The organism is Paraburkholderia sp. BCC1886, assembly GCF_900996245.1.
Lineage (GTDB): Bacteria > Pseudomonadota > Gammaproteobacteria > Burkholderiales > Burkholderiaceae > Paraburkholderia.
In genome coordinates, this window is sequence record NZ_CAAJGK010000033.1 from 115344 (window position 1) to 229157 (window position 113814).

Here is a 113814-nt window from a genome sequence, read left to right on the forward strand (position 1 = left end):
GGCCGGACAGTTCCTTGACTTCCCACGTGCAGACCGTCGTCACCCCCATACTGCGCAATTCATTGGTCAGTGCGGCAAAAAACTCCACCATGCGATGAGGCTCGACCGTGGCGCGCTCGAAGCCGGCCAGCCCGTCGATGAACAACCGGTCGGCCCCGGTTTCGCGAACGGCATTCAGCAGATCGTAGGCGAGTTTGTCGAGCAGATGTTCAGTCAGAGGACGCCAGAGAATTTTGAGCGCCTTCGACTGGACCAGTGCAGGCAGGTCGATGTCGAGCGCCGCCGCTTTCGCGGACAGACGCTCGGGCGTTTCGTAGAAACCGAAATGCACGGCAGGACGCTCCGGCGTGGCGAGGCGCAAGAATCCGATGCCAAACGTCGTCTTGCCGCTACCGGCGGGTCCGACGACTGCCGTGATCGAGCTTCCCGGCAGGCCGCCGTTCACACGCGCGTCGAGGCCGCCTATACCTGTTCCAAGCCGCCCCGCGCTTGGATGATCCGGACCGGACGGCGTGGCAAGGGCAGCCTCCAGCCGGGGGTACACGTCGATCCCGCGACCGCTGATCTCGTAGAGGTGCATGCCGCCCAGTGCGCCGCTGCCGCGCGACTTCGCAACACGTATGCGCCGCACCGTCCGCGGGGCATAAAGGCTTTCCTCGAGTTGCAGCACGCCGTCCACCATGGTGTGTTCCGGACTGGATTCGTCGATGCGTGCGCTGGTCAAAAAAAGTACCGTGCAGCCCGTGAAGGCGGCATGGCCCTGCAGTTCGGCAACAAAGGTCTTGACGTCGAGGTTGGTCTGGCCGATTTCGCGCGCATTCAGCAGCCCGTCCAGCACGAGCATGCTTGCGTTGAGTCGGGCAAGCTCGCCGCGCAACATGGCGACGAGGGCAGGGAGGCCTTCGTCGCGCAACGTACGGAAAAGACTGACGTAGGTCAGCTCCTTGCCGATCCGCGTGGGGTCGAAAAAGTCGAGCGTGGAGAGCGACTGGAACAGGCGGTCATGGGACTCCGCCAGCAACGTGACGTAAAGAACCTTGCGACCTTCCCGGGCCTGAGCAAAAGCGATCTGATTGGCAAGAATCGTCTTGCCAGCCCCGGGGCGTCCCTGGAATATGTACGACGATCCTGATATCAGCCCGCCGCCGCAGATTTCGTCGAGTCCGGGAACATCGCTCGATAGCCGCGAAAGCGTCTTGTCCATTGCCTTAATCCGTGATGTTAGGAAGGTGTATCCCGACCGGCCCTATATGCATAGCGACCGAGAGCGGTCCGGAGGTCGCCGTATGCTGGCCGTATCCCAAAGCGGAAGTCTACCCGAACCCTCGCTGATAAAGCAGGGTCCGTGTACCCCAGCATTTTTCAGGGCGACGGTGATACGCTGCCGCCGCAAGGCTTCCAACGTTGAAGTCGGACGACCTCGTACGTGATTCCGGTCTGATTTTTCGTCACGGATCTTCACGCTGGCGATGCGACCGCAGAAACGGAGTTAGCGCAAGCATGAGACCGGCGACCAGCACCAGCGCCCAGATCGCGGATTGAAAACTCCCGCTCATATCCCGAAGTTTGCCGACAAGGAGCGGACCTGCTGCGGCAATAAGATAGCCGACGGTCAGCACAAAGGCATTCCACGCATTGGTCTCGTCCACGTTGTCGGTATTGTCGAGTGGTAGCGTCATACCCAGAGTGAATCCGCCACCGAGGCCAAAAGCACACAGGGGGATAAACAGAAACGGTGCCATCGCGGGCGCGAGGGCCGTAGGAATCAGACCTGCAAGGGAAAGTACTGCGCTTGCGGCCAGCCAGCGTCGTCTGTCATGCGACCTGCTAAGCCAGCCGAAGATCGGGTTCGCAAGCATGAAAGCAGCCGTAAAGCTCGCGAGGGTCAATCCAGCCCTGGTTGCCGATTGGCCTGCTTCGCGGTATATCGGCGAGGTCCACGACACGAGCGCATAGAACAGGAAGTTATCGCAAGCAAAGAATATTGCGACGAACCACGCTGTGGCAGAGCGAACAGGAAGCCGCACGAGGGACTTCGACTGAATGGCCGGTGTATGTCGGCGTCGCTCCATTATTGCAACTGCCAGCCACGACGCAATAGCCAGGATCGCCGTCGCGCTCCACATGCCTGACGCGAGGCGCCATCCACTTCCAGTGGCTTGAGCCGCCGGCCCTGTAAAGCCGGCAGATGCGGTACTCCCAAACGAAAGAGCTGTCGCATACACACCCATCACCACAGCCGCATGCGACGCAAAGCGTGCCTTTATGAAGCTTGCCATCAGTGTGCCCGCAACGGCAATACCCACGCCAACACCCGCGGTCGAGACGAACAGCCCGAATACGCTGGTCGAGAATGCCCTGCCGGCAATTGAAATACAGAGTAAAAGCAATGCGGCAAGAATGGCAGGTTCCCTGCCAAACCGGCGAGCAATTCGGGGAGTCAGTATCGCCAGCAATCCCATCAACACATCGGGGATCGACGTAAGCAGCGATGCCGCCGTATGCGAAAGCCTGAAGTCGCTAATGATCGACGGTAGCACGGGACCGACAGCGACTATGCCAGGGCGAAGACTCGTTGCCACGAGGATGATCGCGACAATCGCCAGGGTGCTGTTCACCGGAGGGGGACTTTCCTGTTCTGTGTCGACATCGGAAAGTGGTGACCAACCTTCGAAAGTGGGTGGAGTCGAGCCATCCATATGGGTTCTTTCCGCCGTCGAAGACGCATACGCACCGGATTCAGCAGGGCCGCTCATCGACCTCCCCGCGCTGCGTCGTTTCGATACAGCTCTGTACCCGGCAATAGATCCGGCCCGGACAAACGCTTTCCCGATACCCATATTTCCACGATGTCTTCAGTGGTACGGATGTTCTGTTGCACGTTCCCTTTTACGATGAAAAACGAAGCAGGTTCTCCCGCAACAATCGCTGTCATTCCGGTAGCAAACAGTCGTTGATTGTTTTGCAGGGCTGCTTTCAAACATTCCGCCGGACTCATGCCCGCTTTATTCATGAGTTGCAGTTCGCGATGCTGGGCGAAGCCCTGCAGCTTCATTTTGAATCCACTGTCGGTCCCAAGCGCGATGGGGATTCCGGCCGTATGAGCCCGGGCGACGTTCTCGAGCGCAATCTCAAGACGCTTCGCCGGCTTCTGCGGATTATCTGAGAACTTCTTGCCCCGAAGAAGCGGAACAAGGTCGCGCTCCGACGAGAGGAAAAACTCGTTGTTCATGTAGGGGTTGTCTTCGAGGGAGAACGCGAGTTCGGCTTCTTCACGCGACAAGGTCGGTACGAGTGTGACTGCGTTTTTCGCCATCGAGTCGATCAATGCGGCGTCGATCAGCTGGTCGCGTATCGAGTGCGCCAGCACACCTATACCGAGATCGACAAGTGCCCGTGCGTCTCGATGGAAATGAACATGCGCAAACGTCAATATCGAGCATTGACGAGCTTCGTCGACAATCGCGCGCACGACCTCCAAAGGGATTTTAGGCACTGTGCCGCCGAAGTCGTCCACCCAGATTTTTAGAACCCGGCAACCCATGCCGGCAAGCTCGCGAACCTGGCGCCGGGCGAGTTCCGGCTCGACCGGCCGGAACCTCAATTCCGGGCACGTCATTTCGGGCGGCCAGCCATTTACTGCACCAAAGCCCACACCGGCGCTGTAGCCGAACGCCTTGTCGCTCGCTTCACCACTGGCGAGCCTGCGGCCAAGGTGTTTCTGCAACCATCGCTGGTCGGTTCCGAGGGACAGGATGTGCCCGACGCCTCGCACGGCGAGATGGCGAAGCTGGGCGTCCACGTGCGCAAGCGTATGGAATTCAGGGGATTCCGTCACGCCATCCGATATACCCAGATGTGCATGAGAGTCGGCAAGAAGCGGAATCGCGCTGAGTTCGCTCGTTTCACGTGAGACAGTTGATTCAGCGGGCCGAACGGCCAGAATTTCCCCAGAAGGACCAACCTCGATGGTGGCAGCACCCTGATCGGCACCATCGAGTCCCGTTACGTGGTCTACCTCGATTGCCGTAAAGGCGGAAGTCAGGCTCATAATGTTTCCTTACAGAGTCTCTTCGTTGCAGTTAGCGATCCTCAGCGAGATAGCTAGGAAAGTAAGCGCGAACCCAACTGTGCATACTCCTGTCCAGCCATAAGACGCCCATGCGGCCCCGGATAGCGCCGCGCCAACGGCGCCACCTAAGAAAAATATGCCGACAAAGAGACCGTTGAGTCGACCTCGCGCAGCAGGGTCCATCAGGTTGATTGCCCTTCGACCTAGCGTCTGGTCCGTGACGACTCCGGCATCGAGCGTGGCTGCACCCAGAACCAGCAGCGCGATGGCAACGACAGGATGATCCTTCGCTGAAAAGCCGCCCCAGCCGGCGCCGGCGATTCCGATTGCACAGAGCGCCACGATCATTGCGCCGTGCCCGGCGAGCACCATCATGCGTCCCCACCCGCGGTCGCCCGCGCGGCCAACGAACGGTGTAACGACCGCCCCCGCAGCCCCTGCGAGAGCAAATACTGCGATTCCATTCGTGTCGAAATTGAACGGCGACTGCACGAGCCGGAATCCGATTCCCGTCCAGAATGCGCTGAACGTACCCATGACCAGTGCTGCGGAGACCGCATTTTTTCGCAACGTCGGCTCGGTTCGCATCAGCGTCCAGAGTGAATACAGGAGTGCGGGGTAGCGAGTTGCAATTGCCGGTTTGCGCAAGGGCAGCTTCCAGTACAGAACGATCGCCAACACCGCATCGATGGTTGCAGCAAAGCCGTAGAAAGCGCGCCAGCCTATCGATCCGGCGATCACACTCGCGACCGGACGGGACAGAAGAATGCCAAACATCAGGCCGCTCATCACGTTACCGACAGCGCGTCCGCGATGTCTCTCCGATGCCATCGAAGCCGCCATGGGCACCAGCATCTGAATCACGCTGGACGCCGCGCCTGCGGAAAAAACCGCGAGCAGAAAAAACACTGGCGAGCGGGCAATCATGGCGACGGCCAGAAAAAGGGCGCCGCACGCCGTCGTTCGAACAATCAGTCCACGGTTTTCGAACAGGTCGCAAAGCGGCACGAGCATGACGAGGCCGAAAGCGTAGCCAAGCTGGGGCAACATGGCCACGAATCCTGCGAACTGGGGTGTGAGGTTCAGGCTTCGGCTGATTGCCCCCGTCAGTGTCTGGGCGGCAAAGAGGTTCATGATCATGACGCCGACCGAGGTCGCGAAGAATACCGTAAGCGGCCCGCCGAGTTCGGAAACGCTACCGTCGCCTTCCGGCGGTGCGCCCGGTGCAAGAGGATCTACGTTGGAAATCATGAAACCAGACCTTCTTTAGTGAGTACGGAAAGTCATGGTAAAACGCTTATCTATATGCAACAATTGCAATATATCGATAATCATTATGTCGGCTATGAATACGAAAGATCTCGAGGCTTTTGTTGCGGTTGTAGACAGGGGGTCGATGGTGCGCGCTGCCGAGAAGCTGCATCTCACGCAGCCCGCTCTGACCCGGCGCGTTCAAAACCTCGAGTCGATGCTGGGAGTGGAGTTGCTGGACCGGCTGAGCAAACCGTTGAAGCCGTCCGCGGCGGGCCATGAGGTTTGCGCGCTGGCGCGAACGGTATTACGCGCCGTAGACGATCTGGTATCGGTAGCGTCGCCGGATAGCGACCCATCAGGGGAACTGCGAATCGGCATGCCGCCGTTCCTCGCAGAAGCGGCGCTCGAAACACCGGTCGATCTTCTTAGAAGCGTGTATCCGCGGCTAACGCTCCGCGTCACCGCAGGCTGGTCGCCTGCCCAGTTGCAGAATGTCGAGCGTGGTGCGCTGGACGCCTCCATCGTCTTGATGCCGTCCGGCTATACACCGCCCGAGACCTTGAACGCAACGCGGCTGGCTTTTCTGCCAACCATCATCGTGGCGGCGCGATCTTTAGGTCTTCCGGATGTCCCAACGACGCTTGCGGATCTGACCGCGTTCGATTGGGTACTCAACCAGGATGGGTGCGGGATGCGATCGACCTTGAAACGTACGCTCGACAACGCCTGCCTGCCTTTGAACGTCGCGGTGGAAGCGTTCGGCTCGGAGTTGCAATTGTCGCTCGTCGCGCGTGGACTGGGCATCGGTCTCGTGACACCCGACATGCTTGAACGCTCGGTCCACCGTCGGGACCTCCAGATAATCGATGCCACGGATTTCCGGGTGGGTGTGGACGTCTGGTTTGTTCACGGGCCAGTTCCCGGACGTCTGATGCAAGCCGTCGACTTGCTGCGACACTCGCTTGGCGAGGTGCTCGGCCAGACAGATTGAAGAGATACCGCGCTGTAATGCCGGATTACGGCCGGATCGGAATTCCAATCAACGCTTCCGTTTTTTAACGGGCACATCTCCGGAAATGGCGCGCAAATCCATCCTGTCGGCAGCTTTGATTGACAGCTCGTGGCGTTCCTCGAAATCACCTCGCAACGGCGCCACCGCCTTGCACGTGTCGACCAGCAGTGAGCGCGCCCAACGGTGGCCCGGCGAACGATGCGTGCGTTCATGCCACGCCAGCGTCTTCGTAAAGCCCGGCACGGCCACCGGGGTCTCGAGTATCGCAAGTCCCGACGCATTCGCCGCCAGCCGATACGGCACCACGGCAATCAGATCGCTGGAACGAAGGATATCGGGCAGAACGAGAAAGCTCGTGACCGACACGGTCACCCGGCGCTCGCGTCCGACCTTTGCGAGCGCTTCGTCGGTCACACCGGTCAGGCTGCCGCCGGAGTACGACACCAGCGCATGATCGAGCGCGCAGAATCGTTTGAGAGGAATCGTCTTGCCGCGGGCGTCGGGGTGGTCCGCACGCATCACACAAACATAGCGTTCACTGAACAGACGCCGCGTATGCAGATCGTCCGGCGTGGTCTCCGGCGTGATCAACGCGAAGTCGACGTCGCCGCGTTGCAACTGGGTGGGCAATCGTTCGTGCTGGACCGGCAGCACGATAGTGCGCACACCGGGCGCATCGCGCCGCAGCGCGGCGAGAAATGGCACGACGACGGCCTGCAGCGCATAGTCGGTGGCAGCAATCGTCAACGTCATGCTGGCAACGTCCGGCGCGAACGCCTGCGGTTCGAGCAGTGCGTTGGCATCGGCCAGCAATTGCTTGACGGGGGCTTCGAGTGCCAGCGCGCGAGCCGTCGGTTCGATACCGCGCTGCGTGCGTACGAAGAGCGGATCGCTGAAGCTTTCCCGTAGTCGCGTGAGCATCGCGCTGACGGCCGGTTGCGTGAGCGACAACCGTTGCGCGGCGCGTGTGACGTTACGCTCGTCGAGCAGCGCATCGAGCGCTTTTAGCAGGTTCAGGTCCATGGCCTTGAAATCATTTAGATTGATATCAGAAATAAGAATAACAAATTGGCTTTATTTCTGGCGAGTGCTCATCATGGGTCATCTGTTGGACGACGCTGCGCGCCATGACGCTGCCGTCGGCTCAACCCGAATCTGGAGAAAGCGAAACATGAACGAGATTTTTTGGCCCGAGGGTTACTTGCCTGGCACGACGGAGAACTTCGCGTCTAACGAGGTGATCGTGGCAGGATTGAGCGCGGCCCAGGTATGGCCGTTTCTGAGCGAAGCGCCTTTGTGGCCGACGTATTACGCGAATTCAGCCGACATCCGCTTTTACGACGGTGAAGGTCCGCATCTGGAAACAGGAGTGCGTTTCGATTTCAGCACGTTCGGCTTTCCGGTTGAAGCCCAGGTTACCGAATACGTCGCGCCGGCAGCAGGACAGCCGGGCCGCGTGGCCTGGCATGGTTGGGCGGGCGAAGGCGATACGCGTCTCGACGTGCACCACGCCTGGCTGATCGAAGATCTGTCCAGAGGACGCGTGCGCATCCTCACGCAGGAAACGCAGAAGGGCAAGCCGGCCGCGGAACTGGCGGCCACGCGGCCGAACCCGATGATCAACGGACATCAGGACTGGCTCGACGGTCTGGTTGCCGTCGCCCGGAAAAAGGCAGCGGCCTGACGCTACGGCAGCGAACGCCGGGGAGCCGACGCGAATATTGCCTGCCAGTCCTTCGACTTGCCGCGCGCCTCGGGTGATGCGGGAATGCTGCCGCGGATGTAAGACTCTTCCACCGCACGAACAGAAACGGATCTTTGCTCGGCGCAATGGTAACGCTGTCGTTCGCGTGTATGCCGCCTTCGAAACGGCAGCCGACACGACTGAACGACCGGAGCGAGCGTTGGCAGGGATGAGCAGACACGACCTTCTCGCCCGATACGAAGGGTGGTCGTCCGCTTTGCGTTCACTCATCGAGGACGCCGATAGAATCGCCGCCATTCGCCCGATCGTCAGTCTCCCGACCGGGACGAAAAGAGAGCGGGTATGACCGTGCGCTGACTATTTCCTGTCTCTGCGAGGCGGTCGGGACGAACGAGTTCAACGGCGATGGGGTACAGGTTGGATACCAGCATCTGTCCAGTTTCAGTGCAGCGTTTGAACGGGTGTTACGGAAGGACCCCGAAGTCGGTGCGCCCGACGGGGTCGTCGATGATAACCAGGGTTCCGTGACTGCCTGGAAGCACCGAATGGGGTGTCCCCGCTAACGCCAGATACATCTGGCCGGACTCGACGAGGATTGTCTCTTCGTTCACCTGGAGTAGGAGTCTGCCATCGATGACGATCAATGCTTCGTTATAGCTATGCGTCTCTTCGATGGCCGGAGAACCGTCCATGCGCAGAACCTTGATGTTTGCCGGCCCGACGTGCCCGACAATAGAAGATTTCCACGCAACTTCCTTATCGGCCGCGAGGGAATTGAAATCGATGAACGTCATATAGGGAATCCGCCTAAAGATGCATTCTGCCCGGCGGAGTGTTCGAGCGCCCTATACATTAGCGCAAGCCATCGCCATTACGATTATGGGCAATGGCCTTGACTCTCAAGAAATACTGGCTGGCCAGCGCATTGACCAGAATCCACGCGGTCCGAGAATTCACCGAACGGGCTTTGCCCGACTTGCCATCGCCACCTTTAACCGCGATCTCTACTCTGTAGAGTGAGAAAGCGATGACGAGAGTTCGCGATGGGCGTTAGCTTGGGCGAGTAGGGCATTTGCCTTGGATTCAAAGGTCTGCACCGCATCCGCGCCCGCGGCGAAACGCACGGGCGGCTCGTGTTCGCCAGCCAGTTTCACGAGCGCGTCAGCGAGCTTCGCCGGGTCGCCGCCCTGTTTGCCATTCATGCTTTTCCAGTTGGCGATGGTCTCGGTCGTGCGGGCCGCGTAATCATCGACAGAGAGTTCGCCGTAGATAGTCGACTCGTCGCCCAGCAGGTCCGTACGGAAGAATCCCGGTTCGACCAACATCGTACGAATGCCAAAGGGTGCAATTTCCAGAGCAAGCGACTCCATCCAACCTTCAACGCCGAACTTCGCAGCGGCATACGCGCTGCAAAAGACGCCTCCGGTGATCCCGGCTGTCGACGAAATCGTGATCAGCAAGCCCGAGCGGTTCTTGCGCATTGGCGGCAGTACCGCTCTCGTGACGTTCATCGGACCGAACAGGAGGGTTTCCAGCTGACTGCGTACCTGATCGGTACTCAGTTCCTCGAAGAAGCCACCATAGAAGTTGCCAGCGTTGTTCACGAGCACGTCGATGTGGCCGAACCGCTCCGCTGTCGCGCTTACTGCGGCGAGGGCATCGGTCGGGATAGTCACATCGAGCTTCAGGACGAGGAGATTCTCGTGCTCGCCAAGCGCTTTCCTTACCTTGCCGATATCGCGGCCGGTTGCCACGACATCGTGGCCCGCTGCCAATGCCGCCCTGGCGATGTCCACGCCCATGCCGCGGCCGGCACCAGTGATTAGCCACACTTTCTTGCTGTTCATTTGCGCATCCTTTGGGTATGTCGTGCCGCGATAGCTCAGACACGGAATCGGAATCAGGTGGCTTTAGTGTGGCGGGATTGCCGGAAAGGCGTTTGCCGAAACTGCCGTAGTTCTTGCCTAAACCGACGAGGCGCGTGAGGAAGCGCGCGAACCGATGACGGACGGGTTAAAGTGTTCCCGCCGCTTTCGAGGGAGAAAAATCGTATGAATCGCCGTGTTTCGAGTCCGGCAGAGGTGCGCGGCGCTCCGATGGACGGGCTTGCACAAGCCATTGCGCGGTTTGCACAGTCTGACGGCGACTACGCGACAGCGATTCCGGGGCTGTCGCTGCATCGTCGGAAAGGGCCGACCGAGCCTTTGCACTGTATCTTCAGACTGGGACTCGGCGTGGTCGCGCAAGGCCATAAACAGGCGCTGGTTGGAAAAGAGGTGGTGAACTACGGTCCGGGCCAATCGATGCTGACGAGTATCGATCTACCGGTAATTTCGCACGTCACCCGCGCGAGCGCCGAAACGCCGATGCTCGGCCTGATGCTGACGCTGGACAGTCGTGACATAGTGAAAACTGCTGCGGAGATGCAGTTGCAGGCGTCGTCCCGATTGCCTTCGTTCGCGCCTGTCACGGTTGAAACACTCGACGACGCATTGCTTGGCGCCATGGTTCGCCTGATTGGATTACTCGATCAACCTGACCTCGCGCCGCACTTGGCGCCACTCCTGAAGCAGGAAATCCTCGTGCGGCTCCTCGCCGGCGCTCACCGTGTCCAGCTACTGCATCTTGCAGCCAATGGCTCGCTGAGCCAGCACATTGCCAGGGCCGTTACCTGGCTTAGGCAGAATTATTCGGCCCACTTCCAGGTCGACGAATTAGCCGGGCATGCGCATATGAGTCCTTCGACGTTCAGACAGCACTTTCGCAGCATCACAGGCACTAGCCCTTTGCAATATCAGAAGCAACTGCGGCTTCAGGAAGCCCGGCAACTTATGCTTAGCCTCGGCATCGATGCCGGGAGTGCTGCGGTTCAGGTCGGATATGAAAGCGCGTCGCAGTTCAGTCGCGAGTACAGCCGTCTGTTCGGAGCGCCCCCGCAACAGGATGTAAGACGCCTTCGTTTAGCGTGATGCGCAAGTGGCGAAGGGCTGGAAACGTCGGCTACGGACCAACCCGGTTGGCCGCGCCGTATCGCACCGACAGACATTCCAGACGAACAATCGCCTACTGAGAAAACGTGATCATGCTGGAGCGGGTCAGCGTCACGTTTTTGCTCACGCCAGCCGGCGCATTGACCAGAATCCACGCGGTCGAGAGCTCACCGAACGGGTCCTTGCTCGACATGCCATCGGTCGGGACCACCACCTTGAAGCCGCGCACGGCCGCTTCGCTTGCGGTGTACAACACGGCGCCGTGTGCCATCGTGCCGGTAACGATGACGGTCTGGATACCCTTCTTCTTCAGAGCCGCTTCGAGATCGGTATTCAGGAACTTGTCCACGCCGGATTGCACGACCGTCTCGCCGCCATTGGCCGCGATTACTGGCGGCACTGCCGCCAGTGTGCCCGTGCTGGTCAGGCTATAGACGATCATCAGGTTCGCCCCGCGCGACTTGCTCAACAGATTGGCGACATAAGGCAGTGAGGCTGCGCAGGTCGGGCGCTCCTCTGTATTGCAGGTACTGGTGTCGAAATCGAGCAGCAACAGCGCGGTATGAGCGGGATCGGTAACGGTGAACGTCTTCAATTCCGGGGCCAGAGGCATCGCGACTGATTGCCAGGACGCGATGGTGTCGGCTTGCGCCGTACCGCAGGCGGCTGAAGCAAGCAACATTGCGCACAGTGTCCGTCGAACGTTTTGCATAAACTCTCCGATATAACCTGCATGATCAGGGGCACTCACGGCACGGCGGGTTGAACGCACGCGAGGTTCATGCCGTCATGGCAGGCCATTCTATCGATCGAACCATTCAGAAGAGAGCTGCCACAAATTATTTTTAGAAATCTGTCGATTCTTAGCCATCAGCTTCGTCGTCAGTGTATTCCCACTCAAGGAGGTCCCATGAAATACCTCGGCTTAGCCTATTTCACACCTGAAAAATTCGCCGCGATGGCGCCAGACGACGTCAAGGCATTGGTGAGCCAATGCCCTGCGTTAGACGAGAAGATGCAGGCTACCGGCAAGGTTCTGGTGTCCGCGTCACTTGGGGATCTGGACAGCTGGACGACGCTACGCCCAGACAATGGCAAGACGCAGGTGACCGATGGTCCATACACCGAGTCGAAAGAAGTGGTGGGCGGCCTGTTCGTCATCGAGGCGGATAGCCGGGACGAGGCGTTGCGCATCGCGTCCATGCACCCTGCCGCCACGCTGGGCGAAGCAGGTGGATGGGCCGTCGAACTCATCCCTCTGGATTTCTACCTGGGACGATGAGGGTGTGGCACTAGGCTCAACGATGAGTTGGCGCTTCACTGTCGGCAAACACAACGAATGCCTCATACAAGAACGATGTAAGGCACGGGAAAGGATCGTGCCTTGATGATTCCCGATTTTGCCGACCGGCTTCAATCCAGCATGCCAGGTCGACGCAGGTATCAGCCGAAGGCGGGCGCGGAGGGTTCGTCGATGTCAAGAAGCCTGTCTTCAAAGGCGAGTTCGGCCGAACTTTCGTCGCCTGGCGGCCCCTGACGGTCGCGGTCCTGCAATCGCTCGCGGACCAGCTTGCAAAGCCGCTCCCGCACGATGATGCGTTGCGCGGTATCCATCTGCGCATATCGCTCGAACTGGGCCTCCGATAATGTAATGGTGAGCGTATATCGGGAGTCCAGTGTCGTATCGCCTTGCGACTTGATCACCCACGACGTTTGAACGAAGAGAGTTTTTCCATCGTCATAGCTGCTGATTGCTGGCGCTTTGGGCGAATCGAAGATCCCTGCCAGTGCCACTTCAATTTCTTCCACCCGTTGTTCGCGGTTGATTTCATGCATTGCAATCGCTCCTTCCGGTCAATACCGGTATTGATTGATAACCCGTCCAGGCGAGTCAGCAAGAATTGTGTCCGCTCCGAACCGAGGCATGACGGTTGCTGCTTTGTTGAATCGATCGCGCGCCGCGCGGAGTATCGGGAGCAGTGACAAATGAATCCTCGAACCAACCTTCTGTGTCTCGCCGCGGGCGCCTTTGCAATCATGTTCGCCGTTTCAGGCTGCGGCCCCTCGGGCTCCGCAGGTGGCGGCCAGGGCAATAACGATTTAGCAGCAAGCGCCGCCAGCCAAGGGGGTTCAGCCGTGTCGGCCCCTGCAACCGGGGCGAGCGATAGCCCTGCCGGTGCCAGCCAATAGTGGGTCGGCGGCAGAGGTTTTCGGTGACGACATCGACGAAAATGCGGCCGGACGACGAGCCTGCAACGGGTATCCCCGAACTGGCTTCGGGGAAGCCGCGATTCCGGCGCGGATTCTTACAGGCCGCGCGCGGCGCGGCCTCCGGATTTCTGACGGATCGTTGCGCGACACTCAGTGCGAGCGTTGCCTTCTATTCCGCCTTTTCTCTTGCGCCGACATTGCTGATTGTTCTTGCGGTCGCGGGTTGGTTTTTTGGAACCGAGGCCGCCAAGGGACGACTGTTTGGCCAGATCAAAGACATCACCGGCCCGGAAGCGGCCGCGGCAATGCAGGACATCGTGCAGCATGCGCATCACGCAGGCGGTAGCGGCATCGCGACCGCACTGTCGATCGTCCTGCTGTTCGTCGGCGCGTCGGCGACTTTTGCTTCGTTGAGTAGCGCGCTGGATATTATTTTCAAGGTTGGAACGCGAAAGGGAATTTCCGGCATCGCGTTGCTTCTGCGTGCGAGACTCGTTTCTTTCGGGCTGGTCACGGGATTCGGATTTCTGCTCGTCGTCTCTCTCATGCTCGATGCGGCCATTCAAACAGTCGGACGTGCTGTGCTCGGTAGCGTCACGCTGACCATCCTCGCAGAACTCGCGCAGTCGATTTTTGGGCTGGTTGTAATGACAGCCGGTTTCGGCGCTCTCATCAAATGGTTACCTGACGTTCATGTCCATTTTCGATCTGCACTGATTGGCGGTGTTGTGTCGGCCGTGCTCTTTTCAACAGGCCGACATCTGTTCGGACTGTATCTCGCCCATGCGGGGGCGGCCGGCTCTTTTGGCGCGGCAGGGTCGCTCGCCATGCTGATGATGTGGCTTTACTTTTCGGCCGCGGTATTTTTGTTTGGCGCAGAGGTGTCGGGCTTTCTTGAGACGTCCGCTGAGACTGATCGATCTGATTCGCGCAACGTGACGTCTCCATCCGGCCAGTAAATGAAGTCGCGTCATTCACGGGGACATCCGCCGGGAAGATCGTCTGGGTTCCAATCCCAAGCATGACCGCGGTCACATTGAGTCGCGCCGGTCGACGAATGACGCAGTTTTATTGTTAAAGATATCGACATTGAAGTACTTTCGTTCTATCAACTGAAAGTCCGGTCATTCAACTGGCCGGCGAGCGCTTGGCTCGCGTCACGCCCAAACAAAACTGGTATTTCCTGTTCAATCCTCCACAGAAAACTTTCCGCCCATTCTGGCCGTGAACCGGGGCGAAGGCCTGCAAAGCGGCGCGGCGTCCCCGCTCACGCTTCCCGCGAAAATAAAGCGTTACAAAACGGACGATCACGTAGTCTGCCCGTAACCAGGCGAGGTGCCAGCGCTGCTATCGTCGACGGGTCGATTCCGCCTACCGTCGAGCACGATCTGGAGAAGCCCATGCTTGAATTTCTGTCACCTGCCGTGTTTGCAGCGGTTGTGCGAGTCAGTTCGTCGTCGATCTATTCCTCACGTCTGGCCACGGCGTCGCAGCTTGCCTGGCGTGCCGCTCTGACGGGACAGTAAAAGAGAGCACACCGCCGCGGCGATCTCACACCTGAATAGCGTGCGTGAGGGATCGCCCCATGTCTGACGCAGGGCCCTTTCTGCTGAAGTCGATCACTTGTCTCTCGGAGAATGCGGGGCTCTCGTTCTCGCTGCCTGCCGAACAGATTCCGTATCTCCTGCAAGCACTGGACGGCGTCGCGACGGCCGGCCCGGCCCGCACGCAAACGCATGCGGCCGATATTACGTTGCAGTAACCCCGCGCACGCGATACGCCCCACAGCGAACGTACCTGTCCTGCTACTTTGCACTCCGCAGCGTAAATTTACTTTTTTTCGAGCCGGGCCTGATTTGATACTACGCAGTCTGGTTGTGCGCCTTCGTTTGAAGCCGGTCGTCTGGTTCGTGCTGTGTGCGTCGGGAGGCATGGCGCTTCCCAGCCATGCGCAACTGAGCGGCAACGCAGCGCTTCCCGAGGCGATGGACGGTATATGGGGACTGCGGCTGGCGCCGCAAATAAGCGAAACGCCCGTGCCGGCAGGCAGTTCGCCTGCGACCGCAGCGCTAGCCGAATCGCTCACCGCCACCACGGACACGGACGTTTCACTCAAGGGCAATGCGCAGTTACGTCGCTATGCTGCGAGCGTGGCGGGCGACGCCTTGCACTACGACGTAGACAGCGACAAGGCCGATGCCTATGGCCACGTGCGCATCGTCGATAACGGCGATGTGTTCGTCGGTCCGGACGCACACCTTTACGTCGGCGCAAACGAAGGTTACATCAATGTTCCGAGGTACCGGTTTCATCTGACCGGGGGATGGGGCAGCGCAGAGCGCGCCGACCTGCTCGACAAGGAGCGTACTGTCGTGCATCAGGGGACCTACAGCACCTGTAATTGCGAAGGCTCGCCCGGCTGGTATATCAAGGCCTCCGAATTCGACCTGGACACGGGCAAGGACGAGGGAATCGCCCATAACGGTGTGCTGTTTTTTCAGGGGGTGCCACTCCTGGCAAGTCCGTGGCTCTCGTTTCCGCTGTCGAACGAACGCCGCAGCGGCTTCCTGCCACCGACTTTCTCGGTGAGTTCCACGAACGGCGTCGATATTGCCGCGCCGTATTACTTCAACCTCGCGCCCAACTACGACCTCACCGTGACGCCGCGCATCATGTCGAATCGCGGTGAAATGCTGAGCTTCGATTACCGCTATCTTCAGCCCAAAGATGCGGGGACCATCTCGGCGGCATGGCTGCCGCACGACGATATCACCCATACCGACCGTTATTCGATTGCGTTGAACCAGACGTGGAATCTCGGCGCGGGCTTCGGCGCTTACGTCAACTACAACCGGGTTTCTGACTCGGCGGTCGTGACCGATCTGGCGTCGGGCATTGCATTCCCGACCGGCTCAACCACTCTCTACCAGCAGGAAGCGGGTTTGACCTATTCGAACGGACCGTGGACGGTGCTTGCACGCGAGCAGCGCTGGCAGTCTTTCGAGAGCGACGACACCTATAATCGCGAGCCGCAGGTCAATGTTCGTTACGCCCGCTACGACGTGGGCGGCTTCGACTTCGGCGCCGAAGCGGATGCCACCCGTTTTTCCATTTCTTCGTCGGATCTGACGCAGGGTAGCCGCTTTGTTTTCAATCCTTATGTTGCTTATCCGATCGAGCGACCGGGCTGGTTCATCACGCCAAAGCTCGCCTGGCACTTTGCCGCCTATGACCTGACTTCGATCGGCACCGACGTGCCGGCCGGGGAGCCCAAGACGTTCAGCGTAAACGTGCCGACCTTCAGCCTCGATTCAGGCATGCGCTTCGAGCGCAGCGTGAAGCTGTTCGGTCAGGACTACATCCAGACGCTCGAACCTCGCCTGTTCTACGTGTACACGCCGTACCGTAACCAGGCGTACGCGCCGCTATTCGATACCGCCACGGCGGATTTCGGCCTGCCTGAACTGTTCATGCCCAACAGTTTCGTCGGCAACGACCGGGTGTCGGATGCGAGCCGGCTCACGGCGGCGCTGACGACCCGGTTCATCGACCCCGGCAGTGGCGACGAGCGAGCCCGCCTGGTACTCGCGCAGCAGTACGATTTCGTCACACCGCACGTGACGCTCGGCGTGGACGATCCGCTCAGCACCGTCGCGCGAACCGACGTGATCCTCGGCGCGTCGTACAAGCTGGCGACGGATTTTTCGGCTGAACAGGCGGTGGAATACAACGAGGCCAACGATTATCTGTCACATGCGGAAGCCGGTTTCGGCTGGGCGCCCGGCAAGCAACAGGTGTTGAACGTAGCGTATCGCTACACGCGCTCGAATAGCACACTCGATTACGAGCCGGTCAATCAGTTCATCGTTTCCGAGCAGTGGCCTTTGGGGCACAACATCGTGAGCGTTGCGCGGGTGAACTACGACATGGGCGTGCATCGTTTGATCGCCGGCTTGCTGGGCCTGCAGTACGACGCGGATTGCTGGTCGCTCGGAGTGGCCTTCGAGAAGTACACGAATGCCACGAGTTCGACCACCTCCCCGAGCACGGGCACGAGAGTGCTGATGCAACTCCAGCTGAAGGGTTTTTCGCAAGTGGACAACGGACTGCTCAATCAGTTTCGCGCGAGCGTGCCGGGTTATACGCCCGAGGCGTCCCCGGCCGCGCCAGTTTCGCGGTTCAGCGACTTGCCGTGAGAAGCAGATGATGGCGGAGGCACTGCAACCAAAAAAGCACGCGTGCCGGTTCTGATTGGTTTCCTACCTGACTTAGCAGGAAGCTGTGCATTCATTTTATCGTCGCGTTCAAGCGCCGTGAACAGCCGACCAACCTGAACGCAGCGGGCGCTCGTTCAAAATTTTTCTATGTTCACGAATCATGTACACTAGAAAAAATTGAACGGAGTGATGAATGCGCGCATCAGCCGCTACCCCCGATCCGCTCGTCACGTCCGCCACACAGGCATTCAGCCTCAGCGCGGGTGTTGCGACGTCGGTCATGCCAGCACCTCCGGGTAACGGCTATGACAGCACAGTCGAGTTCGAACTCAACCCACCGATGCGCCGCGTGACCGTCGTCGTACCTTCGATCGACCGCCAGGAGCGGCTCTCCGCTCTGGCTGCCACGGGCGGCCTGCACGACGCCGGGCGCATTCTTCTTGTGACATCGTATCTGTCACCCGCCCTCGTCAACGCCTGCCGCAGCCTTGGCGTGAACGCGATCGACGAGGCCGGCAACGCATTCGTCAAAGACGGTAATACGCTCATCCTGATTTCCGGTCGGCCGCGCGCCTCTGCGCTGCGTCGGCCCAGCCTCTGGTCCAGGCGCTCGCTTCAGGTCATCCTCGCGCTGCTCGTCAGGCCGGCGCTGCTACAAGAAAGCAGACGCGCTATCGCCACGTTCGCCGGTGTGAGCACCGGCACGGCACACAGCACCGTGCAAACGTTACTGCAGCGGAAGGACCTGATCGAGCGCGGCGACGGACTGGTCTTTACCAACTTCGACCGGTTGCTCGATGAATGGGTCACCCTGTATCCCTCGCTTCTAAGGGAATCACTGAAGCTCGGACGGTATCGTGCGACGGAGCCCAACTGGTGGACCGACATGCCGGCGCAAAGCGACCAATGGATGTTGGGTGGCGAGCCGGCCGCTGCGCTCATGACGAACTATCTGAAGCCGGCCATCGTGACGGTGTACTGCACCAACGGAATCCCCACCCAGATGATCAGTCGCGGGCGGCTTCGACCAGACCCGACCGGAAACGTCGAATTTCTCAAGGCACCGTTCGAGTTGGACCGCACCCCCGGACTGGTCGACAACGTCGTCTATCCCGTGCTCGTGTACGCCGATCTCGTCGCGAGCGGTGACTCGCGCAATCTCGAAACCGCGCAGCTGATTCGTGACCAGTACATCCAGCATGGCAATTAAGCTACACGAGGCCCATCCTTTCCCGGAGCTGTCCATCGCCGTGCTGCGTGACGTCTCGGTCGCGGCGAATCGGGCTCGTGCAGCATGGTTCGTGGGCGGGGCGACGGCCCGCGATATCCTGACCACGCACCGCTTCGGAATCGAGCAGTCGCGCGCGACCGCCGACGTCGACATCGGCGTGTGTATCGAAAGCTGGCAAGGCGACAGGGAACTGCGCGATGCGCTCATTGGGACAGGAAAGTTCGAGCCCAGTGGGGAGGCTCAGCGACTCTATTACACCGCGCCCGATTCCGGCGAAAGAATGTGGCTGGATATCGTTCCGTTCGGGGGAATCGAGCGCGACGGCCGCCGCGAAATCGAATGGCCCGGTGGCGCCTTCCGGATGAACGTCGCCGGTTTTGGCGAGGCGCTGGCAGCGGCCGTGGAGGTTGAACTGGCCGCCGACGTCGTTGTGCTCGTTGCGTCTCTTCCGGCGCTCTCGATGCTCAAGATCCTCGCGTGGCGAGACAGGCACACCGCGCACGCAAGGGATGCAACGGATCTGCGGTTTCTGATGTCGAGATATGCAGACGCCGGTAACTACGATCGCCTCTACGACGGCGACGCGCTGGATCTTCTCGAAGCCCACGGATTCGATCCGGACGTCGCCGGGGCGGCATTGCTTGCGCGGGACATGGCGGCTCTCGTCACGCCCGTCATCCGGCCGCTGATCCTGGCGGCGTTGGCACCGGGCGAAGCCTACCCGCCCTTGCTCAACCAGATGCTGGGCGGGGGACACCGGATGCTGCAGTTCGAAGGAGAAGGGACCGATTCGATCGAGCGCCTGTTCAACGCATTTCGAACGACGCTCGAAAGGGTGTTCGCGGCCCCTACCTGAGCGGATGCGACGTTCGGATATCGAATACCGTGAAGCTGTGACGATACGCCGACGTGACGTCCAATCAGCAGGCGACTGCGACCAGCGCAACGCGGCGAAGAAGAACATCGCACCCCGGCTAGACAACAATGCCGCGATCTCTTCCACGCTAGCGGTTTGCAGGTGCTATTAGCGTGGTGATTTGCTCTCCACCCGGGCAAGCGGATTGGGGCCGCCCTCCAACGTGGACGAGGCGATTGTCCAGGCGTCGTCTTCCGGGTAGAACGCGCTTCTGAGATACGCGTCTGTCAACCGTTGCACCACCGCGACTCGCTCGGGATTCTCGTCGGTTGTTTCTGTCACCTGATAACCCGATATGCCGCCGAGCATATGTTCTCCACCGCAGACCGTGACTAGCGAGTCTGCGCCGGGGCTAAGCGTGTACGCGTCGGTGAACCATTCAGGGCCGAGAACAGTTAGCGGAGAATCGTCGTGGTCACCGGCCACTACGAGGGTTCGTGTGTTCATCCGTGAATAGTCTTGATTGAGATAAGGGAAATGCTCGGTCGCGAGGGGGCTTAATGCATCGCCGCCTCGTCCACCTGCGCAAAGCAGTACGCCCGCCTTGATTCGTGAATCGGAGCGATCCTCGCCGGCATCACCGTCCGGACCCGGCACTCTGGCGCCCAGCAACATCGCTGTCGTCTGGGCTCCGAACGAGTGTCCGACGGCGGCGATACGGTCCCGGTCGAGTCGCCCCTCGAGCCACGGAATGGAATCCTCGATGACGTCGAGCTGATCCAGAACACGCTTCACGTCCTGCACGCGATAACGCCATATCTCCAGCTTTCGAGGATCATCGAGGTAGGCCTTGATCGCTTCTGCATGCGACGCTTTGGGATCGGCGCTCAGCGATCTCGAATCGAGAAAGGTCGGCTGGATCACGACAAACCCGCGTGCCGCCCAGAAATTCACCAGCGGAGCGTAAGCGTCCATCGACAAGCCAAAGCCGTGCGAAAAGACAATGACGGGCAGCCGGCTACCGGTTACCGGCGCTGAGACCCGAAGCCATAATGCGTGTCCACGTTCCGGTGCGGACAATTCGATTGGACCGACCGAGACGACTGCGTTTGCGCGACTTTCATTCGATAATGTGCTCATGACACTCCCTGGTTACTATGGAATATCTACATCATCGTGGGAGAGTAAAAGAATGGGAAGACGGCACTTTCGACGCAGTAACGCACATTGAGGTAACCATGGAAAAACGCCCGCACAAAATGCGAGAGTCATTGCCGTCGATTTGCAGGAGCGAGGAATCCACAGCGGTCCGTGACTTTCTGGGAAAGATCGGCGACAGATGGAGTGTGCTGGTCATCGTCATGCTGGCAAAAACCCCGCAAAACCGGGCGCGGTTCTCGGAGTTGCAGAGAATGGTCGATGGTATCTCTCAGCGGATGTTGACGACGACCTTACGCAATCTCGAGCGAGACGGATTTTTGTCCCGCGAAGTTTTTCCCGAGGTGCCACCGCGGGTGGAGTATGAACTCACGGATATCGGCCTGACCTTGCTAGGGCCGATGCAGCACCTGGTGGATTGGGTGGGCTTGAATTGGAAACTAATTAAACAAGCGAGAGAGACGTTCGACAGTCGGAGCGATTGACTATGCGTTCGTCCTGCATGGGCCGGTTCAGCGGTGCGTTCGGAAGGCGAGGTCGCCAGCCTGGCTGCGGAGTGGAATCGAGCGATAACGCTCCGGTGCATTCAGCCGTTTATAGCGGACCGGCAGCGATAAATCCCATTTGCCTGGATATCTGCCCGCACGCTTCACGCAACGACGCTGCAATGCTGCCATCCCATTTCGAATCGAACGAGGTGGCCGGTCCCATCACGGTAATCGCCAGCACGATGTTGCCGGTCGCGTCGAAAACGGGTGCACTGAACGCGTTGATGCCGGGAATCGGATCGCCTATCGTGCGCGCCATGCCTCGCCGGCGGTTCTCGGCCAGCTCTGTTTCGAACTCGCTTTTCGAACGTTGCTTCTTGTCCTCGTGCAGCGCGAGTCGGGCCGCGTCGCCAGCAAGAAAATGGTCGAGCATTCTGCGTGGCAGATAGGTTGCGAAGAGTCTGCCGGTCGCAGTATTTCGCACTGACATTACCGCACCCACTCGCAGATTGACATGCATGGGGACGGGTTCGACCAGCTGCACGATGGTCGGTCCCAGGTTGCCCCATACGGCAACGGCCACACTCTGTTCAGTGGCATCTGCCAACCCTGTGATGACCGGGGTCGCCTCGCGTACCGGATCGAGCTGGCACAGCTTCGCGAGGCCGATCTGTAAAGCGAGCGGGCCTAACGCATACAGGCCTGTTGCAGGTTCCTGAATGACAAACCCCACCTTGACGAAGCTGACCAGGTACGGGTGCGCCTTCCCCACCGAAATGCCCGCTTCGCGCGCCAGCTCGCGCAGCGGCATTGGTTTCAGGTGAGTTGCGAGCGCAACCAGCAGCGTACTGCCGATCTCGATCGACTGGATGCCACGGCGAGGTTTGGTGTCCACGGAGCGTCAGTAGAAGACTGGGTCGGGCCGGATTGTAGCACTGCGTTTTGCGCCTTCCGCGGTGCCACGATGATCCGTGCGTATCGTGGTTTTCGATAATATCAGATGCGTTGACTATTATCGGATGTCAATCTAGACTCGGTTCGACCGGTGCGAGGGGCTGACGAATGCAATGTTCGTCAAGAAAAAACGCAGTCGAGGCCTGATCCGACATCGACGGCCATCATGAGGAGACGAGAGAACCATGTCCGCACCTATTCCTGCCCCGGCGCTCGCGTCGGACAATCGCGACCGCGCGGACGATCCACGCACCTCGGCGCTTTACCGGCGTATCTCATGGCGAATCGTGCCGTTCCTGTTCGTGTGCTACATCGTGTCGATTCTCGATCGCAGCAACATCGGCTTCGCGCAATTGCAGATGAAATCCGACCTCGGCATTACCGACGCCATGTACAGCCTCGGCGCCGTGCTGTTTTTTGTCGGCTATGTGCTGTTCGAAGTGCCGAGCAACCTGTTGCTTCGCAAGTTCGGCGCGCGCCGTACGTTCGCACGGATCATGGTGCTGTGGGGCGCGGCATCGGTGGCCATGATCACTGTGGCGAGCGCGGAGCATTTCTACATACTGCGTTTTCTGCTCGGCGTGTTCGAGGCGGGATTTTTTCCTGGCGTCGTGCTGTATCTGACCTATTGGTTCCCGGCCAAACGGCGCGCGGCGGTATTGTCGATTTTTTACGCGGGCGTAGCGGTGGCGGGTATGGTTGGCGGACTGCTGTCGGGTTCGATCATGCGAGGCATGGCCGGCGTGTTCAATCTGCACGGCTGGCAATGGATGTTCGCCATCGAAGGGGCGCCCGCAGTGCTGCTCGGCGTGATCGCATGGTTCTGGCTCAGCGACCGCCCCGACCAGGCCGCATGGCTGTCGAGCGAGGACAAACAGTTTCTGGCCGACGACCTCCTGGCTGAACGCAAGCTTGCTCCGCCTGACGCGGCGCATTCACTGGGCGCCGCGCTGCGCAACTCACGCACCTATCTTTTCTCGTTCATCTACTTCTCGCTGACCTCCGCGCTATTGATGCTGCTGTTCTGGATGCCGTTGATGATCCGCGAATTCGGTATTCGGGACGTGGTGGATATCAGCCTGCTGTCGATCGTGCCGAATGCAATCGGCGCGGTGGGCGTGATCCTGATCGCGCGCCATTCGGACCGCAAGCGCGAACGTCGCTGGCATTTTGCGGCGTGCGTGGGCGGTGCGGCCATTACCTTGTTGCTCATGACGCTGCACTTCAACAGCCTCGCCGTGATGCTCGGACTGCTGTCGCTCGCTGCCTTGCTGATTTTCTCAGCGCATCCGGTTTTCTGGGCGGTTCCGTCTGCCTATTTCTCGGGAACCGGCGCGGCGGGTGCTATCGCGTTGATCAGTAGTATCGGCGTGTCGAGCGGGATGATCAGTCCGTGGGTGATAGGCCAGATTCGCACGCACACGGGCAGCATGGACGGCGCCATGTACATTCTCGCCGCGCTGCTGCTGGCATGCGGTGTCGCCATGCTGCTTGGCGTGAAGGAGCGGAATTCCGCCGTCTGATAGCCGCACATCAAGCTGGCTTCTTGCAGGCGGGCGTGGGCCTGAATTCGGGTGGGGCAGATTCGGCGGTCGCGCAGACATCGAGGCCTGCACGGAATTGCGCTGGATCAACTTGCAGACTTCGGCGCGACCTATCCGTCATCAGGCGGAGTCTGCGACGTCCGGCCCATCAGCGCATATAGAGTCCGCCATTCACATCCCAGCACGCGCCATTGGCGAAATAGGCATCGGGCGAGGCGAGCAGAACGGCGACATCGGCGACGTATGACGGCGAGCCCAGCTGTCCTCCGGGGATGCCCGCGATGACCGCCTTGAGTTTCTCCGCAGGCACGCTTTCGTGCACGATCGGCAGATCCATCGGACCGGGTGAGATCGCATTGACGGTCACACCGCGCGGTGCGAGGTCGCGCGCAAACACCTTGGTCAGGGTGATGGCGCCGCCCTTGGCAGCGGCGTAGTGCGCGCCGGTCGCGGAGCCGCCGTTCTGTCCTGCGAGCGATGCGATATTGACAATGCGCCCGGCGCCGCGATCGGCAAAATATCGGCCGAACACCTGGCAGCCGAACAGCACACTGCGCAGATTGATGTCGATGACCTGATCGAACTGCTCGGCCGTGATCTCCATCACCGGGACGACTTTCGATGCGCCCGCGTTGTTCACCAGTACATCGACGCCGTTCCAGCGGCGCGTCAGTTCATTCAGCGCCTGTTCGAAATCCGTTTTCGACGTGACATCCAGACGCAGCGCGCACGCTGTTTCGCTACCGGCACCAAGCGATCGCGCGAGCGAATCCGCTTCGTCGAAAGCGATATCCGCCAGCGCAACGCGATAACCGGCTTCGTGAAAACGACGTGCGACCACGGCGCCGAGTCCGCGTGCCGCGCCTGTCACCATGACGACCCGTTTCGACATATCTTCAGGCTCCGTGGATACGTTTAACGTTTGAGCGCTGCTTCGATGTGTGCGGCGACGGCGCACACGGTCTCGTCCGCGCCCTGGCGACCGATGATCTGCAAACCGGCTTTCAACGCCGATCCTTCGACAGGTATTGGCAGGCTCAATGCAGGATGGCCGCTCAGATTGAACGGCCGGATCAGCGACGACATGGCGATGACGGAAGTGCCCGCGCGTGCTGCTTCGATCGTGATCGGCAGCGCGGGAAGCGTCGGCATCACGAGCACGTCTGCGTGAGCAAGGGCATCGTCAACGGCAGCGGTAAAGCGCGCGCGCACCTGCTCGGCGGCCTCGAGTTGCGCCGCCGTGGTATTGGCCGCCGCGCGCAGACGCGCGACGAGATCCGCGCCGAGCATGCCGGTGTCCACCAGATGACCGAACGCGCGCGAGGTCTCCACGTTAATGACGGCGAGGCCCGCTTCGAAAGCCTCGTGCATCGCTTCGAGCGTGATGTGGCTGGCGGCGTAGTTCGCGCGCGCGATGGTCGTATCGATGGCGGCGCGAATCGGTTCGTCCGCGTCGACCTGCACGATCGCGACCCGCATTGCCGATGCATCGCAGGTCGCGTTGCCGGTGTCGAAGGTTGGATCGATCGCGGCCATCGTCGCAACGAGCATGCTCATGTCGCGGGCAAACGGACCGACGCAATCGAGCGTCGTTCGCTCGGGCGCAACGCCTGCACGCGACACACGCCCGAAGGTCGGCTTCAGTCCGATGAGGCCGCAGCACGCGGCGGGGCCGCGCACCGATCCGCCCGTGTCGGTACCGAGCGCGGCATCCACGAAACCTTGCCCGACGGCGGATGCGGAGCCACTGGACGAGCCGCCTGGAATGCGCGTCTCATCCTGTGGATTGGTCGGCGTGCCGGTGAAATCGTTGATGCCGGTCATGCCGAATGCAAGCTCATGCATGTTGGCCTTGCCATGTATCTGCCAGCCTGCGTCCAGCAGACGCTGCACGACCTCGGCATGCTGCGTCGCTGGCGGCGCGTCGGCCAGTGCGCGGCTCGCGGCCGTCGTCGGGTATCCGGCGATATCGATGCTGTCCTTGATCGTGATGGTGGGACCGTTTGCGTGATCGCTCGCACGCAATACGAATTCGCGGATGAATGTACTCATGCTGCCGTTTCCTTGCGTGGGTTGACCTGCCAGGGTGCATCGAAAAGACGCTCGGTGCGGAAGTGCTCGATGAGCCACTTCGGGTTCGGCGTGTCTGATTGCGAGCACACGAAGTCGATCTCGAGTCGCGCCGAAATCAGCTCCGCGCGACCGTCGACATAACCGGATGCCTGCAACATGATCCAGCGGCCTGTCGCGGTTCTGCCGCGCACGGCGATGTGCTCGGCGGTCAGAAAATGCACGTTGGTCGCGAAGTGGGGCGTGGGCGGCAGGTAGCGTTGCAGCATCTCGAGAATCGCAGCGTGGCCTTGCAAACGGCCGAATTTCCCGGCGTATTGAGGCCCAATGCCTTCCCAGATCGCGTCTTCGGTAAAGAGGGCGCCGAGCGATTCGCCGGGCAGCGCACGCACCGGCACATCGCACAAGGCCATGTAACGCGAAATGGTCTGGCGCACCGCGTTCTCGGCTTCGAGCGCGGCGACCCGGGTTTGCAAAGACTGCAGGGCCTCCAGCGCCTGCGCGGCAGCGTCGCTCATCAGGAAGCCTTGTTGTCGAGCGGCGGCACTGTCAGTGCGCGTCCCACACGCGCTTCGATCTTGCCGTAGCGCCACAGGTTGTATTCGCCGACCGGCGTCGTGCGATAGAGGTTGCACACTGCGGCGGCCGTGTCGAAGTCGGCGACATCGGCCATGATGTAGAAGGTCCAGGGTGCGCCGTCGGATTGTCCGACGACGAGCCGGTCGTCGTCCATCACGCCGAGCACGCGAACCTTGTTGATGGCTTCGACTTCCGCCAGCATCTTGCCGTAGGCTTGCCACACTTCGCTAATCTGCTCACGCGGCAAGTCGAAGAAATTCTGCGTGACGCCGCAGCAGAACAGCACGCGCAGCGGTAAGGATCGATTGTCGGTCATGCGGTTGAGTGCCCTTGAAAGTGGAGTGGCATGTTGCATCGAAAGACGCAGTGGCGTCCAGAGCACACGATGATCAGCGGCCGAGCGCCCGAGCGGTTTCACCGCCGATGCCGAAATCCGTGTTCGGAATGTCCTTGATCATCACACGGGTGGCTTGCAAAGGCGCGTCGAGTACGTCCGTCGCGGTTTCGCAAAGCGCGGCGATCAGCGCTGCTTTCTGCGCATCCGTGCGCCCGGCAATCAGGATCACGACGATCACCGGCAGCATGGGCGCCGCGCCTCGTGCAGCGCTCTTGCCGCCGATCCCGAAGTTCGCGTCCGGCAGTTCGCTCAGCAGAATGCGCACGCTTGCGGCAGGTGCGCCGATCGATTCGACCGTGGCCTGCGTAAGTCGTTCGATCAGCTTCGCCTTGCGGGCTTCGTCGTAGCCTTGCGGCAGGTAGGCTTCGAGTGTCGGCATAGGTGTCGTCAAATAGCGTTGGGCGCTTACAGCAGAAAGCCGATCGCGCTGAGCGCTTCGGTCGAATCGAGCAGGCGGATCACCTTCTCGACGATCTTCGGCTCGCCGCCGGCAAAACTCAACTTATGCGTCAGATCGGCCGCGAAAAGCGTGGCCACGCCGCGCTTATAGGCGACGATGACCTGGGCCGACTTCACTACGACCACATCGCCGGCATCGTTCGATACCGTGAAGCGCGAGACGGTGCGAACAGTACGCGCCGCATCGGCCGCCGATGCGGAGAAACCCGACGTCATGCGCTGCACGCGTTTTTCGCGCATCTCGTGGTCGTCGTACGCGTAGTTCAGCGTGGCCGCGTAGTCGGTCGTGTGCGGATCGATCGGCACGACGTAATGGCCCGATGTGTCCCACAGATCGAGCCACGCGGCGTAGTCGCGGCGATCCAGCACTTCGGCTTCGCGCCAGATGAATTCGATTGCGCGGGCAAAGGCCGGTTGCGAGAAGTCGATATTGCGTTCGTTCATCATGCCTGCTCCATCATTACGCGCCACTGCCTGTACGCTTCACGCATGCCGGTTTCGTCAGTGGAATGTGCGGTCTTTTCGCCGTTGTCGGCAGTCGTCTCGCGGTTCAGGCCGCGATTGACGAGAATCGGTACGTCGGGGCCAGCGTGCGAGCCGCGCTGCACACGCTCCCAGGCTTCGGCGTCGTCGGGACTGCCAAATCCGAACGGACCCTGGAAGTGTTCGTGCATCCGCAGACGTTCGCGGTTGGCTTCTTCGGGGCCGCCGTCCATTGCGAGCGCGATATGACGAATCTCGGTTTCTTCCGCGGAGATGGGGCGCAGCACGCGGAAGAACGCCATCGACAAAGCGAGATTGGGGAACAGATTCAGGTTGAAGCCGACGCCCATCAGCGAGCGCACGATGCGGCGCACTTCTTCGGGCGTGTGCTTTTCCGCGAGCTTCGTGGCGAGCGGATCGAACCGCTCGGGCAGAGGCGCGCCGTCGTCCTTGTCCAGATCGACCACTTCCGGCATCAGCACGGCGAGGCTGTGACCATGACCGAGCGAGCGGCAGAACGCGTCGTCGCTCGTCATGAAACTGGTGATCACTTTGGCCGTTTCGTCATCGACCGATTTCAGCCACGATTTGTGCACCACGGGGAAGTGATACAGGTCGGTGGTGTTCTCGAGCTGAATTTTCCAGTTGCCCTTGAACTTGAACTTGTGTTCGCCGTTCGTGCGGACCGGATAGCCCGCGCCCTGTTTCATGAACAGATCGATCCAGGGCTTTGCGCCACCCAGAAAGTCCTCGAGCGGCTCGATCGACTCGTTGAAGCTGGCGAAAATCAGTCCGTTGTAAATGCCCACGCGCAGCTTTTTGAGCGGCAGATCGCCTTTCTCGCAAACGCCTTCGTAGCCGTCGCCATACGGCAGCGCTCGCAGCGCGCCGTCGAGTGCGTACGACCAGCTGTGATAGGGACACGTAAAACCTTTGGCATTACCTTTATGCTCTTCGCACACGGTCGCGCCGCGATGGCGGCAGCGGTTTTGCAGCACGTGCACCGCGCCAGTCTTGTCCCTTACGACGATCACCGGCTGGCGGCCAATGGTCGTCGTGATGAAATCGCCCGGATTGCGCAGCTCGCTTTCGTGGGCAACCCAGATCCACGTCTTGTAGAAGACGCGTTCGAGTTCTGCTTCGAAGATCTGCGGATCGTAATACAACGAGGGCGCGATGCGATCCGACCCGGCACGCTTGTATAGCGAGCTCGCGTCGATAGTCTGATAGGGAGTGTCGCTCATCGAATTCTCTTGAGTGGGGGCGTTCAACTGCGAAAACTGCGGTGTGAAAAAGGTGTACCGGTAGTCTCGGCGCATCCCACACATCGGTCAAATCCATCTAAAATGGACCGCACAATAAACCCCACTTATAAGAGTGCCCAGATGACCTCGATCGATCATATCGACCTGAATCTTTTGCGGGTCTTCCAGGCCATTGTCGAAGAACGCAGCCTTACCAAAGCGGGCCAGCGGCTAGCGCTTTCGCAGCCGGCGGTGAGTTACGCGTTAGGCCGTTTGCGTACGCTCTTCGACGACCCGCTGTTCTTGCGCACACGTTCCGGCATGCAACCCACGCCGGTGGCGCTGGAGTTGTCGGGCATCGTCGGACGCGCGCTCGATACCGTGCGCGAAGCACTGCGTTACGCGGAATCGTTTGACCCGGCGGTAAGTACCCGTACGTTTCGCCTGTCCCTTTCCGACGCGGGTGAGATGGCGTATCTGCCTGCCATCTGCCAGTTACTCCACACACAGGCGCCGCGAGTTCGGCTCTCCGTACGCCCCGTCTCGGGGCAGGAGATAGAAGACGCATTGCGTTCTAGCCGGCTCGACTTTGCGATCGGCAATCATCCGCAACTGCTGGCCAGCACGCGCCATCAGTTACTGTTCGAAGAGGACTACGTCTGTATGACCCGTCGCCGGGAGGGGCTGCCTGCGGGAGGCAAGCTGAGTCTCGAGCACTTTCTGGCGGGCTCGCATATTCAGGTGCAATCGCTCGAGCACAGCCACCGTGCGCTCGACGATGCTTTGCGCGCGCAGGGCGTGGGACGCAATACCGCGCTTGAAATACCGCATTTCGTCGCGCTGCCGGCCATTCTGACGGTGACAGATTTATATGCGACGTTGCCGCGCCGGCTGGCTCACATTCTTAACCAGGCCGGCGCGTTCCAGATTTACGACTTGCCCGTGAAATTACCCGTGGCGTCAGTCACGCTGCACTGGCACGAGCATTTCCATGACGACGACGGCATCGTATGGATGCGCAATCTTCTCGCGGACATCGTCGGCCGGTTCGATCAACCGGGTTGATAGGTGAGAAGCGCACGCTGTGCGCTTCTTATTTTTCACGTCTCACAGATCGAGCACGAGGACTGGCGACTTCGAGCGTGACACGCAGCAACAGATAACGTCGTTGGCCGCGCGCTCCGCCTTGCTCAGACAATGATCCCGATGATCGGGCTCGCCGCTGACGACATCGATCATGCAGGTTCCACACACGCCTTCGCCGCACGACGTGTCGATCTGTACGCCGATTGCCGCCAGCGCATCGACGATGTTCTGGTGAGATTCAACCTTGACTCGCCGACCCGATTGCGACAGTTCCACGTCGAAGCTGTCCAGCATTTCGTTGCCGGCATTGGTGCTGGCGTCCGCGGTGTCGGCAGCGAAGCGCTCGAGATGGACCGATTCTTCGGGCACATAACGCGACGCGACCTCGGTCACCCGAGCCATGAACTGAGGCGGCCCGCAGGTGTAAACCTGTGCTCCGGGTTGCACGGCTTGCATGCAAGTAGCCAGTTCATCGTCGAGCCGTTCGCGGCCAGTTCCGACGTGCAGACAGACATGGGAGGCAAATGGAGGCGTCGTCAGCAGATTCACGAACGCAGCGTGCTCCCTGGCGCGGACGAAATAGTGCAGCGTGAACGGAGCAGCTTGCGCGACGAGGTGATGCGCCATCGACAGCAGCGGCGTAATACCGATGCCTGCTCCGATCAGAATGGTTTCGCTCGCATTCTGCACGAGGCGGAAAAGATTCCGCGGCGCACTGATGGTCAGCTCTGTTCCAACTTCCACGTCGTCGTGAAGGGAGCGTGAGCCGCCGCGCGATGCCTGCTCTTTCTTGACGGCAAAGAGCCGCGCATCGCAATGACGTGGGTCGCCGCAGAGCGAGTACTGGCGTGTCGTGCCGGCAGGGCTCGTCACATCGATGTGCGCGCCGGGTTCATAGACGTCGAACGGTTGACCGTCGACGCGGGAAATTTTATAGGAGCGGATGTCCAACGCTTCGTCCTGCACGGCGTCGACCCGGACCTTGAAAGATGTGGCGTTCATGTAGGCGATTCAATCAACAATTCTATGGACCGAAGCATCGGCGCGGAACGCCTGCCTCAGGTGACCAACATACAAAGATGCCTGTAATAAGGCAAATCCATAGAAATTTGGAAGACAAATCAGTGGGGCAAATGTGTCGTCGACGCAGGCCACCGCGATTAGCGGAGCAAGCTTGCAGGTCGGCTTGCAGTCCGCTTAGGCTTCGGGCTGCTGAAACATTTCGCAGATGGCGTCACGTAACCAGGCAATACCCGGATCGGCGGTGAACTGAGTGTGCGAATGCAGCTGAATTTCGATGGGAGGTAGCGCGAACGGCAGAGGCAGGATGCGGAAGGCGTGGTTGCGGTTGAACCTTTCAGCAATACTTCGTGGAAAGATGACCGCCAGATCGGTGTGCGCAACGATTTCCGGCGCGACGACGAAATGCGGCAAACGCAGCACGATCTCCCGTTTGAAATTCAGTTCTTCGAGCCACTGCTGAACCATCCGGTGACCGGTGGCATTGGTGCTCGCGTATATATAGCGTAGCGAAGCGAGGTCTTCCCGACCCGGCTTGCGTTTGCGCAACGGATGGCCTGCGCGGACCACGCAGACATGTTCGTCGACGAAGAGTCGTTCGCTGACGCAGCCTGCGTCGAGGCCTGGTACGTAACCAAGCGCAAGATCGACCTCACCGGCGCGCATGGCTGCACTGACCGATTCGACCGGCACGTTGGCAATATCGATACGCACGCCTGGCGCGCTCTTATCGAGCATGGCAAGCAGCGGGGGAAGAAAATAAAACTCCGACATGTCCGACATCGAGACGCGAAACACCCGCTGGGCCGTAGCAGGATCGAAGCTCGCCAACTGCTGTACCGCGAGATTGATGATCGAAAACGCCTGCGTGAGCGGCGGATACAGACGGTGCGCTGCGTCGGTCGGCAACATACCGCCCGGTGTTCGCACGAATAGAGGATCGTCGAACAGCATTCGCAGTCGACGTAGCGCATGGCTCACGGCGGGTTGAGTCAGGCCGAGCCGGTCGCCTGCAGCGGTGAGACTACGCAGGTCCCAGATGGCGAGGAAGACTCGCAGGAGGTTGAGATCGGGGACGCCGGAACGCGGATTTGTCATGCACGCTGTTGGAATGGATGTCGTCGGACCAGGGATCGAACGATTACCGCATGGGCGTTGGCGGCGTCGGTGCGCTGGCGGGCGGTCGCGACTGTCCGCGACCTCTTTAAATCTTAACCGACATCGGCGGGGGAAACCAATCCAGTCGCTGCATGCAGCGACCTGTCAGATGGCCTCCAGACGTCGCCGTTCATATACCCGCAAGTGCAGATCCACCAGATCGAGAATCGAGGGGCCGCCTCGTGTCATTGAATACGGGAGATGACCTTGGTCGGCATGTGCGTCTCTCGTGCGGATCATCTCTCCAATCAGATGATCGGCCTCGACACGTGCGCCACGCTCGAGATCTTTCGTCATCGAAGCGGTGACGCTCGAGCTCGGATCGGTCACCACGGAACGGATTCGCATTGAAGCCTCTTCGCTCAGCGGATAGCCCGCGCCCGATGCAATGGCCGCGCATTCAGCGAAAAGCGCATTGGCGAATACCGCGCCGCCCGAGGAGACGACCGCCCCGATCGAGCCTCGCATCAAGGTGGTCATGCCCGCCGCGACTGCTATCTGAACCCACTTTTCCCACATCCTGTGCACGATCCGATCGGTGGCAACGGCCTCGCATCGCGCGCCGTCGAAAGCTTCCTTCAGACGGGACACACGAGCTGACAGGATGCCATCCAGCTCTCCGAAAACCAGTTGATGAGAGTCGTTGAGATGCCGCACATGACCGGACTCATCGAGCGCAGCAGATATCAGACAGAAGCCGCCCAGCACATTGCCAGGCGTGAAACGTTGGGCGAGGCGGGACAGATGCGCCATGCCGTTCAGCAATGGGACGATTGCCGTTGCTCCACTCACTGCAGGCGCGAATGCGTTCATCGTGTCTTCGAGGTCATACGCCTTGCACCCCACGAGGATGACGTCGTAATGGCCCGGTGAGTTTTGCAGCGAATCGCGGGTCACGGTCTGCGGAGACTGAATGCGCGTATCGCCGGATGGACTGTGAACGATGAGCCCGCCGTCGGCAATCTGCTTCGCGCGACCGGGACGCAGCAGGAACGTGACGTCTGCGCCATTGTCGGCGAGACGCGCGCCGAAATAGCCCCCCAATGCGCCTGCACCGATAACGAGAATCCGTATGGACATCTGGAAAGCGACCCTCGATAGACCTCGCACCTGACTTGACGAGGCAGCGGCGGCGAGTCGAATGGATGGACCGGACTGCGAAACCTGCCGATCGGACGTGTCGAGCTTAGCGCCTGACAGGCGGGGCCGCCAATTCGCGCCATTAATGTCGAATATGAATGAGTTTGATGGATGCACGTACCGGCTGGTCAGATAAGCGCGGTTTATTTGCCATGTGGCTTTTGGTTGATTTGCCTAAGAAAAGATGTGCGCCGAGACTTGGCATCGCGATGAAGCATAAAAAAAGCTAACCACGAACCCATGACAAATTACCCATGACGACGAATCTGAAAACGGTCTCGCAACAGAATATTTTTGCTGTACTGTGTACTTCAATGTTTTATTGTGGCGCCGCACATGCGGGTAACAACGTGACGCTGTTTGGCATTATCGACGACGGTCTGACCTATTCGAGCAACGTGGGCGGAAAGAGCGCGTGGCAGATGCAAAGCGGCATCGCGCAGCAAAGTCGCTGGGGTATGTTGGGCAAGGAAGATCTCGGTGGCGGAACGTCCGCCATCTTTCGGCTCGAAAACGGCTTCAATGTGAACCAGGGAACATTGGGCAACGGATCGCGGATGTTCGGCAGAGCAGCGTATGTCGGCTTGAACAACGAGCGCTACGGTACGCTCACGCTAGGCCGCCAGAACGAGTTCATGGCCGACTATGTCGGCGCCTATGGCGCCACCGGGAACTGGGGAATCCTGCTTCCGCACGCCGGCGACCTGGACAATACGGGTATCGATTACCGCGTCAATAGCGCAGTTCGCTATGTCTCGCCGTCCTTCTCGGGTGTATCGCTGGGTGCGCTCTACAGCTTCGGTGGGACGCCCGGGCAGATGGGACGCAATGCGCTCGAGTCTTTTGGCATCAACTATGTCAGTGGGCCGCTCAGCATTGCGGCCGCTTACACGGCGATCGATCATCCGGCTACCGCCGTCAACGAGGGCGTGTGGACCGCGAACAATCCGGTCGACGGCAACTATGGTATTGCGGCCGGTCATTACCGTTCGACGGGGCTCTCCGCTCAATACGTGCTGGGAAAAGCGAAGTTAGCCGCAGTCTATACGAACACCCGGTTCTCATCGCTCGATCCGACGTTGGGCGCGCATATCGGCGGAGCGGTCACATTCAATATTGGCGAACTGATCGCCGCCTATAACATTACCCCCGCGCTGCAGGTGGGCGGAGCCTACAGCTACACCGAAGGCCGGGTCTCGGCGAACGGAACGACACCGCGGTATCACATTGCTGGTGGGGTAGCCGACTATTTTCTTTCGAAGCGCACCGACGTCTATTTTCAGACGACCTGGATGCGTGCAGCCGGGGACGCAACCGTTGCTGGACTGGCGCCTGTGATTGGCCCGTCGAGTGGAAAAAGCCAGTTGATCGCTCGTCTCGGGCTGCGCACCAAATTCTGATGGTGGTACGGGTGGTATGCCTCACCAGCCGATAGACGGCTGGTCGTCGTCGTCGAAATGTCGTTCTCTGAAAAAGAAGGTGACTCGTATGATCAATATGGATAGCAAAACCGGCAGTCTCCCCGCTGCTTATTCGGGAAGATTCAACTACGTCGTCCTGCTCTGTTTTTTCGTCATCGTGTGCGAAGGCTATGACGCGGCCGTCATGGGTTCGATCGTGCCGGCCTTGATGCGTTATACGCCGTGGAATCTGAACGCGGCGGAAATCGGTGCGATGAGCAGCGTAGCGCTACTTGGCACACTCGTTGGCTGCTACGTCGTGAGCGTTATCAGCGACCTCATGGGTCGTCGCCCTTTGCTGCTCGCGTGTATGACGATGTTCTCCATTTCGATGGCGCTCGCTGCCATTGCACCGACTCCGTTTCTTTTCACGCTGGCACGCGGAATAGGCGGCATTGGACTGGGTGGTGTCATTTCGGCCAGCGCGGCGCTGACAGTCGAGTTCTCATCGCCAGACAGAAAGAACTTTAATTTCACGTTGATGTACTCGGGCTATTTTGTCGGCGCGCTACTGTCGGCTCTCGTAGCGCTGCTATTCATGCAGGAATACACATGGCGGGTCGTCGTCGCGGTGGGTGCGTTGCCCTTGCTGTACGTTCCCGTGTTGTGGAAATACATGCCGGAGTCGCCGCTCTATCTCGTCTCGCGCGACCGTTCGGCCGAAGCGAGGAGTGTCGCGGCATCGCATGGACTGGTGCTGGAAAACCTGCTGGCTCATAGTGACAGCGCATCGGCTGGCGAGAAGTTGTCGATCGCCCGGGTGTTTAGCGAAATTTTTTCGTCAAGGAATTTCCTGGCCACGGTGGCTTTCTGGGTTGCCCAGATCGCGGCCGTTCTCAACCTGTACGGAATCGGAACGTGGTTGCCGCAGATCATGCGGCAAATGGGCTTCAATCTGGGATCGAGCCTGGCTTTCCTCGCGACCTTCATGACGGGTTCGGCCATCGGCGGCATCATGATCGGCCGCTATGCCGATCGTCTCGGGCCGCGCAAGCTGGTGTTGCTGACCTACCTGATCGGCGCAGTTTGCCTGATCTCGCTGTCGTTCCGGTTTTCTATCTTCTATACGTACTGTCTGATCGCCGTGGCGGGTCTCGGCACCGGTGGCGTGGCGATGGTCCAGCTCGGATTGATCTCGAACTACTACGCCGCACATGTTCGCTCCAGCGCAATTGGATGGGCCGTCGGCATTGGTCGGGTCGGCGCGATGGCCGGGCCGTTGGTCGGCGGTTTCATTCTTCGCGAAGGCATCGACGTCAGGTGGAACTTCTATATCTTCGCCGCCGCGGCAGTCTGCGCGGGCGTGGTAGTCGCTTTGGTTCCGAAAAGCGCGGAGGAGAAGGCCGCGGGCAGTAAGCCGACTTCTCTAGGCCATTGAGACATCGGTCGTCAGATCGACGCCAAAACCCATAACACTTCCTGCATCCGCCTTTTGCCTCGAGCGAAGGCGGGTGTAGGCACATGTTCACTCTTCATGTCAGAGGCTTGTGTGAGATTCATTCTGCATCTGGAAGCGGCGGTTGATGGCGAACCGGTAACGGGGAGGCCCGGAACGACTGAACAGTCGCTCGCGATTCACGCGTGGCTGCAAAGCCAACAAAGAAGCCAGCAAGCGTCCTTCCATGGACTGACGAAAGCGATCGTGCATACACCCCTCGTGGCCGATAACGTCAGCGATCCCTATAGCGCTCGTGAGCGTCCGCCCGACTGGGTATTGCAGCTTTACTTCAGCGAACTCGATTTACTCGAGACAAGTTGTCGTGATGATGGAGCTGTAGCCGGGCTTCTGGCACATATCAGCCAGATCACGAAGCGTCGGTATAAGTGGACACAGCAAACCATGGCGGCCCGCAGTTTCAGGGTGCCCGAAGCCAACCCCGGTCTTACGGGCGACAAAGCAGGCGCGCATTGCACGTTCCTCGTCGCCTATCCGGGGCCGGCGGAAGATCTGCATCTCTGGCTGCGCCATTACATCGACCACCATCCGCCGATCATGATCAGGTTTCCGAATATCCGCGAGGCCGAGATTTTCACGCGCGTCGATAGCCCGAATACGTTGGGGGTCGAATGCGTCGACCTGATGCAACGCAATAAGGTGGTGTTCGATAGTCCCGCGGCGCTCAACGACGCGCTGTCGTCGGAGATCCGGCACGAGATGCGGGAAGACGGGAAGCGGTTCCCGCCGTATTCCGGTGGAAGCTCGCACTACGCAATGGAAAGCGTGGCGCGGCTGTATTGAAGCGATCAACGCGTAAAACCCGATCAATATAACAGCACATCGATCGGGTTCAGTACGACGTTAGCGACGGTAGCAGTGGTTAGCGGCGGTAGCTGGTGTCCTGGCGGTCGAGGCGGCGAATAAGCGCGTCGAGGACCTGATCGCCACCGCGGAATCGTGGATCGTACTGCAGTGCGTCCTTCGTCGAGCGTTCGCTGATAGCGGACGAGACGGGCAGGATGTTGCCCCGCATCGAATGCGTTGCCACCTGAATCTCGCAGGCGCGATTGAGCGTCCAGATCAGTACGAACGCGTGACCGAGCGTCACGCCATGCGACAGCAACCCATGGTTGCGGAGAATCAGCAGATTCTTGTTGCGCAGCGACGTGACGAGCCGGTCCTTCTCGTCGTTATGAACCGTCGTTCCTTCAAAGGTGTGATAGGCGATCTTGTCGTGCAACTGGGACGAGTAGATGTTGTGATCGACGAGGCCTTCTTCCATGCATGCGACCGCCACGCTTTCGGTCGTATGAATATGCATCACACAGTGGGCGTCGGGCACATGCTCGTGCAGCGCGCTATGGATCGTCAGGCCCGCCGGATTGACCGGATAATCGCTGTCGCTCAGGATATTGCCCTTCAGATCGATCTTCACCAGGTTCGATGCCGTGACTTCGTCATAAGCCAGGCCAAATGGATTGATGAGCAACTGATCCCGTTCGCCCGGTACTCGCAACGTAATGTGATTGAAGATCAGCTCATGCCACCCGATCATGTAGAAAACCCGATACGTGGCCGCCAGCTTGACGCGGGCCTCCCATTCCGCAGCACTGCAATTGCGTAGCTGGGTTGGGGGCAGGGATGTTGCTTGGTCGTTCATCGATTACCTCGTTGCGTGAAATACTGTTCGGTCGAACCCGCGCCTCGGCCGGAAATCATCCGGCTTTCGCTGCGAGTTCTGAAGGAGCCAGTGTAGTTTCAGCGAATAGATCGATCAAATCGATCAGATATCGGCGGTCGTATAAGCCGGATTGATAGCCCTGTCGCCCGGGAGCTGATGAAATCGACGCGCGAAATAAACGAGGCTGTCATGGCACTCGTGCAGATCGATGTGGTGAATACGCACGAACATCACCGAGTGTGTTCCTACCGTCTTGATCTCGTTTACCGTCCCCTCGAGCCGCACTACCGCGTCGGACAGCACGGGAACGGGCAACACGCCCTGGTGCCAGACCGTGTTCTCGAAACGCTCCTCCATCGAGCATCCCGTCATGCCTGCGAACGTCTTCGCGGTTTCCTGCGCTGAAGCGCCGAGCACATTGATACACACATTGCCGTTTTCGCGCAGCACGTCATGCACGAAACTCGTCTGATTGATACACACGAGCATGGTCGGCGGTGAATCGGTCACGGAGCACACCGCGCTTGCGGTGATGCCGCAGCGTCCACCGGGACCGTCGGTGGTGATGACGTTGACAGCTGCCGCGAGGCGGGCCATGGCATCGCGAAACTGTTGCTGGGCTGAGGTCGTGGTCGTGGTCGTGGTCGTGGTCGCGCTCATATGGGGCAGAACCTCTGGGCTGGTTTCATGTGGCATCCGCCGGCTCAGGGGTACGGCGCGAAAGCCGGCGCCATGCCGACAAAGAGCGCACCCGCTGCGTCGTACACGCCTTCGCCAAGAAACGCGTGCTGCGTGACGACCATCGAATCGCGTGCGAGACGTTGCAGGCGGTTCTCCCGATAGATCGCGCCGATACCGGCCATCTGGTAGGCCTGCATGACCACTTCAGCGCCGGTCTGCGCGGCGTGGGTGGCCGACAGACGCAGCAGGTTGGCTTGAGCCGGCAGGACCGGATCGCCCGCGATCAGTGTGTCCCAGGCCTGCTCGGCGGCATCGAAAAAGAAAGCGCGCGCACTGCGCAGATTTGCTTCGGCTTTGGCGAGCCCCGAGCGGTAGTAGGCACGGTCCGCAAGCCGCGGCGCACCGGTTGTGGTCTTCGTAACGCCAGACAGGCTGGCGAGCAGGTCCAGCGCGGCACGCGCGAGTCCGAGGTTGCAAACGCCGTGCACCTGAGCCTGATACGCGATAGCCGGGTAACGGTAGAGCGGTTCGTCGATCAGCGCAACGCCGCCGCGCACGAAGGTCCAGTCGCTGGCGACGAACTTGTCCTTCAGGCGCAGGTCGTGACTGCCAGTGCCTTGCATGCCGACTACATTCCAGTTCTCGACGATCTCCACGTCTTTCGCCGGAAATACCGCGGTAAAAGGCTTGCCCGCATCGGGCTCGTTCTGCGCGGTCGGCGGTACGCCGCCAATCCCCACGCCAATCCAGTCCGCGCCTTTGCAGCCGCTCGCGAAACGCCATTGACCACTCACGCTGAAACCGCTTCCGGTGCGCTCCGCTTTCTGCGGCGGATAGAGACCGCCTGCAAAGACCTGATCGGGACCGGTCGCGTAGATTGTCGACTGTGTTTCGATGGGTAATGCGGCTAGATAGGTGTTGGCCGAACCGAATGCGGCGACCCAGGCCGTCGATCCGTCCGCGACGGCAAGACGCTCGAGGATTTCGAGGAAGCGCGGCGGCGGAAGCGCGTCGCCACCGAAACGGCGCGGCGTACTCGCCCGAAAAATGCCGGCCCGCTTCATCGTGGCGATCATGTCACGCGGGACATGTGACAGAGCGTCGAACTCTTCGCGACGCCGCTCGATTTCGTCGATGAGCGTATCGAGCGTGATCGCCCCTTGCTGCGGATACGCAGGCTCCTGAATCGCGGATGAATGGGATGACGAACTACGTGTGCCAGCAAATTCCAGATCGTTTAGCGCTTTGTCCATGGCATTGGTCGGTGTTGAGGTGTGCAATGAAACGTAAATTAGAGTGCACACCATCCACCGTCAAATGAAGGTCAAAAATGGCCGACATGAACCTGATTCATGTCGGCATTACGCAGTGAGGGAGTCGCAGAAGATGGGTGGAAATCGAGGTCACGTGTATTGACGCGACACACAGGAGCAGAAGCCGAGCGTCAATCGGATTTGCCGATAGACCGCGCCTCGACGAGCCGCACGAGTTCCAGCAGCGTTTCAGTGTGGGCCACGGGAATGTTCATTTCGCGCGCGGCGAGAACGACGGCCCCGTTGATGTCTTCGACTTCGGTGCGTCGGCCCGCGAGAATATCCTGCAGCATCGATGGCTTGTGACCGGCATGCTGCGCTATCGCTTGATTGACATTGGCGAGACAGGCGTCGACGTCGGTCTGAATCCCTTTGGCCGTTGCGACCGCCAGGACTTCGCGGACAATCGTCGCTGCCAGCGTGGGGCCGCCCGGTACGGCCGAAAGCTGGCCGACCGAACAGCCGGTCACGGCACACAGACTATTCAGTGCCGCGTTGAATGCCACCTTCTCCCACACCGCGCTCCATACCTGCGGGTCGACGCTGCAGTGCAAACCGGCCGCGTCGAGCGCTTCCGCCACGGCAGTCACTGCTGGTCGATCGATACCATCGGCGGACATCAGCCGGATCTTGCCCGAACCATGCGAGCCGACCCGGCCGGGACCGAGCAGATCGGCGGGCCACGTAGTGACGCCGATCAGGATCTGCTGCAGCGGCACCAGTTCGCCGACCCTCTCGACGTTACCGAGACCGTTCTGAAGGGTCAGCACCGTTGTGTTCGCACCGATCGCGCGGCCGATGCTGGCCAACGCCGCGCGCGTATGAAGCGACTTCGTGAACACGATCAGCAGGTCGGGAACCGATTCGACCTCTTCCGGCCGCGCTACCGACAGATTAGCGACGATCTGGCGGCCGCTATCCATCTCGAGCTCCAGACCGCGCTCGCGGATCGCCGACAGATGGGCTTCGTTGATGTCGATGAGCGTCACCGCGTGGTTCTGCCCGGCCAGCAGGCCGCCGAACAGCGAGCCCATCGCGCCTGCGCCTAATACCGCTATTTTCATGATGTTGGTCCGCTTGTTGGTCCGCTTGTTGGTCAATTACCGGTTAGTCGGCAGGTTAAGGCGCGCCGGCATCGCCATGCGCTTCCGGGCGTCAGTGTGCTCGTCCGCGCGACTGCCGGGAATTGTCCAATCGCGCGCAAGTCATGCCGCTTCGGCATGCGTGCACGATCAACGGGAGGCCAAACCTTCCGTCAGGTGACGCAATTCATCGAGCAGTTTGAGGGCAGGGGCGGGCAGGAGGCCCTGACGTCTGCGGAACGCCGTCAGGGTTCTCGGTGCATCTAGACCCTCCACCGGCAGCGCGTCGAACACGCCCGCCACTTTCTCGGTGTCGTACATGGGTTCGGACATCCACGAGACGAAGCCGCAGCGCGACACCAGGCTTTTGAGCACCGTCACCGAGCGTGTTTCGACGGCGATCTCCGGCAGCGCGAGCCCTCTCGCCGCGAAGGCTTCCATCATGTGCGCATACGGTCCGGTGCCTTTGGGCGTCAACGCCCAGCGCTCGCCGAGCGTGTCTTCGAGTCGCAGTCTGCTTTTTCTGCGCAACGGATGATCCATCGCGGCGACGACATAGCTCCGGTCGGTCCAGCGGCAGTCGGCAATGCCTGAAATCTCATCGGTCTCCATGCCCGAGATCGCCAGTGCCAGATCGATCTCATGCGTCAGCAGTCCTTCCGCGAGCCGGTCCCACACACCTTCGAGCACTTCCACCCGCAAGTTCGACCACTTGTCGAGCACCCGCCCGATCGCCATCGGAAGGACCAGCGTGGCGATGCTGCCGACCGCGCCCACTTTGATGACGCCTTTGGCCAGTCCGCGCATGGCGTCGACCTCTTCACGCGCATGCTCAACATCGCGCTGCAGCGAGATGGCATGCGGCAACAGCGCCGCGCCGATGGCCGTCAGATGCATGCCTTTGGTATGCCGCTCGAAGAGGGGCGCGCCCACGGACTCCTCCAGCCGCTTGATCGAGCGGCTCAGCGCCGGCTGGGTCATGTTCAGCAGGTTGGCTGCGCGGCCCAGACTGCCCGCTGAAACGATCGTGGTGAAAACGGCTAGCTGTTGCAGATTGAAGCTCATCGGTTCGACGCAGAGTGGAGTGGTTAGAAGCAGGGCACGCACGCGTTCCGTCCAGGTGTCTTCCCTGGCAACCCGCCGATGCCCACCGGTGGATCGAGCGTGCGCGGGCACCTCGCATGGCGGCGAGCGCCTTGTCCCGCAAGGCGCCCAGACAACCGCGTGCAGTGTCGCGCGGAACCCGAACGCATGCAACAACGTAATGACTTCGAGCGCATCCGGCAATTTTCAAACAAGGGGTGGGATTTCATACTGCCGCTCATCGTCATCACCGCGCGCCGGATTTGCCGGGCGCGCAGCCAGGGAACCAGCATGCAAGAAAATCTCACGGGACCTCTCACGGTCCGCGACGCCGTCATCGACCTGCTGAGAAGACTCGGAATGACCGCGGTCTTTGCCAATCCGGGTTCGACCGAACTACCGATGTTCCGCGACTTCCCGTCCGACTTCCGCTACGTGCTGGGACTTCAGGAAGCCGTGGTGGTCGGCATGGCCGACGGCTATGCCCAGGCGAGCGGTAACGCGGCGCTGGTGAACCTGCATTCCGCCGCCGGCGTCGGCAATGCGATGGGCAATATCTTCACGGCATTCAGAAACCGCACGCCGCTGGTCGTCACAGCGGGTCAGCAAGCCCGCTCGATCTTGCCGTTCGATCCGTTCCTGTCGGCGACCCAGGCAACCGATCTGCCGCGGCCGTATGTGAAATGGAGCATCGAGCCGGCGCGTGCGGCGGACGTTCCGCTCGCACTGGCGCGCGCTTATCACGTGGCGATGCAGGAGCCGCGCGGTCCGGTGTTCGTGTCGATCCCCGTCGACGACTGGGATCAGCCGGCCGAACCGGTCGCGCCGACGCGGGTCAGCACCCGCTCGCGGCCCGATCCCGAGCGCATCGCGGAACTGGGCGAGGCGCTCGATGGCTGCGAACGGCCGGCTTTCGTGGTCGGATCGGAACTCGATCGGGCCGGCGCCTGGGACGAAGCCGTGCAACTCGCCGAACGTCATAACGCACGGGTCTATGTCGCGCCCATGTCGTCGCGCTGCAGTTTTCCGGAAGATCACCGCCTGTTTGCGGGCTTCCTGCCGGCCATGCGCGAAAAGATCGTTCAGGCGCTGGGCGGACACGACCTCGTGTTCGCCATCGGCGCGCCGGCTTTTACTTATCACGTGGAAGGCAGCGGGCCGCATGTTCCGGCAGGCGCGTCGCTTTATCAGTTGATCGACGATCCTTCGACCGCTGCCTGGATTCCAGTCGGCACCTCGGTGGTGGCCAACGTCCAGCTGGGCCTGCGCGATCTGTTGACGCGGGCGGCGCCCGCGAGTCGGCCGCTACCTGCGCCACGGCCCGCGCGCGAGCGCGCGGAGCCCTCGGACGTGATGTCGGTCGCGTATGCATTGCAGACGCTCGCGGAGGTTCGGCATGCGGCCGACATCGTCGTCGAAGAAGCGCCGAGTTCGCGACCGGTGATGCAGCAATACCTGCCGTTCACGCGCAGCGCAACGTTCTTCACGATGGCGAGCGGTGGCCTCGGCTATGGCATGCCGGCCGCGGTCGGTGTGGCGCTCGCGAAGCCCGATCGCCGCGTGATCGGTCTGATCGGCGACGGTTCGACGATGTATTCGCCGCAGGCGATCTATAGTGCGGTCCAACTCGGGCTGCCCGTCACGTTCGTCATTCTCAACAACTCGCGCTATGCCGCGCTTCAGGACTTCGCGCCGGTGTTCGGCTTCGGGCCTTCAGACCCGGTGCAGGGCACCGATCTTCCGGGACTGGATTTCGTCGCGCTGGCGCAAGGCATGGGATGTCGCGGCGTGCGTGTGACGGACGCCGCGCGGCTAAAGGCTGCGCTCGACGAAGCGTTGTCGGCGAATGAAACGCGGCTCGTCGAAATCGTCGTGAGTTGAGTTGTTGCCCAACCCGAAGCGCCAGGTGCGTTTCAGGCGTGCGCACTGACAAAAACCAATTCAAGGAGACAGCAATGAACCAGGTCACCATGCTGATCAACGGCGAGCGCGTGCTGGCCCAGGACGGCGCGGTGTTCGAGCGTCTGAACCCGCTCGATGCCAGCGTCGCCTCGCGCGCGCCCGCCGCTTCGATTGCCGATGCGCGTGCCGCGGTCAAGGCAGCCGCGCAGGCGTTTCCCGCATGGGCGGCGATCGGCCCCGGCGAGCGGCGTGCGTTGCTCAACCGTGCCGCCGACGCGCTCGAAGCGAAAGGCGACGCGTTCGCGCTCGCGATGGCAGCCGAAACCGGCGCATCGCATCTATGGGCCGGCTTCAACGTCAAGCTCGCGGCGGATGGTCTGCGCGAAGCCGCGGCGCTGACCACCCAGATTGCCGGCGAGGTGATTCCGTCGGACGTGCCCGGCAACCTCGCGCTCGGCGTTCGCCAGGCTGCAGGCGTGGTGCTGGGTATCGCGCCCTGGAACGCGCCGGTCATTCTGGGTGTGCGGGCGATCGCGTTGCCGCTCGCGTGTGGCAACACGGTGGTACTGAAAGGCTCGGAGATCTGCCCCGCGACGCATGGGCTGATTATCGAAGCCTTGCAGGATGCCGGCCTGCCGCGCGGTGTGGTGAACTTCGTGACGAACGCACCGGCCGATGCCGGCGCGATTGTCGAAGCCATCATTGCGGAGCCGGCAGTCAGACGCGTCAACTTCACGGGATCGACCCGCGTCGGACGCATCATCGCGACGCAGTGCGCGAAATATCTCAAACCGTCGGTGCTCGAACTCGGCGGCAAAGCGCCGTTGCTGGTTCTGCACGATGCGGACCTCGACGCGGCAGTGCAGGGCGCGGCCTTCGGCGCGTTCGCGAATTCCGGGCAGATCTGTATGTCGACCGAGCGGATCGTCGTGGACCGCCGGATTGCCGATGACTTCGTCACCCGTCTCGTGGAGAAAGCGAACAGTCTGCCGCTCGGCGATCCGCGAAAAGGCCCCGTCGTGCTGGGCTCGGTCGTGGACTTCGCCACGGTCAGCCGCTGCAACGCGTTGATCGACGACGCGCTGGCGAAGGGCGCGAAACTGGTGTGCGGCGGCAAGTCCGATACCACGCTGATGCCGGCCACGTTGCTCGACTACGTGAGCCCCGATATGCAGATCTACCACGAAGAATCGTTCGGCCCGGTCAAGCCGATCGTGCGCGTCGACGGCGACGAAGAAGCGGTGGCGTGCGCGAACGACAACGAATACGGACTCTCCGCCGCCGTCTTCAGCCGCGACGTCGCGCGTGCGATGACGATTGCCCGCCGCATCGAATCGGGCATCTGCCACATCAACGGTCCGACCGTCCACGACGAAGCGCAGATGCCGTTTGGCGGCGTGAAGTCGAGCGGCTTCGGGCATTTCGGCGGAAAGGCCGGGATCGCCGAGTTCACCGATCTGCGCTGGCTGACCGTGCAGACGACCCCGCGTCACTACCCGTTCTGAACGGGTTGCAAGGCGGGGCACACCGCACACGCCGTTTCACCCAGGCGATCAATATTCTTCAGGAGACTGCAATGCCCATCGACCCACTCAGATTGGAGCGCTGACATGAACGACAACAACCTGCGCGCGCCGGTCACCATCGACATAGGCCTTACGCTCGACGACGGCGTGTTCTCCCGCTTTCAGAAAATAGTCGTGTTCCTCGCCGCGCTTTCCATCGTCATGGATGGATTCGATGGTCAGCTCATCGGCTTCGCTATCCCGAGTCTGATCAGGGAATGGGGCATCACGCGCAATGCGTTTGCACCCGCGGTGGCCGCGGGCCTCGTCGGGATGGGCGTGGGTAGTGCGTTTGCCGGCCTGTTTGCCGACCGGTTCGGGCGGCGCTGGGCGATCATCGGCAGTGTGCTGGTGTTCGGCATCGCGACCAGCTCCATCGCTTTCTCGCCCGACGTCACGACGGTCGCGATCCTGCGTTTCTTCGCGGGCCTGGGCATCGGCGGCGCGTTGCCGAGTTCGACGACCATGACCGCGGAATTTACGCCGGCACGCCGGCGCACCCTCGCGGTGACCGCGACGATCGTGTGTGTGCCGCTCGGCGGCATGCTCGCGGGTCTGTTCGCCAGCGTCGTGCTGCCGCATTACGGCTGGCGCGGACTGTTTCTGATCGGCGGCACGCTGCCCATCGCGCTAGCCGTACTTCTGTTTTTCACGATGCCCGAGTCGCCGCGCTATCTGTCGCGTCATCGCGAGCGCTGGAACGAGTTGCGCGCGTTGCTGGGCAGAATGGCGCGTTCCATCGAGGCGAACGTCGCCTTCGCCGACTTGCGGGAGCAGAACGTCCAGCAGCACGCCGGTTTTCGCGCGTTGTTCTCGGCGGGACATGGACGCGATACGGTCGCCATCTGGGTGGCGTTTTTCATGAACCTGATCGCCGTGTATAGCGCGTTTAGCTGGCTGCCGACCATGCTGGCCGGAGAGGGCTTGAGCCCCTCGGTCGCGGGTTCGGGTCTGACGGCTTACAACCTCGGCGGCGTTATCGGTGCGCTCGGCTGCGCCGTCGCCATTGGACGCCTCGGTTCGCGGTGGCCACTGCTCGTCTGTTGCCTCGCTGCGTGTGCCAGCGCGCTGTTCCTGCGCGGCATCAACGTGTCGACGCAGACCAACCTGCTGGTGTTCGGCATCGGTGTGCACGGCCTGTTCGTGAATGCGGTTCAGTCGACCATGTACGCGTTGTGCGCTTACATCTACCCGACCGAAGTGCGTGCCACGGGCACTGCATCGGCGCTGGCATTCGGCCGGCTCGGCGCAATTCTGAGCGCGTTCGCCGGCGCGTTCGTGATTACTCAGGGCGGGGCGTCGGCTTACCTCGGCATGCTGGGCGGCGCGATGTTCCTCGTGTTTATCTGCCTGATGATCGTGCGGCGGCATATTCCTCCGGTCGGCCGGGCTTGACCATGCGAACCGGTATTCCAGGTGTTTTCTCGGTAGGCGATTATCGTGCGGAAGCGCGCCGCCGCCTGCCGCGGATGGTATTCGATTATCTGGAAGGCGGCGCCGACGACGAATCGGGCCTGCGGCACAACCGCGATGCGTTCGACCGGTGGGAGTTGCAACCGCGCCGTTTGCGCGATGTCAGTCGGCGCGACCAGTCGATCGAGCTGCTCGGCAAACGGCTTCCTTCTCCGCTGGTGATCGCGCCGACGGGCCTGAACGGTGCGTTCTGGCCGCAGGGCGATCTGGCGCTTGCGCGCGCCGCAGCAAAAGCGGGCATACCGTTCGCGCTGTCCACCGCGTCGAACATGTCGATCGAAGAAGTCGCGAAAGGCGCGGACGGCGACCTGTGGTTCCAGCTGTATGTAGTCCACCGTAATCTCGCGAAGAGTCTCGTGAGCCGGGCGCGCACGGCGAACTATTCGACCTTGATACTGACCACCGATGTAGCGGTCAACGGCTTTCGTGAGCGCGATCTGCGCAATGGCTTTGCGATGCCGTTCAAGCCGAGCTTGCGCGCCGCGCTGGACGGCTTGTCCCATCCGCGCTGGCTCTGGTCCTATCTGACCAACGGGATGCCGCAGCTGAAGAACTTCGCGACGGACGATGCCTCCGATACCGAATCGCAAGCGGCCGTGCTGCGTCGTCAGATGGACGCGAGTTTCAGTTGGGACGATCTGCGGCGATTGCGCGACGCGTGGCCGGGCAAGCTGCTCGTCAAGGGAATCGTCACGCCCGAAGACACGAAGCTCTGTCTCGAAGCCGGGGCGGACGGGGTGATCGTATCGAATCATGGCGGCAGGCAGCTTGCCGACCTGCCGGCGTCGATGGACGTGTTGGCTGCAATTGCCGATAGCGCCGGGGCCGCGACGGTCGTCGTCGACAGCGGCGTGCGGCGTGGTGCGGACGTGGTCAAGGCAATTGCGTCGGGCGCACGTGCGGTGATGCTGGGCCGGGCAACCTTGTATGGACTCGCGGCCAACGGCGAGGTGGGCGTCGCCGACGTTATCCGGATGATCAAGGACGAGGTCGATCGCACGCTTGCCTTGATTGGTTGCGAGGCGATCGAGAAATTGGATCGTGGGTTCGTGGCGCGCCGTGCGGGGTGGTCGACCTCTACCTTTTAACAAAAAGTAAAAGACTCCTTTAGGTATTGTCGATTGTCGCGTTGAAGACGCACAACTATTCTGGGCTTCAGCGATTTGCAAAGGTTGCGAATGGCTGCAGACAGGATAAAGACAAATGTTACGAGACAGCCTTAAAGGCGTACGTGTGCTGGACTTCTCGCACGTGCTAGCCGGCCCCGTATGCTCGATGACGCTCGCTGACCTCGGCGCGCATGTGACCAAGATCGAGCCGCCAGGCGGCGAAATCGGTCGCCAGATTGGACCGCCCTGGATTAACGGAGAAAGCGCCGCATTTATCAGCGTCAACCGGAACAAGTTCAGCCTCGCCATCGACCTGAAAAGCGATGCGGGACGCCGGACGTTGCGCAAGATGATTCGTGAGGCCGATGTCGTCGTCGAAAATTTCCGCCCTGGGGCAATGGCAAACCTCGGGCTTGATTACGACTCCATCAGGAAAGAGAACCCGAGTCTCATCTATTGCTCGATATCGGCGTTCGGTCAAACTGGTGTGTGCAGTAGCCGCCCGGGCGTGGACGGCGTGATTCAGGCGGCCAGCGGCCTGATGAGCACCTTGGGCGAAGCCGAGGGTGAACCGATAAAAACACCCACACCTGTGGCCGACATGGTATCGGGCTACCTCGCAGCAATAGCCGTACTCGGCGCTCTGGTGGAAGTCCGGGCGGGTGGGGCAGGTCAGCATCTCGACGTCAGTCTCTACAACTCGACGATCATGCTTCAGCAGATCGGCTTCGCGGCGTTTCTCGCTTCGGGAAAAGATCCGGAGCGCACCGGCAGCGCGGCGCCCTATGCGTCACCCAACGAGGTGTTCCCCACACGTGATGGCTGGCTGATGGTCGTTGCGTACCACGCGGGCCGATGGACTGCACTTTGTGAAGTGCTCGACATCGCATGGGTCGAGACAGACCCACGATTTTCAGGCAACGACGCGCGCGTCGAAAACCGCGCGGTCCTTCACCCGCTGCTCGCGAGGATCTTTGCGGAGCGTGACACCTCGGAATGGATCTCCCTGCTCTCGGCACGTGACATTATCTGCGCCCCCGTCTCCCGCTACAGCGACGTGGTGAAGTCGGAAGCCTACCGTGAGAGCGGACTTGCGTGCACCGTTGAACATCCCGTTGCTGGAAAGATTCGTACCCATGGCTTTGCGCTTGGGCCGTCGGACTATGGTTCGGAGATGACACCCGCTCCGCTAAATGGTCAACACACCATCGAAATGTTAGCGCTCTACGGCATTGCCGAAGAAGAAATTGCGGACCTGCTGAATCAGGGCGTGGTCCGGTCCATATCAAAGCGAACCGCTGACGTTTAACCAGGAAAGCCCCGATCATGAATCGCCTGCTCGTTGATATAGAAAAAATGTCGAACGTGGCACTGCTACGTTTGGCGTCCGAAAATAATTTAAATCCTTTATCCGACCTGCTTGTCAATGCGCTGGTCGATGCGTTGATGCGCATGGAAGCCGATCCTGATATCCATGCAATTGTCCTGACGGGATCGGATCGGGCCTTCGCAGCCGGTGCGGACATCGAAGCGATGGCCAGCCTGAACTACGTCGACGCATTTGGCCAGGACTATATCGGGAAGAACTGGGATCGCATCCGCACCGTCAGAAAACCGTTGATTGCAGCAGTAGCGGGATATGCACTCGGTGGAGGATGCGAACTGGCGATGATGTGCGACATCGTCGTGGCTTCTGACGACGCCAGGTTCGGGCAGCCGGAAGTCAAACTTGGCATTGTTCCAGGCGCGGGCGGCACGCAACGGCTTCCGCGATCAGTCGGCAAATCTGCGGCCATGCTGATGTGTCTGACCGGCGACGCGATCTCCGCTCAGGAAGCGCTCTCTATCGGATTGATATCGAGAGTGACCACGCGCGACCAGTTGCTCCCGGTTGCAATGGAGATCGCACAGTCTATCGCGCGACAGTCGCTCCCTGTCGTGATGGCCATCAAGGAGGCCGTCAATCGGTCCTTTGAATCTTCTTTGTCAGAAGGACTTCTGTTCGAGAGACGGCTGTTCCATGCCGGCTTTTCGCTGCGTGACCAGAAAGAAGGTATGAAAGCCTTTCTAGATCGCCGCCAACCGGAATTTACCAACTCCTGAACGTCATAGCGGTTGATAACCGCTGCCAGAGAAAAAGGTAAGAAATGTCGAATCAACTGATGGTCAAGAATGATGGACTGGTCCTTCAATCCATCGAGTCCGGCGTGCTCACGCTGACGCTCAACTGCGCTGACAATGGAAATGCGCTGAACGTTGCGATGACCGAGGCGCTGTCGGACGCGCTCGAAAGCATCAACAGCCTGAGCGGGGTAGCGTGCCTGCTCCTGCGCTCGTCTGGAAAACATTTCTGCACGGGGGGAAACGTCAAGGACATGCGGGACGGTAAGGACCTGATGGAGGGTAGCGTGACCGACGTTCGCGACCGGTTGCGCAACAGCCTGCATCGAATCACGAGAGCGCTTCATGATCTCGACATTCCGTCGGTCTGCGCGGTCAACGGCGCGGCGGTGGGCGCCGGATGCGATCTGGCGCTGATGTGCGACGTGAGGGTTGCCGCCACGAAAGCCCAATTTGCGGAAAGCTTTCTTCGACTCGGACTGGTGTCAGGCATTGGCGGTGCGTGGTTTCTGTCTCGTATCGTAGGACCCGCGAAGGCGTTGGAACTCACGCTAACGAGTGAATTCATCGATGCCGAAACCGCCATGCGCATTGGCATAGTTTCGAGAGTCGTCCCGGACGATCGTCTCGAGGTCGAGGCCTTCGCGCTCGCAAGAAAAATCGCCCGCAATCCGCCCCATGCCATGCGGATGGCAAAGCGACTCGTGCGGGAATCCGCGCACGCACCTTTAACGACGGCGCTTGAAATGGCTGCGTCCATGCAGGCCATCCTGCTGTGCGGAGACGAGCACAAGGCCGCGGTGAACGAGTTTCTCGATCGAGCGGAATCCCGGCAGACCTAGGGGCGAGCACTGCGTGACTGGTCGCGCTGGAACGTCCCGACGGTTCGGCGTATCAGACAGATAAAAAACATCATTGGAGGAGGCAAAAATGGCTACGGCTCCCGAAGCACGCCGATCAGGCGTACCTATGCTCCGCGTTGTCGCGACGTCCTGTATCGGGACTGTGCTCGAGTACTATGATTTCTTCGTCTATGTGGCATTGACGGCCACGTTAACGCACCTTTTTCTCCCGTCTGCCGACAAGGTTCTGGCAGCGTCGCTGGGCGTCGCAACCTTCGGCATTGCCTATCTGGCGCGGCCAGTCGGCACGATGATCTTCAGTCCCATGTCGGACCGGATCGGGCGCAAGAAGACATTCGTCATCACACTGGTCCTGATGGGCGTATCGACCGTTGCGATTGGGTGCCTGCCGACCTACGCCACGATTGGCATTTTCGCGCCCATTGCTCTGCTTTCGTTGCGGATCATTCAAGGGATTGCCCTAGGCGGGGAATACGGTTCCGCGGTCGTCTATGTGATGGAGCACGCCCCTGAAGACCGGAAGGGAATGTGTACCAGCGTGCTTCAAAGCACGGCCAGTATCGGGCTACTTTTTGCGCTAGCCGTGGTCTCGCTGCTCAAACTGACACTCGACCCGACAAGCTTCAACGCATGGGGATGGCGCGTACCGTTCGTCATCTCCGCGCCGATCGTCGCCGTCGCGACCTGGGTTCGCCTCGGAATGACCGAGACGCCTGTCTTCAAGGAAATGAAGGAAGCGGGGCGGTTATCGAAGTCGCCGCTAGTGGACACCCTGTCGAACAGAAACGCGTGGAAGTCGATTCTGGTTGCCATGTTTGGCGCTCAGGGAGGGACATCCGTTTCCCTCTATACCTCGATCGTTTATATGCTCTACTTCCTGCAGAATGTCCTGAAGGTCGAGCCCACCCAATCGAATCTCTGCCTCGCTGGCGGGATCATCGTGGCAGCTCCGCTATATCCTGTTTTTGGACGGGTCTCGGACCGTATCGGCAGGTCACGCACGATGTTCATCGGAATCCTGTTGTGGATTGTTGCGGCCTACCCGGTCTTCGCGGGAATACGCATCAGCGTAGCCAGTTCTTCATGGTGGAGTGTGTCCGCATTGATTGCGGTCCTGGCAATCCTGACCGCCATGATCATGGCTCCATTGCCGGCGTTCATTGCCGAATGCTTTCCTCCTCAAAGCCGGACAACCGGATTCGGTCTGGCGCAGCAACTGGGGAACATCCTGTTCGGCGGTTTCCTGCCGCTGATCAGTCTGACGCTGGTGAACTGGACGGGCAATCAGCTGGCCGGCGTGGGTTACTCGATCGTGTCGCTGCTTCCCTGTCTTTTCGTGACGTATTTCTCGGGGATGCGACGCGACCGGGAGGCACGATCGCGAATCGCGCACCAGGCGAATTCGAGTGAGCGCTTGTCGACCCGCTGAAAATGCCGGGTAGGGTGCAGGCTGGTTCAGCAAGAACACCGTTTGAGAGCAGAGCACGCGGACATTAACGTCCGCACGCTCAGCGGCCTTACTTGTCGAGGCCGCTCATCAACACGTACTTCACCTCGACGTATTCCTCGATGCCGTAGTAGCTCCCTTCGCGGCCGTAGCCGGAGTGCTTGATGCCACCGAAAGGAATCGACGCCGTTCCAACAGCGCCGGTATTCAGGATGACCATTCCCGACTCGATTCCCTTTGAAAGACGGAACGCCCGACCCAGGTCGCGGGTAAAGGCGTAGGCAACCAGACCATACTCGGTATTGTTGGCACGCTTCACCACTTCTTCTTCGGTCTTGAATCGATAGATGGGGAATACCGGACCGAAGATTTCACTCTGGGCAATCTGCATGTCGTCGTTGAGTTCGGTGAGGATAGTCGGCTCGTAGAACAGGCCGCCCTTTTCGTGCCGCTTGCCGCCGAGTACGACCTTCGCGCCCTCATTCCTGGATTGTTCCACCAGCTGTGCGACCTTGTTCAGGCCGGCCTCGTTGATCATCGGGCCGACCACCGACTCTTCCTGCAGCCCCTGGTCCACACGGATTTTTGCCACCCGCTCGGTTACTGCTGCGACGAAACGATCGTGAATACCTTCTTGAACGTAGATACGGTTGGGCGAGATGCAAACCTGACCTGAATTACGGAGCTTGGCGGCGACAAGCCCTGCGACGGCGTCGTCGAAGCTGGCATCGTCGAAAACAATGAACGGTGCGTTGCCGCCCAGTTCCAGCGTCATCTTCTTGAGGTCCTTTCCGCACGCACTGGCCAGCAGCTTGCCAACCGCCGTCGAACCGGTGAACGAAATTTTCCGGATGCGGGAGTCAGTCGTGAAAACGTCGCCGATTTCCTTCGGATTGCCCGTCACCATTTCGAATACGCCTTCGGGGATACCGGCCTTTCGCGCATACTCGAGCAACTTGTATGCCGTCAGCGGAGTCAGCTCCGAGGGCTTGATGATCATCGTGCAACCGGCAGCGAGGGCGGTCGCGATCTTGCGGGTGATCATCATGAACGGGAAATTCCACGGCGTAATGGCCGCCGTCGGACCCGCAGGCTCCTTCACTACGATAACCTGCGCGTTGGAAGCATGGGTTGGGATGGTGTCACCGTACACGCGCCTGGCTTCTTCTGCGTACCACTCGATAAAGCCGAGACCGTATTCGATTTCGCCCATAGCGTCGGAGAGGCACTTGCCGTTCTCCTTGACGATGATTTCCGCAAACATGCGTTTGTCTTCGCGAACCAGTTCGAACCAGCGTCGCAATAATTCGCTGCGTTCTTTAGCCAGTTTGCGCGACCAGGCGGGGAAGGCGTCGCAGGTCCGGTCGACAGCGGCCCGGACTTCGGAAACCGTCATTTCGGGAACTTCGCCAACGTACGACCCATCTGCTGGATTTGTGACTGTGAGCATGGTCAAGTATCCTTAATAAAAACGATGTTTATTCGATTTGAAAAAATAAATGTAGTCGACCGGCTATTTTGATGACGACCGCAGCTTCACCAACCGGGGATGGCAAATTACTGCGACAAGTTGCAGTTGTCGAAAAGCAAAACGCGACGAGGGATTCGATCCAGATCTTCTGGATGATTCAGGTCGAAGGATCAATCGTGAGCGCCGCGAAACAAATGTTAGGACCGCGTGGCCATTCTGGCGATGACGTGACGTCTATTTTTGTTGCCTAATTCTATGGGCGCGATACTTGAGACTGGTCGTTAGAAGCTCGATCTATGCGACGACAAGTGCAACCAGCCAATCGCGAAAGACTGTAAGCGCTTCCGACGGCTGCCGGTGCGAGGGCCAGGCAAAATAGTACGTGTGAGCGCCCCGGTCGAGCTTGAACGGGAATGGGGCGATCAGCGCGCCGCTGTTGAGTTCGGCGCGCACGAGGGCTTCCTGAGCAATGGCTACGCCGTGGCCTTCTATTGCTGCCTGATAGGTAAGCAGGGAGGTCTCATAGCGCATCTCTCTGCGCCCGGCGCTCGAAGGCATCCCGGCGCCTTGAAGCCAGAGCGCCCAGTCCTCAGGCCGTGCGAGCGAGTGAAGCAGCGTTTCGCCCTGCAGGTTCGGGCGCGCAGTCGAAGAACGCGACGATGTTGCGACCGGGATGAGGATGTTGGGAATCAAACGCTGGACGTGAACATCTGGCCAATTCCCATCGCCCAACTGTATGCCGGCATCGATATCTTCACGGCTAAAATTCAATGGCGCGGAGGACGTGGTGAGCTGAACCTCGATGTTGTCGTGCAACCGATGGAAGTTGGCCAGCCGGGGAATGAGCCATCTCACCGCGAAGGTAGCAGGCGAGCGGATTTTCAGAACATTCGCCCGGCGCGTCGTGGTGCGAAGATTTGCCGTTGCCTCTCGCAGGGTAACGAAGAGCGGCATCAACTCGGCAAGATAACTGGCACCCGCGGCCGTCAACTCCAGTCGTCCTTTTATCCGTTCAAACAGGCTGACGCCGAGGTAAAGCTCCAGTGTCCGGACCTGGCGGCTTACCGCTGCGGGTGTTACAGCCAGTTCTTGCGCCGCCTTCGAGATGCTCAGATGGCGCCCAGTGGCCTCGAAGGCGCGGGTTGGATTCAGGGGTGGGAGGGACTCTCGATGTTCCATTCAATGATCAGACTCGAACGTGTTGCCTGCAATTTTTTTGGCAGATGGCGCACTTGAACGATATCGCTCACGGGGTACCCGCAACTTGGGGGCGACAAGCCGACATAGGTTGAGGCGATGCTCACAAGGGAGGGTTCGAATACCGGAGATCAGTCTTTCCGCCAGCGATGTCCACAGGATATCCGACAAAAGCGAACCCTCACAGCAGGTACAACCGTATCTCCTGGCTGGAGATCATGTCATCGCCATCGCCAATGTGTATCCCGGCGCCAGGCACACAGGAGGATGACCGTTTGTTGGCGTTGGCGCTCGACGTACGATAGTGGCAAAGCAATGCTGGGGCGCTGACGCTTTCGGATCTTACGGGTTTCTGCGGGCAGGATGGGAACGACTGCGGCTGCGGTTCGCGCCGGACCTGCGCACTCCGCTGACGCATGACGACCGTCAGGTTCTGCAGCGAGTCGTGCTCGCGATTGAGGATGCAGGTAAGCTGTACGCCGTGCGGATCGCGGATGTGGTCCTTGCCGGTGTTCGCCCCGAATGGCTGCGATGACTGCATTTATCCGCGACAGGACGTGCGGTTGGTAGCGCAGCGCGCGTGGTTGGCGTTGACCAACAGGAGGAACAGGTTGCCGGCGGTGGAGCGGATAGGCAGGTAGCCGATCTCTTCGACGATCAACAGGTTGTTGCGGGCAAGGAAGGGCACGCGCAGCCGGGCGAGCCGACGCGGAACTTGGGGACTCGGGCGGCCCACCCACGCGTGAGCGGCGGGGCGCGAAACAGAATGAAAGGACATTGCCGAATTGCTTGCGCGAGGGGCGCCTTCTCCGTTTGTCCTGAGCACATCAAGCCTTTTACGAAAAGGCGCAAGTACCGCTCAAGCCTGGTGATCCGCCTCACTTGACGATAGACTCAGTGTTGTGAAATCTATTGCATAACAGATCGCCATTGTCTGTCTGTTTCCGTTCAATTTCCTGCCATCTGTATCTGGCGCGAGCGACGGGTTACCCGCAGCATCTGCATAATGACCATGTTGATTGAAACGCCGCCGCGCGGCCTGCCCATGGAAGGCGCGCCGCTGTATGAGCGTCTAGCCGAGCACTACCGTCGCGTGATCGCCTCAGGGACGCTCGTGCCGGGCGACCGCATGCCTTCCGTCCGGGTGATGATGCATCGGCATCAAGTTAGCCTCTCGACAGCGCTGCAAGTCTTCAGGCGACTCGAAGATGCGGGCTGGCTGCAAGCTAAACCTCGCTCCGGATATTTCGTTCGCGGGCAGACCGTGCCGGCCTTACCCGGTGTCGATGAGCCGGTCAACCCGCCAGCGCCAATGGAAGCGCAGTTCGTCGGTCTGCACGAAACGATTTCGAAAGTGATCGCACAAGCGCAGCGGTATCCTCAAGCGCTGAATCTGGCTGGAGCAACGGCCGCAGCATCGCTTTACCCGACCGCACGATTACAAGCGCTGACGATAAAAATCCTCCGCCACCAGCCTACACTGCTGACGGAAGCAGTAGGAGAAACAGCTGGCGCCGTGCTTCGGCAAACCATTGCCAAACGGGCTCTTTCGGCGGGGATGACGCTCACGCCCGATGAGGTCATTGCTACGACCGGAGGTGTGGAAGCGGTGAATCTGGCGTTGCGAGCGGTCACTAAGGCAGGCGATACGGTAGCGATAGAATCCCCGGCGTTCTTCGGCCTGTTGCAGATAATCGAGAGCCTGGGATTGCGCGCGCTCGAGATATCCACCAGCCCGACAACGGGGATGTCACTTGGAGCGCTGGAAATGGCGCTGCGTGCCTATGAGGATATCAAGGCCGTGGTGGTTGTGCCGAACCTTCAGAATCCGCTTGGCAGCGTAATGCCTAATGAACGAAAAGCGGAATTGGTCCGGCTTTGCGCGCGGCATAAGGTTGCGGTGATCGAGGACGAGCCGTACAGGGAATTGCTGGATGACGCTGCACAGAACAAACCTTTAAAGGCATGGGACCGCGACGGCGGCGTGATTCATTGCGCATCGTTGAATAAAGTCCTGGCGCCTGGTTTAAGGCTCGGATGGATGTCGTCGGGGCGATGGCACGCCCGCGTCAAGATGCTCAAGTTCGCGCAAAGCAGAAACAACGAGAGCTTGTCTCAACTCGTCGCTGCAGAGTTTATTGGGTCGGGTGCATACGATCGGCATCTCTTCCAGTTGCGGGAGCGATTACGAACGCAGCGGGAAGCGACCGCCGATGCCATTGCCCGTTATTTCCCACGCGGCACGCGGCTTAGCGTGCCGGTTGGTGGCATCGTGCTTTGGGTAGAACTGCCGCCCGGTACTGATTCGGGCCGGCTGTTCGAAGAGGCGTTGACGCGCGGGATTCGCATTGCCCCCGGGACCATATTCTCCAATTCGCAGCGCTTTGCATCGTTTATCCGTCTGAGCTGTCCGCAGCCATTCGACCAAAGCCTGGACGATGCACTACAGCGGCTTGGAAGACTCGCTGGTGAATTGGCTAGCGATCATAACGCTCGATAGAAATAGCCGCCCGTTTCTATCGCGGCGGGACCTCGACAAATTCAATGTAGTTGCTGCTCACTCGCGCAGCACCTTCGCAATGACCTGGACACCCGCGTCGATCTCAGTTTCGTTCCAGGCGGCAAAGCCGAGAAATAATCCTTGAGCAGTCGTTTCATCGAAATAATGGCGCGACAGTGGGCGTACTACGACTCCCACTTCAGCCAGACGCCGGCACACATCATGATCATCACGAAGCCGTCTCAAAAGGGCTACGAGCTGCATACCGCCATCCGGTGGCGATACGGTCAAGTCGCCTCCAATAGTCTTCAATGCATGACACAGGTAATCGCGTCGTGCGTGATAGATGCGCGTCATCTTGCGAATGTGGGCGGCGTAGTGGCCTTCGCCGATAAAATCGGCTAAGGCATCCTGTAGCGTCATGCTGACGATTTGGCCCGTGTGTCTTTGAGCTTTGGCAAATACCTCGACTAAATGCTTGGGCACGACGACGTAACCCACCCGGATGTCCGCATGGAGCGATTTCGAGAACGTGCCGACATAAAACACGCTGTCTGCTTGATCGGATCCCTGGAGTGCGGCTACGGGTCGTCCTTCGTAGTGAAATTCACTGTCATAGTCGTCTTCGATGATCCGCGCGCCGACTCGGGCGGCAAACTGCAGCAGCGCTTGTCGGCGGGTGGCTGGCATCAGCAAACCCGTTGGATGTTGGTGTGCTGGCGTGACGAATATCAACTTCGGTATGTCCGGAGACTTTTCGAAAGCCAGGCCGCCTTGATCAAGCGCGATGCCTTGTACTGTTGCGCCCGCAGCTTCAAATGCCGCGCGCGCGCCTCCGTAACCCGGGCTTTCGACCCAGGCAACGTCTCCCGGATCCAATACCACGCGAGCGACGAGTGCGATGGCGGCCTGAGCGGTCGGCATCAGAAAAACCTGTTGTGCATCTGCATGGACGCCGCGGTATTCGACAAGATGGCGGAGTAGCACCTTTTGCAACTCGGTCCGGTTGCATGCCATGCTTCTTCGAGAGAGCGCGTAGCGCGAAGCGGTCCTCAGAGATCGACCCCAGATTGCGTGAGGGAACTCCCGAGCATCGGCCACGCCGGGGACGAACGGCTGCGGGCGTCCGTCACCTGCGAACGGCCAGTCGCTGCGCCCGATCTGCTGCGCCCATCGCGACATGCCTGCGCCATTGTCGCGCCGAGACATTTCCGATTCAACTGCGATCAGGCTTGAAGACGACATGAACGCCACGACCGGACGGCGCCCTCTCGAAACATCGAGATAGCCCTCCATGGCCAACTGACCGATCACAGCGGAGACGGTATTTCTCGACACTCGCAGCTGGAGCGCGAGGTCCCGACTGGAAGGCAGACGCCGGCCACTTACAAGCCTCCCTGCCGCAATAGCGCGCCTCAACTGATCGCAAAGTTGCAGGGTCAGGGCAATGCCGCTTTGCGGATCCACGTTGAGGTCGATCACGCCGGCGAGAGTATCAACCATAAAACTGGCCCCATGTTTTTATAAAAACATACCCTTTGACGAGGCGCCAGTCAAACGTATGATCGTGCCGACTTACTCCTGACGTTGCGTACCTATGGACCGAAACACTATCCATCCTCTTCCGAGTGGCTTTGCATTACTTCTGTTTGCATTAGTGATCTTGAGTTGGGGGTTGAATTGGACAGTGACGAAAATCATTGTCCAGCACGTGACGCCGTTGTGGACTACCGCGATTCGATGTGCGATTGCGAGCGCGGCGCTGTTTGTCATTCAGCTCGCGCGCGGTCAGCTAATAGTCCCTAAGCGCGGCGACTTGCCTGTCTTGCTGACGATAACCTTGCTCCATATGGTTGCCTTTTCGACCCTCGTCGCGCTGGGGCTCAAATTTGTGCCGGTTGGACGGTCCATCGTGCTCGGTTATACGACACCGCTTTGGGTTGCACCGGGTGCCTGGCTGTTTCTTCGAGAAAGGCCGTTGCCGCGCCAACTTGCGGGCATTGCCTTTGGTTTGGTCGGCCTCGCGCTCATGTTCAACCCTTGGGCGCTAGACTGGACCGACGCACACGCCTTGCTCGGCAACGGCGTGATTTTGCTCGCGGCTTTTTGCTGGGCGGCGAACATTCTCTACGTTCGTGCCCATAAATGGGTATCTACGCCGTTTCAATTGCTTTTCTGGCAGGCGTTACTAGCCTCCTGTATTTTGTCTTTGCTTGCGCTTGGTCTGGATGGTCCGCCGGGAATCGTGTGGTCTTCCCAACTCGCAGGCGCTTTCCTGTTTGGCGGATTATTTGGCACAGCGCTCGCTTACTGGGCCATGGCGATGGTCAATCGAAGCCTGCCTGCCGTTACCACCTCGTTAGGCTTGTTGGCGACGCCTGTTGTCGGGGTTGCCTCCTCGACCATTGGGCTCGGCGAGACAGTCAGTGCCTCACTGATTGTTTCGATGCTGATGATTCTTGGTGGGATTGCCCTCGGAATGCCTTTTCCGGCAAACCACGCTTCCCGGGTCCGATTAGCGCTAATCAAATTCTCCAGTGTTCAGCGCTTTAAACGATAAAGGACGGCAGGTGGGAAATGCATGGACGTCGTTTGCGTCATGCAGACACTCCGAGCAGCCCGCTCACAAAGCTGTCGCATGGTCATGTTGAGATGTCCTGATCTCGCATTCGTCGCCGAACGAATAATTGCTTCACAGTGGGTCGATTACCCCTCCGGGTCGGTCTGAGAAAATCAGCATCGATTCAGTCCGATCCGTCAACAGGAGCCGCAAATCGTTTCAAAAGCCATTTTCAAAATATGTTTTCTATGTTCCCTGATCCTTGGCTAGACCGATGGACGACATTGGTAACTGCGCGCGCCTGTAAAAAGCTGGACGAAATCCACGGGTTCAACGGCCCGGCGGGGCATTGTCGACTACGATACGGGCGAGCAGCCGAGCGGCGTGGATAACTCGCTTAAGGAGGGCTCAGGCGCGAATGATACGATGCGTTTGCGTCTGTCCGATATAGGTGAGAACATTGAAGAAGCAGTGTCGACTTCTTAATCTGGCCATATTGGATAACCAACCCGGCAAACAGCCAACTGCCAATGCCGCTTGTTTGCACGTCGCCCGTTACCGAACACCCATCGTCCAATTCTGAACATTGTAATGATCATGCTCGGCATAAATGCATTTCCGCTGTTTGTCGGCGCTGTCACCCTGCTGAATCTTACGCCGGGACCTGATATGGCGTACGTCGTGGGACACAGTATTGCTCACGGGCGGCGGGCAGGTGTCCTCTCCGCCTTGGGCGTATCGCTGGGCGGCTGTGTCCATACGATGGCATGCGCGCTCGGTCTTAGCGCACTGCTTGCAGAATCAACGTTGGCTTTCAACGTCATCAAATGGGTCGGCGCAATCTACCTGATCTATCTCGGAATAAGTACGCTTTTGATGAGAAGCGATGTGCACGCCGTCGATCGCGCGGTTTTGCTTCCCCGTGTTCCCCTTGGGACGTTGTTGTTGCGCGGATTCGTGACTAACGTGACGAATCCGAAGGTACTTCTGTTTTATATTGCTTTTTTACCCCAGTTCGTTGAAACGAGCACCCCGCACAAAACAGTCGCGTTTTTTGTGCTCGGCAGCGTGATGGTATTGCTGGGCTTTCTCAATGATTCCGTAGTGGCATGCTGCGCCGCCATGGTGGCGCATTCCCTCAGAAAGCGATCGACCGTGAGCCGTTGGCTAAATCGCGTTGTCGGAGCAACATTTGTGGGAATGGGTATTCGCCTTGCCGCAGCAACACGTTGAACCATTGGCTGCCGGAAGACCCAAAACGCCTGGATTAAAACGTTGCATGCCATAGTAGTGCAGTCTTGAGCCGGGTGTGCCTTCGCATAAGCCTCCAGTCGGGATGGCACTGGCATGCGCGCGATTGATTGCGCTACGATCAGGACCAAGCATCGCGATCGTGTGGCCGTACCACATTGTGCCGATTGGCCGTCATATGGCCGGCCGACCAGCGACTCTTGTCGCTGTTCCAGACCACGGCAGCATGCCCGTGGCCGCGAACACTCTCCACCTGACGGGCGGGCGGCGGGTCAGCAGATCGAGCGGCTTGAAGGAATTGTTTAATCGCACCCTGTTGAAGCCCCGAGGGGCGCCGCCTCGATTTTCCCTCCAACAGCGGCCCGGTGGCACGAGCATTCGCTTAATACGTTCGCGACGGTATAGTACGTTGGACCCAAGCGTGTCCTGAACCCTGCAATACGCAGGGACAACAGGCGGTGGAGCGGTATTCCGCTTCGTTTCTTTCAGCAGCATCGTTGTATAGAGAAGAAGCTCACGGCTGCTGAGTGCTGTAGTCGACTCTTCAGACTTGCAATACCGTCAAAGGGATCTTTAATCAGAAACCGCCTCGGAGATAGGTTGCTAATTCTTCCGCCAGCGGGGGCGCGTTATCGCCAACGTAGACGCTGAACCTGGCTCTGGCACCGGCGGCAAAGCGTATTTGCGTCCGAAGGATTCGCAATCCGGCGGTATCGCGTCGGGAAAAAGGATGCCGATGCGCAGACCTGCACGGAGGGCCAAGGGCATGGCCGAAAGTGTTCCGACACGCAGCCTACCTTCCAGTTGTCCCTGTCTCCGCGAGCGAAGAAAGAATTCTGTCTTGCCAGGAACACGTGCTTTCGAAGGATTACTGGGAGCAGCATCGGCTTCGAGTTCGATCATACATTCCGCTTGTTCAGCGTCGGACGGGGTTCGGCCACAATGCGCCCTTTGACAGTGATAGTCGGATTGTCTACAAAGCAAAATCGTTGCTGCGCCAGACATTTTCCAACATGGCCGTCCATTTTAAAGAAATGCCTAGGACCGCCGTAGATCGGTGTGAGCCGACCGTCATCCGTACCTGTTCGCAATATCGGAGACGTCTCGTCACCAGATCAAGTGCGCTCAGCCGTTAAGATTCGCGCTCACCATTTCCGCCCGGAATCATTCCATGGCAAGCTCTGCTTCTTGAGGGCGTATCGCCGTCGAGATGGCTGACGTGGGCCGGCTGGTTCAACAAACACGGCATTATGCCTGCGACGGATAGCATGGATGTCACGTTCAACAGCTATTCAAACGTGATCGATGCAACCGTAGCTGGCGAGGGGATCGCGCCTGGGCGGATTCCTTTGATCGATCCGCTGCTCCGCACTGGCAATCTTGCAATCGCCGGCAATTGTCGATGAGCCCACGCGGCGGATATTCCCTCCTGATTCCGCCGACCGGCCGCGTTGGTGAAGTGCGCGATCAGCTTGCAAGATAGCTGACCGCCGAATGCGACAAGGACGCGTGGCAGGTCGGTGCTGCGCGGACCGAATCTCGCGCGCACGACAGAATTCTGGGGCATTGCTTAGGTGCTAGGCCTTGGCGATGGCCTGGCGAGATTTCGCTTTAAGCCATGCGCGAAGCTTTTCGATCGATATATCTATGCCGTTGCGTTTCCTGAGCAAGCCTACGACAGCAGTTTCCCCAACCGAATCGATTTCGACCCAGGCGTTGCAGGATATGACATGGGCAGCGCCTTCTTCAAGACCGACGCAAACGCGAGGCGATAAATCCATGAGCCAGTCGAGTGAAGGATCGCGATACGTCAAACGCACCTCGCCGTGAACTGCAATGAACTGCGTTCCCGCGCGTTGACGACTGGCGTGGATCTGATCCGGATGCAAACGGAGGGTCTTCATGAAATAAGCTCGCTAGAGGCTTGAACACGCCCCAAGCTTATTGGCCGGCACGCTTGTGCGACAGACTCAGCGCAGTAGAATCTGTTACGCAACAGATCATGAATCGCTTATCTGTATCCGTTCATTGTGGACGCGTCTGTATCTGGCGCACGCACTCGCGCACAGATAGCATGAGCACCTCTTCAGACATCCTGTCATGCGACCTCCCGATGGCAGGCCAGCCGTTCTACTAGCGCCTTGCCCAGCACGATCGCCTCGCCCGAAACGGCACTAATAGGACGACGCTACCCGTTGAAGACTACGAACATTCCTCGCTCCTCGCGAGAGGCAGCAGCAGTGCGGGATGGTATACGCGAGGCGATGGCGCGCGCTTAGGGCGCGAAGACCTTTGGTGCTATAGAAAACTGATGCAAGAAAACATTCAGGAAATAGTTCTTTCACTCGATGAGTTGCACAAACTGTCCTTCAATGTATTGGTGACCAATGGGCTCAGCGTTCGTCAGTCAAATGCAATGGCGAAAGTATTCGTAGCAGGCCAACGCGACAACTGTCATTCACACGGCGTATGGCGTCTCATTGGTTGCGTGAAAACGCTGAGGATGGGCAAACTCCGCGGCGACGCCGAGCCGACGATCGACGATATCTCGCCTTCACTTATCAAAATCGACGCATGTTTTGGATTCTCTGCGCTGGCTTTCGAAGTGGGGAGTCAGATCTTGATTGAGAAGGCGAAGAAGTCGGGGATTGCCGCCTTGGCAATCAACAACTGCTTTCACTTCAGTGCCCTTTGGCCTGAGGTTGAGGCCATTGCTGCTGAAGGCGTTGCTGCACTGGCCATGGCGCCTACCCACAGTTGCGTAGCACCTGCTGGTGGAAACAAACCGCTCTTTGGAACTAATCCGATCGCGTTTGCCTGGCCGCGTCCCGGTACTCTCCCATTTGTGTTCGACATGGCTACCAGCGCTGTTGCCCGCGGTGAAATCGAACTCTACAAGCGAGCTGGCAAGAAGATTCCGAGCGACTGGGCCATTGACGAGAACGGTCAAGCGACAGATGACCCCGACCGGGCGCTGAGCGGTGCGATGCTCACGTTTGGAGGATATAAAGGGTCCGCACTCTCCGCGATGGTCGAACTGCTGGCCGGTCCGCTGATCAGCGATATGCTTAGTTCCGAGTCGCTGGCGTTCGATGAGGGCGTGGGAGCGGCGCCGTGTCACGGCGAACTCATCGTGGCTTTCGATCCAACAGTATTTGGCGGCGAAAGCTCGAAGAATAACGTTCAGCGCGCGGAAGCTTTGTTTGATGGAATCACGGGGCAGGGCGCACGTTTGCCCTCTCAAAGAAGATTCGCTGCGCGGCAGCGCAGCCTTGAGCACGGCGTGTCAATCTCAATGGACCTGTACGATGAACTTCTTGGATTGATTATCTAGTGCTTGCTTCACTTGTTGCGGGCCGATGTGGTTTTAAGCAACGTCGGCCCCGGTTCGGCCGACGATCGAGTTCGCGCATCTGCTGACGCAAACGGGCGATCTCCCCGTAGATGTCGACGGTCGTCAAGTCGAAGCCTGTTGGACTGGTCCAGTCTGCCGTTTCAATTGCGTCGAGGTATCGCTGCACGCTTTCTTCAATCTGCTGCTGACGCTTATCGATCTTGCCAGCCGTGTAATTCCTGTCCCGACTGTTTACCGCCTCGAACGTGTTGCCGTCGATGGCCACTGTGCCACTGGAGAGCAGTTTCAATCCACGGCACACATGGCGCTTCGTCAACCAAACTCGGGCGTCAGATTAAAGGCTAGGTTTGCAGTACCTCACGTCGAATGGCGTCAGCAAGCCTCCGACATTTCCCGCGCCCGGACGCGATGTCATCTCGCGCGCAAGGCTAGCCAGCCGAGCGTTCTTGCCCGTGAGCCCTTCGGGGATGATTGCGTCGATCATGCCTATCGATATTCCTTATTCTGATTCCCATAGCCTCTCCAACCGTTTTGGACTAACATTCGGTCATTGGCGGAATAGCCGTTTTGAAGGGATATTCAGACAATCATCATGATGATACGAATATGGGTGTACGACGGCATTCTGGCCGGAGGTGTGGCAGGGTCCATCGATGTGTTCACCGCTGCTAACAGATTGGGAGCGGCAGGCGTCGGCGCGGATCGCAAAACATTCCGGAAGCTAACCTGGTCAGTGGAATCACTGGACGGCGCTTCGGTCCGGAGCGTTTCGGGCCAAACCATTGAGGTGAATCGAAAAATAGATGCGCGTCTGCGTTCCGACGCTATCCTCGTAACTGCCCCTTACGTTGCGGATATGGATGAGTTCATCGCACGTCGTGATCAGATGGAAGCCTTGACCAAGGCCATTAGGCGACAACACGAGGCGGGTGCCATCCTGGTGTCTTATTGCACGGGCAATTACATCTTGGCCGAGGCGGGGTTGTTAAATGGCCGCCGCGCTACCACGCACTGGGCCAAGGCGAAAGATTTTGCAAGACGATACCCGAGGGTGGAACTTCGCGCCGAGGAGATCCTGACCGAGCAGGACGGCATCCTGTGCGGCGGTGGCGTCACCTCCTATTCCAACCTCGCCATACGCCTGGTCGACAAACTTGCGGGTCCAGAGCTCGCTGCCGCAACGGCAAAAACCCTTTTGATCGATACCAATCGCGTATCGCAGGCTTCCTATGCCACGCTGCTCGAAGAGCATGGACATAGTGACAAACTGGTCGCGCAGGCTCAACAGCGGATGGAGGCCACGCTTGAGCAGGGATTTCATCTACCTGATCTGGCGGCGCACCTCGCCGTCAGCGAGCGGACATTAAACCGTCGATTCAAGCAGGCGATGGGGTTTGGGCCCCTGGAATATCTGCAGACGCTGCGCGTCGAAGTTGCGAAACGTCTGCTGGAATCGGGACGCCTCAGTGTCGAAGACGCATGCCTGAGGGTCGGATATAACGACATCGGCACTTTTCGGATGCTGTTCAAACGTAAGACAGGCCTCTCGCCGCGCGACTATCAGAGCCGGTTTATGCGCATGCAACCCGCTCAATCCAATGGGTGATTTGGTTCGCCGGACTGCCTGCTCGCCATCCAACGCAGTAGATGAGGGCGACTGATGATTAACGAGGTGTGCAGCTCACCAGCAGCCGTGTTGCTAGCGCTGCGACGTTCGCAAAGACGCGCGTCGCAGCGATCCGCGGCAGGCTATATCCGATGCAAGTAGGATCTCTTTCTGGATAGAGCATGTGTGCGGCGGATCTGCACCGGCTATCGAAGCTTATGTGCCTTTGACGTCGCGCCGAACGGCGTCAGCCACGCCTTCAATGAGTTCGAGTGCCTTGGCACGACGGCGGGTCGCCAGCGACTGTTCTCCGATTGTGCGCTCGTGCTCGCCAGCGAGCATAGCCTGGATATCTGCAATGCCGCGAATCACGCCGCGGGCACCCCAGCGGCCTTCGGAAATTTCGCTCGGGAAGACCCACACGAGAGGTGCAGTTTCCTCAAAGCTCCGGCCTTCGGCGCGTGCAAATGCCTCTGTCACCTCGCGCACGAGCATTGTGACGGCCTCGTCGGAATATTTGCCTTCCGGGACGGTCGGTATGACCCGATAACGGGGCTCTGTTGCAGGAGCACCTGCTACATAGATTGCTGCAGGCCGGTGGAGGAATGCCACCGTCGCGCTTTGCGCCACCTTATTGTTAACCGGATCGAACCCTTCCGATTTAATCAGAATGTCCGTGATTTCCTTTATCAAACGAGCTTCGGCTTCGGGAGCGATGGCACCTTCAGGAATAGTTATGTCGATCATCGGCATGATATTTAGTCTTTACCAAGAATGGAGAGAATTCATTCTGAGCTTTAAATACTATTGGAGTAAGTGGCAGAATTGCCATAATTCGTGGCAAATCGGACGCTGTGAAAATTGCGCCCATCGGGCTGCATGGCCGGGTTCGTACCTTCCTTCCAGCATGGACTGGCCGGGGCGATGCTTCTACGAAGAGCGGGTTGCCGCCTTATCGGTTGCGGTAGCCGCTCGCGTCCCGGGTAACCACAGCGATAGCACACCACCGAGTGCCAAAAGTGCAACGTTGCAAGCCAGTGCAGACGTGAAGGCGGAGGTATAGGTGCCGAGGTTCTGCCCGTGCCCCAGCTTGCTGTAAAAAATCCCGCCGATGATCGCAACACCCAGAGCCGAACCGATCTGGAACGTCGAAATCACGATCCCCGAGGCCAATCCGGCATGACGCTGGTCAATGCCGCCGATAACAGCTTTGATGACGGAAGGCATGACGATCCCAAAGCCCAGACCGCCAACGGCGAGACCTATTTGCACGTTGGGGAATCCCTTGTTGACGGCGAGCATCACTGCTCCGAAGCCGCACACCTGAAGCGCAAAACCAAGGGTAAGTGCAAGCGTTCCGAGGCGCCGCATCACATGACCCGAAGCAAGCGAAGCGACGAAAAATCCAGTTGCGAAGGGCAGCGTCTTGAGCCCTGCATCGAGTGGCGTCAACTGCAGACCACCTTGCAGGTAAACAGAGAACGTCAGATAAAAGGAAGACAGCATGTAGAAGACCAGCGCCATGACGAGGCCGACAGCAAATCCCTTTACGCGAAACAGCGAGAATTCGACTAGCGGTGATCCGCCGCTGCCCGTCAGGCGCTTCTCATACTTTATAAAGGCAAGAAGAGCGAAAGGAGACGCGACCAGCATGGTGACAATCCAGAGCGGCCAGCCGGTTTCTCGCCCCTGAACAAGCGGATAGATCAATAGACCGAGCGTCAGGGAGAGCAGGATGACGCCGCCGATATCGAGTTTCTGCGCCTGCTGGGCCCGTGAGTCGCTGAGATAGAGTAGCCCCCCGATGAAAGCGACGAGGCCGATCGGCACGTTGATCAGAAAAATGGCCTGCCAGGTGAATCCGAATGGATGGAACGAGACCAGCACGCCGCCCAGTATCTGACCGCAGATGTTTGCCAGACCAAACGTCGCGCCGTAAAACGCGAGTGCACGTCCTTGTTCGGCGGGTGGGAACAGAACGCGGATCGACGCGAGAACCTGCGGCGCCATGACGGTCGCCGTCAGTCCCTGGAGAATACGCCCCGCGATCAGCACCGGCGCGGACCATGCAAAACCGCACAGTATCGACGCGAGCGTGAATCCAGCGACCCCGAGAGTGAACATCCGTTTGCGGCCCAGCAGGTCGCCGAGCCGGCCGCCCGTGATCAGGAATACCGCGTAGGTAGCCGCATAAGCCGAGATGATGAACTGCACTTCGCTCGATGTTGCGGCGAGGTTGTGCCGGATCGCAGGTAGCGCCAGGTTGACGACATTGAAGTCGAGAATGGGCAGGAAGGCACCGGTCAACAGGACCGGGAGCGCGAGCCAGCGTCGCGGGTCGCCCTCCGGTCCGGCAAGTGAGTGGGCATCCCGCTCATCTATTCGTGCTGTGTTCATCTAACGACTCCTGATTGCTCGACCTTCGGGCGGACGATGGGCCGCCCAGAATGTCGTCTTGGTCCACGCGTATTGGGAGAACGGGGTTCCTACAGGACGGGATGGCGGCGATGCCAGTCCGTCATCTGCTGATAGGCATGGCCGGCTCGTATCAGCAATGCCTCGTCGAGGTGCCGGCCTACCAGCTGGAACGCAACCGGTAGCCCATGCGCGGTAAAGCCGCCCGGCAACGTGATGGTCGGGCTGCCCGACATGTTGAAGGGGGTTGCGAAACGCAGGAAGGCGGCGAGGCCCTCGGGTGAGGCGAACAGCTCCGCTTCGTGGGCGATCGTAAAGTCGGCGAACGGTTGCGTTGGAATCAGCAGCAGGTCGATGTCCGCGAACAACGCTGCCAGCGCGCCGCTGAACGCGAGCCGAGCATGGTGCGATTTCAGCAGGTCGGTTGCACTGACGGTCCGACCGTAGTCAATCAGCCCTGCGATCGAACCGCTCACAGACGGACCGTATTCAGCCGCACGGTCGGGGTAAGTTGCTTCGTGAGCGATCGCGGTTTCTACGCCCGCATAGGCAGCCCACGCGTCGACCACCGGGCCGTATTTGGGAACCGTCACCGCCTTGATCGTGGCACCGAGTTCCCGCAGGGCCGTACCCGCGTCGCGGGTCATCGACACGATCTCGGGGTCGGCTCCGGTTTCGTTGTAAGAGGCATCGATGCCGATACGCAGCCCGCGAATACCCTTACCGAGGTCGGCAAGATAGTCGGGAACCGGTGCCGACAGCGTGGTCGGATCGTGCGGATCGAGTCCTGCGATGACGCCTAGCATCGCGCCTGCGTCGGCCGCCGAGCGGGTCATCGGACCGATATGGTCGAGGCTTTCGGCAAGCGCGAAGACGCCGTGGCGACTGACCCGGCCCCAGGTCGGCTTGAGTCCGGTGACGCCGTTAGCCGACGCCGGATAGCGGATCGAACCGCCAGTATCGCTGCCGAGCGAACCGAAACTCAGGCCGGCCGCCGTCGCGACGCCGGAGCCGCTCGACGATGCGCCCGCGTAGTAATCGACATGCCAGGGATTGCGCGGCACGGCTGTCTTCGGGTGATGTTTGGCAAACGCGCCTTCGGTCAGTTGTAGCTTCCCGAGTAGTACCGCGCCGGCATCGGCAAGCCGCTGGACGACGGTGGCATCGAAGCCGGGTACATGGTCTGCATGTATCGGCATGCCCGCGGCAGTTACGATGCCGGCGGTGTAGGCCAGGTCTTTGACCGCGATCGGCACGCCGTGCAGCGGCCCGCGATGACGGCCCGCCGCAATCTCCGCCTCGGCTGCCCGCGCCTGGCGCAGCGCCAGATCGGGCGTGGTCGTCGCATAAGCCTGCAACGACGAAGAGAGCCGCTCGATCCGAGCCAACATCGCCTTGGTCAAGTCCACGGGAGACACTTCCCGCGCTTGGAGTTTTGCCGCCACATCAAGCAACGTGGCGTAGTGCAAGTCATCCATCATCGACCTCAGTAAGGGTTGTGGCTGACAGGCACTATGAGCGCGGGCGGAATATAATTCAATGCAGTTACTGAACATATCAGTAACAACAAATATGGATATATAAGATGACAACCCTGGACGTCGACTCGGTGCGGGCCTTCACCCTGGTCGCGGATTTTCAGAGCTTCACCAAGGCTGCAGAAGCGCTCCACACGACCCAGGCGGCCGTTAGCGTGAAGCTGAAGCGGCTCGAAGACCGTCTCGGCCAGAGGCTGATCGAGCGCACCCCCAGACAGGTGCGCCTGTCGGTGCGCGGTGCAGCCTTCCTGGATGCGGCGCGTGACTTCATCGCAGCGCACGAGCGAGCCGTCGCCGGGCTATCGTCGACAACGCGGCGCCTGGTACTTGGCATCAGCGATCACGTGGCGGGACCTGAACTTCCCGCGCTGCTGGCGCGACTGTATGCCTACGATCCCGCTCTTCTGATCGAGGTACAAATCGAGAGCTCCCGCACGCTGCTCGATTGCTTCGATCGCGGCCTGCTCGACGCCGCCATCCTGCGTCGTGACGACGATCGTCGGGACGGCGAGGTCCTGGCACAGGAGCGCATCGGCTGGTTCGCAGCGCCGGGTTTCGTACATCGCGAAGGCGCACCACTTCGGCTGGCATCGCTGGCCGCTTCGTGCGGCATCCGTAATATCGCAACCCGTATGCTCGATGCCGCGGGAATAGCGTGGACCGATGTCTTTATCGGCGGCGGCACCGCCGCTGTGACGGCCGCGGTTTCGGCCGGCCTCGGGGTCGGCGGATTCGCGTATCGGGTCGCGCCAGTTGGAGTCGTCGAGGTGGGGACGCAATTTGGTCTGCCAGCGCTCCCATCCTCAGAGATCGTCCTCCACTCGAACCTCTCGGACACTAAATCCCGCGAAGCACTTCGAATCGTCGCAGCGGCCTTCCGGGAACATCGGGCACCGTCTGCGTAATCCATGAACCAAATAGTCGTTAAGCAGGCGAAGAACGCAGGACTGACGGGCACGGCTGTCGAGCCCGATGCAGGATCACTCCGGGAGATCATCTTTGGGGAAGCAGTCGACTCCGTCGACTCGCCTGCATCGGAAGCTACTGGATTACTCTCTTCGACGGCTTGGACATACTTCCGCGCGGCGCGACCTTGTCGTGCGGCAGGTTCCCCCAATCGACGGGATATGTTCCCGCTTCGGCACTCGAACAAACGTCGTCTCTTTGTCGGGGAGTCGATAAAAACCGCTTACGGGAAGCTGCTCAAGACGGATCAATCAAGCCTGACGCGCTCGACAAGAAAATCCAGTAACGCCCGAACGCGCAGAGGCAGGTAGCCGCCCTGTCCAAGGAAGACAGCATGGATTTCCTCCATGTCGCCGGGGTTGAAGTCTTCGAGCACAGCAACAAGGCGACCGGCCGCAATGTCTTCTCGCACCTGGAATGCGGCCAGGCGGGCGAGCCCTAGCCCCGCGATTGCCAGGCCGCGTAATGCTTCGCCGCTGCTGGCCTGCGCGTTGCCTGTGATGGGAACATTTGTGTCAACGTTACCTTCCCGCAGCGGCCAACCTCGCTGGGCCCGGGCATAGTTCGCACCCAGCAGGTTATGTTGGTCTAACGCTCCTGGCGTGAGCGGGATCGCGCAGCGCGCCAGGTAGGTGGGTGCGGCCACGATCACCATGCGAGTTTCGCCGAGTTTGCGTGCCACCAGGGTCGAGTCCTTGAGAGGACCCGCCCTCACGGCAACGTCGGTACGTTGTTCCAGAAGATCCACCACCTCGTCGGTGAGCACGATGTCCAGCGCAACATCAGGATGACGCGCCAGAAATTCTGGAGCCAGCGGCAGCAGGAAATGATGGCCGAACGGCACGTTGGCGTTGACGCGCAGGCGGCCTCGCGGCGTGCCGTGGATGCCTGCACACCGCTCAGCCTCTTCGAGGTCGGCCAGGATGCGCGTGCCGCGCTCGTAGAAGACGCACCCTTCCGGGGTGAGCTGGAGCTTGCGTGTCGATCGGTTGATCAGCCGGGTGCCAAGACGCTGTTCCAGTCGGGAGACCAGTTTGCTGACCGCCGATGGCGTCATGACGAATTCGCGGGCGGCGGCCGAGAAGCCGCCCAATTCGACTGCCCGAATGAACACCTCAAGCTCGCCCGAGCGGTTGACTTCCAGTCTGGACATGATGAGTTCAATTCATAGGTGTTGATAGTTCGATCAGTCTAGTCCAGATACCGCGTTGAATTCACAATCGGGCAGTTCCTAGCCAACGAATTCACAAGTATGAATATGTTTTCTTTCGCCGCCTCATCTGGTCGCGTCGTACACCCTCATCGGCGATCGCGTCTGTCGTCAACCCTGCTGGTGACTTCGCTGGCGCTCGGCGCATCCGCTGCCGGAGCACAGACCGTACAGCCGTTTGCCCCTGCGAACTGGATGGCAAGCTGGACGGCCAGCCCGCAACCGACGTGGAACGCGGATTTCACATTTCCAACGAACATTCCCGCTCTTTTGCGGAATCAGACCGTCAGGCAGGTAGCCCGTCTCAGTCTTGGGGGTGCTCGCTTGCGTCTGGTGTTCTCGAATGCCTATGGCCAGAAGCCGCTGGTCATTGGCAGCGCATCGGTGGCGTTAACCGGCCGTGGGCCTGGAATCCAGCCGCAGTCGAGGCGGACGGTGACATTTGGCGGGCGAAACTCGGCGACGATTGCTGCTGGTGCTCCGCTGCTGAGCGATCCGATCGACCTTTCGGTTGCAGCGCTGGCCCATGTGACAGTCAGTGTTTACCTTCCGTCCAGCACGCCAACGACGACATTTCACTGGGATAGCCGGCAAACGGCCTGGATTGCCGCGGGCGATCAGACCGCGGCGGCAACCATCGATGCCCAAAAACCCTCGACCGAGACCATTACGACCCGCACGCTGCTGACAGGTATCGAAGTGCAGACCGATCAACCTGCATCACAAGTGGTAGCGGTAATTGGAGACTCCCTCACTGACGGCAACGGCGCTTCTGTTGATGCCGATGCCCGGTGGCCCGACTTCCTGGCGGCCCGACTCGAGCCCCACGGGGTCGCCGTTATCAACGCGGGTATTTCCGGTGCCCGGCTGCTGTCCGACAAGATGGGTGTCAATGCGTTGGCCCGTTTCGAGCGCGATGTACTCGATCAACCGGGCGTTCGTACCGCCATTGTCATGCTGGGTATCAACGACATCAGCTGGCCGGGTACGGCCTTCGACCCCAATGGGCAGCCGCCGTCGCTGAATTCTCTCGAGGCAGGGTTTCGCCAGCTCATCGCACAGGGTCACCGCCGGGGTGTCCGCGTCATCGGCGTGACCCTGACGCCATTTAAAGGCGCTCTGCACGGTACCCCATTGGACAACTATTTCAACGACGACAAGGACGCCTTGCGCCAGAGCCTCAATACATGGATACGCGAGAGCGGAGCATTTGACGCTGTGCTGGATTTTGATCTCCTGGTGAAAGACAACGAGGATTCTTTAAGAATGAGTCCCGCGCTTGACTCGGGAGATCACTTGCACCCGGGAGATGCAGGAAATCGTTTTCTGGCAAATGCTGTCCCGCTTGATCTGTTGTTGCCAGAACCAGGCAAAAAGGACGCGGAGTTGTCGAAATTCACGATCAGGGAGCGTTGATTTCATCTTATTCATCCTTGTCGCCTGGGTCAGCTTGAACTCCCCAACCGCATCGTGATGCCGCCGATGACTTCTAGCGTGCAGAGAACATCTCCACCACGCTTTGAGGAGCGTCGTCGCCGAAGAAGCGCCGATGATTCTGAGCGGTCCGACTGGCAAAGGCGGCGCTGCGGGGAAAAAGCGCTCGTTCATACGTTGCCAGCGCAGACTCTATGTCGCCAGGATGGTCGCACAACGCTTGACCGAGTTCGGCGCCGTCAAAAATTGCAAGGTTGGCTCCCTCACCGGCGAACGGCGACATCAAATGAGCAGCATCGCCCACGAGAGTAACGCCGGGAACCCGTTCCCAACGGTGATTGACTGGCAGGGCATGAATGGGCCTCACGATGGGCGCAGTATCGCTGTCGGTTATCAATACCCGCAATTCGGTGGCCCAGCCCCTGAACTCATCCGCGATGTGTTTCAGTGCGGCAGAAGGCTGCCTGAAATCGATGGCGCCGATCCACGCCTCAGACCTGTTCAATGCGACGTAAGTGTGCAGCGTCCCGTTCGCGTAACGGTGCGCCAAGATGCCTTTGCCTGGTTCGACCGCCATCAGCGTGCCGCTGCCGATTGCTTTCGCGCTCGCCGCATGTCGGACATCTCCATCGAGGAGCCTGGTCTCCACGAAGGTCGTGCCGATGTACGCCGGCTTTGCGCTAGAAACAAGCGGACGAACTTTCGACCAGGCTCCGTCGGCCCCAACCAAAAGTTCTGTCGTCGTCGAACCATTGGCGAATACCAATTGGTATTGCCCGTCGGCGAGACGGTTCACCTGCGCCAGCTTGCATCCCCAGAGAATGGCGTCTGCAGGCAAGGAATCGATCAAGAGGCGACGCAGCGCGCCCCGATCGACCTCAGGCCGGATCGTAGTACCGGAGCCGGGCTTGTCGAGCATGACGTCGCCGTGTCTATTGACGACTCGTTTAGCATCTTCTCCTGGAAGTGCAAGGCCGAGGAACTCGTCATAAAGGCCAGCGGCTTTCAATCCGATCTGGCCGTTGTATTCGTGGATGTCCAGCAAGCCTCCCTGCGCTCGCGCATCGGGCGATGCTTCGGCTTCGTAGATTGTCGCGGGGATGCCGTTGACGTGCAGGACACGTGCAAGTGTCAATCCTCCAAGGCCTGCACCGATGATGGCAATGCGGGGATGAGTCGAGGGAGGCAGGGAGTCGAAGTGGCTCTTCATGGCGCGTTCCGTTAGCTACGACCATACGCAGACGCGCGTGAGTTCGTAGAAGATCCGATATATGTCGGGGGAAACGCTGGCCAACTCTGCTCGAAGGAGCTTTGGTGACGTGTACGCGGCTATCTGACGAAGGGGGAGAAGCAAAACGTTCAGACGGCCGTTTTTCGCGGTATCGAGAACGTAGTATCGCATGTAGCCGCTGTCCCAAGCAATCAGGCCATCTTGGAAGTTCGGTCCAGCCAACGCCGCAACTTGGCATCCATGCAGGCGAGGTGTACCAAAGCGAAGAGCAGGCCCGCCGAAAGCAGCCGTTGGCGAGAGGCCGAAACTGGCCGTACAGCGTCCGATTGCTGCCCGGCCGCGCCGGCCATACCCGCAAGCAGGTCGCAGCTAAAGCATTGCACTCAGGCGACCCTGCTTTTGCTACTCTTCCTGCGCGGCGGGAAGAGCGACTCCGCCCGGCTTTTCGAAGGCTTTTTGATGCGGCTTTGCTTGCTGGTGAGATTCGGGGTAGCGTCGAGGCTGACGACTTCCTCGATGCTGCTGCAACGCTGTGTATGTCAGTCAATGGGTCACAGCAAGGTCAGGCAGAGCTGTTGATCACGCTCCTTGTCGACGGGTTACGCTATAACGCAGGGAAGCAGGAATAAAGGTGGCGTTTCTCTCGATAGCCGTTCTAGCGGACCATAGATAAAGCACTGAAACGGGTTGATACGTGACAGTGCCTTCAATTTAGGCTCTTCGATCGCAGTGTCCGCTCCATGGCCCATTGCGGGCACTCACTTAAAGACAGGCAGTTGGCCGCTTAGGCCGATCAAGTGACCTATAACGAAACAAGTTGAACGGCCACTTCCCGAGTAGAACCGACGCCTGAATGTCCAATCGACGCCTTGAGCGAAGGGCGGTTCATGGCCGAGGCTGTTTGAAACCCGCGTCATTCATCTTTAGTCAGGTTGAGCACTCGAGTTGTGAGGTGCGCAAAATCCTCGTTGAAATTGCCTGCCTGTTTTTTTTGTAACCGTTGGTCGGCAACGAGAGCGCGACGGCTGCGCATTTCGTGATTGTGTTGATTTGTGGACTGACAAGGGTATTTCAGAACCACACCACGAATCGCGTGCCCGTGGCAGCGGGTCCGAGGGAGAGTCGCCAGTCATGTTCGTTTGCTATCTCCCTGCAGATTGCGAGGCCCAGTCCGGCGCCATCATGCAGCGAATCGGGCGCGCGCCAGAAGCGGTCGAAAAGATGCGGCAGATATTCCGGTTTGATGCCCGGTCCTTCATCGGAGACGCGGATCGAGTCGTCATCTAGCGACACGATAACGATGCCCCCCGAGGGTGTGGCGTTGATCGCGTTTTCAACTATGTTCTTGAGCAGGATGAAAAGCGCGTTCCGGTCGGCCTTCATGGTGGGCGGCGCGACCGGCGCAGCCACATGCAACGTCATCCAGGCGCTTGCAGTCGGTGCCATCAATGCTCGCGACTTTCACTGCCCCGTAACTATTTGCTGAAGCGAGCGCACAATTCCTTCAGCGGGCACAGTGCGTGCGCTAGCAAGAGATAGCTGTCGATGCACAACAGGCATCCGCGCACTTATCGCAACATTCACCAATTTCTCACCGCTATTTCTCTGAGGGTAATGATCGAATTCGCTCCTGGCATCCTTGTGAGCAAAGCCGCAATTCATTGCTGATTCGTATTAACAATAGCAAGCCTATTCTTTAACCGGGAGAAATACAGAGTTCGTACTAATGGCGACTTGTGGGGCGCGCGGTGTTCGCCCTTCAGTGCTCGCCGACCAAGATTCATTCCAGAAGCGACCCCTGCACGCACTCACGCTGACTGCCGGATCAATCAGCTTGCCAACTTTTCATAGGAATGCGAGCTATGCCAACCAGGCACCTCAAAATCGGCGTCCTGACGCATGTCAGATACCCAATCATCGAACCATTCGCCGGTGGGCTCGAGGCGTTCACCTACGATATCACCAGCCGATTGCGAGCCCGCGAGCATGACGTGACGCTGTTTGCAGCAGGGGGCTCCGCGCCCGAGCTGAAGGCCGAACGGATGGACATCAGCTCCGGTATCAGAAGCGACGCGAAAAAACACGATCACGATAGTCTGAGTTCCGGATTCATTGCAGAACATCATGCCTACATGAGTTGCATGCAGCGAATCGATGGTTACCACTTCGACGTGATCCTGAACAGTTCCCTGCACTATGTGCCGGTCACAATGGCCGGTCTCATTTCAACGCCAATGCTGACTATCCTGCACACGCCGCCTTTTTTCGAACTGATCAACGCGATCGCGTCGAGACAAAAACGGGAAGGCGGTTTCTACACCACGGTCTCACGGGCGAACGCATCCACGTGGTCGGATCTTGTTGCCCAGTGTGCGGTGATTCCGAATGGCATCGACCTTGATTTCTGGCGCCCCGGGTCCGGACCCATCCATGACCATGCATTCTGGTATGGACGTCTCGTACCAGACAAAGGCGCGCATCTGGCAATGGATGCCGCGCGCGACGCAGGCAGGACGATCCGTATTGCCGGGCGGTGCGAAGACCAGCCGTACTTCGAGCGTGAAATCGCCCCGCGATTGGGGCCGCGCGCGACCTATCTCGGACATCTCGACAGGAACGCACTTGTTGGAGAAATCGGTCATTCAGCGGTATGTATGGTCACGCCCTGCTGGGACGAGCCGTTCGGCCTGGTTGTGGCGGAGTCTTTTGCTTGCGGCACTCCCGTCGTCGCCTTTGCGCGTGGCGCGTTGCCGGAGCTGGTCACGGCCGAAACCGGCATCCTTGTCGAGCCGGGGAGCGTGGCCGCATTGGCTGCGGCGCTCGTCCGTTCTCATACGCTCGACCCGCACGCTTGTCGTGCGAGGGCTGAAAAGCTGTGGAGCCTCGAACTGATGACGTCTCGATACGAATCCCTGCTCGATGAAATCTCCATTAAGGCGTGCATCGATGCATAAGCTGTCGGTTGGATATTACGTGCATCATCACGGTCGCGGCCATCTACGTCGTGCGCTCGCTGTTGCTGCGGAATTGCCGGTAATTGTGACACTATTTGGCAGCAACCTGCTCGTCGAAACCCCGCCGGAAGGCGTGCGCATTTGCCATCTTCCCGCCGATCACGAAGAAGGAGTCATAGCCGATTCATTTGAGCATCTTCACTACGCGCCATTAGGAGTTAGGGGAATAAGAGAACGATCGCGGATTCTGGTCGACTGGTTCGAAGCAAACTGGCCGTGTTTGCTGGTTGTCGACGTCTCAGTCGAAGTTGCTGCGCTTGCCCGCCTGTGCAGCATACCGGTGATATACGTACGGCAACGCGGAATGCGGCTCGATATGGCCCATCAACTCGCTTACGAAAGTGCCGTTGGGCTGCTCGCCCCGTATCCTCGGGAACTCGAAGAGCCGACGGCTCCAGCGCATTGGCGGTCAAAGACCGATTACACGGGCTTTATCTCGCGAAATCGCCGCCGTGAAATAAAAAAGGAGCCGTTGCGCGCAACGGTCACCGTGCTGACAGGCTTCGGTGGAACGGACTTTCGTGCGGACAGGATCGTTGCGGCCGCACGTGTCTGTACTGACTGGGAGTGGACGGTCGTTGGACCTGTCCAGCCAACTGGAGTGATCGACATGCCTCGTAATCTACAATTTTTAGGGGTTGTCAGTAATCCGGATGAATGGCTGCGCAACGCGACGGTGGTGATCGGATCCGCAGGGGATGGTGTGGTGGGCGAAGTCGCGGAACTGAGAGGCCGGCTCGTCTGCATTCCTGAGCTACGGCCATTTGGCGAGCAGCGTTCAGTGGGAAAAATTCTCGAATCTGCTGGTTTGGCCATCTGCTGCATGGATTGGCCCGAAGCCGCACAATGGCCCCGCATCCTGGAAACCGCGTTGCAGCTCGAACCCGATCGATGGGCAACCGCTGCCGACGGATTGGGTGCAAAACGCGCAGCCGCCGCGATCATGCGAATCGCGACTGGCTCATTACAGGAGAGCGGATAGATGGAAGTCCTCACGCTTGTGCATGGCCGCCGACCGCACCTCGAAAACCTCATTCGAGGACTCGAACGCTCGACGGTCTTGCCCGATGCCCTGATCATCGTGCAGATGAATGAAGAGCCGGAGCAATGGTCGGGTTATCGCTTTCCGGTCATCAGTCATGTCGTGCGCGATGTGAACGGCAGATTACCTCTCGCGTGGGCTCGCAACGCGGCGGTCGAACGGGCGTTGGGGGACAACCTGATATTTCTGGACGTCGACTGCATTCCTTCCCGCCAGCTTGTCGAGCGATATAGAGATCGTTTACGCGCAAACGAGCCTGTTCTGCTCCAGGGCGCAGTCAGTTATCTGCCTGTCGGGGCGGTACGGGACGGCTGGTCGGAAGAGCGGCTCGAGCATCTGGGCAGTTTGCACCACGTTCATGAGGAGCACTGTCCCGACGATGACATTCCGCACCAGCTATTCTGGTCGCTGAACTTCGCTTGCAGCAGGCGGACTTTTGAAACGATCGGCGGCTTCAACGCTGAGTACGTCGGCTACGGCGGAGAAGATACCGATTTTGCCTTTCGGGCAAGACGATCCCGCGTACCGGTTAAAGCGGTGTCTGCACTTGCGTTTCATCAGTATCATCCGACCTTCTCTCCGCCGCTCAATCATTTCATGAGTATCGTCGCTAATTCAGAACATTTTCATGAGGTGTGGGGCGAGTGGCCGATGGGTGGTTGGCTCGCAGAGTTTGCCGCCGCCGGCTACTTGCGGATCGACAGAACCAGACTGGTTGTGTTGCACGTCCCGACCGAAGAGGAAATTCTGGCGTGTCTCTCGTCCGGGACCAGTTGAATGCCACTGCATCGGTAGAAAAACAAAAACTGGCTCAGGTCCGAATCATGCCCTGTGTTGGGCCTTCACGGGCTATTTGGCCAGTCACCTAAAATGGCGTGAAGAAATCGAAATCGCTTTATCACGGTCATCGTTTCGCAGCCGAGGTCATCAGTTGCGCTGTGCGCTGATATTTCCGCTTCCAGTTGAGCTTGCGGGACATCGGGCAACTGCTCTTCGAGCGCGGCGTGACCGTGACATTCGAGACCATCCGATGCTGGTGCGACAAGTTTGGTAAGGGCTTTGCTCATGGTGTAAAAGCGGCGCGACGCAAGCGCAGTAGCACCTGGCACGGCGCTGTCACGTTAAATTGTTCGCGGCGCAATAGCGGAAAGGACAAACGCTTGCTCGGAAAACGGACGGACCTTGGGTGGCTTCAGTGAAACGATGCCAGGCGGCAATGCGTAAATCTCGAACGACGGGCGACGAACATACCGCCGGATCGAAATCGTATGTCTGCGTACGTTCGCAGCATAGGCGCGCTCTATCTTTTGAGGGTGCGCGAGGCCCGGTGCGTCACTTTCAGAAGTGAGGTTTATAAGTCTTCGGGCAGTGCATTCCAATTTACCGCTAATTTCGAGGGCGGGCGACAATGGACAGGTAGGCTTTTACTCGATCGTGATCGAAGGAAACTTAATCACAAATGTGTCGCGCGAGCCAGTAACTGAGCAAGGAGCTGAAGTTATTGACGTGGTAGAGCGCCATGGGCTTGCCATGCTGCTCGATATAGCGCCGCGTCGCTTCAAAATAGCTGAAGGTCGACTCGGTCGCGGTGAAATGCAGCGTCATCAGGCGGCTGGTCGCGTCGTCAATAAACACCCAGCAGCGTGCACGCTGGCGCCCGGTCTTCAAACCACCGGTGATCGCTGCCATCGATCTGAATCAGCTCGCCCAGGCACGAACGCCGGTTCCTAGGCTGATGGATCTTGGGTGGACGTTGTCGGCGCGGCGTCCATAAGCGCGCGTCGATCATCAAGCGCCTGACCGTCTCCTTGGCCAGCTTCAGGTTGTGGCACTCGCGCAGCTTCTCGCAGGCCAAGGTCGGCCCGAGATCAGCGTAGCGCTCCTTGATGATGGCTACGGCTCGCACCGCGACTCCTGCATCAATCCGGTGATTGCTCGGCTTGGCGCATCTGCCCGAGATCAACCCCGGCGGTCCTGTTTGCGCAGACGTGTCGCTAAGCGTCGAACTTGGCGCGTCGTCAACAATAATCGCTCGGCGGCTCGCCACGGCTTGAGGTGCCCGTCGACCACCGACTGAATCACTTTAAATCGGTCCAACTCGCGCATTGTCATGGTGATTCTGTCCGTCGCCGCCATCGTAGCTTCCGGCGCCGTGGGAATCGACGCTGGCTAAGCTTAAGCCGCCGAGAAGCGGACATTTGAATGTAGCTAGAAGCGGACATTACAACTTAGCTGCTACAAGAGGAGGCTCTGTAAACTCGCTTTCGTCAAAATAGCACTTCAGTAATACTCGATACGCGAAACGGAATTTAGCCCCAAAACTGCGAGTTGACAGGTTTGTACGCGTAGTGTTGACGAAGTCATGTTGGTCTACGGCATCTGAAGAGGCCGGCTACATCACCGGCACGGCGGTGCGGTCGCAGGGGGCGACACGCGCTGACTCTCGCCCCTGTTTGGCAATCACTTTCATCGATCTTCTCGGAGTCACGGGCGTACCGCGAACCTGTTGATGACGTTCCGTCTCAGGGTTTAACCCGACCGTATAACTACCAACTTCGATTAGGCCGAAGCCCCGCTTCACTGGAAACGAATTGTTGGCCCCCTCAGTCTCCCTCACACTGCCGTTCATTCCAGCGCGGCTTCCCGGCAGCCGCGCACAGTTCGAGGGGACAGACACGATGGCATTCGGCGGCCACGCGGCAGACGCGAACGGTTTACACAATCCGCAAAAGATCAGCGACATCCCGCTTCACTGGGCGCGGCAGACGCCGAACGCGGCGGCTTTCCACGAAGACGGTGAAGTCATCACCTTCGGGCAGCTCGGCAGCAATATCGACGCGGCCAAACGCTTTCTGCAGGACCTGGGCGCGACGACCGGCGACCGGGTGATGATCGTCGCGGAAAACTGCTCTGCGGTCATCACGCTGCTGTTCGCGCTGTCCGAACTGGGTGCGTGGCCGGCCGTAGTCAATGCGCGGTTGTCCGAGCGTGAGATCGAATCGATCCGTGCGCATTGCGTGCCGCGCGTGATGCTCTTCATGCATTCCGTTTCCCCCGACGCCGTGCGTCACGGCGTGCGGTATCGCGCGAAGGAAGTGGCGCCTGCGGGACTCGGCGCGCTGATGATGGCCGACATCGATACAACCAGTACGCGTGAAAGCGCGTCGCTTGCCCGTGAAGTTGCGCTGCTGATCTACACGTCGGGCACCACGGGCACGCCGAAAGGTGTGATGGCGACACATCGCGGCCTGCTGCATTTCGCTCGCGTCTCGGCTCAATCCCGCAGCATGACGCAGGCGGATTGCGCTTATGCCGTGATGCCTATGTCGCACATCTTCGGCCTCGCCACGCTATTGCTGGCGACGCTTCAGGCCGGCGCAAGCCTGCGTCTGTCGGCGCGATTCAAGGCGGAGGAAGTGCTCGCCGCGCTGGCCGCAGGCGAAATCTCGATCTTGCAAGGCGTGCCGACCATGTTCACGCGCATCGTCGCTCATATCCGCGAGCAGGCGGTTGCTGTCAGTGCACCGACGCTGCGTTACCTATATACCGGCGGCGGTCCGCTCGATCCTACGCTCAAGGCCGATGTCGAAGCACTCTTCGGGCAAGCACTGCATCACGGTTACGGCATGACGGAATATGCCGGCTCGTTGTTCATCACGCGCATGGACCGGCCGCGCAGCGATTGCTCGGCGGGCGAGATTGTGGAAGGCGCGGAGCTGCGCGTGGTCGGACCCGACGGCGCCGAGTTATCCAACGGCGAGCCAGGCGAACTGTGGGTGCGTGGCCCGGGCGTGATGCTCGGCTATTACCGCGCCCCGGAACAGACGGACGAGGCGCTGCGCGAAGGCGGATGGCTGAACACCGGGGACATCGGCAGGATCGGCCCGGATGGCGCGCTGTTCATCGTGGGACGCACGAAGGACCTCATCATCCGCTCGGGCTTCAACGTATATCCAATCGAAGTCGAATCGGTTATCAACACGTACCCGTCGATACGGCAGTCCGCTGTCGTCGGACGCGAGGCCGGCGATGGCGATGAAGAAGTCGTTGCCTTCGTCGAAATGAAGGATGGCGAAGCATTCGATGCCGATGAACTGCGCCTCTATCTCGCCGATCGCCTGTCCGCGTACAAGCGCCCGGCAGAGATCATTCGTATCGATGTGATTCCTACTACCGCAAGCGGCAAGCTGCTGAAGCAACGCTTGCGCCTGATCGCAAACGAGCCGGGTTGAGTCAAAAACGGCATTGGATCGACGCTTCCACATAGAACGACGCGCCCACGAAGGCGTAAGGAGGAGACATGAAAGAGATGGCTGCTGCCTGCCTGCTGGCCGCCGCGCTTGGCGTCACGCTGCCCGCGCAGGCGAAGGATTTCCGCGTGGGCGTGGAATTGCCGTTCACCGGGCCGCTGGCGCAAGCCGGCACGGAAATGAAGCGCGGCATAGAAGTGGCAGTCGACGTCTATAACCGGCGTCATCCCGCGAATCACGTCACGTTGATCCAGATCGACGATGAGTCCAACCCCGCGAAGGCGGTGGCCGCCGTGGAAAAACTGGCGTCGCAGAAAGTCGTCGCGATTACCGGGGCCGCGAACTCGAACTGCGCGGGACCCGCTTCCGAAGCCGCCGATAAGGCTGGCATCGTCTACATGACATCGGGCGGGACGAGCGCCGACATGGTGTCGCGCGGACTGAAGACTTTCTTTCGCGTGAGCAATACGCCCGGGTATGCGAAGGGCATGCTCGGGCTCTTCGATTCGCTCGGCGTTAAGTCGGTATCGATTGTGTATTCGACCAAGGACGCAACCAGCGATCTTGCGCGCCAGCTCGACACGGCACTGAAGACAAAGGGCGTGACCACGACCTTGCACGCGTTCGATCCGTCTATGACCGATTTCAAGCCTGTCATCAACAAGGTCAAGCTACAGGACAAGCCGGACGCAATGGCGATGATCGGCTACGAGAACGATTACGTCGGCATCCTGCGCGCTTCGAAGGTATTGAAGCCGTCTCTTAAAGCCATCGCCGCGCCGTGGGCGTTCGCGAGTCCGAAGATGGCGTCGTCGTTCCCGGACCTCGTGCCGAACGTGTACGGCGCGACCGTGCTGGCTTCGCCTGCGGACTATCGCTCGGCCGACCAGAAGGAATTCTCCGAGACGTACAAGCGTCTTTTCAACACCGAGTCCAACTATCAATCGCAGACCTCGTTTGCCTATTCGCTGTTGCTGTTCGACGCCATCGCTCGCGCCGATAAGGCTGGCACGCTGGACAAGGGCGGTCTAGCCGAGAGTTTGCGCAAGGGAGGCAGCGAAAGCCAGGAATCGTTCCTCGGCAAGGTTGCGTTCGACGCGCGCGGCGATAACCCCGGTTATGTGGCGCACATGGGGCAGTTCAGGACCGACGGCAAACTCGTACTGGTTTCGCCTGCGGAATACGCGACGGCAAAGCCTCAGTATCCAGGCGTCCCATGGTAATCGGGAACCCAAAGTAATCAGGAAACCATCATGATCCGTGATCAGGAAACACTCAATATCTTGCTCGACAACGTAACGCGTTTCGTTCGTGAAAGGCTTGTGCCGAACGAAGAGCGCGTGGCGGAGACCGACGAGATTCCGGCCGATGTCGTCGCCGACATGAAGGCGCTCGGTCTCTTCGGCCTCACGATTCCCGAGGAGTACGGTGGCCTCGACCTGACCATGGAAGAAGAAGTCCGCGTGATGTTCGAGCTGGGCAAGACGTCGCCGGCTTTTCGCTCCATCATCGGGACGACGGTCGGGATCGGTTCGCAAGGCATTGTGATCGATGGCACCAAGGAGCAAAAAGCGCGCTGGCTGCCGAAGATGGCGACGGGCGAAGTCATCGCGAGTTTCGCGTTGACCGAGCCGGAGTCCGGTTCCGATGCCGCGTCGCTGCGCACGCGCGCCGAACGCGTTGGCGACCATTACGTGATCAACGGTACGAAGCGCTACATCACGAATGCGCCGCAAGCGGGGATCTTCACGCTGATGGCGCGCACGAATCCGGACGAGCCGCGCGCGGGCGGTATCAGTGCGTTCATCGTGGAAGCGAATACGGCCGGTATCAGCTTCGGCAAGCGCGACAAGAAGATGGGCCAGAAAGGCGCGCATACCTGCGACGTGATCTTCGATAACTGCAAGGTTCCGGCGGAGAACATCATCGGCGGGAAAGAGGGTGTCGGATTCAAGACGGCCATGAAAGTGCTGGATAAAGGGCGCATTCATATCGCGGCGATCTGCGTTGCGACGGCGCAGCGCATTCTCGATGATGCGTTGCGCTACGCTATGGAACGCAAACAGTTTGGACAGCAGATCAGTGAATTTCAGCTGATCCAGGCCATGCTCGCCGATAGCCAGGCGGAACTCTACGCCGCGCGCTGCATGGTTGTGGATGCCGCGCAGAAGCGCGATGCCGGCGTCAACGTCAGCACGGAGGCATCGTGTGCAAAGCTTTTTGCGTCCGAGATGGTCGGGCGCGTGGCCGACCGCGCGGTGCAGATCCACGGCGGCGCGGGATATATGTCGGAGTACGGCGTCGAGCGGTTTTATCGCGATGTCCGCTTGTTCCGCATTTATGAAGGCACGAGCCAGATCCAGCAGATCGTGATCGCCCGCAACATGATTCGCGCGGTGGAGGGCCGCTAGAGAAAGACTCGAACCACGCCTAATCAAAACAAGAGACAAAACATGAGACAGTGCTTCATCAAGTGGTTGACGAGCAGTTCTGGCATTGCGGCGCTTGCGCTCGCGCCGATGGCTTTCGCCGCCGAGTTACCGGTCGGCGTCGAATTGCCGCTTACAGGCGGCATGGCGCGCGCGGGCAACGCGCAACTTGAAGGGATCAAGGTCGCAGCCGATGTCTTCAACCAGCGCGCCGGCAAGAACACGGTGAAGCTCATCGTGATCGATGATGAAGCGCAACCTGCCAAAGCGGTATCGGCGGTGGAAAAACTGGCCTCGAATGGCGCGCTCGCGATCACCGGCGGCTATGGATCGAACTCGGTCAGCCCGGCGTCGGAGGCTGCGGAAAAAGCCGGGCTCGTGTACATCACCTCGGGCGGCGTTGATAGCGCGATGACTTCGCGCGGGCTCAAGAACTTCTTTCGCGTCGGGCCCGCGTCGGGTTATTCAAAAGCGATCGTCGGACTGATCGCGGATATGAACGTGAAATCGGTATCCATTGTTTCGTCGACGAAACAGGCTACATCCGATCTGGCACGCGACGTGAAAGGCGCGCTGAGCGCGAAGGGCGTCAAGGTCACGCAGCACGAGTTCGACCCCGCCATGTCGGACTTCAAGCCGGTCGTCAACAAGATCAAGTTGCAGGACAAGCCCGACGCCATGCTGATGATCGGCTATGAGAACGACTACATCGGCATCCTGCGCGCCGCAAAGGTGCTGAAGCCGAAATTGAAGGCTGTGATCGGCGCGTGGTCGCTCGCCACGCCGAAGATGGCGGCAGAATTTGGCGATCTGGTGAATGGAGCGATCGGCACCGCGATGTTGCCGCATCCCGTGCAATTCGCTTCCGCTGATGGCCGCGCGTTCGTGGCCGCTTATACAAAGGCCTACAACAAGGAGCCGGACTATCTCGCGGAGTTCTCCTACGTGCAGTCGATTCTCCTGTTCGAAGCGCTTTCCCGCGCCGCCGATAAAAGCACGCTGAAGAGCGGCGGCATTGCAAAAGAGTTGCGCGCGCAGCCCTTCGATACGCTGATCGGCGCGGTCAAATTCGACGAAAAGGGCGATAACCCCGCGTTCCTCAACAACATGGCGCAGATCCAGGACGGGAAGGTGGTCATCGTCTGGCCGAAGGATAAGGCCACTGGAACGCTGAAGTTCCCCGCGACGCCTTGGCAATGAGAGATTCGCTGGAATCCAGGAGAGCACCATGACGGATCTGATAGTGCAGTCGCTGTATTCGGGCGTACTGACGGGTGGGGCGTATGCGCTCGTCGCGCTCGGACTGGCGCTCGTGTTCGGCGCAATGCGCGTCATCAACCTCGCGCACGGCGAACTCGTGCTGCTGGCGGCCTATGTCGCCTATTCGTTCGAGAGCCGGCTTGGCATCAACCCCGTGTTCGCAATTCCCCTCGCCATCCCCGTGGTGTGTCTCGCTGCGGCGGGGGCCTACTATCTGGTCAGCCGCATCAAGCGGGACCGCGAACTCAACTCGCTGATCCTGACCTACGGGCTCGGCATCATCCTGACCAATGCCGTGCTGCTGGTCTGGAACGCCGACGTGCATTCGACCAATTCGGCCTGGCTGCAGGACACGCTGAGTATCGGCAACGTAATGAGCATGCGCAGCGAGATGCTCTCGTTCGGCGTCAGCGTGCTGCTGATGGGCGTGCTCTGGTGGTGGCTGTCGCGGTCGTGGTACGGCCGCGCGGTGCGCGCCATCTCAAGTAATCGCGATGCGGCGAAACTCATGGGCATCAATCCGGGCAGGATCGAACTCGTGACCTTTCTTGTGGCCGGCGTGCTGGCGTCGTGCGCGGGGGTATCGATTTATGCGAGCAGCGCCATCCAGCCTTCGATCGGCGAAGCGCTGACGGTTAAGGCGTTCATCATTACCGTGCTGGCGGGTATTGGCTCGATTCCAGGCGTGTTGCTCGGCGCCATGTTGCTGGGGATCGCGGAGGCGCTGACGGTCACGCTCTACAGTTCCGCGATGCAGGAACTCACCGGCATGGTGCTCTTCCTGCTCGTGCTCTACGTGTTGCCCAATGGCTTGTTCGGCGTTGCCCGGAGGCGCGGATGAATCGTATTGCCGTAATTGGTATCGTGCTGCTTCTGCTGTACGTGGGCGTGCCGCTGGTCGTAGGCCGTGATCTTTATCTGATGAGCGTGACGAATGCGTCGCTTACGATCGCCGGCGTCGCACTTGCGTGGGCTTTGCTCGGTAATCTGGGCGGTATGGTCAGTTTTGGCCACAGCGCGTTTTTCGGCGTTGGTTCCTACGTTTCCGCGCTGCTGACGCTCAAGGCCGGATGGCCCGTATTCCCCGCGATGCTCGCAGGTGGCCTGAGCGCCGTCATCGCGTCGCTTGCGATGTTGCCCGCATTGCGGCTGAAGGGGCCGTATTTTGCGCTTGCAATTCTCGCGTACGCGCAGATTTTCCGCATTCTTGCGACCGAAATGTCGGGCGTCACAGGCGGCTCTAGCGGTCTGTCCAGCATTCCGGGTTTGCCGAAGGTATTCGGCTTCGACCTTGCGACGAAGACCGGCAACTATCTGGTCATCCTTACGCTCGTACTGGTTTTCGCGCTGGCCTATTATTTTCTGCGGCGAAGCTACATTGGGCTCGCGTTACGCGCAATGCACGAATCCGAGGACGCAACGCGGGTAGTCGGCGTGAACAGCACCATGCTCAAGACCGCCATGCTAATGCTGTCCGCGCTGATGACCGGACTGGTTGGCGCGTTCAACGCGCACACTATCAATTTCCTCGAACCCGACTATGCGTTCAACTCGACCTGGGCTGTGGTCCCGATCATCGCGGCTATCTTTGGCGGTTACCGGACCATCGTGGGGCCGCTGGTCGGCGCGGTCGTGGTGTATCTCGTCGATCAGCTTTTCCTGAAGAATATCCTGCCGACAGGGCATCAGATCGTGCTCGGGATTCTCCTTGTCGGCATGATCATCCTGAGTCCGGCCGGCCTCACCACGCTGTCTTTCAGGAAGCGCAAGAAGGGAGACGCCTATGCCACAAGCTGAACTCGAACTGCAGAACGTGACCATCCGCTTCGGCGGGATCACGGCCGTGAACAACGTGTCGATGACAGTCGGCACGCAGGATCTGGTCGGGCTCGTAGGTCCCAACGGTGCGGGCAAGACCACGCTGTTCAACGCGATCTCCGGCCTCGTCCGTCCCACGCAGGGCGCAATACGCTTCAACGGCGCCGATATGCTGAAGACATCGCTGCACCAGAGGGCGCGCCTGGGTATCGGCAGGACGTTTCAGGTGCCGCAACCCATGCACGAACTGACCGTGCGCGAGAACCTGATCGTCGCGCAGCGATTCGGCGCGGGCCGCGTGGACGAAGGGCGTATCGACGAGATCCTCGGTTTTCTCGGACTTGCCGACAAAGCCGACCGCAACGCCGCGACCCATCTCGCCCTGACCGAGCTCAAGGCGCTGGAGGTCGCGAAGTCGCTGGCGACAGGGCCGAAGCTCCTGCTGCTCGATGAAGTCCTCGGTGGCCTGGAAACCGCGAACAAGCGCCGCTTCATGGCGATGCTGCGCGAGGTTCACGAGCGTTACAAGGTAGGCATTCTGATCATTGAGCATGATATTGAAACGGTGATGAACCTGTGCCGGCGCGTCTGCGTGCTGAATTTCGGCGAACTGATCGCCGATGGGCCGCCCGCCGAAGTGTTCCGCGATCCGGCGGTGATGAAAAGCTACACAGGCGAGGTGGCCGATGCTTGAAGTGAACAGCGTGCGTGCCGGCTACGGCGTAATCAACGTGTTGTGGGACGTCTCCATTCAGGTCGCGCGAGGCGAAGTAACGGCGATCGTGGGCCCGAACGGCGCAGGCAAGACCACGCTGCTGCGCACGATCATGGGATTGTTGCCGCTGCAACGCGGGCAGGTCGTGTTCGACGGCGAGCCGATCAGCGCGCTTTCGACCTGGAGCCTGCCGGAACGCGGTATTGTCATGGTGCCTGAAGGCCGGATGATTTTCCGCGACATGTCGATAGAAGAAAACCTGATGATGGGCGCGTTCCCGAAGAGCAAGCGCGCGGCCGCCAAGGCGCAACTGGAGGAAGTCTTCGATATTTTTCCGCTGCTGAAGGAACGCCGCCGCTTGCAGGCCGGCACGCTCTCAGGCGGACAGGCGCAAATGCTGGCGCTCGGCCGCGGGCTGATGTCGGCACCGCAACTGATGTTGATCGACGAGCCGTCGCTGGGTCTGGCGCCGGTCATCGTGCAGGAAGTGTTCGAGGTCCTCGGCCGCCTGAAAAAAGCGGGCAGGACAATCGTGCTGGTCGAGCAGAGCACGAACATGGCGTTGAAGATCGCAGATCAGGTGTATCTGATGCAAGGCGGCAAGGTGACCTTGTCGCGTCGAGCGGAAGAGGTCAGCGTCGACGCACTGCACGAGCTGTACTTCTCGCGATGAGCCGCGCTCATTCCAGCCGGCCAACGCCGTCGGCCACCAGCAGGTCCACCAGTCTGCGAGCGAAAAGCGGCAGCGCATCCAGTTCGGCTACGCAGATCTGCAGATTGCGCACAGCCCATTCGTCCTTCAATGGCACGATCCGCAGCGCCATGGTCTTTGCATGGCGCAACGCGGTCGCCTCCGGCAGCACGCCAATACCAATGTTTGCTTCGATCATCCGGCAGGCGGCTTCGAAGTTGCTTACCTGGATGCGCCATTGCATGGAACGCTGTAGTTCGGCGGCCGCGCGCTTGAGAAAGCCGTGGATTGCGCTGCCTTCGGGCGGCCCGATGAAGTCGTAGTCCAGCGTCTCGCTGAAAAAGACCTTCTTCTCCTGCGCAAGCGGATGACTCAGCGCGGTGGCAAGTACCAGCCGGTCGCGCCGGTATGGCATCACCTGCAGGCCATCTGTGCGGATATTGCCGGCTACCAGGCCGATATCGACGGTACGTTCCTGCACCGCCCGCACGATATCGCCGCTGAGACGCTCCTGCATTTCCACATTGACGTCGGGATAGTTCACCAGATAAGTGCGCAACACGGCGGGTAGAAATTCGCTGATTGCAGTCGTGTTCGCTTGCACACGCACGTGGCCCTTCACGCCCTTCGAGTACTCCTGCAGGTCCCCGGTCAGCTGCTCGAGTTGTTGCATCACGCGGCGCGCGTGCAGCAGCAGCGTCTCGCCCGGCCCCGTGAGCGTCACACCTTGGCTCGTGCGGCTCAGCAGCTTCACGCCGATCTGTTCCTCCAGGTTCTTGATGCGCGTGCTGGCCGCTGGCAGCGACAGATGCGAGCGTTCCGCGCCGCGCGTGAGGCTGCTTTGTTCGGCGATATGCGTGAATAGCCTGAGGTCGACCAGATCGAAATGCATGTAGTTGACGCGTGTCCGGAAGATAAGAAAGGCGGCGCCCGAGTGACGCCAGACCCGCATTGTGCGCATTAAGCACGCATCTCACCATTAGCGCAATTACGGGTTAATGGTTGCTTAATCGGGGTTTCAGCATATGCAAATTGTCGTTGGCGGTGCGATGCGGCAAGCTGCAATGAACAAAAACCGACGGAGACGCACACGCATGGCAACGCAAGACATGATGGACGGCAAGGTGGTGATCGTGACCGGTGCAGGCGGTGGAATTGGCCGCGATATCGCGTTGCTGATGGCCCGCAACGGTGCGAAAGTCCTGATCAATGACATTGGCGCGTCGCTTGAGGGCGAAGGCAAGAGCGCGGGTCCGGCACAAAGCGTCGTCGATGAGATCGCTGCGTTCGGCGGGCAAGCGGCCGCGAACACGGATAGCGTGGCGGACGCCGACGGTGCGCGCCATATCGTGCAGAACGCCCTTGACGTGTTCGGCCGCGTGGACTGCGTGGTGAACAATGCGGGCATTCTGCGCGATCGCTTCTTCCACAAAATGAGCGATGAAGAATGGGACGCGGTGCTGAAGGTCCACCTGTACGGCACATTCAATGTATCGCGCGCAGCAGCCGAGCCGTTCAAGGCGCAAGGCTCCGGTGCATTCGTACACATGACTTCTACCTCGGGACTGATCGGCAACCTCGCGCAGGCCAACTACAGCGCGGCCAAGCTCGGCATTGCGGGCCTGTCGAAATCCATTGCGCTCGATTTACAGCGATCCGGCGTGCGCTCGAACTGCATTGCGCCGTTTGCATGGAGCCGGATGATCAGCTCGATCAAGATCGATTCCGCCGAACAGGAAGCGCGCGTCGAGAAGATCAAGCAGATGACGCCCGCCAAGATTGCGCCGCTTGCGGTCTTTCTCGGTAGCGACGGCGCGCAGGACGTCACCGGTCAGATCTTTGCGGTACGCAACAACGAGATCTTCGTGATGAGCCAGCCGCGGCCCGTGCGGTCCGTGCATCGCGGTGAAGGTTGGACTCCGCAAAGCATTGCGGAGCACGCGATTCCTGCGCTGAAGTCTTCGTTCCATTCGCTCGATGTATCGGCGGACGTGTTCAGCTGGGACCCGGTGTGATGCGTGAAGGCCGGATGCTCGATGCGTCGCATCTCGACGTGTCGCGCTACGTGCGTCCCGGCGACATGGTCGCCTGGGGGCAATGCGGCGCGGAGCCTTGCATGCTGACGGCGGCGTTAGCCGCGCAGCGCGCGTCCGTCGGCGGGCGCTTCGGTGTGTTTATTGGCGGGACATGGTCGGACAACATGGCGGCCGATTGCGCCGATGCGATCGACTTCCGGTCGTACACGGGCGCGGGCAACAACCGCAAGCTCGCGAAGGCCGGCGTGCTCGACATCCTGCCATCGCATTACTCGCAATTTGCACACGCGCTGAAGGCCGACGTACTGTTCCTGCAAGTCGCGCCCGCCGACGAAAACGGCCGCTACAGCCTGTCCATCGCGCACGAGTATCTCGTTCCGCTGATCGATACCGCGCGCGTCGTGATCGCCGAAGTCAATGCTGCCGCGCCTTGGACGCATGGATCGCGCACCCTGCATGCCAGTGATTTTGATGTCCTCGTCCAGTCGGACCGCACTCCGCTCGAATGGCCGCGCGCGCAGCCCGGCGAGATCGAAGCGCGGATCGCGGCGCATACAGCGGCGCTGATCGACGACGGCATGACGCTGCAGTTCGGCATGGGCGCATTGCCCGAAGCGATTCTTGCGGCGCTGGGTGATCGCCGCGATCTGGGCGTGCATAGCGGCACGATCGGCGATGCGGTGGCCGAGCTGAGCGAGCGCGGCGTCATTACCAATGCACGCAAGACGTTGGATCGAGGCGTCACCATCGCGGGAATCATGATGGGCGGCAAGCGGGTTTATCGCTTCGCGCATGGGAATCCTTTGGTGCAATTCCGGCCCACGTCGTACACACATGACATCGATGTGCTTGGCCGGCTTGACCGTTTTGCCGCGATCAATTCGGCAATCGAAGTCGATCTGACGGGTCAGGTCAACGCGGAATCGGCGGCGGGGCAGTACCTCGGCGCGGTCGGTGGCGGCGTCGATTTTTTGCGCGGCGCGGCGCGCTCGAAAGGCGGCTTGCCGATCGTCGCGCTGCCAAGCCAGACCGCCAAGGGTTCGCGCATCGTCGCACACCTGAATGGACCCGTCAGCACGCCCCGCAGCGACGCGGGGCTGATCGTCACCGAGCACGGTGTCGCCGATTTGCGCGGCCTGACGCTCAGGCAACGCGTGCGCCGCATGCTCGATATCGCCGCGCCCAAGTGGCGCGAGACGCTCGAAGCCGAGGCGCATGCACTCGGTTGACGGCACTGCCAAACCTATTAAAGAACCAGGAAAACAACCATGAAACGAGCAGCGATTGTCGCGCCGGTTCGTACCCCCGTTGGCACGTTTGGCGGCGCGTTGCGACCGGTTTCCGTCGAAAAACTCGCGGCAACCGTGTTGCGCGAAACCGTGTCGCGCAGCGGCATCGACCCGGAACGGATCGAGGACGTCGTGTTCGCACAATCCTATGCGAATAGCGAGACGCCATGTATTGGCCGATGGGCAGCGCTCGAAGCCGGCCTGCCCGTGCATGTGCCGGGCATGCAGCTCGACCGGCGTTGCGGCGGCGGCCTGCAGGCCATCGTCACGGCGGCGATGATGGTCCAGAGCGGCGCGGCCGATGTCGTGGTCGCGGGCGGCGTGGAGAGTATGAGCAACATCGAGTACTACAGCACGGACATGCGTTGGGGTTCTCGCGCCGGGTCCGTGAAGATGCATGACCGGCTGGAACGCGGCCGCGAACGTTCGCAACCGGAAGCGCGCTTCGGCTATATCTCGGGAATGATCGAGACGGCCGAAAATCTCGCGAAGCAATATGGCATCACGCGCGAGGCCGCCGATGAATACGCGGCGCGCAGTCATCAGCGCGCAGCAGCTGCGTGGGAGTCGGGCAAATTCGCCGATGAAGTCGTATCAATCAGCGTGCCGCAACGCAAGGGCGAAGCAATCGTGTTCTCGAAGGACGAGGGCGTGCGCGCCGAAGCGACAGCGGCATCGCTCGGAAAATTGCGGACCTTGATCAAGGACGGCACGGTGACCGCCGGCAATTCGAGCCAGCAGAACGACGCGGCGGCCGCCTGCCTCATCGTGGCGGAAGACAAACTCGCCGAGCTTGGCCTGACACCGATAGGCTATCTCGTCGGCTGGGCGGCGAGCGGCTGCGAGCCGGCCACGATGGGTATCGGCCCGGTTCCCGCTGTGCAAAAGCTCTTGAGCAAGACCGGTCTTTCTTTCGATGATCTCGATCTTGTTGAACTGAATGAAGCGTTCGCGTGCCAGGTGCTGTCGGTGCTGAAAGGCTGGGACTGGCACGACGACAGCCGCCTCAACGTGAACGGCTCGGGCATTTCGCTCGGACATCCGATTGGCGCAACCGGCGTGCGCATGCTGACGACCTTGCTGTACGAATTGCAGCGGCGCAAAGGGCGTTACGGGCTCGAGACGATGTGCATCGGCGGCGGTCAGGGCATGGCCGCGATCTTCGAGCGCGCTTGATCGCGTCATCGATTGGAAGATAACGAGCGGAGACCAGCATGACCGAACAGACACTGTTGTTTGAGATCGATGAAGGCGTGGCGACGCTGACGCTGAACCGGCCCGAATCGAAGAACGCGATGAACATGCCGATGCGCGCCGCGTTGCGCGACGCGGTCTACGCAATCCGCCAGGACCGTTCGGTGCGCGCGGTGATCTTGCGCGGCGCGGGGACGGCGTTCTGTTCCGGCGGCGACGTGCGCGGCATGGCGGTCGGGAGCGCGGAAGAAGGGCGCAATCGCATTGACGACCTGCATGGCTGGATCGCGCAGCTCGCCGATCTGGACCGGCCGGTTATCGCCGCAGTAGACGGCGTTGCGTATGGCGCGGGTTTCAGTCTCGCGCTCGTGGCGGACTTCGTGATCGCCAGTTCGCGTGCGCGTTTTTGCATGCCGTTCATGAAGGTGGGACTCGTACCCGATTGCGCGGCGTTCTATAGCTTGCCTCGCGTGGTCGGTCTCGCGCGGGCAAAGGAACTCGTTTTCACGGCGCGGGAAATCGGCGCGGACGAAGCGCGCGGCATGGGCGTGGTGCTCGAAGTGGTCGAGCCGGAAGCCTTGCACGCGCGGGCGGTGAGCATTGCACGCGCGCTCGCCGATGCTTCACCGGTCGCGTTCGGCTTGAGCAAGCGCGCGTTGAACCTGTCGCTAAACAGCGATCTGCGCACCATGCTCGAGCTCGAAGCCACTACGCAGGCGGTGGCGTTCACAACGGAGTTTCATCGCGAGGCAGTACAGCGTTTCCGCGATAAAGCCGCGCCTCTTTTCACCTGGCCCGCCGCATGACGATCCACTACGACACCCTCAAGGCATGGCGCTTCGAGCCGCTCGAGCGCACCTATACGCCGCACGACGCTATCCTCTACAGCCTGGGTCTCGGCTACGGCATCGATCCCCTCGACGAGGACGATCTCGCCTACGTCTACGAGAAAAACCTGCGCGTCTCGCCCACCTTCGCAAACGTGCTGGGCTATCCGGGTTTCTGGGCCAAGCATCCGGGGACCGGCATCGACTGGGTGAAGCTGCTGCATGGCGAGCAGACCTTGCGCATTCATAAGCCTTTGCAGGCATCAGCGACGGTGATCGGGCAGTCACGGGTGGCGCGTATCATCGATAAGGGTGAGGGCAAGGGCGCGCTGCTGCTGATCGAGCGCCGCATCACCGACAAAACCAGCGGCGAACTGCTGGCGACCGTCGAGCAGCTCAACTTCCTGCGCGGAGATGGCGGCTACAGCGCGAGCGGACAGCCGAGCGACGAGCCGATCGCCGCGCCGCTGCCGATCCCCGAGCGGGCGCCGGATGCGGTTTGCGACCTGCAAACGCGTCCCGAAGGCGCGCTGATCTACCGTCTTTCCGGCGACGATAACCCACTGCACGCCGACCCCGCCACCGCACGCGCGGCGGGTTTCGACCGGCCCATCCTGCATGGCCTCGCTACCTATGGCGTCGCCGGCCACGCCGTGCTGAAGGTTGCGTGCGACAGCCGTCCCGAACGCCTCGCGATGCTTTATACGCGTTTCACCGCACCGGTCTATCCTGGCGAGACGCTGCGCACCGAACTGTGGATCGACGGCAGCGAGGTCCGGTTCCGCACCCGGGCGCTCGAGCGCGACGTCATCGTCCTGAACAACGGGCGCGCGGAAATCCGCTGAATTCTTCAAGGATCATCGTCATGGCAAGAATACCTAAACCCATTCGCTCGGATATTGCTTACAGCACGCCGGATCATATTTCCGTGCGCGGCAAGGACTTGCCGAACGAGGTACTGGGACACATGAACCTCGGCGACTTCGCCTTCCTGCAACTCACGGGCAAGGAAGCGACGCCAAAGCAGTCGGCCATGTTCAATGCCATCCTCATTACGCTGGTCGAACACGGCATGACGCCGAGTGCGATCGCCGCGCGGATGACCTATGCGGGCGCGCCTGAATCGCTGCAGGCAGCAGTTGCGGCGGGTTTGTGCGGGCTCGGCTCGGTATTTGTCGGCAGCATGGAAGGCGCATGCCGGATGCTCTCGGAAGCCATGCCGGTTGCTTCCGGCGATATCGACCTGGAAGCGCTCGCGCGCGAGACAGTGGCGTCCTGTAAGGCGCGCGGCGTCGCGGTGCCGGGCATCGGGCATCCGCTGCACAAGCCGGTCGATCCGCGTACACCACGCCTGTTTCAGCTTGCGGTCGACAACGGCATGTCAGGCGACTACGTGAAGCTGATGCAACTGATCGGCCGCGAGGCAGAGCGCGTTTCGGGCAAGGCGTTGCCGATCAACGCAACCGGCGCGATCGGCGCAATCTGCGCGGAATTCGGCTTTCCGTGGCGTATTGTCAGAGGGTTCGGGGTGATGGCGCGCGCGATCGGGTTGGTCGGGCACATCATGGAAGAAGCCGAGCAGCCGATGGCCGTGGAGATCTGGCAGCGCGTCGAAGAGGAAGCGTCGCAGGGATTGCGCGAACGCGCGGCGGGGGCGTGAAGAGCGGGGCTTGTGCTGATCCATGCGGATTAAGCAAATCCGAATCGGCGCTTAAAGAATCGCAACTGTGCAATGCAGCGCCGCAGGTTCATAGTCAATAAAACAGCTTCACATGACGAGACATCATCGTGCCGGAAACACCTGAAAACATCCTCGACTGGCTCGACAAATCGCAGACACTTCGCGACGAGATCACCGCCTTCCCCCTCGCCGCGATGGCCGCGACGCTCGACCTGCCCACCGAATCGGAAGCCGTTCCGCCGCTGTGGCACTGGCTCTATTTCCTGCCTGTATCGCCGCTTTCGGAAGCGGGTGCCGACGGGCATCCGAAGCGGGGCGGCTTCCTGCCGCCGGTGCCGCTTCCGCGCCGCATGTGGGCGGGCGGAAGGCTGACGTTTCATGCACCGCTGAAGGTCGGCGACAAGGCGACGCGGCAGTCGATAATTACGGGCATCGAAGATAAGACGGGTCGCACGGGCAGGCTCGTATTCGTGACCGTGCAGCATGAAATATCGGCTGGTGGCGAGCTGAAGATCGAAGAAGAGCACGACATTGTCTACAGGGACAATCCAGCCAAAGGCTCAGGCAACACGCCCGAAAAAGAGCCGGCGAAAGCGCCCTCCGACGACACGTTCAACCGCGTGATCGAGACCAGTGCGTTGTTGTTGTTCCGGTACTCCGCACTGACGTTCAACGGTCACCGCATTCATTACGATTATCCGTATGTCACGCAGGAAGAAGGCTATCCGGGACTGATCGTGCATGGTCCGCTGATCGCCACGCTGCTCGTTGATCTCGTGCGCCGCCAGTACCCCGGCACAACGCTCGCAAACTTCGCCTTTCGCGCGCTGCGGCCCACGTTCGCGCCGAATCCGTTTAGCGTTTGCGGCAAGGCGTCGGACGATGGCCGCACGCTCGAACTCTGGGCCAAGGACTACGACGGCTATCTCACCATGCGCGCGACCGCGACGCTGGCCTAATTTCTTTTCCAAGAAGCACGACACGATGCAAACCATTCAGGACGACCAGTTTCAGGACATCCGCGACGCCGTTCGCGATCTCTGTCTCGAGTTCAGCGGCGAATACTTTCGCAAGATCGATGAGGCACGCGGTTACCCGGAGGCTTTTGTCGAAGCGCTGACGAAAGCCGGCTGGCTCGCCGCGCTCATCCCGCAGGAATATGGCGGCTCGGGACTCGGGCTGACGGAAGCCACCGTCATCATGGAAGAGATCAACCGCGCCGGCGGCAACTCGGGCGCGTGTCACGGGCAGATGTACAACATGGGCACGCTGCTGCGTCACGGCTCGAAGGAACAGAAGGATCGCTACTTGCCGAAGATCGCGAGCGGCGAGCTGCGCCTCCAGTCGATGGGGGTGACCGAGCCGACCACCGGCACCGATACGACCAGGATCAAGACCACGGCCGAGCGTCGCGGCGACCGTTATGTGATCAACGGGCAGAAGGTATGGATCTCGCGCGTCCAGCATTCCGACCTGATGATCCTGCTTGCCCGCACCACGCCGCTCGCGGACGTGAAGCGCAAGTCCGAGGGCATGTCGATTTTTATCGTCGACTTGCGCGAGGCGATCGGAAACGGCATGACCGTGCAGCCCATCCTGAACATGGTCAATCACGAGACCAACGAACTCTTCTTCGATAACCTCGAGATTCCCGCTGAAAATCTGATCGGCGAGGAAGGACAGGGCTTCAAATATATCCTCGACGGCCTCAACGCCGAGCGCACGTTGATCGCAGCGGAGTGCATTGGCGACGGCTACTGGTTCGTCGATAAAGTCACCGCCTACACCAAGGAACGCGTGGTGTTCGGGCGTCCTATCGGGCAGAACCAGGGCGTGCAGTTCCCGATCGCCCGGTCGTTCATCAACGTGGAAGCAGCAAGCCTGATGCGCTTCGAGGCGGCCCGCCGCTTCGACGCAAACCTGCCGTGCGGCGCGCAGGCCAACATGGCGAAGCTGCTCGCGGCCGACGCCTCCTGGGAAGCCGCGAACGCGTGCCTGCAGTTCCACGGCGGCTTCGGTTTTGCTTGCGAATACGACGTCGAGCGCAAGTTCCGCGAGACGCGTCTCTATCAGGTCGCGCCGATCTCGACCAACCTGATCCTGTCTTACGTGGCCGAACATATTCTCGGCCTGCCGCGGTCGTTCTGACGCCATGAGACCTCTCGAAGGCATCAAGGTCGTTACGCTCGAACACGCGATCGCCGCGCCGTTCTGCACCCGGCAACTCGCGGATCTCGGCGCACGCGTGATCAAGATCGAGCGTCCCGGAACCGGCGATTTCGCGCGTGGCTACGACGAGCGCGTGCACGGGCTGGCCTCGCATTTCGTGTGGACCAACCGGTCGAAGGAAAGCCTGTCGCTCGATGTCAAGCAGCCCGAAGCCGCGAAGATCCTCGACGCGTTGATCGCCGATGCCGACGTCCTGGTCCAGAACCTGGCACCGGGCGCTGCGGACCGGCTCGGCCTCGGTTACGACGCGTTGAGCGTGAAGTACCCGAAGCTGATCGTCTGCGATATCTCGGGTTATGGCGCGGACGGGCCGTATCGTGACAAGAAGGCTTATGACCTGCTGATCCAGAGCGAATCCGGTTTTCTCTCGATCACCGGCTCGCCCGGCGAGCCCGCCAAGGCGGGTTGCTCGATTGCGGATATCGCGGCCGGCATGTATGCGTATTCGAACATCCTGAGCGCGCTGCTGCTGCGGGGCCGCACGGGGAAGGGCTGCCGTATCGACGTCTCCATGCTTGAAAGCATGGTCGAGTGGATGGGCTATCCGATGTACTACGCCATCGATGGCCAGAGCCCGCCGGCGTTGTCGGGGGCATCGCATGCCACCATTTATCCGTACGGTCCGTTTCAGGCCGGCGATGGCAAGACCGTCATGCTCGGCTTGCAGAACGAACGCGAGTGGAAGCTCTTTTGCGAGCGCGTGCTGATGCAGCCGGCGCTTGCCACTGATCCTCGCTTCGATACCAATTCGAAGCGCTCGGCCGCGCGCGCCGAGTTGCGCGCGGTGATCCTCGAAGCGTTCAGCGAATTCACCGTCGCGCAGATTCTGCAGCGCCTCGATGAAGCGGGCATTGCCAACGCGCAGATGAACACGCTCGCCGATGTCTGGGCCCATCCGCAACTCCAGGCGCGCGAGCGCTGGCGCAAGGTAGGGACATCGGCGGGAGAGATTGCGGCCTTGCTGCCGCCCGGCATGCCCGCTTCCTTCGATCCTCGCATGGACGCTGTGCCGGCGCTTGGCGAGCATACCGACGCCATCCTCGCCGAGCTTGGCTATGCGCCGGAAGACATCGGACGCCTGCGTTCGTCCGGCGCCATTTGAACCTGAACGGACACACCATGACCGCGATCATCGATCACCCGAGCCGCATGCTGGCGACCTTCGCCGCGCAACTTCGCTTCGACGACATCCCGCAGCACGTGGTCGAGCGCACCGTGAACCTGTACGTGGATTGGCTTGGGTCCACGCTCGGCGGCAAGGGCGCGCGGCCGGTGGAAAGCATCGCGCTGTTTGCGAGCCTGGCGGGCGCTGCCAACGGACATGGACCGGCCGAAGTGCTGATCGACCGCACGCGCGCCACGCCGTATTTCGCCGCAATGGTCAACGCAGCGGCATCGCATTTCGTCGAACAGGACGACGTTCACAACGGAGCGGTCTTCCATCCCGCGACGGTGGTTTTCCCGGTCGTGCTCGCGCTGGCGCAGGAACTGCACGCGTCGGGACGCGATCTGATCGCGGCGGCGGTGGTGGGCTATGAGGTCGGTATCCGCGTAGGTGAGTTCCTCGGCCGCTCGCATTACAAGGTGTTCCATACAACGGGCACCGCCGGCACCGTGGCGGCCGCCGCTGCGGCGGGACGCATGCTGGGCCTCACGCCCGTTCAGATGCTCGATGCGTTCGGCTCGGCCGGCACGCAAGCGAGCGGTCTATGGGAGTTCCTGCGCGATGCCGCCGATTCCAAGCAGTTGCACACGGCCATGGCGGCCGCGAATGGTCTCATGGCGGCAACGCTCGCAGCGGATGGCTTCAAGGGCGCCACGCGCATCCTGGAGGGCGAGAAAGGCATGGCCGCGGGCATGTCGACCGATGCCAACCCGGCGCGCCTGACCGATCGTCTCGGCGAGCGCTGGACGGTCATCGAGACATCGTTCAAATATCACGCTGCGTGCCGTCATACGCATCCGGCCGCCGACGCGTTGCTTGCGGTCATCGCCGAGCATTCGCTTCAGGCGGACGAGATCGAGCACGTGACCGCGCGCGTTCATCAGGGCGCAATCGATGTGCTCGGCGCCGTGGTCACGCCTACAACAGTTCATCAGGCGAAGTTCAGCATGGGCACCGTGCTCGGGCTGGCGGCGTATCACGGGTACGCCGGCGTGCTTGAATTCGAAGGCGGCTATACGGCGGCGCAAATATCAGCGTTCCGCAAAAGGGTCGACATGGTGCTCGACGATGAAGTCGATCGCGCCTATCCCGAACGCTGGATCGGCAAGGTCACGGTGCGCACGAAGGACGGACGCGAGCTGGCCGGCCGTGTCGATGAACCAAAGGGCGATCCGGGCAACACCTTGTCGCGCGATGAAATCGCGACCAAGTTCCTGCGGCTCGTGAAGTTCTCGGGCGCGGCCACGGACCATGAAGCCGCACGGGTGCTCGAAGCGGCATGGGGTATCGCATCGGAGGCGCAGGTGGGCGCGCTTTACGGCGAGAGCGTCGACGCATGAGTGCGCGCTCTTATCTTTTCGTTCCGGGCAACCGTCCCGAACGCTTCGAGAAGGCGCGCAACGCGGGTGCCGACGCGGTGATCCTCGACCTGGAAGATGCCGTGCAGCCGCAAGAGAAAGACCTTGCGCGCGAAACCGTGCTGGCGCATCTGGATCCGGCCCGGCCGGTGATCGTGCGCATCAACGCGGCCGATACCGCCTGGTTTTCTGCCGATGTCGCCGCGTTGTCCGGACACGCGGGCGTAGCGGGAATCGTGTTGCCCAAGGCGGAAACACGCGAGCAGACCGACGCCGTGACAGCGCATGCGCATGGCGGCCTTGCGCTGTTGCCGATCATCGAGACCGCGCTGGGCATGGCTAATCTCGCGACGCTATGCGGTGCGCGCGGGGTGACGCGCATTCTCTTCGGTACGCTGGATTTCCAGATCGATCTGAACATTGAAGGCGACGGCGCCGAGCTCAATGCCTTCCGTTCGCAGATTGTGCTGGCCTCCCGACTTGCCGGTATCGATACGCCGGTGGACGGCGTATCGACCACGCTCGACGATGCCGCGCAGATCGAGCGCGACGCGCGACACGGCCGCCGCTTCGGTTTCGGCGCGAAGTTGTGCATTCACCCGAAGCAGGTCGCTGCGGTGCACGCCGCGTTCGCCTGGACACCCGAGGAGATCGTGTGGGCAACGCGGGTGCTGCAGGCGGTGGAGCAGAGTGCGAGCGCGGCGATTGCCGTGGATGGAAAAATGGTCGACTTGCCCGTGATCCTCAAAGCCAGGCGAATATCCGGCACGTAACTCGCCCGTAACCGGCGCGTATTAAGCGAAGCAAAACGCTTCGTTCCGATAAGCCCAATTCTCAAGCGGTGCTTCACGAGGCATTCTGTGCAATGTCGGCGATTTGCTGCCCGCCTGGGCGTCCTGCCAGGGCAGCGCCGGGGCGAAAAAAATCATAATGAGCAGGAGACAATGCAATGACATGGACAAGGCATCTGGCCGCCGCGTTCGCGGCCGGCGCGGTGTTCGGCGCTTCGGCGGCGCGCGCGGACGACCTGAAAATCGGCGCGTTATTGCCGATGAGCGGGCCCAACGCGGAGTATGGGCAGACATTTGGTGCGGGCGCGGATTTGTCGGTGCAACATGTCAATGCCGATCATGTGCTCACGCAGAAGCTCGTGCTCACCTACGAGGATAGTCAGGCCTTGCCCATGCAGGGCGTCCTCGGCATGAACAAGCTCGTGAACGTGTATCAGACGCCGTTTGTCTTGACCGGCTTCACGGGGGTATCGAAAGCGATTGCTCCGCTCGCGCGCCGCAACCAGACGGTCGCGGTGAACGGCGGCGGTGTCGGCCCCGATCTCGCGCAACTGGGCCCGTATTTCTGGAACGTGATCCCTCTCGCCAATTCCGAAGTGCGCGCGATCGTTCCGTACCTTGTCAACGAGCGAAAGCTCAAGCGCTTCGTGCTCATCTATGTAGACGATCCGCTCGGCCAGTCCATCAACCAGGAACTCGCGCAAGACTTGCCGCCCGCAGGCGGCCAACTGGCGGCTTCGTTCGCGGTGCCCGCTGGGTCGCAGCAATTTGGCGGCGTGGTGGCGAGGGTTCGCGACGCAAATCCGGACCTGATTTTCATTGCGTCATATGGCGCGCAGCAATCTCAGATCGTCAAGCAACTACGCGATAACGGCGTCTCGCAGCAGATAGCCAGCTATTCGGCGTTCAGCATTCCGGCAATCAATGCGTTGCCGGAAGCGAAGGGCGCCCTGTACACGACCCAACGCTTCGACTGGAACGCCAAGGACATGCTGACGCAACGCTTCGTTACGGACTACACGCAGAAGTATGGGCGCAAGCCGACGGCCTACGCGGCGAACTACTACAACGCGGTGCGGCTCTTCGCCATTCTCGCGGCGCAACTCGAACGCGACGGCAAGCCTGTCACTGGTGCAAACCTGCTTGCCGAACGCCAGCGTCTCCAGCACTTCGATCTGGTAGGCGGCAGCGTGTCGTTCGATGCACAGGGCACCGTGCGTGCGCCTATCCAGGTCAACCAGATCGACGGCGCCGGCGGCACTGTCGTGTCGACTCGCTAAAGGAGGCACGATGCTGCTCTTGCAACTGCTCTTCAATGGCATCCAGCTCGGCGCGCTCTATGCACTGACCGCTGGCGGCTTCTCGCTGATCTTTGGCGCAACGCGAATATTCCACTTCGCGCACGGCGCGGCGTTCATGATCGCCGGGTACGCGTTCTACGAGATCCACGACAAGCTGCATCTGCCCTGGTATCTCGCGCTGATTGTCTCGGCGCTCGTAACGGTCGCGTTCGGCGTGCTGCTCGATCGTCTCGTCTACACGCCGATCAAACGCCACGAAAATTCGTTCTTTACCTTGTTCGCGGGCGCCTTCGGCGTTGGCATCATCGTGCAGAACATGATCGGGTTCTTTTTCGGGCGTGGCTTTGTTGCGATCTCAACGCCGCTTTCCAAAGGCGTACCGCTGCTGCCGGGCCTGTACGTGTCGCCGCTTGCGGGTATCGCGGTAGTCGTGGCCTCGCTCGCTTTCTTCGGGCTGCACGCGTTCCTCTCGCGCAGCCATACAGGCATGGCGCTGCGCGCGCTGGCCGATAGCCCCGAGCTTGTTCGCGCCTACGGCATGTCGCCACAAAAACTTTCGCAGACAGCTTTCGCGCTCGGCTCGCTGCTTGTCGTGCCGGCAGCGATCCTGAGCGGTGCGAGTGCGGGGCTGAATCCATCGGTGGGCAGTCACGTCATGTTGATCAGCCTCGCGGCGACCATCGTAGGCGGTGTGGGAAGCCTGCGCGGCGCCGCCTTTGCAGGCTTGCTGCTCGGCCTCGCCGAGAGCCTTGCGCTCGCGTGGTTCAGTTCGCAATGGAGCGAGGCGGTCGTGTTCGTCGTGCTGTTCCTGTTCATCCTGTTCCGTCCGTCCGGCTTCTTCGGCCGCGCGCTGGTCCACTAACGGCTCACGAGCGAGGATTGATCCATGTTTGCTTACTTGCTGAACCTGTCCGTGCTCATCTGCGTGAACGCCATCCTTGCGATGACGCTCAATTTCCTCATGGGCTATGCGGGGATTTTCTCCCTGGCCCATGCGGTGTTCTTTGGCGTGGGCGCGTACACGGCCGCGTTTGTATCGATGCACTTCTCCGACTCGCTGTTCGTCTGCACCGCGGCGGCGATGATCATTTCGGGCGCCTTGTCGCTGGCGCTCGCGTTGCCTGCGCTACGCGTACGCGGCGAATATTTCGTCGCGGCGTCGCTCGGGCTTCAGATGCTTGCCGTCACCGTATTTTCGGAATGGCGTTCGGTCACGGGCGGCCTGGGCGGCATCACCAACATCCCGGCCGTCAAAGTATTCGGCGTACCGATAGAAACCGCCAACGGCTTCTTTGCGCTCGGCGTGGGCTATCTGATTGCCGTGGCGCTGATCATTGTCGTGCTGTTGCGTTCGAGCTTCGGGCGCAACCTGCAGGCGATCCGCGACAGCGAATCGGCCGCCTATGCGCTTGGCAAGAATGTGTCGGCGATCAAGACCTTGTCGGTGGTGGTATCCGCCGCGCTCGCCTCGAGCGCCGGCGTGGTCTACACGTTCTACCTGAGCTTCATCAACGTGGAGGGCTTTACGCTCGACCTGTCCGTCTTGTTGATGGCGATGGTGATCATCGGCGGAACGGGGTCGCTGCTTGGTCCGATCGTGGGCGCGGCGTTGCTGATGTTGCTGCCAGCGGGCCTGAGCTTCGTACCTGGCTTGCCGCAGGCGGAAGTGGGTCTCGTCCAGCAAGCCGTCTATGGCCTTGTGATGGTGCTGCTGATGATCTACAGGCCCGGCGGTATTGTAGGCGGCGGATCACGCAAGCTTGCGACGAGCACCACGGTCAAGGGGGCGCGATGAACGCCGTTACCCATACCAGCACAGCAACTGCGGCCGCACTCGAGACCCGTCCCGTCCTGCTCGAAGTACGCAAGCTCGGCAAGCGTTTCGGTGGCGTGCAGGCGGTGACCGACGTCTCCCTGCAACTGCGCGGCGGTATTGTCACCACGCTGATCGGTCCCAACGGCGCGGGCAAGACGACGCTCTTCAACCTGATCACCGGGCATCTCGCACCCTCTTCTGGCGACGTCCTCTACCAGGGCCAGTCGATCTCGGGCAAGGAGCCGTGGGACATCGCGCGGCGCGGCGTGGGACGCACGTTCCAGGACCTGCGGCTGTTCTCGCGCATGACGGTGGAAGAAAACATCCTCAGCGCGACTGAAAAAAGCGCGTGGCTCTGGCAGCCGGGCGGTCGCGCCGAGGCGCGCCGGCGTCGCGAGAAAGTAGCGGAGATCATGGCGGCCACGCACCTGACGCCGCTCGCGAATGCACGCGCACTCGACCTGGCTTACGCAGAGCGCAAGTTCCTGAGCATCGCGCGGTTGATTGCGAGCGACGCCACCATCTGGCTGCTCGATGAACCCGCGTCGGGCCTCGACCCGCGCTCCTATGACCGCTTCGTCGCGTTGCTGCGATCGCAAGTGGTGAACGGGGTGACGGTTTGCATCATCGAACATAACCTGGATGTGGTCGTGAATGTATCGGACCGGGTTGCGTTTCTCGATCAGGGCAAGTTGCTTGCAGAAGGCACGCCGCGCGAAGTGCTCGATGACCCGCGCCTCGCATCGATCTATTTTGGAGAGACCGCATGAGCACGCCCGTTCTGCAGACCCGCGCGCTGACTGCCGGATATGGCGGCCGCGCGGTGCTTAACGGTATCGATATCGAACTGCGCGAGAACGAAGTGCTGTGTCTTCTTGGACATAACGGCGCGGGCAAATCGACGCTCGTCAAATCGCTGTTCGGACTGATGGCGCCGACTGGCGGGGAGATTCTTATCGATGGCGCAAAACCCTCGCAGCAAGGCGCGCGCGCCTCGACGGCAGCGGGGATCGCGCTCGTGCCCGAAGGGCGTGGCGTATTCCCCAGTCTCAGCGTGGAAGAGGTCATCAAGCTCGGCCTTTGGGCCGCGAACGTGCCGCCGCAAGAACATGGTGCGCGCGTGGAGTGGGTGATGACCGTGCTGCCCGCGATCAAGAAATTCTACAAGCAGCGCGCCGGATCGCTTTCCGGCGGACAGCAGCAGATGGTGTCGATCGGCCGGGCGCTGCTGTCGCGGCCGCGTTGTCTGCTGATGGACGAACCCTCGATCGGTCTTGCGCCGAAGCTGTTCCAGGACCTGCTCGGTCCGATCCGCGAATTGCAGCAGGAAACGCGCATGTCGATCCTGCTGGTCGAGCAGAACGTGCGCGAAGCACTGAAGGTCAGCGATCGCGTGGCCGTGATGAAGTCCGGCACGCTGATACGCGAAGCGCTGCCTTCCGACCTCGATACCAATGCCAAACTCATGGAGCTCTACTGATGCCGTTGTTTTCACTGCCCACGGTCTTAACGCTCAACGCACTGCTCGATGCGCATCTCGCCACGCATCCGGAGCGCACCGCTTTTATTGATGGCGATGAGACGCTGAGCTATGCCGCCTTCGACACGCACGCCGAAAACGCGGCGCGCTGGCTGGAAGGGCAGGGCATCGGCGCGGGAGACCGCGTGGCCGTGTGGCTCGTGAACCGGATCGAATGGCTCGCGCTGCTGTTTGGCGCGGCGCGGATCGGCGCGACCGTCGTGGCCGTCAATACGCGCTACCGATGCGCGGAAGTCGAGTACATCCTGTCGAAGTCCGGCGCGAGGATGCTCGTGCTGCAGCTCAATTTCCGCAAGATCGATTTTCCTGCCGAGCTTGCTGGTGTATCGCCGGAAGCGGTGCCTGCGCTGAAGTCGATCGCGGTCATCGATCACGATGACAACACGCCCTCGACCATCCTCGGCGTGCCGACCGTCCCGTGCGATCTGTCGGCGGCTACAGGTGCGCTTCGCGATCGCACGGGTGCACATGGCGACGCGCCGGTCATTCTCTTCACCACGTCAGGCACCACCAAAGCGCCGAAACTCGTGGTGCATCCGCAACGCACGATCGCGACCCATAGCCGCCGCGCCGCCGATGCCTACGGGTTCGCCGAGCCGGGCGCGGTGATGCTGGCGGCGTTGCCGTTCTGCGGCGTCTTCGGGCTGAACGGAGCGCTCGCGGCTTTTGCGGCGGGCGCTCCGGTCGTGTTGATCGATACTTTCGACGGTCCCGAAGGCGCGCGTCTCATCCAGCATCACAAGGTCACGCATACGTTCGGCAGCGACGAGATGTATCGGCGTTTGCTCGACGCGGCGAGTGGCGAGAAGCCGTTTCCATCCGCGCGAGTGTTCGGGTTTGCGGCTTTTCAACCAGGTCTTTCCACCTTTGCCGCCACCGCGGCCGAGCGCGGCGTGCCGTTGACCGGGCTGTACGGTTCGAGCGAAGTACAGGCGTTGTTCTCCCTGCAACTTGCTCACGCACCGTTCGACCAGCGCATAGAAGGCGGCGGCTATCCAGCATCGAAACATGAAGCGGCCATCCGCATTCGCGACCTCGAGACGGGCGCATTGCTGCCGCCGGGCGTGAGCGGGGAGATCGAGATTTCGTCGCCATGCAACTTCGTGAGTTATCTCGAGAACCCCGAAGCGACGGCCGAAGCGCTGACCGACGACGGCTTCTTTCGCACAGGCGATATCGGCCGGCTGCGTGAGGACGGCAGCTTCATCTACGAGACACGCAAGGGCGACGCCATCCGTTTGTCAGGATTCCTGGTCAATCCAGTGGAGATAGAAGACGAGATCAAGGCGCTCGATGGCGTCGACGATGCACAGGTTGTCAGCGTCGAGTTGAACGGACAGGCGCGGCCCGTGGCCTTCGTGATCGCGCACGCGGGACGCACGATCGATCAGGCCGTGGTCATCGACGCGGTCAAGGCGAAGATCGCGGCGTTCAAGGTTCCGGCGCGCGTGTGGAGCGTGAGCGAATTCCCCGTCACGCAGAGTTCCAATGGCGTCAAGATCCAGCGCGCACGCCTGCGCGAGATGGCTATGACGCGCGTGCTCGCCGAATCCGCGCCCTGAGCGCAACGCTTATTCAAAGGAGCCATCATGGCGCAGACGCTTTATTTTGAAGACTTCGAAGTCGGCCAGGCGTTCGAAAGCGGCGGCCGGACGATCACCGAAACCGACCTGACGTTTTTCTCGATGCTCTCCGGCGACTGGAATCCGATCCACGCCAACGCCGAGTTCGCAAAGAACACGCGTTATGGACAACGCGTGGTTCACGGCACGTTGGGCATTGCGATCGCGACCGGCATGCTGCACGAACTGGGTATCTTCCACGACAGCGCCGTCGCGATGATGTCGCTCAACGAATGGAAGTTCGTCGCCCCGATTCTGGTCGGCGATACCTTGCATTTGCGGCTGGAGATAACGGAACTGGATGGAGCAAGAAGCGAGCGTGTCGGCCGTCTCGGACGGCGCTTCGTCATGCTCAACCAGCGCGATGAAATCCTGCAGGACGGCCACAGCGACCTGTTGATCAAGAAGCGCGGAGCGGCGTGATCATGACGGACCGTTCTTTCCTGCACGAACTCCGCTTGCCCATTCTGGCTGCGCCGATGTTCCTCGTATCGAATCCCGATCTTGTCGTGGCGCAATGCAACGCAGGGATCATCGGCAGTTTTCCGGCGTTGAATGCCAGGCCGCAGACCTTGCTCGATACATGGCTGACCGAGATCGAAACGCGGCTCGCGTCGTCGGCAGGCACGCGCACATTCGCCATCAATTTGATCGTTCATCCGACCAACGTGCGGCTCGACGCCGACCTCGAGACGATCGTCGCGCATCGCGTGCCGATCGTGATCACCTCGCTGCACGCGCCGGATCGGGTGGTCGAGCGTGTGCATGCTTACGGTGGCCGTGTTTTCCACGATGTCACCACGCTGCATCATGCGCGTAAGGCGGCTGCCGCAGGCGTGGATGGATTGATCCTCGTGTGTGCGGGCGCCGGAGGACATGGCGGCGTGCTGAACCCGTTCGCGCTCGCGGCGGAAGTACGGCGCTTTTTCAGTGGCATCCTGATCCTCGCGGGCGCGATCACCGATGGCGCCGCCGTGCTTGCCGCGCAGGCGCTCGGCTGCGAGCTTGCCTATATGGGAACGCGGTTCATTGCATCGGAAGAAGCGGGGGCATCGGATGGACACAAGGCGATGATCGTCGCAGCGGGTTCACGCGATGTCGTCTATACGCCTTTCTTCTCGGGCGTTCCGGCCAACTACCTGAAGGAAAGTATCCGCGCGATAGGGCTCGACCCCGACGCGCTGCCCGCCGAAGGCGCCAAGGCGGATTTCAGCAAAGGGCAGACACGGCCCAAGGCATGGAGCGATGTATGGGGAGCAGGACAGGGCGTGGGAAATATCGACGCCGTTGCACCCGTCGCGCAGATCATCGACAGGCTGGCGCGCGAATATGACGAGGCGCGGCGGCGCGTGCAGATCGCGGCTTAAGGCTTTGAAATGAAAGCCGTGCGCCACGCGCCCGGCTTTCATTTGGCCTAGCCCAGCTCTTTCACCAGATCCGGCACGACGGTGAACAAATCACCTACGAGGCCGTAGTCCGCCACACCGAAGATCGGCGCTTCGGCATCCTTGTTGATCGCGACGATGACCTTGCTGTCCTTCATCCCGGCTAGATGCTGAATGGCGCCCGAGATGCCGACAGCGACATACAGATTCGGCGCCACGATCTTGCCCGTTTGCCCGACCTGATAATCGTTCGGCACGAACCCGGCATCGACCGCCGCACGCGAGGCACCAAGCGCCGCGCCCAGTTTGTCGGCGAGCGGTTCGAGCACTTTCGTGTAGTTCTCGCCATTGCCGAGACCCCGTCCGCCCGACACGATGATCTGCGCCGACGTCAGTTCCGGCCGATCCAGCTTCGTCACTTCACGGCTCACGATCTTCGAGATGCCGGCGTCATCAGCGGCTTCGACCTTCTCGACCGATGCACTGCCACCTTCTGCCGCAACCGGATCGAAACCCGTGGAACGCACGGTGATGACCTTGATGGCATCGCTCGATTGAACAGTGGCGATGGCATTGCCCGCGTAGATCGGACGCTCGAATGTATCGGCGCTGTCGACTGCCGTGATATCGCTGATTTGCGCGACGTCCAGATGGGCAGCGATACGCGGTGCGATGTTCTTGCCGTACGCGGTTGCCGGAGCCAGGATATGCGAATAGTTCTTCGCGATCTGCAACAGCGTCCCCTCGATATTTTCGGCGAGTCCGTCGGCTAGTTGCGGTGCATCGGCAAGCAGCACCTTCGATACACCCGCGATCTTCGCGGCGGCATCGGCAGCTGCTTGCGCGTTCGCACCCGCGACGAGCACATGAACGTCGCCGCCAATCTTCGATGCAGCCGCGATGGTATTCAGCGTTGCTGGCTTGATGGATGCGTTGTCGTGTTCTGCAATTACAAGAATGGTCACTTTCTCAACTCCCTCACAGAACCTTGGCTTCGGTCTTCAGCTTCTCGACCAGCGTCTTCACGTCCGGCACCTTCAGACCCGCGGAGCGCTGCGGCGGTTCGGCGGCTTTGAGTGTCTTCAGACGTGGCGTGACATCCACGCCCAAGTCTGCCGGCTTGATGGTTTCCATCGGCTTTTTCTTCGCCTTCATGATGTTCGGCAGCGTGACGTAACGCGGCTCGTTCAGGCGCAAGTCCGTGGTGATCACGGCGGGCAACGTCAGCGACAGGGTTTCCGACCCCCCGTCGATTTCGCGCGCAACCGAGACGCGGCCGTCGGCCACCGTCACCTTGGATGCAAACGTCGCCTGCGGCAAACCAGCCAGCGCGGCCAGCATCTGACCGGTCTGGTTCGAGTCGTCGTCGATAGCTTGTTTTCCGAGAATGATCAGTTGCGGCTGTTCTTTGTCGACCAATGCCTTGAGGATCTTCGCGACCGCGAGCGGCTGAAATTCTTCAGTGGATTCGACCAGGATCGCACGATCCGCGCCGATGGCCATGGCGGTGCGCAGCGTTTCCTGGCACTGCGTCACGCCGCACGACACAGCGATCACCTCGGTTGCCACGCCCGTCTCACGCAGGCGCACAGCCTCTTCGACGGCGATTTCATCGAACGGGTTCATCGACATCTTCACGTTGGTGATGTCTACACCGCTGCCATCCGCTTTCACGCGCACCTTCACGTTGTAGTCGACGACTCTTTTGACAGGTACGAGAATCTTCAAGACAGTCTCCTTACTTTTCGGATGTTCCACTTTGCCAGAGCTTTCCCGTCGGTGAAATTCAGCAATGGTGAACATGTGGTTTGAGGACGGTTAATATTTAAGGCCAAACCACGTCATCTATTCGGGCCCTATAAACGCCATGCATTTTGATTTTGTCGATCTGACGCTCATCGTCCACTTGGCGGAGACGCGCAACCTCGCGAGGGCAGCCGAGCGCTGCCATATATCGCCGCCTGCCGCCAGCAACCGCATCAAGAATCTCGAAGAACAACTGGGTTTCAAGCTGCTTTACCGTACGAGCCTGGGTATGACTCCGACGCCGGCCGGCGAGGCCTTTGTGCATCACGCGCGGCTCGTGCAGGAACGCTTGCTGCATCTCGCAAGTGACATGCAAGACTATGGCGAAGGCATCAAGGGCCACGTCCGCATCTGGGCGAATACCACCGCGATCAGCGAATTCCTGCCCGAGGTGCTGAGTGGTTTCTTGCGTGATCATCCGGACATCAACATCGATCTGCGCGAAGTGCTGAGCGGCGAGATCCTGAAAGGGGTGGCGGAAAGCGCGACGGATATCGGTATCGTGGCGGGCAACGTGCATTCCGATCATCTGGAAATGTTGCCTTACCGCGACGACCGGCTGTTGCTCGTGACCTCCGCAAGCCATCCGCTCGCCGGACATGAGCGAGTCGATTTCGCGAGTACGCTGGAAGACAACTTCGTGGGTTTGCCGACGTCCAGCGCCATTCATCTTTTTATGACGGCGGCCGCCGATGCGTTGGGCGCACGCCTGAAGCTACGCATTCAGGTCGGCAACTTCGAGGCGGCTTGCCGGATGATCGAGATGGGCGTGGGTATCGGACTCGTTCCGGAATCGGTGGCGCAGCGTCATGCCAAGAGGATGAATTTCCGGATGATCCGCCTCAATGATCACTGGGCTGAACGGAAACTGAAAATATGCGTCCGGTCGCTGAACGAACTGCCTCCCATTGCACGCGTGCTGGTGGATTGCCTGACGTCGAGCGAGGACGCGCTTCGGATCCAGTGACTTTTGAGGCTGGAGCTGAAAGCCGCATATCGATGATGATCGGCGAGCGGCCGGGCTTGGGTTCGGCTTATAGCTGACAGATCGAACACGCGCCGGCAAACCCGATAGCGAACGTAGCTCTATCTCGATCTTGCGGCCCGGGGGCCTGGCTTATGAAAACATCGCATTCAAGCTGAACTACTTGCTCATAGAGGCGCTGAGGTTGGAGCCACAGTGGCATTGTCAACTTACCGAGAGTGAGACGGCACGACGGCATGTGTGACGACTGTCAGAAAACCGTCGACGGATTTTGGGCGAGTTCAGCGAAT

At 60.3% G+C, this 113814-nt stretch carries 105 protein-coding genes and 4 pseudogenes (2 of these 109 running past the window's edge); 65 read left to right on the forward strand and 44 right to left on the reverse strand.

What is annotated here, in order from left to right; all coding sequences use genetic code 11:
* The 4 genes from FQ746_RS03290 to FQ746_RS03305 form a co-directional block, all read right to left on the reverse strand.
* Window positions 1-1204, reverse strand: the 5' portion of a protein-coding gene (locus FQ746_RS03290; RefSeq protein ID WP_144107491.1) for an RAD55 family ATPase. Its footprint begins 245 nt before the window's first position; 1204 of the gene's 1449 nt are visible here — the first part of the coding sequence; it begins with the start codon at window positions 1202-1204; its stop codon lies beyond the left edge, outside the window.
* A gap of 244 nt (window positions 1205-1448) precedes the next feature.
* The gene (locus FQ746_RS03295; RefSeq protein WP_222105845.1) at window positions 1449-2756 is read right to left on the reverse strand and encodes a CynX/NimT family MFS transporter; all 1308 of its coding nucleotides are present in this window, start codon (window positions 2754-2756) and stop codon (window positions 1449-1451) included.
* Complete coding sequence (locus FQ746_RS03300) at window positions 2753-4051, reverse strand: amidohydrolase family protein (RefSeq protein ID WP_144107492.1); 1299 nt, start codon at window positions 4049-4051, stop codon at window positions 2753-2755. The genes FQ746_RS03295 and FQ746_RS03300 overlap by 4 nt, the downstream gene beginning before the upstream one ends.
* 9 nt (window positions 4052-4060) lie before the next feature.
* Complete coding sequence (locus FQ746_RS03305; RefSeq protein WP_144107493.1) at window positions 4061-5323, reverse strand: MFS transporter; 1263 nt, start codon at window positions 5321-5323, stop codon at window positions 4061-4063.
* Between the two features lie 94 nt (window positions 5324-5417).
* Between FQ746_RS03305 and FQ746_RS03310 the strand changes: the two genes are divergently transcribed.
* Complete coding sequence (locus FQ746_RS03310) at window positions 5418-6317, forward strand: LysR family transcriptional regulator (RefSeq protein WP_144107494.1); 900 nt, start codon at window positions 5418-5420, stop codon at window positions 6315-6317.
* Between the two features lie 48 nt (window positions 6318-6365).
* On the opposite strand, the gene FQ746_RS03315 is transcribed toward FQ746_RS03310, so the two are convergent.
* Window positions 6366-7361, reverse strand: coding sequence for a LysR family transcriptional regulator (locus FQ746_RS03315; RefSeq protein ID WP_144107495.1), 996 nt, complete (start codon window positions 7359-7361; stop codon window positions 6366-6368).
* Window positions 7362-7509: 148 nt separating this feature from the next.
* Here FQ746_RS03315 and FQ746_RS03320 point away from each other — a divergent pair, with 148 nt between their 5' ends.
* Complete coding sequence (locus FQ746_RS03320) at window positions 7510-8022, forward strand: SRPBCC domain-containing protein (protein ID WP_144107496.1); 513 nt, start codon at window positions 7510-7512, stop codon at window positions 8020-8022.
* Between the two features lie 485 nt (window positions 8023-8507).
* On the opposite strand, the gene FQ746_RS03325 is transcribed toward FQ746_RS03320, so the two are convergent.
* Both FQ746_RS03325 and FQ746_RS03330 read right to left on the reverse strand, forming a co-directional pair.
* The gene (locus FQ746_RS03325) at window positions 8508-8837 is read right to left on the reverse strand and encodes a cupin domain-containing protein (protein ID WP_144107497.1); all 330 of its coding nucleotides are present in this window, start codon (window positions 8835-8837) and stop codon (window positions 8508-8510) included.
* Between the two features lie 210 nt (window positions 8838-9047).
* Window positions 9048-9890, reverse strand: a complete 843-nt coding sequence (locus FQ746_RS03330) for an SDR family oxidoreductase (RefSeq protein ID WP_144107498.1) — start codon at window positions 9888-9890, stop codon at window positions 9048-9050.
* 204 nt (window positions 9891-10094) lie between these two features.
* Between FQ746_RS03330 and FQ746_RS03335 the strand changes: the two genes are divergently transcribed.
* On the forward strand, window positions 10095-11012 hold the full coding sequence (locus FQ746_RS03335; RefSeq protein ID WP_144107499.1) for an AraC family transcriptional regulator: 918 nt from the start codon (window positions 10095-10097) through the stop codon (window positions 11010-11012).
* A 94-nt stretch (window positions 11013-11106) separates the two neighbouring features.
* On the opposite strand, the gene FQ746_RS03340 is transcribed toward FQ746_RS03335, so the two are convergent.
* A complete protein-coding gene (locus FQ746_RS03340; RefSeq protein WP_144107500.1) occupies window positions 11107-11715 on the reverse strand; it encodes a cysteine hydrolase family protein in 609 nt (202 codons plus the stop codon).
* Window positions 11716-11943: 228 nt separating this feature from the next.
* On the opposite strand from FQ746_RS03340, the gene FQ746_RS03345 reads away from it, so the two are divergent.
* Complete coding sequence (locus FQ746_RS03345; protein WP_144107501.1) at window positions 11944-12315, forward strand: YciI family protein; 372 nt, start codon at window positions 11944-11946, stop codon at window positions 12313-12315.
* Between the two features lie 161 nt (window positions 12316-12476).
* On the opposite strand, the gene FQ746_RS03350 is transcribed toward FQ746_RS03345, so the two are convergent.
* A complete protein-coding gene (locus FQ746_RS03350; RefSeq protein ID WP_144107502.1) occupies window positions 12477-12869 on the reverse strand; it encodes a DUF3022 domain-containing protein in 393 nt (130 codons plus the stop codon).
* Window positions 12870-13246: 377 nt separating this feature from the next.
* Between FQ746_RS03350 and FQ746_RS03360 the strand changes: the two genes are divergently transcribed.
* The 5 genes from FQ746_RS03360 to FQ746_RS03375 all read left to right on the forward strand — a co-directional run bounded on the left by FQ746_RS03360 (window position 13247) and on the right by FQ746_RS03375 (window position 19548).
* On the forward strand, window positions 13247-14203 hold the full coding sequence (locus FQ746_RS03360) for a YihY/virulence factor BrkB family protein (protein WP_260853869.1): 957 nt from the start codon (window positions 13247-13249) through the stop codon (window positions 14201-14203).
* A gap of 626 nt (window positions 14204-14829) precedes the next feature.
* A complete protein-coding gene (locus FQ746_RS34680; protein ID WP_186310629.1) occupies window positions 14830-15006 on the forward strand; it encodes a hypothetical protein in 177 nt (58 codons plus the stop codon).
* A 169-nt stretch (window positions 15007-15175) separates the two neighbouring features.
* Window positions 15176-17440 (forward strand): LPS-assembly protein LptD, encoded by a 2265-nt coding sequence (locus tag FQ746_RS03365; protein WP_144107504.1) that lies wholly within the window; start codon window positions 15176-15178, stop codon window positions 17438-17440.
* 214 nt (window positions 17441-17654) lie between these two features.
* The gene (locus tag FQ746_RS03370) at window positions 17655-18671 is read left to right on the forward strand and encodes a type IV toxin-antitoxin system AbiEi family antitoxin (protein ID WP_144107505.1); all 1017 of its coding nucleotides are present in this window, start codon (window positions 17655-17657) and stop codon (window positions 18669-18671) included.
* Complete coding sequence (locus tag FQ746_RS03375) at window positions 18661-19548, forward strand: nucleotidyl transferase AbiEii/AbiGii toxin family protein (protein ID WP_144107506.1); 888 nt, start codon at window positions 18661-18663, stop codon at window positions 19546-19548. Before FQ746_RS03370 ends, FQ746_RS03375 begins: the two co-directional genes overlap by 11 nt.
* Window positions 19549-19716: 168 nt before the next feature.
* Here FQ746_RS03375 and FQ746_RS03380 read toward each other — a convergent pair whose 3' ends face one another.
* Window positions 19717-20688, reverse strand: coding sequence for an alpha/beta hydrolase family protein (locus FQ746_RS03380; protein ID WP_144107507.1), 972 nt, complete (start codon window positions 20686-20688; stop codon window positions 19717-19719).
* Between the two features lie 98 nt (window positions 20689-20786).
* Here FQ746_RS03380 and FQ746_RS03385 point away from each other — a divergent pair, with 98 nt between their 5' ends.
* Window positions 20787-21191, forward strand: a complete 405-nt coding sequence (locus tag FQ746_RS03385; RefSeq protein WP_144107508.1) for a winged helix-turn-helix transcriptional regulator — start codon at window positions 20787-20789, stop codon at window positions 21189-21191.
* A gap of 109 nt (window positions 21192-21300) precedes the next feature.
* Here the strand turns inward: FQ746_RS03385 and FQ746_RS03390 are convergent, their stop codons facing one another.
* Window positions 21301-22089, reverse strand: coding sequence for an IclR family transcriptional regulator (locus tag FQ746_RS03390; RefSeq protein WP_260853870.1), 789 nt, complete (start codon window positions 22087-22089; stop codon window positions 21301-21303).
* A 244-nt stretch (window positions 22090-22333) separates the two neighbouring features.
* Here FQ746_RS03390 and FQ746_RS03395 point away from each other — a divergent pair, with 244 nt between their 5' ends.
* A complete protein-coding gene (locus FQ746_RS03395; RefSeq protein ID WP_144107509.1) occupies window positions 22334-23671 on the forward strand; it encodes an MFS transporter in 1338 nt (445 codons plus the stop codon).
* A gap of 169 nt (window positions 23672-23840) precedes the next feature.
* On the opposite strand, the gene FQ746_RS03400 is transcribed toward FQ746_RS03395, so the two are convergent.
* From FQ746_RS03400 to FQ746_RS03430, 7 genes are all read right to left on the reverse strand, one after another.
* Entirely contained in the window at window positions 23841-24584 is a 744-nt protein-coding gene (locus FQ746_RS03400) for an SDR family NAD(P)-dependent oxidoreductase (RefSeq protein WP_144107510.1), read from the reverse strand.
* 23 nt (window positions 24585-24607) lie between these two features.
* Window positions 24608-25744, reverse strand: a complete 1137-nt coding sequence (locus tag FQ746_RS03405; protein ID WP_144107511.1) for an amidase — start codon at window positions 25742-25744, stop codon at window positions 24608-24610.
* A complete protein-coding gene (locus FQ746_RS03410) occupies window positions 25741-26280 on the reverse strand; it encodes a nuclear transport factor 2 family protein (RefSeq protein ID WP_144107512.1) in 540 nt (179 codons plus the stop codon). Before FQ746_RS03410 ends, FQ746_RS03405 begins: the two co-directional genes overlap by 4 nt.
* The gene (locus FQ746_RS03415) at window positions 26280-26657 is read right to left on the reverse strand and encodes a hypothetical protein (RefSeq protein WP_144107513.1); all 378 of its coding nucleotides are present in this window, start codon (window positions 26655-26657) and stop codon (window positions 26280-26282) included. Before FQ746_RS03415 ends, FQ746_RS03410 begins: the two co-directional genes overlap by 1 nt.
* 73 nt (window positions 26658-26730) lie before the next feature.
* Window positions 26731-27117: a tautomerase family protein gene (locus FQ746_RS03420; protein ID WP_144107514.1), complete on the reverse strand. Its 387-nt coding sequence runs from the start codon at window positions 27115-27117 to the stop codon at window positions 26731-26733.
* Window positions 27118-27143: 26 nt separating this feature from the next.
* Window positions 27144-27644 carry an aromatic-ring-hydroxylating dioxygenase subunit beta gene (locus FQ746_RS03425; RefSeq protein ID WP_144107515.1) on the reverse strand — a complete coding sequence of 167 codons (501 nt, stop codon included), beginning with the start codon at window positions 27642-27644 and terminating at the stop codon, window positions 27144-27146.
* A complete protein-coding gene (locus FQ746_RS03430) occupies window positions 27641-28924 on the reverse strand; it encodes an aromatic ring-hydroxylating oxygenase subunit alpha (RefSeq protein WP_144107516.1) in 1284 nt (427 codons plus the stop codon). Before FQ746_RS03430 ends, FQ746_RS03425 begins: the two co-directional genes overlap by 4 nt.
* A gap of 141 nt (window positions 28925-29065) precedes the next feature.
* On the opposite strand from FQ746_RS03430, the gene FQ746_RS03435 reads away from it, so the two are divergent.
* Window positions 29066-29989: a LysR family transcriptional regulator gene (locus FQ746_RS03435; RefSeq protein WP_144107517.1), complete on the forward strand. Its 924-nt coding sequence runs from the start codon at window positions 29066-29068 to the stop codon at window positions 29987-29989.
* Between the two features lie 42 nt (window positions 29990-30031).
* Here FQ746_RS03435 and FQ746_RS03440 read toward each other — a convergent pair whose 3' ends face one another.
* The 3 genes from FQ746_RS03440 to FQ746_RS03450 all read right to left on the reverse strand — a co-directional run bounded on the left by FQ746_RS03440 (window position 30032) and on the right by FQ746_RS03450 (window position 33268).
* On the reverse strand, window positions 30032-31012 hold the full coding sequence (locus tag FQ746_RS03440) for a PDR/VanB family oxidoreductase (RefSeq protein WP_144107518.1): 981 nt from the start codon (window positions 31010-31012) through the stop codon (window positions 30032-30034).
* A 195-nt stretch (window positions 31013-31207) separates the two neighbouring features.
* Window positions 31208-32128: a LysR family transcriptional regulator gene (locus tag FQ746_RS03445; RefSeq protein ID WP_144107519.1), complete on the reverse strand. Its 921-nt coding sequence runs from the start codon at window positions 32126-32128 to the stop codon at window positions 31208-31210.
* A gap of 165 nt (window positions 32129-32293) precedes the next feature.
* Window positions 32294-33268 carry a ketopantoate reductase family protein gene (locus FQ746_RS03450; protein ID WP_260853871.1) on the reverse strand — a complete coding sequence of 325 codons (975 nt, stop codon included), beginning with the start codon at window positions 33266-33268 and terminating at the stop codon, window positions 32294-32296.
* Window positions 33269-33426: 158 nt separating this feature from the next.
* Between FQ746_RS03450 and FQ746_RS35095 the strand changes: the two genes are divergently transcribed.
* The 4 genes from FQ746_RS35095 (at window position 33427) to FQ746_RS03465 (ending at window position 37027) form a co-directional block, all read left to right on the forward strand.
* Window positions 33427-33558 carry a hypothetical protein gene (locus FQ746_RS35095; protein WP_260853872.1) on the forward strand — a complete coding sequence of 44 codons (132 nt, stop codon included), beginning with the start codon at window positions 33427-33429 and terminating at the stop codon, window positions 33556-33558.
* A 24-nt stretch (window positions 33559-33582) separates the two neighbouring features.
* Window positions 33583-34728 carry a porin gene (locus FQ746_RS03455; RefSeq protein WP_260853873.1) on the forward strand — a complete coding sequence of 382 codons (1146 nt, stop codon included), beginning with the start codon at window positions 33583-33585 and terminating at the stop codon, window positions 34726-34728.
* Window positions 34729-34816: 88 nt separating this feature from the next.
* On the forward strand, window positions 34817-36166 hold the full coding sequence (locus FQ746_RS03460; RefSeq protein WP_144107520.1) for an MFS transporter: 1350 nt from the start codon (window positions 34817-34819) through the stop codon (window positions 36164-36166).
* A 111-nt stretch (window positions 36167-36277) separates the two neighbouring features.
* Window positions 36278-37027 carry an ethyl tert-butyl ether degradation protein EthD gene (locus FQ746_RS03465; RefSeq protein ID WP_144107521.1) on the forward strand — a complete coding sequence of 250 codons (750 nt, stop codon included), beginning with the start codon at window positions 36278-36280 and terminating at the stop codon, window positions 37025-37027.
* A 79-nt stretch (window positions 37028-37106) separates the two neighbouring features.
* Here FQ746_RS03465 and FQ746_RS03470 read toward each other — a convergent pair whose 3' ends face one another.
* The 5 genes from FQ746_RS03470 to FQ746_RS03490 form a co-directional block, all read right to left on the reverse strand.
* Window positions 37107-37886, reverse strand: a complete 780-nt coding sequence (locus FQ746_RS03470; RefSeq protein ID WP_144107522.1) for a class II aldolase/adducin family protein — start codon at window positions 37884-37886, stop codon at window positions 37107-37109.
* Between the two features lie 123 nt (window positions 37887-38009).
* Window positions 38010-38567 (reverse strand): 4-hydroxyphenylacetate 3-monooxygenase, reductase component, encoded by a 558-nt coding sequence (hpaC, locus tag FQ746_RS03475; protein ID WP_144107523.1) that lies wholly within the window; start codon window positions 38565-38567, stop codon window positions 38010-38012.
* A 44-nt stretch (window positions 38568-38611) separates the two neighbouring features.
* Window positions 38612-39841 carry an acyl-CoA dehydrogenase family protein gene (locus FQ746_RS03480; RefSeq protein WP_144107524.1) on the reverse strand — a complete coding sequence of 410 codons (1230 nt, stop codon included), beginning with the start codon at window positions 39839-39841 and terminating at the stop codon, window positions 38612-38614.
* 191 nt (window positions 39842-40032) lie between these two features.
* The gene (locus FQ746_RS03485) at window positions 40033-40965 is read right to left on the reverse strand and encodes a ketopantoate reductase family protein (RefSeq protein WP_144107525.1); all 933 of its coding nucleotides are present in this window, start codon (window positions 40963-40965) and stop codon (window positions 40033-40035) included.
* Window positions 40966-41133: 168 nt separating this feature from the next.
* Window positions 41134-42048, reverse strand: a complete 915-nt coding sequence (locus FQ746_RS03490; protein ID WP_144107526.1) for a LysR family transcriptional regulator — start codon at window positions 42046-42048, stop codon at window positions 41134-41136.
* A 309-nt stretch (window positions 42049-42357) separates the two neighbouring features.
* Here FQ746_RS03490 and mdlC point away from each other — a divergent pair, with 309 nt between their 5' ends.
* The 8 genes from mdlC (at window position 42358) to FQ746_RS03530 (ending at window position 52528) form a co-directional block, all read left to right on the forward strand.
* The gene (gene mdlC / locus FQ746_RS03495; protein ID WP_144107527.1) at window positions 42358-43947 is read left to right on the forward strand and encodes a benzoylformate decarboxylase; all 1590 of its coding nucleotides are present in this window, start codon (window positions 42358-42360) and stop codon (window positions 43945-43947) included.
* 74 nt (window positions 43948-44021) lie between these two features.
* Window positions 44022-45473, forward strand: a complete 1452-nt coding sequence (locus tag FQ746_RS03500; RefSeq protein WP_144107528.1) for an aldehyde dehydrogenase — start codon at window positions 44022-44024, stop codon at window positions 45471-45473.
* A 105-nt stretch (window positions 45474-45578) separates the two neighbouring features.
* The gene (locus tag FQ746_RS03505; protein ID WP_144107529.1) at window positions 45579-46928 is read left to right on the forward strand and encodes an MFS transporter; all 1350 of its coding nucleotides are present in this window, start codon (window positions 45579-45581) and stop codon (window positions 46926-46928) included.
* Window positions 46929-46930: 2 nt separating this feature from the next.
* Window positions 46931-48094, forward strand: coding sequence for an alpha-hydroxy-acid oxidizing protein (locus FQ746_RS03510; RefSeq protein WP_144107530.1), 1164 nt, complete (start codon window positions 46931-46933; stop codon window positions 48092-48094).
* Between the two features lie 115 nt (window positions 48095-48209).
* Window positions 48210-49424 (forward strand): CaiB/BaiF CoA transferase family protein, encoded by a 1215-nt coding sequence (locus FQ746_RS03515; protein ID WP_144107531.1) that lies wholly within the window; start codon window positions 48210-48212, stop codon window positions 49422-49424.
* Window positions 49425-49441: 17 nt separating this feature from the next.
* Window positions 49442-50218 carry an enoyl-CoA hydratase-related protein gene (locus tag FQ746_RS03520; protein ID WP_144107532.1) on the forward strand — a complete coding sequence of 259 codons (777 nt, stop codon included), beginning with the start codon at window positions 49442-49444 and terminating at the stop codon, window positions 50216-50218.
* Window positions 50219-50262: 44 nt separating this feature from the next.
* Window positions 50263-51078: an enoyl-CoA hydratase-related protein gene (locus tag FQ746_RS03525; RefSeq protein WP_260853874.1), complete on the forward strand. Its 816-nt coding sequence runs from the start codon at window positions 50263-50265 to the stop codon at window positions 51076-51078.
* 88 nt (window positions 51079-51166) lie between these two features.
* Window positions 51167-52528 carry an MFS transporter gene (locus FQ746_RS03530; protein WP_144107533.1) on the forward strand — a complete coding sequence of 454 codons (1362 nt, stop codon included), beginning with the start codon at window positions 51167-51169 and terminating at the stop codon, window positions 52526-52528.
* Window positions 52529-52616: 88 nt separating this feature from the next.
* Here FQ746_RS03530 and FQ746_RS03535 read toward each other — a convergent pair whose 3' ends face one another.
* Complete coding sequence (locus tag FQ746_RS03535) at window positions 52617-53996, reverse strand: NAD-dependent succinate-semialdehyde dehydrogenase (protein ID WP_144107534.1); 1380 nt, start codon at window positions 53994-53996, stop codon at window positions 52617-52619.
* Window positions 53997-54067: 71 nt separating this feature from the next.
* Here FQ746_RS03535 and FQ746_RS03540 point away from each other — a divergent pair, with 71 nt between their 5' ends.
* The gene (locus FQ746_RS03540) at window positions 54068-54268 is read left to right on the forward strand and encodes a hypothetical protein (protein ID WP_144107535.1); all 201 of its coding nucleotides are present in this window, start codon (window positions 54068-54070) and stop codon (window positions 54266-54268) included.
* Between the two features lie 43 nt (window positions 54269-54311).
* Here FQ746_RS03540 and FQ746_RS03545 read toward each other — a convergent pair whose 3' ends face one another.
* The 3 genes from FQ746_RS03545 to FQ746_RS35480 all read right to left on the reverse strand — a co-directional run bounded on the left by FQ746_RS03545 (window position 54312) and on the right by FQ746_RS35480 (window position 55992).
* A complete protein-coding gene (locus FQ746_RS03545; RefSeq protein ID WP_144107536.1) occupies window positions 54312-55196 on the reverse strand; it encodes a LysR substrate-binding domain-containing protein in 885 nt (294 codons plus the stop codon).
* Window positions 55197-55395: 199 nt separating this feature from the next.
* Window positions 55396-55755, reverse strand: a complete 360-nt coding sequence (locus FQ746_RS03550) for a hypothetical protein (RefSeq protein WP_144107537.1) — start codon at window positions 55753-55755, stop codon at window positions 55396-55398.
* The gene (locus FQ746_RS35480) at window positions 55756-55992 is read right to left on the reverse strand and encodes a hypothetical protein (RefSeq protein ID WP_313955558.1); all 237 of its coding nucleotides are present in this window, start codon (window positions 55990-55992) and stop codon (window positions 55756-55758) included. It lies immediately after the preceding gene.
* Window positions 55993-56220: 228 nt separating this feature from the next.
* Between FQ746_RS35480 and FQ746_RS03560 the strand changes: the two genes are divergently transcribed.
* Window positions 56221-57714 carry a PLP-dependent aminotransferase family protein gene (locus FQ746_RS03560; protein WP_144107538.1) on the forward strand — a complete coding sequence of 498 codons (1494 nt, stop codon included), beginning with the start codon at window positions 56221-56223 and terminating at the stop codon, window positions 57712-57714.
* A 57-nt stretch (window positions 57715-57771) separates the two neighbouring features.
* Here FQ746_RS03560 and FQ746_RS03565 read toward each other — a convergent pair whose 3' ends face one another.
* Window positions 57772-59217 (reverse strand): PLP-dependent aminotransferase family protein, encoded by a 1446-nt coding sequence (locus tag FQ746_RS03565; protein ID WP_144107539.1) that lies wholly within the window; start codon window positions 59215-59217, stop codon window positions 57772-57774.
* 184 nt (window positions 59218-59401) lie between these two features.
* On the opposite strand from FQ746_RS03565, the gene FQ746_RS03570 reads away from it, so the two are divergent.
* A complete protein-coding gene (locus FQ746_RS03570; RefSeq protein ID WP_409932357.1) occupies window positions 59402-60274 on the forward strand; it encodes a DMT family transporter in 873 nt (290 codons plus the stop codon).
* A gap of 597 nt (window positions 60275-60871) precedes the next feature.
* Window positions 60872-61507: a LysE family translocator gene (locus FQ746_RS03575; RefSeq protein WP_144107603.1), complete on the forward strand. Its 636-nt coding sequence runs from the start codon at window positions 60872-60874 to the stop codon at window positions 61505-61507.
* Between the two features lie 1595 nt (window positions 61508-63102).
* On the opposite strand, the gene FQ746_RS03580 is transcribed toward FQ746_RS03575, so the two are convergent.
* The gene (locus FQ746_RS03580) at window positions 63103-63429 is read right to left on the reverse strand and encodes a hypothetical protein (RefSeq protein WP_144107541.1); all 327 of its coding nucleotides are present in this window, start codon (window positions 63427-63429) and stop codon (window positions 63103-63105) included.
* Window positions 63430-63836: 407 nt separating this feature from the next.
* Here FQ746_RS03580 and FQ746_RS03585 point away from each other — a divergent pair, with 407 nt between their 5' ends.
* A complete protein-coding gene (locus tag FQ746_RS03585; protein ID WP_144107542.1) occupies window positions 63837-64859 on the forward strand; it encodes an Ldh family oxidoreductase in 1023 nt (340 codons plus the stop codon).
* A gap of 61 nt (window positions 64860-64920) precedes the next feature.
* Here FQ746_RS03585 and FQ746_RS03590 read toward each other — a convergent pair.
* Window positions 64921-65181 (reverse strand): annotated as a pseudogene (locus FQ746_RS03590) (IS5/IS1182 family transposase); the annotation flags it as partial.
* Window positions 65182-65490: 309 nt separating this feature from the next.
* On the opposite strand from FQ746_RS03590, the gene FQ746_RS03595 reads away from it, so the two are divergent.
* A complete protein-coding gene (locus FQ746_RS03595) occupies window positions 65491-66486 on the forward strand; it encodes a GlxA family transcriptional regulator (protein WP_313955559.1) in 996 nt (331 codons plus the stop codon).
* Window positions 66487-66702: 216 nt separating this feature from the next.
* On the opposite strand, the gene FQ746_RS03600 is transcribed toward FQ746_RS03595, so the two are convergent.
* From FQ746_RS03600 to FQ746_RS03610, 3 genes are all read right to left on the reverse strand, one after another.
* Window positions 66703-67239, reverse strand: a complete 537-nt coding sequence (locus FQ746_RS03600) for a Tautomerase enzyme (protein WP_144107544.1) — start codon at window positions 67237-67239, stop codon at window positions 66703-66705.
* 177 nt (window positions 67240-67416) lie between these two features.
* On the reverse strand, window positions 67417-68883 hold the full coding sequence (locus FQ746_RS03605) for an MFS transporter (protein ID WP_144107545.1): 1467 nt from the start codon (window positions 68881-68883) through the stop codon (window positions 67417-67419).
* Window positions 68884-68972: 89 nt separating this feature from the next.
* Complete coding sequence (locus FQ746_RS03610; protein ID WP_144107604.1) at window positions 68973-70379, reverse strand: amidase; 1407 nt, start codon at window positions 70377-70379, stop codon at window positions 68973-68975.
* Between the two features lie 107 nt (window positions 70380-70486).
* Between FQ746_RS03610 and FQ746_RS03615 the strand changes: the two genes are divergently transcribed.
* Complete coding sequence (locus FQ746_RS03615) at window positions 70487-71344, forward strand: LysR family transcriptional regulator (RefSeq protein ID WP_144107546.1); 858 nt, start codon at window positions 70487-70489, stop codon at window positions 71342-71344.
* A gap of 308 nt (window positions 71345-71652) precedes the next feature.
* On the opposite strand, the gene FQ746_RS03620 is transcribed toward FQ746_RS03615, so the two are convergent.
* On the reverse strand, window positions 71653-72558 hold the full coding sequence (locus tag FQ746_RS03620) for a LysR family transcriptional regulator (protein ID WP_144107547.1): 906 nt from the start codon (window positions 72556-72558) through the stop codon (window positions 71653-71655).
* A 99-nt stretch (window positions 72559-72657) separates the two neighbouring features.
* Here FQ746_RS03620 and FQ746_RS03625 point away from each other — a divergent pair, with 99 nt between their 5' ends.
* On the forward strand, window positions 72658-74031 hold the full coding sequence (locus tag FQ746_RS03625; RefSeq protein ID WP_260853875.1) for an SGNH/GDSL hydrolase family protein: 1374 nt from the start codon (window positions 72658-72660) through the stop codon (window positions 74029-74031).
* Between the two features lie 73 nt (window positions 74032-74104).
* Here the strand turns inward: FQ746_RS03625 and FQ746_RS03630 are convergent, their stop codons facing one another.
* Window positions 74105-75259, reverse strand: a complete 1155-nt coding sequence (locus FQ746_RS03630) for an FAD-dependent oxidoreductase (protein WP_144107548.1) — start codon at window positions 75257-75259, stop codon at window positions 74105-74107.
* A 272-nt stretch (window positions 75260-75531) separates the two neighbouring features.
* Between FQ746_RS03630 and FQ746_RS35575 the strand changes: the two genes are divergently transcribed.
* Window positions 75532-75909, forward strand: a complete 378-nt coding sequence (locus FQ746_RS35575) for a hypothetical protein (RefSeq protein ID WP_409932358.1) — start codon at window positions 75532-75534, stop codon at window positions 75907-75909.
* A gap of 442 nt (window positions 75910-76351) precedes the next feature.
* Here FQ746_RS35575 and FQ746_RS03635 read toward each other — a convergent pair whose 3' ends face one another.
* The gene (locus tag FQ746_RS03635) at window positions 76352-76726 is read right to left on the reverse strand and encodes a sensor histidine kinase (RefSeq protein ID WP_144107549.1); all 375 of its coding nucleotides are present in this window, start codon (window positions 76724-76726) and stop codon (window positions 76352-76354) included.
* A gap of 416 nt (window positions 76727-77142) precedes the next feature.
* Here FQ746_RS03635 and FQ746_RS03640 point away from each other — a divergent pair, with 416 nt between their 5' ends.
* The 4 genes and pseudogenes from FQ746_RS03640 to FQ746_RS35100 all read left to right on the forward strand — a co-directional run.
* Entirely contained in the window at window positions 77143-78234 is a 1092-nt protein-coding gene (locus FQ746_RS03640) for a glycosyltransferase (RefSeq protein ID WP_144107550.1), read from the forward strand.
* Window positions 78227-79276, forward strand: a complete 1050-nt coding sequence (locus FQ746_RS03645) for a hypothetical protein (RefSeq protein ID WP_144107551.1) — start codon at window positions 78227-78229, stop codon at window positions 79274-79276. The genes FQ746_RS03640 and FQ746_RS03645 overlap by 8 nt, the downstream gene beginning before the upstream one ends.
* Window positions 79277-80113: a glycosyltransferase family 2 protein gene (locus tag FQ746_RS03650; protein ID WP_144107552.1), complete on the forward strand. Its 837-nt coding sequence runs from the start codon at window positions 79277-79279 to the stop codon at window positions 80111-80113.
* A 98-nt stretch (window positions 80114-80211) separates the two neighbouring features.
* Window positions 80212-80445, forward strand: a pseudogene (locus FQ746_RS35100) (IS6 family transposase); the annotation flags it as partial.
* Between the two features lie 400 nt (window positions 80446-80845).
* Here FQ746_RS35100 and FQ746_RS03660 read toward each other — a convergent pair.
* A pseudogene (locus FQ746_RS03660) lies at window positions 80846-81472 on the reverse strand (ISNCY family transposase); the annotation flags it as partial.
* A 542-nt stretch (window positions 81473-82014) separates the two neighbouring features.
* Between FQ746_RS03660 and FQ746_RS03665 the strand changes: the two are divergent.
* The 8 genes from FQ746_RS03665 to FQ746_RS03700 all read left to right on the forward strand — a co-directional run bounded on the left by FQ746_RS03665 (window position 82015) and on the right by FQ746_RS03700 (window position 90481).
* Window positions 82015-83568 (forward strand): class I adenylate-forming enzyme family protein, encoded by a 1554-nt coding sequence (locus FQ746_RS03665; RefSeq protein WP_144107553.1) that lies wholly within the window; start codon window positions 82015-82017, stop codon window positions 83566-83568.
* Between the two features lie 68 nt (window positions 83569-83636).
* On the forward strand, window positions 83637-84809 hold the full coding sequence (locus FQ746_RS03670; RefSeq protein ID WP_144107554.1) for an ABC transporter substrate-binding protein: 1173 nt from the start codon (window positions 83637-83639) through the stop codon (window positions 84807-84809).
* Between the two features lie 30 nt (window positions 84810-84839).
* Window positions 84840-85997 (forward strand): acyl-CoA dehydrogenase family protein, encoded by a 1158-nt coding sequence (locus FQ746_RS03675; RefSeq protein ID WP_144107555.1) that lies wholly within the window; start codon window positions 84840-84842, stop codon window positions 85995-85997.
* A gap of 42 nt (window positions 85998-86039) precedes the next feature.
* A complete protein-coding gene (locus FQ746_RS03680; RefSeq protein ID WP_144107556.1) occupies window positions 86040-87215 on the forward strand; it encodes an ABC transporter substrate-binding protein in 1176 nt (391 codons plus the stop codon).
* A gap of 28 nt (window positions 87216-87243) precedes the next feature.
* Complete coding sequence (locus FQ746_RS03685; RefSeq protein ID WP_144107557.1) at window positions 87244-88116, forward strand: branched-chain amino acid ABC transporter permease; 873 nt, start codon at window positions 87244-87246, stop codon at window positions 88114-88116.
* Window positions 88113-89072, forward strand: coding sequence for a branched-chain amino acid ABC transporter permease (locus FQ746_RS03690; RefSeq protein WP_144107558.1), 960 nt, complete (start codon window positions 88113-88115; stop codon window positions 89070-89072). Before FQ746_RS03685 ends, FQ746_RS03690 begins: the two co-directional genes overlap by 4 nt.
* Entirely contained in the window at window positions 89059-89787 is a 729-nt protein-coding gene (locus FQ746_RS03695; RefSeq protein ID WP_144107559.1) for an ABC transporter ATP-binding protein, read from the forward strand. The genes FQ746_RS03690 and FQ746_RS03695 overlap by 14 nt, the downstream gene beginning before the upstream one ends.
* Entirely contained in the window at window positions 89780-90481 is a 702-nt protein-coding gene (locus FQ746_RS03700) for an ABC transporter ATP-binding protein (protein WP_144107560.1), read from the forward strand. Before FQ746_RS03695 ends, FQ746_RS03700 begins: the two co-directional genes overlap by 8 nt.
* A gap of 7 nt (window positions 90482-90488) precedes the next feature.
* Here FQ746_RS03700 and FQ746_RS03705 read toward each other — a convergent pair whose 3' ends face one another.
* Window positions 90489-91391 (reverse strand): LysR substrate-binding domain-containing protein, encoded by a 903-nt coding sequence (locus tag FQ746_RS03705; RefSeq protein WP_144107561.1) that lies wholly within the window; start codon window positions 91389-91391, stop codon window positions 90489-90491.
* A 217-nt stretch (window positions 91392-91608) separates the two neighbouring features.
* Between FQ746_RS03705 and FQ746_RS03710 the strand changes: the two genes are divergently transcribed.
* From FQ746_RS03710 to FQ746_RS03800, 19 genes are all read left to right on the forward strand, one after another.
* On the forward strand, window positions 91609-92514 hold the full coding sequence (locus FQ746_RS03710; RefSeq protein WP_144107606.1) for an SDR family NAD(P)-dependent oxidoreductase: 906 nt from the start codon (window positions 91609-91611) through the stop codon (window positions 92512-92514).
* Window positions 92514-93764 carry an acetyl-CoA hydrolase/transferase family protein gene (locus FQ746_RS03715; RefSeq protein WP_144107562.1) on the forward strand — a complete coding sequence of 417 codons (1251 nt, stop codon included), beginning with the start codon at window positions 92514-92516 and terminating at the stop codon, window positions 93762-93764. The genes FQ746_RS03710 and FQ746_RS03715 overlap by 1 nt, the downstream gene beginning before the upstream one ends.
* Before the next feature lie 39 nt (window positions 93765-93803).
* Entirely contained in the window at window positions 93804-95000 is a 1197-nt protein-coding gene (locus FQ746_RS03720; RefSeq protein ID WP_144107563.1) for an acetyl-CoA C-acetyltransferase, read from the forward strand.
* 38 nt (window positions 95001-95038) lie between these two features.
* On the forward strand, window positions 95039-95824 hold the full coding sequence (locus tag FQ746_RS03725; RefSeq protein WP_144107564.1) for an enoyl-CoA hydratase/isomerase family protein: 786 nt from the start codon (window positions 95039-95041) through the stop codon (window positions 95822-95824).
* Window positions 95821-96690 carry a MaoC/PaaZ C-terminal domain-containing protein gene (locus tag FQ746_RS03730; protein ID WP_144107565.1) on the forward strand — a complete coding sequence of 290 codons (870 nt, stop codon included), beginning with the start codon at window positions 95821-95823 and terminating at the stop codon, window positions 96688-96690. Before FQ746_RS03725 ends, FQ746_RS03730 begins: the two co-directional genes overlap by 4 nt.
* A 20-nt stretch (window positions 96691-96710) precedes the next feature.
* Window positions 96711-97505, forward strand: a complete 795-nt coding sequence (locus FQ746_RS03735) for a citryl-CoA lyase (protein WP_144107566.1) — start codon at window positions 96711-96713, stop codon at window positions 97503-97505.
* A 128-nt stretch (window positions 97506-97633) separates the two neighbouring features.
* The gene (locus FQ746_RS03740) at window positions 97634-98485 is read left to right on the forward strand and encodes a MaoC family dehydratase N-terminal domain-containing protein (RefSeq protein ID WP_144107567.1); all 852 of its coding nucleotides are present in this window, start codon (window positions 97634-97636) and stop codon (window positions 98483-98485) included.
* Between the two features lie 25 nt (window positions 98486-98510).
* On the forward strand, window positions 98511-99674 hold the full coding sequence (locus FQ746_RS03745) for an acyl-CoA dehydrogenase family protein (protein ID WP_144107568.1): 1164 nt from the start codon (window positions 98511-98513) through the stop codon (window positions 99672-99674).
* A gap of 4 nt (window positions 99675-99678) precedes the next feature.
* On the forward strand, window positions 99679-100857 hold the full coding sequence (locus FQ746_RS03750) for a CaiB/BaiF CoA transferase family protein (RefSeq protein ID WP_144107569.1): 1179 nt from the start codon (window positions 99679-99681) through the stop codon (window positions 100855-100857).
* A gap of 26 nt (window positions 100858-100883) precedes the next feature.
* A complete protein-coding gene (locus FQ746_RS03755; RefSeq protein WP_144107607.1) occupies window positions 100884-102260 on the forward strand; it encodes an MmgE/PrpD family protein in 1377 nt (458 codons plus the stop codon).
* The gene (locus FQ746_RS03760) at window positions 102257-103051 is read left to right on the forward strand and encodes an HpcH/HpaI aldolase/citrate lyase family protein (RefSeq protein WP_144107570.1); all 795 of its coding nucleotides are present in this window, start codon (window positions 102257-102259) and stop codon (window positions 103049-103051) included. The genes FQ746_RS03755 and FQ746_RS03760 overlap by 4 nt, the downstream gene beginning before the upstream one ends.
* Before the next feature lie 176 nt (window positions 103052-103227).
* Window positions 103228-104349 (forward strand): ABC transporter substrate-binding protein, encoded by a 1122-nt coding sequence (locus FQ746_RS03765; protein ID WP_144107571.1) that lies wholly within the window; start codon window positions 103228-103230, stop codon window positions 104347-104349.
* 10 nt (window positions 104350-104359) lie between these two features.
* Window positions 104360-105232 (forward strand): branched-chain amino acid ABC transporter permease, encoded by an 873-nt coding sequence (locus FQ746_RS03770; protein ID WP_144107572.1) that lies wholly within the window; start codon window positions 104360-104362, stop codon window positions 105230-105232.
* Window positions 105233-105256: 24 nt separating this feature from the next.
* Window positions 105257-106165 (forward strand): branched-chain amino acid ABC transporter permease, encoded by a 909-nt coding sequence (locus FQ746_RS03775; protein WP_144107573.1) that lies wholly within the window; start codon window positions 105257-105259, stop codon window positions 106163-106165.
* On the forward strand, window positions 106162-106956 hold the full coding sequence (locus tag FQ746_RS03780; protein WP_144107574.1) for an ABC transporter ATP-binding protein: 795 nt from the start codon (window positions 106162-106164) through the stop codon (window positions 106954-106956). Before FQ746_RS03775 ends, FQ746_RS03780 begins: the two co-directional genes overlap by 4 nt.
* Window positions 106953-107666 carry an ABC transporter ATP-binding protein gene (locus FQ746_RS03785; protein ID WP_144107575.1) on the forward strand — a complete coding sequence of 238 codons (714 nt, stop codon included), beginning with the start codon at window positions 106953-106955 and terminating at the stop codon, window positions 107664-107666. Before FQ746_RS03780 ends, FQ746_RS03785 begins: the two co-directional genes overlap by 4 nt.
* A complete protein-coding gene (locus tag FQ746_RS03790) occupies window positions 107666-109288 on the forward strand; it encodes an AMP-binding protein (RefSeq protein ID WP_144107576.1) in 1623 nt (540 codons plus the stop codon). The genes FQ746_RS03785 and FQ746_RS03790 overlap by 1 nt, the downstream gene beginning before the upstream one ends.
* Before the next feature lie 27 nt (window positions 109289-109315).
* A complete protein-coding gene (locus tag FQ746_RS03795) occupies window positions 109316-109771 on the forward strand; it encodes a MaoC/PaaZ C-terminal domain-containing protein (RefSeq protein WP_144107577.1) in 456 nt (151 codons plus the stop codon).
* A gap of 2 nt (window positions 109772-109773) precedes the next feature.
* Window positions 109774-110715: an NAD(P)H-dependent flavin oxidoreductase gene (locus tag FQ746_RS03800; protein ID WP_144107578.1), complete on the forward strand. Its 942-nt coding sequence runs from the start codon at window positions 109774-109776 to the stop codon at window positions 110713-110715.
* 47 nt (window positions 110716-110762) lie between these two features.
* On the opposite strand, the gene FQ746_RS03805 is transcribed toward FQ746_RS03800, so the two are convergent.
* Together FQ746_RS03805 and FQ746_RS03810 are read right to left on the reverse strand one after the other, a co-directional pair.
* Window positions 110763-111698 (reverse strand): electron transfer flavoprotein subunit alpha/FixB family protein, encoded by a 936-nt coding sequence (locus tag FQ746_RS03805; RefSeq protein WP_144107579.1) that lies wholly within the window; start codon window positions 111696-111698, stop codon window positions 110763-110765.
* Between the two features lie 13 nt (window positions 111699-111711).
* Complete coding sequence (locus tag FQ746_RS03810) at window positions 111712-112461, reverse strand: electron transfer flavoprotein subunit beta/FixA family protein (RefSeq protein ID WP_144107580.1); 750 nt, start codon at window positions 112459-112461, stop codon at window positions 111712-111714.
* A 139-nt stretch (window positions 112462-112600) separates the two neighbouring features.
* Between FQ746_RS03810 and FQ746_RS03815 the strand changes: the two genes are divergently transcribed.
* Window positions 112601-113506, forward strand: coding sequence for a LysR family transcriptional regulator (locus FQ746_RS03815; RefSeq protein WP_144107581.1), 906 nt, complete (start codon window positions 112601-112603; stop codon window positions 113504-113506).
* Between the two features lie 268 nt (window positions 113507-113774).
* Here FQ746_RS03815 and FQ746_RS03820 read toward each other — a convergent pair.
* Window positions 113775-113814 (reverse strand): annotated as a pseudogene (locus FQ746_RS03820) (DDE-type integrase/transposase/recombinase); its annotated part runs 320 nt beyond the window's last position; the annotation flags it as partial.

Excerpts from the sequence above, each read along its gene's own strand:
- FQ746_RS03735 (WP_144107566.1), top strand. The coding sequence starts at position 96,711 with ATGGCAAGAATACCTAAACCCATTCGCTCGGATATTGCTTACAGCACG.
- FQ746_RS03795 (WP_144107577.1), top strand. The coding sequence starts at position 109,316 with ATGGCGCAGACGCTTTATTTTGAAGACTTCGAAGTCGGCCAGGCGTTC.
- FQ746_RS03580 (WP_144107541.1), bottom strand. The coding sequence starts at position 63,429 with ATGAAGACCCTCCGTTTGCATCCGGATCAGATCCACGCCAGTCGTCAA.
- FQ746_RS03380 (WP_144107507.1), bottom strand. The coding sequence starts at position 20,688 with ATGAGCACATTATCGAATGAAAGTCGCGCAAACGCAGTCGTCTCGGTC.
- FQ746_RS03330 (WP_144107498.1), bottom strand. The coding sequence starts at position 9,890 with ATGAACAGCAAGAAAGTGTGGCTAATCACTGGTGCCGGCCGCGGCATG.
- FQ746_RS03480 (WP_144107524.1), bottom strand. The coding sequence starts at position 39,841 with ATGGACAAAGCGCTAAACGATCTGGAATTTGCTGGCACACGTAGTTCG.
- FQ746_RS03765 (WP_144107571.1), top strand. The coding sequence starts at position 103,228 with ATGACATGGACAAGGCATCTGGCCGCCGCGTTCGCGGCCGGCGCGGTG.
- FQ746_RS03540 (WP_144107535.1), top strand. The coding sequence starts at position 54,068 with ATGACGACCGCAGCTTCACCAACCGGGGATGGCAAATTACTGCGACAA.
- FQ746_RS03315 (WP_144107495.1), bottom strand. The coding sequence starts at position 7,361 with ATGGACCTGAACCTGCTAAAAGCGCTCGATGCGCTGCTCGACGAGCGT.
- FQ746_RS03405 (WP_144107511.1), bottom strand. The coding sequence starts at position 25,744 with ATGAGTACATTCATCCGCGAATTCGTATTGCGTGCGAGCGATCACGCA.
- FQ746_RS03345 (WP_144107501.1), top strand. The coding sequence starts at position 11,944 with ATGAAATACCTCGGCTTAGCCTATTTCACACCTGAAAAATTCGCCGCG.
- FQ746_RS03430 (WP_144107516.1), bottom strand. The coding sequence starts at position 28,924 with ATGAGCGACACTCCCTATCAGACTATCGACGCGAGCTCGCTATACAAG.
- FQ746_RS03520 (WP_144107532.1), top strand. The coding sequence starts at position 49,442 with ATGAATCGCCTGCTCGTTGATATAGAAAAAATGTCGAACGTGGCACTG.
- FQ746_RS03790 (WP_144107576.1), top strand. The coding sequence starts at position 107,666 with ATGCCGTTGTTTTCACTGCCCACGGTCTTAACGCTCAACGCACTGCTC.
- FQ746_RS03385 (WP_144107508.1), top strand. The coding sequence starts at position 20,787 with ATGGAAAAACGCCCGCACAAAATGCGAGAGTCATTGCCGTCGATTTGC.
- FQ746_RS03625 (WP_260853875.1), top strand. The coding sequence starts at position 72,658 with ATGAATATGTTTTCTTTCGCCGCCTCATCTGGTCGCGTCGTACACCCT.
- FQ746_RS03640 (WP_144107550.1), top strand. The coding sequence starts at position 77,143 with ATGCCAACCAGGCACCTCAAAATCGGCGTCCTGACGCATGTCAGATAC.
- FQ746_RS03715 (WP_144107562.1), top strand. The coding sequence starts at position 92,514 with ATGCGTGAAGGCCGGATGCTCGATGCGTCGCATCTCGACGTGTCGCGC.
- FQ746_RS03785 (WP_144107575.1), top strand. The coding sequence starts at position 106,953 with ATGAGCACGCCCGTTCTGCAGACCCGCGCGCTGACTGCCGGATATGGC.
- FQ746_RS03300 (WP_144107492.1), bottom strand. The coding sequence starts at position 4,051 with ATGAGCCTGACTTCCGCCTTTACGGCAATCGAGGTAGACCACGTAACG.
- FQ746_RS03550 (WP_144107537.1), bottom strand. The coding sequence starts at position 55,755 with ATGCAGTCATCGCAGCCATTCGGGGCGAACACCGGCAAGGACCACATC.
- FQ746_RS03335 (WP_144107499.1), top strand. The coding sequence starts at position 10,095 with ATGAATCGCCGTGTTTCGAGTCCGGCAGAGGTGCGCGGCGCTCCGATG.
- FQ746_RS03695 (WP_144107559.1), top strand. The coding sequence starts at position 89,059 with ATGCCACAAGCTGAACTCGAACTGCAGAACGTGACCATCCGCTTCGGC.
- FQ746_RS03305 (WP_144107493.1), bottom strand. The coding sequence starts at position 5,323 with ATGATTTCCAACGTAGATCCTCTTGCACCGGGCGCACCGCCGGAAGGC.
- FQ746_RS03505 (WP_144107529.1), top strand. The coding sequence starts at position 45,579 with ATGAACGACAACAACCTGCGCGCGCCGGTCACCATCGACATAGGCCTT.
- FQ746_RS03545 (WP_144107536.1), bottom strand. The coding sequence starts at position 55,196 with ATGGAACATCGAGAGTCCCTCCCACCCCTGAATCCAACCCGCGCCTTC.
- FQ746_RS03725 (WP_144107564.1), top strand. The coding sequence starts at position 95,039 with ATGACCGAACAGACACTGTTGTTTGAGATCGATGAAGGCGTGGCGACG.
- FQ746_RS03600 (WP_144107544.1), bottom strand. The coding sequence starts at position 67,239 with ATGCCGATGATCGACATAACTATTCCTGAAGGTGCCATCGCTCCCGAA.
- FQ746_RS03320 (WP_144107496.1), top strand. The coding sequence starts at position 7,510 with ATGAACGAGATTTTTTGGCCCGAGGGTTACTTGCCTGGCACGACGGAG.
- FQ746_RS03455 (WP_260853873.1), top strand. The coding sequence starts at position 33,583 with ATGACGACGAATCTGAAAACGGTCTCGCAACAGAATATTTTTGCTGTA.
- FQ746_RS03450 (WP_260853871.1), bottom strand. The coding sequence starts at position 33,268 with ATGTCCATACGGATTCTCGTTATCGGTGCAGGCGCATTGGGGGGCTAT.
- FQ746_RS03535 (WP_144107534.1), bottom strand. The coding sequence starts at position 53,996 with ATGCTCACAGTCACAAATCCAGCAGATGGGTCGTACGTTGGCGAAGTT.
- FQ746_RS03630 (WP_144107548.1), bottom strand. The coding sequence starts at position 75,259 with ATGAAGAGCCACTTCGACTCCCTGCCTCCCTCGACTCATCCCCGCATT.
- FQ746_RS03815 (WP_144107581.1), top strand. The coding sequence starts at position 112,601 with ATGCATTTTGATTTTGTCGATCTGACGCTCATCGTCCACTTGGCGGAG.
- FQ746_RS03460 (WP_144107520.1), top strand. The coding sequence starts at position 34,817 with ATGATCAATATGGATAGCAAAACCGGCAGTCTCCCCGCTGCTTATTCG.
- FQ746_RS03720 (WP_144107563.1), top strand. The coding sequence starts at position 93,804 with ATGAAACGAGCAGCGATTGTCGCGCCGGTTCGTACCCCCGTTGGCACG.
- FQ746_RS03650 (WP_144107552.1), top strand. The coding sequence starts at position 79,277 with ATGGAAGTCCTCACGCTTGTGCATGGCCGCCGACCGCACCTCGAAAAC.
- FQ746_RS03690 (WP_144107558.1), top strand. The coding sequence starts at position 88,113 with ATGAATCGTATTGCCGTAATTGGTATCGTGCTGCTTCTGCTGTACGTG.
- FQ746_RS03610 (WP_144107604.1), bottom strand. The coding sequence starts at position 70,379 with ATGGATGACTTGCACTACGCCACGTTGCTTGATGTGGCGGCAAAACTC.
- FQ746_RS03700 (WP_144107560.1), top strand. The coding sequence starts at position 89,780 with ATGCTTGAAGTGAACAGCGTGCGTGCCGGCTACGGCGTAATCAACGTG.
- FQ746_RS03770 (WP_144107572.1), top strand. The coding sequence starts at position 104,360 with ATGCTGCTCTTGCAACTGCTCTTCAATGGCATCCAGCTCGGCGCGCTC.
- mdlC (WP_144107527.1), top strand. The coding sequence starts at position 42,358 with ATGCAAGAAAATCTCACGGGACCTCTCACGGTCCGCGACGCCGTCATC.
- FQ746_RS03515 (WP_144107531.1), top strand. The coding sequence starts at position 48,210 with ATGTTACGAGACAGCCTTAAAGGCGTACGTGTGCTGGACTTCTCGCAC.
- FQ746_RS03685 (WP_144107557.1), top strand. The coding sequence starts at position 87,244 with ATGACGGATCTGATAGTGCAGTCGCTGTATTCGGGCGTACTGACGGGT.
- FQ746_RS03780 (WP_144107574.1), top strand. The coding sequence starts at position 106,162 with ATGAACGCCGTTACCCATACCAGCACAGCAACTGCGGCCGCACTCGAG.
- FQ746_RS03525 (WP_260853874.1), top strand. The coding sequence starts at position 50,263 with ATGTCGAATCAACTGATGGTCAAGAATGATGGACTGGTCCTTCAATCC.
- FQ746_RS03585 (WP_144107542.1), top strand. The coding sequence starts at position 63,837 with ATGCAAGAAAACATTCAGGAAATAGTTCTTTCACTCGATGAGTTGCAC.
- FQ746_RS03675 (WP_144107555.1), top strand. The coding sequence starts at position 84,840 with ATGATCCGTGATCAGGAAACACTCAATATCTTGCTCGACAACGTAACG.
- FQ746_RS03420 (WP_144107514.1), bottom strand. The coding sequence starts at position 27,117 with ATGCCGACACTCGAAGCCTACCTGCCGCAAGGCTACGACGAAGCCCGC.
- FQ746_RS03445 (WP_144107519.1), bottom strand. The coding sequence starts at position 32,128 with ATGACAAATCCGCGTTCCGGCGTCCCCGATCTCAACCTCCTGCGAGTC.
- FQ746_RS03560 (WP_144107538.1), top strand. The coding sequence starts at position 56,221 with ATGACCATGTTGATTGAAACGCCGCCGCGCGGCCTGCCCATGGAAGGC.
- FQ746_RS03400 (WP_144107510.1), bottom strand. The coding sequence starts at position 24,584 with ATGTCGAAACGGGTCGTCATGGTGACAGGCGCGGCACGCGGACTCGGC.
- FQ746_RS03510 (WP_144107530.1), top strand. The coding sequence starts at position 46,931 with ATGCGAACCGGTATTCCAGGTGTTTTCTCGGTAGGCGATTATCGTGCG.
- FQ746_RS03370 (WP_144107505.1), top strand. The coding sequence starts at position 17,655 with ATGCGCGCATCAGCCGCTACCCCCGATCCGCTCGTCACGTCCGCCACA.
- FQ746_RS03435 (WP_144107517.1), top strand. The coding sequence starts at position 29,066 with ATGACCTCGATCGATCATATCGACCTGAATCTTTTGCGGGTCTTCCAG.
- FQ746_RS03440 (WP_144107518.1), bottom strand. The coding sequence starts at position 31,012 with ATGAACGCCACATCTTTCAAGGTCCGGGTCGACGCCGTGCAGGACGAA.
- FQ746_RS03750 (WP_144107569.1), top strand. The coding sequence starts at position 99,679 with ATGAGACCTCTCGAAGGCATCAAGGTCGTTACGCTCGAACACGCGATC.
- FQ746_RS03310 (WP_144107494.1), top strand. The coding sequence starts at position 5,418 with ATGAATACGAAAGATCTCGAGGCTTTTGTTGCGGTTGTAGACAGGGGG.
- FQ746_RS03340 (WP_144107500.1), bottom strand. The coding sequence starts at position 11,715 with ATGTTGCTTGCTTCAGCCGCCTGCGGTACGGCGCAAGCCGACACCATC.
- FQ746_RS03295 (WP_222105845.1), bottom strand. The coding sequence starts at position 2,756 with ATGAGCGGCCCTGCTGAATCCGGTGCGTATGCGTCTTCGACGGCGGAA.
- FQ746_RS03425 (WP_144107515.1), bottom strand. The coding sequence starts at position 27,644 with ATGATGAACGAACGCAATATCGACTTCTCGCAACCGGCCTTTGCCCGC.
- FQ746_RS34680 (WP_186310629.1), top strand. The coding sequence starts at position 14,830 with ATGTCTGACGCAGGGCCCTTTCTGCTGAAGTCGATCACTTGTCTCTCG.
- FQ746_RS03605 (WP_144107545.1), bottom strand. The coding sequence starts at position 68,883 with ATGAACACAGCACGAATAGATGAGCGGGATGCCCACTCACTTGCCGGA.
- FQ746_RS03350 (WP_144107502.1), bottom strand. The coding sequence starts at position 12,869 with ATGCATGAAATCAACCGCGAACAACGGGTGGAAGAAATTGAAGTGGCA.
- FQ746_RS35095 (WP_260853872.1), top strand. The coding sequence starts at position 33,427 with ATGAGTTTGATGGATGCACGTACCGGCTGGTCAGATAAGCGCGGTTTA.
- FQ746_RS03395 (WP_144107509.1), top strand. The coding sequence starts at position 22,334 with ATGTCCGCACCTATTCCTGCCCCGGCGCTCGCGTCGGACAATCGCGAC.
- FQ746_RS03415 (WP_144107513.1), bottom strand. The coding sequence starts at position 26,657 with ATGACCGACAATCGATCCTTACCGCTGCGCGTGCTGTTCTGCTGCGGC.
- FQ746_RS03575 (WP_144107603.1), top strand. The coding sequence starts at position 60,872 with ATGCTCGGCATAAATGCATTTCCGCTGTTTGTCGGCGCTGTCACCCTG.
- FQ746_RS03635 (WP_144107549.1), bottom strand. The coding sequence starts at position 76,726 with ATGGCACCGACTGCAAGCGCCTGGATGACGTTGCATGTGGCTGCGCCG.
- FQ746_RS03800 (WP_144107578.1), top strand. The coding sequence starts at position 109,774 with ATGACGGACCGTTCTTTCCTGCACGAACTCCGCTTGCCCATTCTGGCT.
- FQ746_RS03530 (WP_144107533.1), top strand. The coding sequence starts at position 51,167 with ATGGCTACGGCTCCCGAAGCACGCCGATCAGGCGTACCTATGCTCCGC.
- FQ746_RS03615 (WP_144107546.1), top strand. The coding sequence starts at position 70,487 with ATGACAACCCTGGACGTCGACTCGGTGCGGGCCTTCACCCTGGTCGCG.
- FQ746_RS03500 (WP_144107528.1), top strand. The coding sequence starts at position 44,022 with ATGAACCAGGTCACCATGCTGATCAACGGCGAGCGCGTGCTGGCCCAG.
- FQ746_RS35480 (WP_313955558.1), bottom strand. The coding sequence starts at position 55,992 with ATGTCCTTTCATTCTGTTTCGCGCCCCGCCGCTCACGCGTGGGTGGGC.
- FQ746_RS03620 (WP_144107547.1), bottom strand. The coding sequence starts at position 72,558 with ATGTCCAGACTGGAAGTCAACCGCTCGGGCGAGCTTGAGGTGTTCATT.
- FQ746_RS03730 (WP_144107565.1), top strand. The coding sequence starts at position 95,821 with ATGACGATCCACTACGACACCCTCAAGGCATGGCGCTTCGAGCCGCTC.
- FQ746_RS03485 (WP_144107525.1), bottom strand. The coding sequence starts at position 40,965 with ATGAAAATAGCGGTATTAGGCGCAGGCGCGATGGGCTCGCTGTTCGGC.
- FQ746_RS03565 (WP_144107539.1), bottom strand. The coding sequence starts at position 59,217 with ATGGTTGATACTCTCGCCGGCGTGATCGACCTCAACGTGGATCCGCAA.
- FQ746_RS03470 (WP_144107522.1), bottom strand. The coding sequence starts at position 37,886 with ATGAACGACCAAGCAACATCCCTGCCCCCAACCCAGCTACGCAATTGC.
- FQ746_RS03325 (WP_144107497.1), bottom strand. The coding sequence starts at position 8,837 with ATGACGTTCATCGATTTCAATTCCCTCGCGGCCGATAAGGAAGTTGCG.
- FQ746_RS03490 (WP_144107526.1), bottom strand. The coding sequence starts at position 42,048 with ATGAGCTTCAATCTGCAACAGCTAGCCGTTTTCACCACGATCGTTTCA.
- FQ746_RS03760 (WP_144107570.1), top strand. The coding sequence starts at position 102,257 with ATGAGTGCGCGCTCTTATCTTTTCGTTCCGGGCAACCGTCCCGAACGC.
- FQ746_RS03365 (WP_144107504.1), top strand. The coding sequence starts at position 15,176 with ATGGCGCTTCCCAGCCATGCGCAACTGAGCGGCAACGCAGCGCTTCCC.
- FQ746_RS03775 (WP_144107573.1), top strand. The coding sequence starts at position 105,257 with ATGTTTGCTTACTTGCTGAACCTGTCCGTGCTCATCTGCGTGAACGCC.
- FQ746_RS03705 (WP_144107561.1), bottom strand. The coding sequence starts at position 91,391 with ATGCATTTCGATCTGGTCGACCTCAGGCTATTCACGCATATCGCCGAA.
- FQ746_RS03670 (WP_144107554.1), top strand. The coding sequence starts at position 83,637 with ATGAAAGAGATGGCTGCTGCCTGCCTGCTGGCCGCCGCGCTTGGCGTC.
- FQ746_RS03745 (WP_144107568.1), top strand. The coding sequence starts at position 98,511 with ATGCAAACCATTCAGGACGACCAGTTTCAGGACATCCGCGACGCCGTT.
- FQ746_RS03680 (WP_144107556.1), top strand. The coding sequence starts at position 86,040 with ATGAGACAGTGCTTCATCAAGTGGTTGACGAGCAGTTCTGGCATTGCG.
- FQ746_RS03710 (WP_144107606.1), top strand. The coding sequence starts at position 91,609 with ATGATGGACGGCAAGGTGGTGATCGTGACCGGTGCAGGCGGTGGAATT.
- hpaC (WP_144107523.1), bottom strand. The coding sequence starts at position 38,567 with ATGAGCGCGACCACGACCACGACCACGACCACGACCTCAGCCCAGCAA.
- FQ746_RS03375 (WP_144107506.1), top strand. The coding sequence starts at position 18,661 with ATGGCAATTAAGCTACACGAGGCCCATCCTTTCCCGGAGCTGTCCATC.
- FQ746_RS03665 (WP_144107553.1), top strand. The coding sequence starts at position 82,015 with ATGGCATTCGGCGGCCACGCGGCAGACGCGAACGGTTTACACAATCCG.
- FQ746_RS03645 (WP_144107551.1), top strand. The coding sequence starts at position 78,227 with ATGCATAAGCTGTCGGTTGGATATTACGTGCATCATCACGGTCGCGGC.
- FQ746_RS03410 (WP_144107512.1), bottom strand. The coding sequence starts at position 26,280 with ATGAGCGACGCTGCCGCGCAGGCGCTGGAGGCCCTGCAGTCTTTGCAA.